Origin of the sequence: Dinoroseobacter sp. S76 (assembly GCF_049801095.1) — a bacterium.
GTDB lineage: Bacteria > Pseudomonadota > Alphaproteobacteria > Rhodobacterales > Rhodobacteraceae > Dinoroseobacter.
Genome location: NZ_JBNAGH010000007.1, coordinates 1 through 110468, shown reverse-complemented (window position 1 = coordinate 110468; position 110468 = coordinate 1). Strand labels below are relative to the sequence as shown.

115 protein-coding genes, 1 tRNA gene and 1 pseudogene (1 of these 117 running past the window's edge) are annotated in these 110468 nt (G+C 65.0%); 57 read left to right on the top strand and 60 right to left on the bottom strand.

Annotated elements, in window-relative coordinates:
• From ACP153_RS17865 to ACP153_RS17830, 8 genes are all read right to left on the bottom strand, one after another.
• A protein-coding gene (locus tag ACP153_RS17865) for a glycosyltransferase family 2 protein (RefSeq protein WP_424972379.1) crosses the window boundary here: on the bottom strand, nucleotides 1-470 show its 5' portion. 412 nt of this gene lie to the left of the window's left edge; the window shows 470 of its 882 coding nt (coding positions 1-470); its start codon is at nucleotides 468-470; the stop codon falls past the left edge of the window.
• Between the two features lie 4 nt (nucleotides 471-474).
• Nucleotides 475-1284, bottom strand: a complete 810-nt coding sequence (locus tag ACP153_RS17860) for a hypothetical protein (protein ID WP_424972378.1) — start codon at nucleotides 1282-1284, stop codon at nucleotides 475-477.
• 13 nt (nucleotides 1285-1297) lie between these two features.
• Nucleotides 1298-3241 carry a 1-deoxy-D-xylulose-5-phosphate synthase gene (gene dxs / locus ACP153_RS17855; RefSeq protein WP_424972377.1) on the bottom strand — a complete coding sequence of 648 codons (1944 nt, stop codon included), beginning with the start codon at nucleotides 3239-3241 and terminating at the stop codon, nucleotides 1298-1300.
• A 21-nt stretch (nucleotides 3242-3262) separates the two neighbouring features.
• The gene (locus tag ACP153_RS17850) at nucleotides 3263-4096 is read right to left on the bottom strand and encodes a polyprenyl synthetase family protein (RefSeq protein WP_424972450.1); all 834 of its coding nucleotides are present in this window, start codon (nucleotides 4094-4096) and stop codon (nucleotides 3263-3265) included.
• Nucleotides 4097-4153: 57 nt separating this feature from the next.
• Nucleotides 4154-4396, bottom strand: coding sequence for an exodeoxyribonuclease VII small subunit (locus ACP153_RS17845; protein WP_424972376.1), 243 nt, complete (start codon nucleotides 4394-4396; stop codon nucleotides 4154-4156).
• Complete coding sequence (locus ACP153_RS17840) at nucleotides 4393-5328, bottom strand: histone deacetylase family protein (protein ID WP_424972375.1); 936 nt, start codon at nucleotides 5326-5328, stop codon at nucleotides 4393-4395. Before ACP153_RS17840 ends, ACP153_RS17845 begins: the two co-directional genes overlap by 4 nt.
• Nucleotides 5329-5735: 407 nt before the next feature.
• Nucleotides 5736-6449: a response regulator gene (locus tag ACP153_RS17835; protein WP_424972374.1), complete on the bottom strand. Its 714-nt coding sequence runs from the start codon at nucleotides 6447-6449 to the stop codon at nucleotides 5736-5738.
• Complete coding sequence (locus ACP153_RS17830) at nucleotides 6449-6955, bottom strand: MarR family winged helix-turn-helix transcriptional regulator (protein WP_424972373.1); 507 nt, start codon at nucleotides 6953-6955, stop codon at nucleotides 6449-6451. The genes ACP153_RS17835 and ACP153_RS17830 overlap by 1 nt, the downstream gene beginning before the upstream one ends.
• A gap of 160 nt (nucleotides 6956-7115) precedes the next feature.
• Here ACP153_RS17830 and ACP153_RS17825 point away from each other — a divergent pair, with 160 nt between their 5' ends.
• Nucleotides 7116-7985, top strand: coding sequence for a branched-chain amino acid aminotransferase (locus tag ACP153_RS17825; RefSeq protein ID WP_424972372.1), 870 nt, complete (start codon nucleotides 7116-7118; stop codon nucleotides 7983-7985).
• A gap of 96 nt (nucleotides 7986-8081) precedes the next feature.
• Nucleotides 8082-8246 (top strand): hypothetical protein, encoded by a 165-nt coding sequence (locus tag ACP153_RS17820; protein WP_424972371.1) that lies wholly within the window; start codon nucleotides 8082-8084, stop codon nucleotides 8244-8246.
• Nucleotides 8247-8250: 4 nt separating this feature from the next.
• Here the strand turns inward: ACP153_RS17820 and ACP153_RS17815 are convergent, their stop codons facing one another.
• Nucleotides 8251-9432 (bottom strand): HupE/UreJ family protein, encoded by a 1182-nt coding sequence (locus tag ACP153_RS17815; protein ID WP_424972370.1) that lies wholly within the window; start codon nucleotides 9430-9432, stop codon nucleotides 8251-8253.
• On the opposite strand from ACP153_RS17815, the gene ACP153_RS17810 reads away from it, so the two are divergent.
• Entirely contained in the window at nucleotides 9431-10234 is an 804-nt protein-coding gene (locus tag ACP153_RS17810) for a DUF4198 domain-containing protein (RefSeq protein WP_424972369.1), read from the top strand. The two genes, ACP153_RS17815 and ACP153_RS17810, sit on opposite strands and share 2 nt — an antisense overlap.
• A 6-nt stretch (nucleotides 10235-10240) precedes the next feature.
• On the opposite strand, the gene ACP153_RS17805 is transcribed toward ACP153_RS17810, so the two are convergent.
• Entirely contained in the window at nucleotides 10241-11155 is a 915-nt protein-coding gene (locus ACP153_RS17805) for a DMT family transporter (RefSeq protein ID WP_424972368.1), read from the bottom strand.
• A gap of 102 nt (nucleotides 11156-11257) precedes the next feature.
• Nucleotides 11258-11413: a hypothetical protein gene (locus tag ACP153_RS17800; protein ID WP_424972367.1), complete on the bottom strand. Its 156-nt coding sequence runs from the start codon at nucleotides 11411-11413 to the stop codon at nucleotides 11258-11260.
• A 279-nt stretch (nucleotides 11414-11692) separates the two neighbouring features.
• Between ACP153_RS17800 and ACP153_RS17795 the strand changes: the two genes are divergently transcribed.
• Nucleotides 11693-12121, top strand: coding sequence for a hypothetical protein (locus tag ACP153_RS17795; protein WP_424972366.1), 429 nt, complete (start codon nucleotides 11693-11695; stop codon nucleotides 12119-12121).
• Between the two features lie 47 nt (nucleotides 12122-12168).
• Nucleotides 12169-12597 (top strand): NUDIX hydrolase, encoded by a 429-nt coding sequence (locus ACP153_RS17790; protein ID WP_424972365.1) that lies wholly within the window; start codon nucleotides 12169-12171, stop codon nucleotides 12595-12597.
• Here ACP153_RS17790 and ACP153_RS17785 read toward each other — a convergent pair.
• The 6 genes from ACP153_RS17785 to rlmN form a co-directional block, all read right to left on the bottom strand.
• Nucleotides 12591-13121, bottom strand: a complete 531-nt coding sequence (locus ACP153_RS17785) for a hypothetical protein (protein ID WP_424972364.1) — start codon at nucleotides 13119-13121, stop codon at nucleotides 12591-12593. The genes ACP153_RS17790 and ACP153_RS17785 overlap by 7 nt on opposite strands.
• A 78-nt stretch (nucleotides 13122-13199) precedes the next feature.
• Nucleotides 13200-14231: a tRNA epoxyqueuosine(34) reductase QueG gene (gene queG / locus ACP153_RS17780; RefSeq protein WP_424972363.1), complete on the bottom strand. Its 1032-nt coding sequence runs from the start codon at nucleotides 14229-14231 to the stop codon at nucleotides 13200-13202.
• A complete protein-coding gene (locus ACP153_RS17775) occupies nucleotides 14228-14893 on the bottom strand; it encodes a glutathione S-transferase family protein (RefSeq protein ID WP_424972362.1) in 666 nt (221 codons plus the stop codon). The genes queG and ACP153_RS17775 overlap by 4 nt, the downstream gene beginning before the upstream one ends.
• 51 nt (nucleotides 14894-14944) lie before the next feature.
• Nucleotides 14945-15697: a monofunctional biosynthetic peptidoglycan transglycosylase gene (gene mtgA, locus ACP153_RS17770; RefSeq protein ID WP_424972361.1), complete on the bottom strand. Its 753-nt coding sequence runs from the start codon at nucleotides 15695-15697 to the stop codon at nucleotides 14945-14947.
• A gap of 78 nt (nucleotides 15698-15775) precedes the next feature.
• Nucleotides 15776-16579, bottom strand: coding sequence for a patatin-like phospholipase family protein (locus tag ACP153_RS17765; protein WP_424972360.1), 804 nt, complete (start codon nucleotides 16577-16579; stop codon nucleotides 15776-15778).
• A 5-nt stretch (nucleotides 16580-16584) separates the two neighbouring features.
• Nucleotides 16585-17784 carry a 23S rRNA (adenine(2503)-C(2))-methyltransferase RlmN gene (gene rlmN, locus ACP153_RS17760; protein WP_424972359.1) on the bottom strand — a complete coding sequence of 400 codons (1200 nt, stop codon included), beginning with the start codon at nucleotides 17782-17784 and terminating at the stop codon, nucleotides 16585-16587.
• 290 nt (nucleotides 17785-18074) lie between these two features.
• Between rlmN and ACP153_RS17755 the strand changes: the two genes are divergently transcribed.
• On the top strand, nucleotides 18075-18740 hold the full coding sequence (locus tag ACP153_RS17755; RefSeq protein ID WP_424972358.1) for a hypothetical protein: 666 nt from the start codon (nucleotides 18075-18077) through the stop codon (nucleotides 18738-18740).
• A gap of 60 nt (nucleotides 18741-18800) precedes the next feature.
• On the opposite strand, the gene ACP153_RS17750 is transcribed toward ACP153_RS17755, so the two are convergent.
• Nucleotides 18801-18935, bottom strand: a complete 135-nt coding sequence (locus tag ACP153_RS17750) for a hypothetical protein (RefSeq protein WP_424972357.1) — start codon at nucleotides 18933-18935, stop codon at nucleotides 18801-18803.
• Here ACP153_RS17750 and ACP153_RS17745 point away from each other — a divergent pair.
• Nucleotides 18917-19636, top strand: a complete 720-nt coding sequence (locus ACP153_RS17745) for an NAD(P)-dependent oxidoreductase (protein WP_424972449.1) — start codon at nucleotides 18917-18919, stop codon at nucleotides 19634-19636. The genes ACP153_RS17750 and ACP153_RS17745 overlap by 19 nt on opposite strands.
• 9 nt (nucleotides 19637-19645) lie before the next feature.
• Here ACP153_RS17745 and ACP153_RS17740 read toward each other — a convergent pair whose 3' ends face one another.
• Complete coding sequence (locus ACP153_RS17740) at nucleotides 19646-20179, bottom strand: invasion associated locus B family protein (protein WP_424972356.1); 534 nt, start codon at nucleotides 20177-20179, stop codon at nucleotides 19646-19648.
• A 178-nt stretch (nucleotides 20180-20357) separates the two neighbouring features.
• On the opposite strand from ACP153_RS17740, the gene ACP153_RS17735 reads away from it, so the two are divergent.
• Both ACP153_RS17735 and ACP153_RS17730 read left to right on the top strand, forming a co-directional pair.
• Nucleotides 20358-21389, top strand: a complete 1032-nt coding sequence (locus tag ACP153_RS17735) for an asparaginase (RefSeq protein WP_424972355.1) — start codon at nucleotides 20358-20360, stop codon at nucleotides 21387-21389.
• Nucleotides 21390-21475: 86 nt separating this feature from the next.
• Nucleotides 21476-21766 carry a hypothetical protein gene (locus ACP153_RS17730; protein ID WP_424972354.1) on the top strand — a complete coding sequence of 97 codons (291 nt, stop codon included), beginning with the start codon at nucleotides 21476-21478 and terminating at the stop codon, nucleotides 21764-21766.
• A 19-nt stretch (nucleotides 21767-21785) separates the two neighbouring features.
• On the opposite strand, the gene serB is transcribed toward ACP153_RS17730, so the two are convergent.
• Together serB and ACP153_RS17720 are read right to left on the bottom strand one after the other, a co-directional pair.
• Entirely contained in the window at nucleotides 21786-22673 is an 888-nt protein-coding gene (gene serB / locus ACP153_RS17725) for a phosphoserine phosphatase SerB (RefSeq protein WP_424972353.1), read from the bottom strand.
• Between the two features lie 61 nt (nucleotides 22674-22734).
• A complete protein-coding gene (locus ACP153_RS17720; protein WP_424972352.1) occupies nucleotides 22735-24015 on the bottom strand; it encodes a DUF2330 domain-containing protein in 1281 nt (426 codons plus the stop codon).
• 148 nt (nucleotides 24016-24163) lie between these two features.
• On the opposite strand from ACP153_RS17720, the gene ACP153_RS17715 reads away from it, so the two are divergent.
• From ACP153_RS17715 to ACP153_RS17700, 4 genes are all read left to right on the top strand, one after another.
• The gene (locus tag ACP153_RS17715) at nucleotides 24164-25027 is read left to right on the top strand and encodes an AraC family transcriptional regulator (protein WP_424972351.1); all 864 of its coding nucleotides are present in this window, start codon (nucleotides 24164-24166) and stop codon (nucleotides 25025-25027) included.
• A gap of 178 nt (nucleotides 25028-25205) precedes the next feature.
• Entirely contained in the window at nucleotides 25206-26360 is a 1155-nt protein-coding gene (locus ACP153_RS17710) for a phosphoserine transaminase (RefSeq protein ID WP_424972350.1), read from the top strand.
• 109 nt (nucleotides 26361-26469) lie between these two features.
• Nucleotides 26470-28065, top strand: coding sequence for a phosphoglycerate dehydrogenase (serA, locus tag ACP153_RS17705; protein ID WP_424972349.1), 1596 nt, complete (start codon nucleotides 26470-26472; stop codon nucleotides 28063-28065).
• 70 nt (nucleotides 28066-28135) lie between these two features.
• Nucleotides 28136-28870, top strand: a complete 735-nt coding sequence (locus tag ACP153_RS17700) for a metallophosphoesterase family protein (protein WP_424972348.1) — start codon at nucleotides 28136-28138, stop codon at nucleotides 28868-28870.
• A 3-nt stretch (nucleotides 28871-28873) separates the two neighbouring features.
• Here the strand turns inward: ACP153_RS17700 and ACP153_RS17695 are convergent, their stop codons facing one another.
• The 7 genes from ACP153_RS17695 to hmgA are packed head-to-tail and all read right to left on the bottom strand — an operon-like array spanning nucleotide 28874 to nucleotide 34054.
• Nucleotides 28874-29059, bottom strand: coding sequence for a DUF2783 domain-containing protein (locus ACP153_RS17695; protein ID WP_424972347.1), 186 nt, complete (start codon nucleotides 29057-29059; stop codon nucleotides 28874-28876).
• Nucleotides 29059-30609: an FAD-dependent oxidoreductase gene (locus tag ACP153_RS17690; RefSeq protein ID WP_424972346.1), complete on the bottom strand. Its 1551-nt coding sequence runs from the start codon at nucleotides 30607-30609 to the stop codon at nucleotides 29059-29061. The genes ACP153_RS17695 and ACP153_RS17690 overlap by 1 nt, the downstream gene beginning before the upstream one ends.
• The gene (locus tag ACP153_RS17685; RefSeq protein ID WP_424972345.1) at nucleotides 30609-30815 is read right to left on the bottom strand and encodes a hypothetical protein; all 207 of its coding nucleotides are present in this window, start codon (nucleotides 30813-30815) and stop codon (nucleotides 30609-30611) included. Before ACP153_RS17685 ends, ACP153_RS17690 begins: the two co-directional genes overlap by 1 nt.
• Nucleotides 30812-31210, bottom strand: a complete 399-nt coding sequence (locus ACP153_RS17680; protein ID WP_424972344.1) for a hypothetical protein — start codon at nucleotides 31208-31210, stop codon at nucleotides 30812-30814. Before ACP153_RS17680 ends, ACP153_RS17685 begins: the two co-directional genes overlap by 4 nt.
• Nucleotides 31211-31220: 10 nt before the next feature.
• Nucleotides 31221-32174, bottom strand: coding sequence for an MBL fold metallo-hydrolase (locus tag ACP153_RS17675; RefSeq protein WP_424972343.1), 954 nt, complete (start codon nucleotides 32172-32174; stop codon nucleotides 31221-31223).
• The gene (locus ACP153_RS17670) at nucleotides 32174-32641 is read right to left on the bottom strand and encodes a DUF2059 domain-containing protein (RefSeq protein WP_424972342.1); all 468 of its coding nucleotides are present in this window, start codon (nucleotides 32639-32641) and stop codon (nucleotides 32174-32176) included. The genes ACP153_RS17675 and ACP153_RS17670 overlap by 1 nt, the downstream gene beginning before the upstream one ends.
• A 57-nt stretch (nucleotides 32642-32698) precedes the next feature.
• The gene (gene hmgA / locus ACP153_RS17665; protein ID WP_424972341.1) at nucleotides 32699-34054 is read right to left on the bottom strand and encodes a homogentisate 1,2-dioxygenase; all 1356 of its coding nucleotides are present in this window, start codon (nucleotides 34052-34054) and stop codon (nucleotides 32699-32701) included.
• 131 nt (nucleotides 34055-34185) lie between these two features.
• Between hmgA and ACP153_RS17660 the strand changes: the two genes are divergently transcribed.
• Entirely contained in the window at nucleotides 34186-34632 is a 447-nt protein-coding gene (locus ACP153_RS17660; RefSeq protein WP_424972340.1) for a CreA family protein, read from the top strand.
• Here the strand turns inward: ACP153_RS17660 and ACP153_RS17655 are convergent.
• From ACP153_RS17655 to ACP153_RS17640, 4 genes are all read right to left on the bottom strand, one after another.
• The gene (locus tag ACP153_RS17655; protein WP_424972339.1) at nucleotides 34623-34958 is read right to left on the bottom strand and encodes a hypothetical protein; all 336 of its coding nucleotides are present in this window, start codon (nucleotides 34956-34958) and stop codon (nucleotides 34623-34625) included. The genes ACP153_RS17660 and ACP153_RS17655 overlap by 10 nt on opposite strands.
• 77 nt (nucleotides 34959-35035) lie before the next feature.
• Entirely contained in the window at nucleotides 35036-36067 is a 1032-nt protein-coding gene (locus ACP153_RS17650; RefSeq protein ID WP_424972338.1) for a LacI family DNA-binding transcriptional regulator, read from the bottom strand.
• Nucleotides 36068-36266: 199 nt separating this feature from the next.
• On the bottom strand, nucleotides 36267-36923 hold the full coding sequence (locus ACP153_RS17645) for a GntR family transcriptional regulator (RefSeq protein ID WP_424972337.1): 657 nt from the start codon (nucleotides 36921-36923) through the stop codon (nucleotides 36267-36269).
• Between the two features lies 1 nt (nucleotide 36924).
• Nucleotides 36925-39846 carry an FAD-binding and (Fe-S)-binding domain-containing protein gene (locus ACP153_RS17640; RefSeq protein ID WP_424972336.1) on the bottom strand — a complete coding sequence of 974 codons (2922 nt, stop codon included), beginning with the start codon at nucleotides 39844-39846 and terminating at the stop codon, nucleotides 36925-36927.
• Nucleotides 39847-40010: 164 nt separating this feature from the next.
• Between ACP153_RS17640 and ACP153_RS17635 the strand changes: the two genes are divergently transcribed.
• The 6 genes from ACP153_RS17635 to ACP153_RS17610 all read left to right on the top strand — a co-directional run bounded on the left by ACP153_RS17635 (nucleotide 40011) and on the right by ACP153_RS17610 (nucleotide 46162).
• Nucleotides 40011-41198 (top strand): pyridoxal-phosphate-dependent aminotransferase family protein, encoded by a 1188-nt coding sequence (locus ACP153_RS17635; protein ID WP_424972335.1) that lies wholly within the window; start codon nucleotides 40011-40013, stop codon nucleotides 41196-41198.
• A 39-nt stretch (nucleotides 41199-41237) separates the two neighbouring features.
• Nucleotides 41238-42218 (top strand): TRAP transporter substrate-binding protein, encoded by a 981-nt coding sequence (locus tag ACP153_RS17630; RefSeq protein ID WP_424972334.1) that lies wholly within the window; start codon nucleotides 41238-41240, stop codon nucleotides 42216-42218.
• Between the two features lie 101 nt (nucleotides 42219-42319).
• The gene (locus ACP153_RS17625) at nucleotides 42320-42886 is read left to right on the top strand and encodes a TRAP transporter small permease (RefSeq protein ID WP_424972333.1); all 567 of its coding nucleotides are present in this window, start codon (nucleotides 42320-42322) and stop codon (nucleotides 42884-42886) included.
• On the top strand, nucleotides 42886-44166 hold the full coding sequence (locus tag ACP153_RS17620) for a TRAP transporter large permease (RefSeq protein WP_424972332.1): 1281 nt from the start codon (nucleotides 42886-42888) through the stop codon (nucleotides 44164-44166). The genes ACP153_RS17625 and ACP153_RS17620 overlap by 1 nt, the downstream gene beginning before the upstream one ends.
• Entirely contained in the window at nucleotides 44163-44936 is a 774-nt protein-coding gene (locus ACP153_RS17615; RefSeq protein WP_424972331.1) for an enoyl-CoA hydratase/isomerase family protein, read from the top strand. The genes ACP153_RS17620 and ACP153_RS17615 overlap by 4 nt, the downstream gene beginning before the upstream one ends.
• A complete protein-coding gene (locus tag ACP153_RS17610; RefSeq protein ID WP_424972330.1) occupies nucleotides 44933-46162 on the top strand; it encodes a CaiB/BaiF CoA transferase family protein in 1230 nt (409 codons plus the stop codon). Before ACP153_RS17615 ends, ACP153_RS17610 begins: the two co-directional genes overlap by 4 nt.
• A gap of 3 nt (nucleotides 46163-46165) precedes the next feature.
• Here ACP153_RS17610 and ACP153_RS17605 read toward each other — a convergent pair whose 3' ends face one another.
• Nucleotides 46166-47266: an alpha-D-ribose 1-methylphosphonate 5-triphosphate diphosphatase gene (locus ACP153_RS17605; RefSeq protein WP_424972329.1), complete on the bottom strand. Its 1101-nt coding sequence runs from the start codon at nucleotides 47264-47266 to the stop codon at nucleotides 46166-46168.
• 133 nt (nucleotides 47267-47399) lie between these two features.
• Nucleotides 47400-48065 (bottom strand): DUF2461 domain-containing protein, encoded by a 666-nt coding sequence (locus tag ACP153_RS17600; protein WP_424972328.1) that lies wholly within the window; start codon nucleotides 48063-48065, stop codon nucleotides 47400-47402.
• 83 nt (nucleotides 48066-48148) lie between these two features.
• On the opposite strand from ACP153_RS17600, the gene ACP153_RS17595 reads away from it, so the two are divergent.
• Nucleotides 48149-48225: transfer RNA gene (locus tag ACP153_RS17595), tRNA-Arg, on the top strand.
• A gap of 102 nt (nucleotides 48226-48327) precedes the next feature.
• Here the strand turns inward: ACP153_RS17595 and ACP153_RS17590 are convergent.
• The gene (locus ACP153_RS17590; RefSeq protein WP_424972327.1) at nucleotides 48328-48948 is read right to left on the bottom strand and encodes a TetR/AcrR family transcriptional regulator; all 621 of its coding nucleotides are present in this window, start codon (nucleotides 48946-48948) and stop codon (nucleotides 48328-48330) included.
• Between the two features lie 186 nt (nucleotides 48949-49134).
• On the opposite strand from ACP153_RS17590, the gene ACP153_RS17585 reads away from it, so the two are divergent.
• Genes ACP153_RS17585 through ACP153_RS17575 form a run of 3 tightly spaced genes read left to right on the top strand, consistent with a single transcriptional unit; the run spans nucleotide 49135 to nucleotide 53478 of the window.
• Complete coding sequence (locus ACP153_RS17585; protein ID WP_424972326.1) at nucleotides 49135-51477, top strand: efflux RND transporter permease subunit; 2343 nt, start codon at nucleotides 49135-49137, stop codon at nucleotides 51475-51477.
• Nucleotides 51477-52265, top strand: a complete 789-nt coding sequence (locus ACP153_RS17580) for an outer membrane lipoprotein-sorting protein (RefSeq protein ID WP_424972325.1) — start codon at nucleotides 51477-51479, stop codon at nucleotides 52263-52265. The genes ACP153_RS17585 and ACP153_RS17580 overlap by 1 nt, the downstream gene beginning before the upstream one ends.
• A 1-nt stretch (nucleotide 52266) precedes the next feature.
• Nucleotides 52267-53478 carry a hypothetical protein gene (locus ACP153_RS17575; protein ID WP_424972324.1) on the top strand — a complete coding sequence of 404 codons (1212 nt, stop codon included), beginning with the start codon at nucleotides 52267-52269 and terminating at the stop codon, nucleotides 53476-53478.
• 148 nt (nucleotides 53479-53626) lie between these two features.
• Here ACP153_RS17575 and ACP153_RS17570 read toward each other — a convergent pair whose 3' ends face one another.
• Nucleotides 53627-54805, bottom strand: a complete 1179-nt coding sequence (locus ACP153_RS17570) for a thiolase family protein (protein ID WP_424972323.1) — start codon at nucleotides 54803-54805, stop codon at nucleotides 53627-53629.
• 104 nt (nucleotides 54806-54909) lie between these two features.
• Here ACP153_RS17570 and ACP153_RS17565 point away from each other — a divergent pair, with 104 nt between their 5' ends.
• The 3 genes from ACP153_RS17565 (at nucleotide 54910) to ACP153_RS17555 (ending at nucleotide 57428) form a co-directional block, all read left to right on the top strand.
• Nucleotides 54910-55242 (top strand): STAS domain-containing protein, encoded by a 333-nt coding sequence (locus ACP153_RS17565; RefSeq protein ID WP_424972322.1) that lies wholly within the window; start codon nucleotides 54910-54912, stop codon nucleotides 55240-55242.
• Nucleotides 55243-55324: 82 nt separating this feature from the next.
• Entirely contained in the window at nucleotides 55325-55762 is a 438-nt protein-coding gene (locus ACP153_RS17560) for an ATP-binding protein (RefSeq protein WP_424972321.1), read from the top strand.
• A gap of 82 nt (nucleotides 55763-55844) precedes the next feature.
• Nucleotides 55845-57428 carry a gamma-glutamyltransferase family protein gene (locus ACP153_RS17555; protein WP_424972320.1) on the top strand — a complete coding sequence of 528 codons (1584 nt, stop codon included), beginning with the start codon at nucleotides 55845-55847 and terminating at the stop codon, nucleotides 57426-57428.
• 16 nt (nucleotides 57429-57444) lie between these two features.
• Here ACP153_RS17555 and hspQ read toward each other — a convergent pair whose 3' ends face one another.
• Nucleotides 57445-57771 carry a heat shock protein HspQ gene (hspQ, locus tag ACP153_RS17550; protein ID WP_424972319.1) on the bottom strand — a complete coding sequence of 109 codons (327 nt, stop codon included), beginning with the start codon at nucleotides 57769-57771 and terminating at the stop codon, nucleotides 57445-57447.
• An 85-nt stretch (nucleotides 57772-57856) separates the two neighbouring features.
• Between hspQ and ACP153_RS17545 the strand changes: the two genes are divergently transcribed.
• Both ACP153_RS17545 and ACP153_RS17540 read left to right on the top strand, forming a co-directional pair.
• A complete protein-coding gene (locus ACP153_RS17545; protein ID WP_424972318.1) occupies nucleotides 57857-58738 on the top strand; it encodes an AEC family transporter in 882 nt (293 codons plus the stop codon).
• A gap of 76 nt (nucleotides 58739-58814) precedes the next feature.
• Complete coding sequence (locus tag ACP153_RS17540; protein ID WP_424972317.1) at nucleotides 58815-59396, top strand: lytic transglycosylase; 582 nt, start codon at nucleotides 58815-58817, stop codon at nucleotides 59394-59396.
• Nucleotides 59397-59538: 142 nt separating this feature from the next.
• Here ACP153_RS17540 and ACP153_RS17535 read toward each other — a convergent pair.
• Both ACP153_RS17535 and ACP153_RS17530 read right to left on the bottom strand, forming a co-directional pair.
• A pseudogene (locus ACP153_RS17535) lies at nucleotides 59539-60150 on the bottom strand (enoyl-CoA hydratase/isomerase family protein); the annotation flags it as partial.
• Complete coding sequence (locus ACP153_RS17530; RefSeq protein WP_424972316.1) at nucleotides 60147-60905, bottom strand: SDR family oxidoreductase; 759 nt, start codon at nucleotides 60903-60905, stop codon at nucleotides 60147-60149. The gene ACP153_RS17530 and the pseudogene ACP153_RS17535, both read right to left, overlap by 4 nt.
• 117 nt (nucleotides 60906-61022) lie before the next feature.
• On the opposite strand from ACP153_RS17530, the gene ACP153_RS17525 reads away from it, so the two are divergent.
• The 3 genes from ACP153_RS17525 to ACP153_RS17515 all read left to right on the top strand — a co-directional run bounded on the left by ACP153_RS17525 (nucleotide 61023) and on the right by ACP153_RS17515 (nucleotide 64699).
• Nucleotides 61023-62513 (top strand): hypothetical protein, encoded by a 1491-nt coding sequence (locus ACP153_RS17525; protein WP_424972315.1) that lies wholly within the window; start codon nucleotides 61023-61025, stop codon nucleotides 62511-62513.
• Nucleotides 62514-62589: 76 nt separating this feature from the next.
• Nucleotides 62590-63936: a TldD/PmbA family protein gene (locus ACP153_RS17520; RefSeq protein ID WP_424972314.1), complete on the top strand. Its 1347-nt coding sequence runs from the start codon at nucleotides 62590-62592 to the stop codon at nucleotides 63934-63936.
• Entirely contained in the window at nucleotides 63923-64699 is a 777-nt protein-coding gene (locus tag ACP153_RS17515; RefSeq protein WP_424972313.1) for an inositol monophosphatase family protein, read from the top strand. Before ACP153_RS17520 ends, ACP153_RS17515 begins: the two co-directional genes overlap by 14 nt.
• Nucleotides 64700-64705: 6 nt before the next feature.
• Here the strand turns inward: ACP153_RS17515 and ACP153_RS17510 are convergent, their stop codons facing one another.
• Nucleotides 64706-65971, bottom strand: a complete 1266-nt coding sequence (locus tag ACP153_RS17510) for an FAD-dependent monooxygenase (protein ID WP_424972312.1) — start codon at nucleotides 65969-65971, stop codon at nucleotides 64706-64708.
• Between the two features lie 54 nt (nucleotides 65972-66025).
• Here ACP153_RS17510 and ACP153_RS17505 point away from each other — a divergent pair, with 54 nt between their 5' ends.
• The 9 genes from ACP153_RS17505 to ACP153_RS17465 all read left to right on the top strand — a co-directional run bounded on the left by ACP153_RS17505 (nucleotide 66026) and on the right by ACP153_RS17465 (nucleotide 78347).
• Complete coding sequence (locus tag ACP153_RS17505; RefSeq protein WP_424972311.1) at nucleotides 66026-67357, top strand: amidase; 1332 nt, start codon at nucleotides 66026-66028, stop codon at nucleotides 67355-67357.
• 132 nt (nucleotides 67358-67489) lie between these two features.
• Nucleotides 67490-68671 (top strand): aminotransferase class I/II-fold pyridoxal phosphate-dependent enzyme, encoded by a 1182-nt coding sequence (locus tag ACP153_RS17500; RefSeq protein WP_424972310.1) that lies wholly within the window; start codon nucleotides 67490-67492, stop codon nucleotides 68669-68671.
• 13 nt (nucleotides 68672-68684) lie between these two features.
• The gene (locus tag ACP153_RS17495; RefSeq protein ID WP_424972309.1) at nucleotides 68685-71702 is read left to right on the top strand and encodes a DNA translocase FtsK; all 3018 of its coding nucleotides are present in this window, start codon (nucleotides 68685-68687) and stop codon (nucleotides 71700-71702) included.
• A 39-nt stretch (nucleotides 71703-71741) separates the two neighbouring features.
• Nucleotides 71742-72794 carry a Hint domain-containing protein gene (locus ACP153_RS17490; RefSeq protein WP_424972308.1) on the top strand — a complete coding sequence of 351 codons (1053 nt, stop codon included), beginning with the start codon at nucleotides 71742-71744 and terminating at the stop codon, nucleotides 72792-72794.
• 116 nt (nucleotides 72795-72910) lie between these two features.
• A complete protein-coding gene (locus ACP153_RS17485) occupies nucleotides 72911-73534 on the top strand; it encodes a LolA family protein (protein WP_424972307.1) in 624 nt (207 codons plus the stop codon).
• 91 nt (nucleotides 73535-73625) lie between these two features.
• Nucleotides 73626-76226, top strand: a complete 2601-nt coding sequence (leuS, locus tag ACP153_RS17480; protein WP_424972306.1) for a leucine--tRNA ligase — start codon at nucleotides 73626-73628, stop codon at nucleotides 76224-76226.
• A complete protein-coding gene (gene lptE / locus ACP153_RS17475; protein ID WP_424972305.1) occupies nucleotides 76213-76710 on the top strand; it encodes an LPS assembly lipoprotein LptE in 498 nt (165 codons plus the stop codon). Before leuS ends, lptE begins: the two co-directional genes overlap by 14 nt.
• Complete coding sequence (gene holA / locus ACP153_RS17470; RefSeq protein ID WP_424972304.1) at nucleotides 76707-77732, top strand: DNA polymerase III subunit delta; 1026 nt, start codon at nucleotides 76707-76709, stop codon at nucleotides 77730-77732. The genes lptE and holA overlap by 4 nt, the downstream gene beginning before the upstream one ends.
• An 18-nt stretch (nucleotides 77733-77750) precedes the next feature.
• The gene (locus ACP153_RS17465) at nucleotides 77751-78347 is read left to right on the top strand and encodes a glutathione S-transferase family protein (RefSeq protein WP_424972303.1); all 597 of its coding nucleotides are present in this window, start codon (nucleotides 77751-77753) and stop codon (nucleotides 78345-78347) included.
• Here ACP153_RS17465 and ACP153_RS17460 read toward each other — a convergent pair.
• Entirely contained in the window at nucleotides 78323-79516 is a 1194-nt protein-coding gene (locus ACP153_RS17460; protein ID WP_424972302.1) for a TIGR03862 family flavoprotein, read from the bottom strand. The genes ACP153_RS17465 and ACP153_RS17460 overlap by 25 nt on opposite strands.
• A gap of 152 nt (nucleotides 79517-79668) precedes the next feature.
• Between ACP153_RS17460 and ACP153_RS17455 the strand changes: the two genes are divergently transcribed.
• Together ACP153_RS17455 and ACP153_RS17450 are read left to right on the top strand one after the other, a co-directional pair.
• On the top strand, nucleotides 79669-79989 hold the full coding sequence (locus tag ACP153_RS17455) for an HNH endonuclease (protein ID WP_424972301.1): 321 nt from the start codon (nucleotides 79669-79671) through the stop codon (nucleotides 79987-79989).
• A 68-nt stretch (nucleotides 79990-80057) separates the two neighbouring features.
• Nucleotides 80058-80432, top strand: a complete 375-nt coding sequence (locus ACP153_RS17450) for an STAS/SEC14 domain-containing protein (RefSeq protein WP_424972300.1) — start codon at nucleotides 80058-80060, stop codon at nucleotides 80430-80432.
• Here ACP153_RS17450 and ACP153_RS17445 read toward each other — a convergent pair whose 3' ends face one another.
• Entirely contained in the window at nucleotides 80433-80915 is a 483-nt protein-coding gene (locus tag ACP153_RS17445) for a DUF3576 domain-containing protein (protein ID WP_424972299.1), read from the bottom strand.
• A gap of 296 nt (nucleotides 80916-81211) precedes the next feature.
• On the opposite strand from ACP153_RS17445, the gene ACP153_RS17440 reads away from it, so the two are divergent.
• Together ACP153_RS17440 and ACP153_RS17435 are read left to right on the top strand one after the other, a co-directional pair.
• Nucleotides 81212-82270 (top strand): porin, encoded by a 1059-nt coding sequence (locus ACP153_RS17440; protein ID WP_424972298.1) that lies wholly within the window; start codon nucleotides 81212-81214, stop codon nucleotides 82268-82270.
• Nucleotides 82271-82358: 88 nt separating this feature from the next.
• Nucleotides 82359-83018, top strand: a complete 660-nt coding sequence (locus ACP153_RS17435; protein ID WP_424972297.1) for a YggS family pyridoxal phosphate-dependent enzyme — start codon at nucleotides 82359-82361, stop codon at nucleotides 83016-83018.
• Between the two features lie 5 nt (nucleotides 83019-83023).
• Here ACP153_RS17435 and ACP153_RS17430 read toward each other — a convergent pair whose 3' ends face one another.
• The 3 genes from ACP153_RS17430 to ribA are packed head-to-tail and all read right to left on the bottom strand — an operon-like array spanning nucleotide 83024 to nucleotide 85019.
• Complete coding sequence (locus tag ACP153_RS17430; protein WP_424972296.1) at nucleotides 83024-83518, bottom strand: L,D-transpeptidase family protein; 495 nt, start codon at nucleotides 83516-83518, stop codon at nucleotides 83024-83026.
• Nucleotides 83515-83937: a GFA family protein gene (locus ACP153_RS17425; protein WP_424972295.1), complete on the bottom strand. Its 423-nt coding sequence runs from the start codon at nucleotides 83935-83937 to the stop codon at nucleotides 83515-83517. The genes ACP153_RS17430 and ACP153_RS17425 overlap by 4 nt, the downstream gene beginning before the upstream one ends.
• An 11-nt stretch (nucleotides 83938-83948) precedes the next feature.
• Nucleotides 83949-85019 (bottom strand): GTP cyclohydrolase II, encoded by a 1071-nt coding sequence (gene ribA / locus ACP153_RS17420; protein ID WP_424972294.1) that lies wholly within the window; start codon nucleotides 85017-85019, stop codon nucleotides 83949-83951.
• 159 nt (nucleotides 85020-85178) lie between these two features.
• On the opposite strand from ribA, the gene ACP153_RS17415 reads away from it, so the two are divergent.
• The 8 genes from ACP153_RS17415 to lpxK all read left to right on the top strand — a co-directional run bounded on the left by ACP153_RS17415 (nucleotide 85179) and on the right by lpxK (nucleotide 91573).
• Nucleotides 85179-85865, top strand: a complete 687-nt coding sequence (locus tag ACP153_RS17415; RefSeq protein ID WP_424972293.1) for a response regulator transcription factor — start codon at nucleotides 85179-85181, stop codon at nucleotides 85863-85865.
• A 262-nt stretch (nucleotides 85866-86127) separates the two neighbouring features.
• Nucleotides 86128-86916, top strand: coding sequence for an exodeoxyribonuclease III (locus ACP153_RS17410; RefSeq protein ID WP_424972292.1), 789 nt, complete (start codon nucleotides 86128-86130; stop codon nucleotides 86914-86916).
• Between the two features lie 93 nt (nucleotides 86917-87009).
• Nucleotides 87010-87927, top strand: coding sequence for a tetratricopeptide repeat protein (locus ACP153_RS17405; RefSeq protein WP_424972291.1), 918 nt, complete (start codon nucleotides 87010-87012; stop codon nucleotides 87925-87927).
• Nucleotides 87928-87953: 26 nt separating this feature from the next.
• Nucleotides 87954-88601 carry an LON peptidase substrate-binding domain-containing protein gene (locus tag ACP153_RS17400; protein WP_424972290.1) on the top strand — a complete coding sequence of 216 codons (648 nt, stop codon included), beginning with the start codon at nucleotides 87954-87956 and terminating at the stop codon, nucleotides 88599-88601.
• Nucleotides 88598-88783 carry a Trm112 family protein gene (locus ACP153_RS17395; protein ID WP_424967136.1) on the top strand — a complete coding sequence of 62 codons (186 nt, stop codon included), beginning with the start codon at nucleotides 88598-88600 and terminating at the stop codon, nucleotides 88781-88783. The genes ACP153_RS17400 and ACP153_RS17395 overlap by 4 nt, the downstream gene beginning before the upstream one ends.
• 229 nt (nucleotides 88784-89012) lie before the next feature.
• Nucleotides 89013-89255: a DUF4170 domain-containing protein gene (locus ACP153_RS17390; protein WP_424972289.1), complete on the top strand. Its 243-nt coding sequence runs from the start codon at nucleotides 89013-89015 to the stop codon at nucleotides 89253-89255.
• A 6-nt stretch (nucleotides 89256-89261) separates the two neighbouring features.
• Nucleotides 89262-90578: a 3-deoxy-D-manno-octulosonic acid transferase gene (locus ACP153_RS17385; RefSeq protein WP_424972288.1), complete on the top strand. Its 1317-nt coding sequence runs from the start codon at nucleotides 89262-89264 to the stop codon at nucleotides 90576-90578.
• Complete coding sequence (lpxK, locus tag ACP153_RS17380; protein WP_424972287.1) at nucleotides 90578-91573, top strand: tetraacyldisaccharide 4'-kinase; 996 nt, start codon at nucleotides 90578-90580, stop codon at nucleotides 91571-91573. The genes ACP153_RS17385 and lpxK overlap by 1 nt, the downstream gene beginning before the upstream one ends.
• 54 nt (nucleotides 91574-91627) lie before the next feature.
• Here lpxK and ACP153_RS17375 read toward each other — a convergent pair whose 3' ends face one another.
• The gene (locus tag ACP153_RS17375) at nucleotides 91628-92302 is read right to left on the bottom strand and encodes a DsbA family protein (RefSeq protein ID WP_424972286.1); all 675 of its coding nucleotides are present in this window, start codon (nucleotides 92300-92302) and stop codon (nucleotides 91628-91630) included.
• An 11-nt stretch (nucleotides 92303-92313) separates the two neighbouring features.
• On the bottom strand, nucleotides 92314-92823 hold the full coding sequence (locus ACP153_RS17370) for a DUF721 domain-containing protein (protein ID WP_424972285.1): 510 nt from the start codon (nucleotides 92821-92823) through the stop codon (nucleotides 92314-92316).
• A gap of 85 nt (nucleotides 92824-92908) precedes the next feature.
• On the opposite strand from ACP153_RS17370, the gene mutY reads away from it, so the two are divergent.
• Both mutY and ACP153_RS17360 read left to right on the top strand, forming a co-directional pair.
• Nucleotides 92909-93985 carry an A/G-specific adenine glycosylase gene (gene mutY, locus ACP153_RS17365; RefSeq protein WP_424972284.1) on the top strand — a complete coding sequence of 359 codons (1077 nt, stop codon included), beginning with the start codon at nucleotides 92909-92911 and terminating at the stop codon, nucleotides 93983-93985.
• A gap of 40 nt (nucleotides 93986-94025) precedes the next feature.
• Nucleotides 94026-95159 (top strand): alkane 1-monooxygenase, encoded by a 1134-nt coding sequence (locus ACP153_RS17360; protein ID WP_424972283.1) that lies wholly within the window; start codon nucleotides 94026-94028, stop codon nucleotides 95157-95159.
• Here the strand turns inward: ACP153_RS17360 and ACP153_RS17355 are convergent.
• The 6 genes from ACP153_RS17355 to ACP153_RS17330 all read right to left on the bottom strand — a co-directional run bounded on the left by ACP153_RS17355 (nucleotide 95156) and on the right by ACP153_RS17330 (nucleotide 99660).
• Nucleotides 95156-95797: an NAD(P)-dependent oxidoreductase gene (locus ACP153_RS17355; RefSeq protein ID WP_424972282.1), complete on the bottom strand. Its 642-nt coding sequence runs from the start codon at nucleotides 95795-95797 to the stop codon at nucleotides 95156-95158. The genes ACP153_RS17360 and ACP153_RS17355 overlap by 4 nt on opposite strands.
• A 69-nt stretch (nucleotides 95798-95866) precedes the next feature.
• Nucleotides 95867-96538, bottom strand: a complete 672-nt coding sequence (locus ACP153_RS17350) for a cupin domain-containing protein (RefSeq protein WP_424972281.1) — start codon at nucleotides 96536-96538, stop codon at nucleotides 95867-95869.
• A 19-nt stretch (nucleotides 96539-96557) separates the two neighbouring features.
• Nucleotides 96558-97115: a TetR/AcrR family transcriptional regulator gene (locus ACP153_RS17345; protein WP_424972280.1), complete on the bottom strand. Its 558-nt coding sequence runs from the start codon at nucleotides 97113-97115 to the stop codon at nucleotides 96558-96560.
• A gap of 139 nt (nucleotides 97116-97254) precedes the next feature.
• Complete coding sequence (locus ACP153_RS17340; RefSeq protein ID WP_424972279.1) at nucleotides 97255-98361, bottom strand: site-specific DNA-methyltransferase; 1107 nt, start codon at nucleotides 98359-98361, stop codon at nucleotides 97255-97257.
• A 91-nt stretch (nucleotides 98362-98452) separates the two neighbouring features.
• Nucleotides 98453-99073, bottom strand: a complete 621-nt coding sequence (locus tag ACP153_RS17335; protein WP_424972278.1) for a ribonuclease HII — start codon at nucleotides 99071-99073, stop codon at nucleotides 98453-98455.
• Nucleotides 99074-99138: 65 nt separating this feature from the next.
• Nucleotides 99139-99660 carry a hypothetical protein gene (locus ACP153_RS17330; RefSeq protein WP_424972277.1) on the bottom strand — a complete coding sequence of 174 codons (522 nt, stop codon included), beginning with the start codon at nucleotides 99658-99660 and terminating at the stop codon, nucleotides 99139-99141.
• Between the two features lie 134 nt (nucleotides 99661-99794).
• Between ACP153_RS17330 and ACP153_RS17325 the strand changes: the two genes are divergently transcribed.
• Both ACP153_RS17325 and ACP153_RS17320 read left to right on the top strand, forming a co-directional pair.
• Nucleotides 99795-100091 (top strand): hypothetical protein, encoded by a 297-nt coding sequence (locus ACP153_RS17325; protein ID WP_424972276.1) that lies wholly within the window; start codon nucleotides 99795-99797, stop codon nucleotides 100089-100091.
• Nucleotides 100063-100767 (top strand): winged helix-turn-helix domain-containing protein, encoded by a 705-nt coding sequence (locus ACP153_RS17320; RefSeq protein ID WP_424972275.1) that lies wholly within the window; start codon nucleotides 100063-100065, stop codon nucleotides 100765-100767. Before ACP153_RS17325 ends, ACP153_RS17320 begins: the two co-directional genes overlap by 29 nt.
• A 394-nt stretch (nucleotides 100768-101161) precedes the next feature.
• Here ACP153_RS17320 and typA read toward each other — a convergent pair whose 3' ends face one another.
• From typA to ACP153_RS17285, 7 genes are all read right to left on the bottom strand, one after another.
• Nucleotides 101162-102979, bottom strand: a complete 1818-nt coding sequence (gene typA, locus ACP153_RS17315; RefSeq protein WP_424972274.1) for a translational GTPase TypA — start codon at nucleotides 102977-102979, stop codon at nucleotides 101162-101164.
• Between the two features lie 149 nt (nucleotides 102980-103128).
• Entirely contained in the window at nucleotides 103129-103449 is a 321-nt protein-coding gene (locus ACP153_RS17310; RefSeq protein ID WP_424972273.1) for a hypothetical protein, read from the bottom strand.
• A 158-nt stretch (nucleotides 103450-103607) separates the two neighbouring features.
• Nucleotides 103608-104078: a DM13 domain-containing protein gene (locus ACP153_RS17305; protein ID WP_424972272.1), complete on the bottom strand. Its 471-nt coding sequence runs from the start codon at nucleotides 104076-104078 to the stop codon at nucleotides 103608-103610.
• Between the two features lie 10 nt (nucleotides 104079-104088).
• The gene (locus ACP153_RS17300) at nucleotides 104089-105333 is read right to left on the bottom strand and encodes a lytic murein transglycosylase (RefSeq protein ID WP_424972271.1); all 1245 of its coding nucleotides are present in this window, start codon (nucleotides 105331-105333) and stop codon (nucleotides 104089-104091) included.
• A gap of 93 nt (nucleotides 105334-105426) precedes the next feature.
• Nucleotides 105427-107682, bottom strand: a complete 2256-nt coding sequence (rnr, locus tag ACP153_RS17295) for a ribonuclease R (protein ID WP_424972270.1) — start codon at nucleotides 107680-107682, stop codon at nucleotides 105427-105429.
• A gap of 516 nt (nucleotides 107683-108198) precedes the next feature.
• Nucleotides 108199-109407, bottom strand: coding sequence for an IS91 family transposase (locus ACP153_RS17290; RefSeq protein WP_424972062.1), 1209 nt, complete (start codon nucleotides 109405-109407; stop codon nucleotides 108199-108201).
• A gap of 6 nt (nucleotides 109408-109413) precedes the next feature.
• Nucleotides 109414-110328, bottom strand: a complete 915-nt coding sequence (locus ACP153_RS17285) for a tyrosine-type recombinase/integrase (protein ID WP_424972061.1) — start codon at nucleotides 110326-110328, stop codon at nucleotides 109414-109416.
• Nucleotides 110329-110468: the final 140 nt, after the last annotated feature.

Genomic DNA, 110468 nt, shown 5'->3' with positions numbered 1-110468 from the left:
TTGCAGTACCAAGCATTGACCCGCATATATTTCCGCTGCGCGAGCATCGCGCGGCTGGGGTCATAGTCGCTCTCGAGATCGACGCGGTGCAGCACCTCGACCCCCAGAGGCGAGACCACCTTGGTATGCGGGCTGATCCCCTCGATATAGGCGATCAAGTCGTCGCCCACGGCAGGGTCCAGCACCAAGAGCTCGTCCACGTCGTTATAGACCACCCAGTCGAACATGTAGTTCAGTCCCGAGCAGAGATGATTTACCAGTTGGAACCGGTCCTGATCCATGGAGCGATAGGGCGGGCGGCGGTTCACCTCGATGATGTTGCAACCCGCGGCGATGTCTTGGGCGTAATCCTGGGGCCCATGGGTGATGACATAGAGGTTCCGCCGCTCCGTGAAGCGGCTGTAATAGCGCACCCAGAGATCCAGGAAGAACGCGTCGTCATAGACCATCGTAACGAAGGCAACCGACATGGGCCTAGCTCGCGGCGCGCACGTAGAGATAAAGCTTGGGCCCCACGGCTTGGTGCTCGTACCCGAGCTCGCCGAGAAGCGCCGCAATCTCCCCCAGATCCCGGCCAGACTTGTCACACAGGATCACCGGGCTGTCGCGCTTGATCGTCTCGAGCGCGCCACGCAGGGCAGGGATCTTGGAGCCGTTAAAGCACAGATGGAGCAGCCCGACCTCGCCCAGATCCTCGGCATCCAGGGTCGTGGCCGGGTAGTCGCCCTTGCTTCGCGCGACGAACACCGTCTCGGCCAGACGCGCGGATTTCTGGGTGCCCAGGGCCATGCGGGTCCCCGCCTCGCCTACCACCGCGCCATGGATCTGCACCGTCAGGTCATTGAGCGCACAGGTCCGCTCAAGCGGCGCGCGCAGACAGCTCTGCGGCTCGAACACATGAATGGCCTCGGGCGAGACGATCTGGGCCAGCGCCACGGTCGACACGCCCACATAGCCGCCAACCACCACCAGAGAACGCCCCGGCGGAACGATGTCATGCTCGGCCAGTTGGAAAAAGGACAGCTCATCCTCATGGCGCGCGGTCATCGCCAGACGCTTCTGACCTTCGTCGAAATCCGCGTGGGGCAGATGGGCCTTGATCACCCGGTCGCGAAAGAAGACCGAGCCCACACGCTCCGGCCCCATGGCCGAGAGCCGTGCACTGACCGCGACCTCGCGCAGGGTGGCCCGCATTTCCGACAGCACCGCCTGCAGATCCCCGGCGGACATGCCGGGTTGATCGGGGTCGGGGACCGCCTTGGTCAAAGGGGTCTGGTCTGTCATGGTCAGGCTCCGGTCAGGACTTCGCGCGTACCTCCAGTTGTGCAACACCAAGGGTTGCCAAAACCTTAGCCTCGATATCTTCGGCGTTCAGACCGGCAATATCGTACATGTCCCGGGGGCTGGCCTGATCGATGAAGAGGTCCGGCAAGACCATGGAGCGGTATTTGAGACCGCTGTCGAAGACGCCCTCTTCGCTGAGCAGTTGCGCCACATGGGAACCGAAGCCGCCGACGGACCCCTCCTCGATGGTGATCAGCGCCTCGTGATCCGCCGCCAGCCGCAGGATCATGTCGCGGTCGAGCGGCTTGGCGAAGCGTGCATCGGCGATGGTCGGTGTGATCCCCTTGGCCGCCAGTCGCTCGCAGGCCTCGCGCACCTCGGCCAGCCGGGTCCCGAAAGAAAGTATCGCCACGCGCGCCCCTTCAGCGATGATCCGACCCTTGCCGATCTCGAGCACTTCGCCCCGCTCGGGCAGATCGACACCCACGCCCTCCCCCCGGGGAAACCGGAAGGAAATCGGGCCATCATCATAGGCAACGGCGGTCGCCACCATATGCTTGAGCTCGGCCTCATCGGCGGCGGCCATGACCACCATGTTCGGCAGGTTCGCAAGATAGGCGGTGTCATAGGCCCCGGCATGGGTCGCGCCATCGGCCCCGACAAGTCCTGCCCGGTCAATCGCGAAGCGCACGGGCAGGTTCTGCAGCGCCACGTCATGGACCACCTGATCATAGCCGCGCTGCAGGAAGGTAGAATACATCGTGCAGAAGGGCTTCATCCCGCCCGCCGCGAGCCCGGCGCAGAAGGTCACCCCGTGCTGCTCGGCAATGGCGACGTCGAAGGTCCGGCTGGCATAGCGCTGCGCGAACTTATCAAGCCCCGTGCCCGAGGGCATGGCCGCGGTGATCGCCACGATCTTGGGGTCGCGGGCGGCCTCATCGATCAGGCTCTCGGCAAAGACATTGGTATAGCTCGGCGCGTTGGAGGGCGCTTTCTTCTGCGCGCCCGAGACAACGTCGAATTTCGCCGTGGCATGGCCCTTGTCGGCGGCCCCTTCGGCGGGGGCATAGCCTTTGCCCTTCTTGGTGATCGCATGGATCAGGATCGGCCCCGTGGCCCGTGCCTTGACGGTGCGGAGCACGCTCAGGAGCTGCTCCATGTCATGGCCATCAATCGGCCCGAGATAGGAAAAGCCGAGCTCCTCAAACAATGTCCCGCCCACGGTCATGTGTTTCAGGACATCCTTGGCGCGCTTCGCCCCCTCCTGAAAGGGTGGCGGCAGCAGGCTGACCGCGCCCTTGGCGGCGGCCTTGAACTCCTGAAACGGCGCGCCGGCGTAGAGACGGCTGAGATAGCTCGACATCGCGCCCGTGGGCGGGGCGATGGACATGTCGTTGTCGTTCAGGATCACGATCAGACGTTTCTTCAGGTGACCCGCATTGTTCAGCGCCTCAAAGGCCATGCCCGCGCTGATCGCACCATCGCCGATCACGGCAATCGCATCGCCGATCCCATGCTCCGGCGCGCCGCCCAGATCGCGGGCCACGGCAAAGCCAAGCGCCGCCGAGATCGAGGTGGAGCTATGGGCCGCGCCGAACGGGTCGTAAGGGCTTTCCGAGCGCTTGGTGAAGCCCGACAGCCCGTCCTTCATGCGCAGGGTCCGAATGCGGTCGCGCCGTCCGGTCAGGATCTTGTGCGGGTAACACTGGTGCGAGACATCCCAGATGATCCGGTCCTTGGGGGCATCAAACACCGCGTGGAGCGCCACGGTCAGCTCCACCACCCCGAGCCCCGCGCCCAGATGGCCACCGGTGACCGAGACCGCGCTGATCGTCTCGGCCCGCAGATCGCGGGCCAGCGCCACGAGTTCGGCATCGGTCAGCCGCTTCATATCGGCGGGCGTGTCGACCCGGTCGAGAACCGGGGTCACGGGGCGGTCTTGGGTTGGGGCGCTCATGGGCGAGCCCTCCTCGGGTCCTTAGGTGTCCCGTGCGATAACGAAACGGGCCAGATCGCACAAGGTCTCGGCCTGATCCCCATAGGGCTCCAGCGCCGCTTCGGCCTCAGCGACGAGGGCACGGGCCCGGGCGCGCGCGCCCTCCAGCCCCAGAAGCGAGACAAAGGTTGCCTTGCCCGCCTCGGCATCCTTCTGCAGCCGTTTGCCCGCCTTTTCCGCGTCGCCTGTAACATCCAAGATGTCGTCGGCGATCTGGAAGGCAAGGCCGATGCGCTCGGCATACTGGCGCAGGGGGGTCGGGTCTGCGCTGCCCAAGATCGCGCCCGCTTCGGCGGACCAGCGGATCAGCGCGCCGGTCTTGCCCGCTTGCAGCTCGGTGATCTGCTCCAGCGTCAGAGGGCTCGCGGCGGTTTCGGCCGCGATGTCGAGCGCCTGGCCCAACACCATGCCCGCCGCGCCCGAGGCCTGGGCCAGAGAGCGTGTCAGGGCCATCGCAATGGCCGGATCGTCCGTCAGGCGCGGATCGCTCAGCGCCTCAAAGGCCAGGGTTTGCAGCGCGTCGCCCACGAGGATGGCCGAGGCCTCATCCCATTTGACATGCACCGTGGGCTGGCCTCGGCGCAGATCGTCATCATCCATGGCAGGCAGGTCATCATGGACCAGCGAATAGGCGTGGAGGCACTCGATCGCCGCCGCCGCATAGACCGCCCGCTCCGGCCCGATGCCATGGAGGCGCGCGGTCTCCAGCACGAGAACCCCGCGCAGCCGCTTGCCGCCATTGGTGGCATAGGCCATCCCCTCGCGGATCGCGCTCGCGGGTTGCGCCCCGATCAGATCGTCAAGACAGGCGGCAATCCGGGGCAACCCCGCCGATTGCGCCGCCTTGAATCCCGTCTTCTCCGTCAGCAAGGCTCAGAGTCCTTCGGCAGCCTTCAGCCCCTTGGGCTGGCCCTCGGCATCGAGGGTGATCTGGGCGACCTTCTCCTCGGCTTCCTTCAGCTTGGCCTCGCAGCGCGCCTTGAGCTGTGCGCCCCGCTCATAGAGCTTGATCGATTCCTCGAGCGGGACATTCCCACGCTCCAGATCGCCAACCACCTTTTCCAGCTCGGCCATGGCGGCCTCGAAACTCATCTCGGCAACGGGGGTGTCGGTCATCGGGCATGCTCCATCAGGGTCGTGACATGGGCGGCCACGCTGGCCCCCAAGGCGGGCAGATCATAGCCCCCTTCGAGCGTGGACACCACGCGCCCGTCGCAGAATTCATCCGCGATCTCACAGAGGCGTCCGGTGACCCAGGCGAAATCCTCCTCGACCAGCGCCATCTGGGCCAGCGGATCCGCGCGATGGGCATCGAACCCGGCGGAAATCAGGATGAGTTCGGGGCGGAAGTTTTCGAGCGCTGGGAAAACCTCGGCCTCGTAATGCCGCCGGAAGGAGGGCCCGGCCGTGTCAGGCGGGAAGGGCAGGTTGAAGATGTTGCCATGGGCGCCGGTCTCATGCCGCCCGCCGGAGCCGGGATAAAGCGGCATCTGGTGCGAGGAGATGAAGAGCGTGCGCGCCTCATCCCAGAGCAGATCCTGCGTGCCATTGCCATGGTGGACGTCGAAATCGACCACCGCCACGCGGGAGAGGCCATGGTGGTCCAGGGCGCGTTTGGCCGCGATGGCGATATTGCCGAAGAGGCAAAAGCCCATGGCGGTCTCCGTCTCGGCGTGGTGGCCAGGTGGGCGGCAGGCTACAAAGGCGTTCTGGGCCTCCCCGGCCATCACCGCATCCAGCGCGGCGCAGATGCCCCCGATCCCACGCAGGGCCGCATTCCAGGACCCTGAGACCACATGGGTATCCCCGTCGAGCGAGACATAGCCCTCCTCCGGGATCGCTGCGCGAACGCGGTCGATATAGGCTTGCGGATGGCATCGCAGGATCTCCGCCATGTCGCCAAGCGGCGCGGCGTGGCGGTCCAGCGTGGCGAAGGCGGGTGTCTCCAAAGCCTCGGCTATGGCGACAAGGCGGGCGACCTGCTCCGGGTGGCCCGGCGGGGTCACATGAGCGAGGCAATCGGAATGTGTATAGACGCGGGTGGGCATGTCACAGGGCTAGAGGATCAAACCGTGTGAGACAAGCCGCAGGAGCGCGACGTGGCGGGGTCGACATGTCGACCCCGGGGGACGCGCCCAGAAGTCTTACAATCGCAAGAAGAGGCGAGCCTTGGACGCGCGCGGGTCCGCGCGGTCCTCATGAGGACCGCGCCGGGTGCGAAATGCCCTGAAGGTGGTGAGGCGAAGCTGCCAGACGCGGAACGAACATCCGGCAGTTCCATGCTGCAGCGACTTCTCCAAACCGATGACCCCCAGTCCCGGCGATGATTGGAAATCCCGCACACAGAATGACGGTCAACAACCGCACCCACTCTCTACCTCACACGGAGGGAGTAAACCACGCGGGGCCGCGCCCTGCATTTAACTATGACATAGCGGCCGCGCTTTCGGCCCGGTCAGTCCACCGAAAGCATATAGCCCGCGCCACGCACGGTTTGCAGGAACCGCGGCTGCTTCGGATCGGTCTCGATCTTGCGGCGCAACCGGGTGATCTGCACGTCCACCGCGCGCTCCTGCGCCTGCCCGCCATCGCGGCCACTGCCGCGCCCGAGATCATCCACGAGCTTCGACCGGCTGAGCGCCTCGCCCGGGCACGCGGCAAAGATCCGCATCAGCGCGCTTTCAGTCGCGGTCAGGCGCACGGGCTCATCCCCGCGCCACATCTCGCCGCGCTCCACATCATAGCGCACGGGGCCGAGGTTCAGCACCTTGGGCCGGGCCGCAGGTTCGTCCGCCTTGGGCACCCGCCGCAGCACCGCGTTGATCCGCAGAAGCAACTCCTTGGGCTCAAAGGGCTTGGCGATATAGTCATCCGCCCCGGCCTCGAGCCCTTCAATCCGGTCCGAGGCCTCCCCCTTAGCCGTCAACAAAAGGATCGGCGTCTCATTGGTCTCGCGCAAGGACTTGGTCAGCGCGATCCCATCCTCGCCCGGCATCATCACATCGAGCACGATCAGATCGAAATCGAGCCCGCCCAAGAGGCGCCGCGCCTGCGCCGCATCTCGCGCCGCCGAGACCCAAAACCCATTGCGCATCAGAAACTTCTGCAACAGTGTCCGAATGCGCTCGTCATCATCCACGATCAGCAGATGAGCATCTTCATCCTGCATCAAGGACCCTCCTTGAGCGCATTGAACAACGCCCGGCTGTCCGCGTCCATCATTTGTTCAAGCACGCGCCGGAACCCCGCCACCGCCTCGGGGCCCGCCTCGCGGAACGCGGCCCGCATGCGGGCGCGCTGCGCCTCGGAAAGCTCGCGCTCCAATGCCGCCCCCGCCGGGGTCAGATGCAGGTGCCGCTCGCGCTTGTCCCGCGTGCCCACGCGGCTTTCGACCAGACCATCCTCGATCAGGCTGCGCAGGACCCGGTTCAGGCTCTGCTTGGTGACCCCGAGGATGTCGAGCAGGTTGTTCACGGTCGTCCCCGGTGCACGATTGATGAAATGGACCGCCCGGTGATGGGCCCGCCCATAGCCATGCTCCAGCAGGATTCGGTCCGGATCCGCCGTGAACCCGCGATAGGCGAAAAACATCGCCTCGATCCCCTTGCGGAGCTGCTCATCCGTAAGAAACAGCAGGTTCTCGCCCTGCACGGCACGACTGCCGGTCTCGGCCATAGTGGCGTCTCCTCAATTCTTCGCGGTATTTTATGTCAGCCTTGTTGACTTTCCAAGAGCCGATTGGTATCGAATCGCAGCTTTGACGCAATATTGTGACCGGTTCGGCCCTATCTTGCGCAACTTTTGAAAATCCCATTGGGAGATGGAGGGGACGACCATGGCTGGAGCCTATAACGACCGGGATGGAACGATCTGGATGAACGGCAAATTGGTGCCGTGGCGGGATGCCAATGTCCATATCCTGACCCATGCGATGCATTACGCCTCGAGCGTGTTCGAGGGCGAGCGCGCCTATAACGGCAAGATCTTTGAGAGCCGCAAGCATTCGGAGCGGCTGCATTTTTCCGCAGGCGAGCTGGATATAGAGATCCCCTACACGGTGGATGAGATCGAAGCCGCGAAGTACGAGGTGATGAAGGCCAACAATCTCAGCGACGCCTATGTGCGCGCGGTGGCCTGGCGCGGTGCCGGCGAAGACATGGGTGTCGCGTCCGCGCGCAACCCGGTCCAGCTCGCCATCGCCTGCTGGGAATGGGGCAGCTATTACGGCGACGCCAAATTCAAGGGCGCCAAGCTCGACATCGCAAAGTGGAAGCGCCCCTCGCCCGAAACCATCCCGGTTCATGCCAAGGCCGCCGGGCTCTACATGATCTGCACCACCTCCAAGCACGCGGCGGAGGCCAAGGGCTGCTCGGATGCGCTCTTCATGGATTATCGCGGCTATGTGGCCGAGGCGACCGGCGCGAATATCTTCTTCGTGAAGGATGGCGAGGTGCATACGCCAGATCCCGATTGCTTCCTCAACGGGATCACCCGTCAGACCGTGATCGGCATGCTGAAGGATCGTCAGATCAAGGTGCATGAGCGCCACATCATGCCCGAAGAACTGGAAAGCTTTGAGCAGTGCTGGCTGACCGGCACCGCAGCAGAAGTGACCCCCGTGGGGGAAATCGGCACCTACAACTTCGAAGTGGGCGGCATCACCCGCGAAATCGCCGAGAGCTACGAGACCCTCGTCCGCAGCTAAACGCGCCTCGAGACTCAGACAGGGCCGTCCCATCGGGGCGGCCCTTTTGCGTGGAAAGCCTCTCGTCTCGGGCGATCTCTGTGCTAGGCTCGCGGCATGGACCCCGTTGCCCTCGTTTTCTACGCCGCCATTTGCGCCATTCTCAGCCTCTTTGCCCCGCAGCTTGGCGGGCGCGTGACCCGGCTCGCCGTCGGGGCAGGCGTCGGTGTGCTGGCCGCCGCGGTTCTGCCGCTCCTGCGGACGACCCTTCTCGGCGGCTGAGGCGTCAGAAGAACACCCGTTCCAGCGCCCAATAGGCCCCGACAAAGGCGATGGCAGCCGAGACCGGCACAGCGATCACGCGGCGATACCACTCCTTTTTGCCAAAAGGCAGTCCGACCAGAAGGAAGGCCAGCGCGATGACTGCGAGCTGTCCGAGCTCGACGCCGAGATTGAACCCGATCAGCCCTGCAATGAACTGCCCCGGATTGAGCCCGATCTCGCCCAGCACGCTGGCAAAGCCGAGCCCGTGCAGCAGCCCGAAGGCAAACACCACCGCTGTCCGGCGCCACCCGATTGTACCGCCGAGGATGTTTTCCACGGCGACATAGACGATAGACACGGCGATCAGTGGCTCCACCACCGTGGCCGGTAAACTCACGACCCCAAGGGTTGCGAGGGCCAGCGTGAACGTATGGGCCAGAGTGAAGGCCGTGACCTGAAAGATGAGTGGTTTCAAGGCCATGCTGAAGAAAAAGAGCCCCAGCACAAAGAGGATATGGTCGAGCCCTTTGGGAATGATGTGCTCAAACCCGATCGCGATATAGCTCAGGAAGGCATCCGCGAAGCTTTGGGTCGCAAGGCCTTGCCGGGGCAGCGGATCGCTCATCGCGCCATCGGTGAGATAGACCGAATAGCCATCGCTCCCGTTCTGGGCGGCCTGCCGGATCACGATCGGACCGTTCGCGCCCTGCCAGCCAAGGCGTACCGGAGCGTCCCCCTCGGGCAAGGCGATCTCGGCGGTGATCTGCGTGTCCCTTGGCAGCTCAAGGGCGGTCTCCTCCGAGACGGTCACTGCGCCCAGTTGCCAGTCGAGGCGCGTGCCTTCGACCTCCGCGATGAACCCCTGGGAGATCTCGGGCCACGCGGCGCGAAACGCCTCCGCCATCTCGGAAGGCGACAGGGCGCGTAGGGCGTCATAGGCCTCCGCCTCCGGCGCCTCATCCGTGTCATCGAGCCCGCTCACATCGATCCCGGCGACCAGCGGCTCCGCGGTCAGCTGGATCGTCACCTCCGCCCGGGTCGCATCCATCGCCACATCCGCCACGGCCGGGCGGATCTCATGGGCCTGCGCCGCGACCGCCCAGAGCCATGCGCACAGGCTCGTGAGCAGCCAGAGCCCCGCCATTGACAGCCCGGGCAAACTGCCCACCCTATGGCGCACCCCCGCTCGAAGGTTCTGATCCATGCGCGCTCTCGCCCCCTTGCTCCTTGCCCTGATCCTCGCACAGCCCGCACGGGCGCACGAATTCTGGATCTCTCCGGAGGCCTATGAAATCCCCCCTGGCGGCCAGATCATCGCCGAGCTGCGGGTGGGAGAAAAGCTCAAAGGCGCAGGCTACCCCTATATTCCCAAGCGCACGGCAAGGTTCGAGATCCTGCAAGGCACGCAGCAGATTGATCCGGACGCACAGCTCGGAGATCGCCCGGCGCTGAACCGCGAAATGCCCGAGGCCGGGCTTGCCATCGTGGTTCATGAGACCGCCGATAACCGGTTGAAATACCGAGATTGGAAGAAGTTCGTCGCCTTCACCGACCACAAGGATTTCGCCTGGGCGCAAGAGGCGCATGGCGCCCGGGGCCTGCCGGAAACGGGGTTTGTCGAAACCTATCGCCGTTATGGAAAATCCCTCGTGGCGGTCGGAGACGGGGATGGATCCGATCGGGTCGTAGGTCTGGATACCGAGATCGTGGCCCTGGCCAATCCCTATACGGATGACCTGGCGGAGGGGCTGCCCGTGCGCGTTTTGCATCTCGGCGCCCCGCGTTCGGATGTTCAGGTGGAGCTTTTTGCCCGCGCCCCCGATGGCAGCGTGGCGGTCAGCCTGCACCGCACGGATGCCGAGGGCATGACCATCCTGCCCATGGATCCGGGGACCGAGTATCTCGTGGATTCGGTGATCATCGAAGCCCTGGAGCCCAGTGCAGAGGGCGATCCGGTCTGGCACACGCTCTGGGCTTCGCTGACCTTCCGCACCCCCGAAAGCTGACGCGGATCAGTCGGGCCGCATGGGGCGGGCCTTGCCGCGGGCCAGAGCCAGTTGGCGCTCGCGCCAGATGATCGCCACCCCGGAGGCGATGACCAGCAGCGCCCCGGCCAGCATCGGCACCGTGGGCACCTCGGCAAAGATGAAATACCCCACCAAGAGCGCCAGCAGCATCGAGGCATAGTCAAACGGCGCCACCACCGAGGCGGGCGCATAGCGATAGGCCGAGGTCAGCATGATCTGCCCCGCCCCGCCGCAGAGCCCCGCACCGATCAGCAGGGCCGCCACCCAGGGGCTCGGCCAGACCCAGCCAAAGGGCACGGTCAGCAGCGACATGCTTGTGGAGGTGATGGTGAAGTAGAAGACAATCGCGCTCGTGGTCTCCGTCGCGACCATCTTGCGAATGAACACATGGGCCAGCGCTGCGAGTGCTGCCGAGAGCAGGCAGAAGAGCGCGCCGAGCGCGGCCGTATCCGACCGCAGATCCGCAACGCCGCCGAGCCGCGGCCAAAGGACCACCACCACTCCCAGAAGGCCAACAAGCACCGCCGTGGTTCGAAAGAGCCGGATCCGCTCCCCCAGCATGAGCGCGGCGAGCACCACCACAAAGATCGGCGAGGCAAAGCGCAGGGCTGTGACCTCTGGCAGGGGCAGGAGGCCGAGCCCGGCAAAGCCAAAGGCCATGGCGCTCGTGCCCACGAGCCCGCGCCAGACATGGGAGATCGGGTTTTTGGCCTTCAGGCCCGTGCGCAGCTCCCCGCGCAGGGCGAGCCAGCCAAAGAGCACCGGAAAGGCGAAGAAAGAGCGAAAGAACACAGCCTGGCCCGGCGGCACGGCATCAGCCGTCGCCTTGACCAGAGAGGCCATGACCATGAAAGCGGTCACAGCGCCCAGCTTGAACAGGATTCCGCGGATCGGGGACATTCCCAGTGCGGTATCCGATTTTCCCGGGCTTGACCAGTTCAGGACCGGTCGATTGGGTCTGCCCCCGCAGCTCCGCTCCGCGCGCGGGGGCTGGCAGGGTCCCTAAGCCTCGATCCCCCGGGCGATCCGGAGATAGCGGCGCAAGGCATCCGGCTCGCGCTTGGCCCGGCGATAGACCGCCATGGTGTTGCGATTGGGCCGGGCCTGACGTTCGACGGCCAGATAGCGGCGCAGCCGGTTGGCGGGTGGTTTGGTCATGAAATCCTCCTCCAAAAGCTCCATGGGGCTCCGACCCTAGCACAAGGAGAGCCAATCACCTACCACCCTGCCCGGCCCGCCTCGGGTATCTGTTTAGAATGCAACCTATTCCGCCCGACACCGACCGCAGCAAGGGCTTAAAAACGCCCGGTTTTCTGGAGCGCGCCCGAAAAACGCCGCGATTTTCCTCAAATTCGCCTTTTACGCGCAGCATTCCATTAAGACTTCCTCAAACCGGGCCGCGCACCTTAGGGGCATAACGCACCCGGAGAACCGCGCGTGGATACCAGCCGTCGCTATACACTACTGACCGCGATCATTCTGTTTGCCGCCCTTCCGGCAACCAGTGCCTATATGGCCTATGAATTCACGCAGAACCCTGCCCTGCGCCCCTTGGGCATCACCAAGGAAAAACTCGCCCTCGCCAAGGAGCAGACCAACTCCGTTTCGATCCTCGTGGATGTGGATTGGGGCGAAGACCTGCCGCAGGAGGCCAGTCAGGAGGATATGCGTGCGCTCATTTCGGGTGCCTTGTCGAGCCGCACCGACGACTACGTTTTCCAGTTCAACACCGTGCCCGGGGATGAGGTCGATGTGCGCTTCCGCGTGGGCGCCAATCGCTATGGTCCCTTCGCCCCCGAAGAGATGGTGCGCGGCATCATGCTCTCACTGATCGCCCTGGAAGTGACCCAGAAGGCGCGGGAATAACCGCGACAGCCCTTCCCCTCGCGCCGTCGGTTTGTCACACAGACCCCATGGCATCCCATCCGAAACTCGCCGCCCTGGCGGTGGTCCTGCGCGACGAGAAAGTGCTGCTCGTGCAGCGGCGCAATCCGCCCGATGCGGGGCTCTGGGGGTTTCCCGGCGGCCATGTGGAGCTTGGCGAAACCGCGCTCGAAGCCGCCGCCCGTGAGCTGGCCGAGGAAACGGGTGTGACGGCCATCGCCGAGCGGTACCTGACCAATGTGGATGTGATCACCCATGGGCCCGACGGCGCGGTCGAGTTTCATTTCCTGCTTGCGGCGGTCCTCTGCCGCTATATCACCGGAGAGCCGCGCGCCGATGACGATGTGAGCGATGCAGCGTGGTGGCCCATCGCCGAGGTGACCTCAGGCGCCCTGCCCTGCAGCGACCGGGTTGCCCTTGTTCTGCGCCACGCGCTCGCATCTGCGCCCGATCAGTAGCCAAACGCGGCACAGGGCGCCTGAACTGGATAGGCCTCTTTCACCACAACGCCCACCTGGACAAGCTCGGGATGGGTTCGAAGCGCATTCCTATAGGAAACGGTCCATTCCCCAACCGCATCAGCCTCCAGATCAAAGGGGTTCGACACACCCCGCGCAACCGAACTGGCCACTTGGGAAATTTTGCGGGGCACCGACAGGGCTTCCTGCGCCCCAAAATAGGCAACAAGGTTGTCAATCTCCCACGCAACAAGACCGTCCACGGCGCACGCCTCGCGAGACCACAAGCCCTCGACCCGCACCGTGCGCCAACGTGTTACTTCGGTGGTCCAGACCGTCTCAAGAAACGGGTTCCGCAGATTGAGCCCTATATTTGCTTCGCGCAACACGCGCCCTTTGTAGTCCAGAACCAACGCGCCCTCGTGAGGTTGAACCGTGAAGAACCCATGGCGCAGGGTTTGGACGCCCAGCACGCAGACCACCAAGAGCAGGGTAACCCCACCCCAGAACAAACGCTCGATCACGGCAGGGCTCCTTTTCCTTGCGTCAAGGCAAAGGTGCCATGGGATTCGAGCGCAAAGATGGCACCCGCGAGGAGAAGCTCAGCCCAGACGCGCCGCGGCCCAGCGCGCGGCCTCGGCCACGCTCGGATCCGCATCCTCGCAGAGCCCTTGGGCCACCGGACGCAAGCTGGGGTCGTGGGAATTGCCCAGGGCGTAGCAGACATTGCGCACAAACCGGTCCCGCCCAATGCGCTTGATCGGCGAGCCGGAGAAACGCGCGCGAAACCCCGGATCATCCAGTGTCGCCAGTTCCGCCAGCGCCGGGCCGGTCAGATCCGGGCGCGCATGATACTTCACCTCCCGCGCCTCGACCGCAAACTTGTTCCACGGGCAGACCGCGAGGCAGTCATCGCAGCCATAGATCCGGTTGCCGAGCCCCGGGCGGAGCTCTTCCTCCACGGGGCCCTTATGCTCGATGGTCAGATAGGAGATGCAGCGCCGCGCATCGAGCTGGAAGGGCGCGGGGAACGCCTTGGTCGGACAGATATCGAGGCAGGCCGTGCAAGAGCCGCAATGGTCCACCTCCGCCGCATCCCGAGGCAACTCGATCGTCGTGAAAAGCGCGCCGAGAAACACCCAGTTCCCGAAATCCCGGCTCAGCAAGTTCGTGTGCTTGCCCTGCCAGCCAAGCCCCGCCGCCTGGGCCAGGGGTTTTTCCATCACCGGGGCCGTATCGACGAAGACCTTGATCTCGCCCCCGGCCTCCGCGAGCAGCCAGCGCCCGAGCGCCTTGAGTTTTTTCTTCAGGACGTCGTGATAGTCCCGGTGCCGCGCGTAGACGCTGATCACGCCGCGATCCCGGTGCTCCAGCGCATCTAGCGGATTGCCCTCGGGCGTGTAGCTCTCGGCGAGCATCACCACCGAGCGCGCCTCGGGCCAGAGGGCGGTCGGGTCGCCGCGCCAATGCATCCGCTCCGCCATCCAGCCCATCTGGCCCTGGCGCCCCGCGTCCACAAAACGGGCAAGACGACCGGCGGCCTCGGGGATCGCATCCGGTGCGCAGATTCCGCAGGCGGCGAAGCCCAGCCGGGTCGCCTCGGCCTTCAGCGCGGCCGCGAGCGCCTCGCTCAAAAATCGAGATCCGCGTAATGGGGCGGCTGTACGAAGCCCGGGATCTGGTCCGCGAGGATCGAGCGGAAGGCCGGGCGCGACTTGATCTTGGCATACCAGTCCTTGACCGTTGCGTTCCGGTTCCAATCCACGTCACGGATATAGTCGAGGCAGGAGAAATGCGCCGCCGCCGTGAAATCAGCGATGGTCATCACATCGCCCGCCAGCCAGCGCCGCTGCTCCAGCAGCCAGCCCATATAGTCGATATGGTACTTGATCTTCTGGGCGCCCATCTTGACGTTCTTGCTGTCGGGGTAACCCGCGCCGGTGATCTTCTTGTTCACCCGCTCATAGAGAAGGTTGCGCGTGACCTCGTTGTGGAACTTGTCATCGAACCACATAGCCAGCCGCCGCGCCTCATAGCGCTCCTGCGGTGTGCCCGGCAAGAGCGGCGGGGTCGGGTGCATCTCTTCGAGAAACTCGACGATCGCGTGGCTCTCGGTCAGGAAGGTCCCGCCCATCTTGAGCACCGGCACCTTGCCCGCCGGGTTGCGGCGCAGAAAGTCCGCCGAGGGTTCCCAGTATTTCTCGTCCACCAGCTCAACCTCGACCTTCTTCTCGGCCAGCACGAGGCGGACCTTGCGGCAGAAGGGGGAAAGCGGAACGTGGTAGAGGCGATTCATGGGTGCTGCTCGATCCTGTTTGGTCCTTTGTGCCTTGGGGGGCGGGCGGCTTCAATCCTCGAAACAGGCCGCGCGCCCGTCCCGGCGGATTGTCTCTGCCCCGTCCGCGACCTGCGCCGCGCGCCGTTGCAGCCCCGGCGTGGGCCGCACGGCCGATCGCGCCTTGGGGTTCGGGAGCACCACAGCCAGGGCTGCCGATTGCGCCCGACTAAGATCCGAGGCGGGCACTCCGAAATACCAGGGCGCCGCAGCACCAGCCCCGAACACGCCCTCATCGAACTCGGCGATGTTGAGATAAACCTCGAGGATCCGGTCCTTGGACCAGAGCGCTTCCATCACCGGGGTCATCAAGGCCTCCAGCGCTTTGCGCGACCAGGAGCGGCCATGCCAGAGGAAGGCGTTCTTGACCACTTGCTGAGACAAGGTGGAGGCGCCACGCGTGCCACCCGCCTCGATCGCCGCCCGGATCGCCGCCATATCGAACCCCCAATGGGCGCAGAAATTGGCATCTTCGGCGGCCACGACCGAGCGGGCGAGCTCCGGGGCGATCTGCTCCAGCGGCAGCCAAGTCTGCCGGATCTCGCCAAGCCGTGCGGCTTCGGCGCGCATATAGGGCGTGGTCGGTGGATTGATCCAACGATAGGCCGCGATCCAGACCACAAGGATCAGCGAAACGCCAAGCGCCCCCCAGCTCAGCCATCGCAGCCCACGCCGAAAAGCGCCCCCGAAAGACAGCCGTGCGGGCGCCGCGTCGGACTTGGACGCTTTGCGCGATGTCTTGGCTGGGGTCTTTTTCGCCGCCATGCTCAACTCTCGGATCTGCTCACCCTTGGTCAAACCGGGCGCGCCCCGCCCTGTCAACCCGCTGGGCCCGACCTGGGCTCAGGCGCGTGCGAAATAGGCGTCCAGAGCCCGTTTTGTGGCCTCCGCCGCCGGGGCCGACGCCTCGAGGATCTCTTCGGCCTGCCAGATGTCGAACACCCCATAGGCCCGGGAATCCGGGCGGATCAGCGCATCCGGGGGCGCGGTTTCGAGCCGGGTTTCCAGCATCGCCTGGATCATGATCCGCATGGAGCCTGCAACTGCCTCGAGTGGCCCGGGCGGGTCACGCTCGACACGGGAGGGCTCTGTGGCGACATCCACGGCCAGCTTGAAACTGTCCGCGGGCAGGAGATCATAGGGCAGGTTGTTGGTGAATCCGCCATCCACAAAGGTTCGCTCGCCAATCTTGACCGGAGCAAAGGCGCCCGGGATCGCGATGGAGGCCGCCAAGGCATCCTGTACGAGGCCTGTGTCAAACGCCACCGCTTGGCGCGCCCGGTAGTCGGTGGCCACGATGTGCAGAGGCCGGGTCATCTCCTCGAAGCGCTCGGGGAAATCATCCGGCAGCATGGTCGACACTGCCGCTTGTGCCGACACGGGCTGGAGAAGCTTCAGACCTTTGGAAAGGTGGCTCCGCCAATAGGTCACCGCAGCCTCAAAGGGGCTGTCCACCAGATCAAGAATATGGTGCCGGATCTCGACCCCGGTCATGCCCGAGGCATAGGCCGCGCCGATCAACGCCCCCATGGAGGTGCCGGCGATCGCGCAGGGAGCGACGCCCAGCTCGTCCAGGGTTTCCAGCACGATGACATGGCCAAAGCCGGCCGCTCCGCCACCGCTCAACGCCAAAGACAGTTCGGCCATGGGTGTCAGCCCAGACCGGTCTCGGCCGCGATCTGGGCACGGGATTTGCGCGCGCGCTCCGTCGCGGATTTGAGCTGACCGCAGGCCGCCATGATGTCCTCGCCGCGCGGGGTGCGGATCGGGCTGGCATAACCTGCCTTGTAGATGATGTCCGCAAAGGCCCGGATGCGGTTGTTCGAGGACCTCTCATAGGGCGCGCCGGGCCATTCGTTGAAGGGGATCAGGTTGATCTTGGCCGGGATGCCCTCGATCAGCTTGATGAGGCGTCGCGCATCCTCGTCACTGTCATTCACGCCCTTCAGCATCACGTACTCAAACGTGATCCGCTCGGAATTGCTGGCCTTGGGATAGGCGCGCAGCGCGTCCAGCAGCTCGGCGATGTTCCAGCGCTTGTTGATCGGGACGAGCTTGTCGCGGGTCTCATCCGTGGTCGCGTGGAAGGACACGGCGAGCATGCAGCCGATCTCCTCGGCGGTGCGCGCGATCTCGGGCACCACGCCCGAGGTGCTGAGCGTGATCCGGCGGCGGCTGAGGCTGATCCCCTCGGGGTCCATGGCGATCTTCATCGCGTCGCGGACCGCCTCGAAATTATAGAGCGGCTCGCCCATTCCCATGAGTACGATATTCGACAGAAGCCGTGTCTCGTTCTTGGGGTTGCGCCCGGGCTCGGGCCACTCGCCCAGATCATCCCGCGCGACCATGATCTGGCCCACGATCTCGCCCGCTGTCAGGTTGCGGACCAGCTTCTGCGTGCCCGTATGGCAGAAGGAACAGGTCAGGGTGCACCCCACCTGCGAGGACACACAGAGGGTTCCGCGATCTTCCTCGGGGATATAGACGACCTCGACCTCATGGCCCCCGGCGATCCGCACGAGGTACTTTCGGGTACCATCACTCGACACATGGCGCGAGACCACCTCGGGCACGGAAACGGTGAAATGCTCTGCCAGAAGCGCGCGGTAAGGCTTGGCGAGATTGGTCATATCCGCGAAATCGCGGACGCCGCGCTCATAGATCCAGGCCCAGACCTGATTGGTGCGCATCTTGACCTGCTTCTCGGGCGTGCCCGCGGCGCGCAGGGCCTCGGCCAGCTCGGGCCGGGTCAGACCGACGAGGTTGCGCGGCCCGCCCTCGGCCAGCTTGCGGGGCAGGGTCAGGACGTCTTGCGTGATCGGGGCCTGCGGTGTGGGTGCGCTGGCGGACATGGGCGTGCTCCGGTGTGGGATAGGGCCATATATAGCGCGATTCGCGAGGGCGGAAGGGGGTGCGTCCCGCGCCACGGCGGAACGGGCCGTCTCAAAGCCTCGGGAGGCGCGGAAAACAAAAGCTAACGCAACGTCATGCACCGCAGAACACGGATTCAGCAGGGGCACGGCCTCGGTCAGCTCTCTCCGCGTTAACCATTTGTGAACTTCTTCATAGAGTTTGAGTCAGATTTTCCCTTAATCGAAGGCATGGAACGCGGAACTTTCACCCGCATCAGGAGCCTGAGTACATGTATAAGACATTAACGATCGCTGCCGCTCTCACATTCTCCGCCGTTGCTGCCAACGCAGCAATCCTGGACTTCGAGACTGGCTTTTCCGGTGATTCAACCCCCATCGTCGGCAATGAGTTTGTTGGCGGTTTCGACGTGACCTTCTCGAGCCCGAACGGCCTGAACATTGTCGAAGTCGGCCCCGGCACCGACGGCTTCGTGCCGAACGACACCCCGAACCCAGCCGACGCGTTTGGCGATTACTTCCTGACCTCCGACTTCGGTCAGACCACCTCGCTGACCATCACCTACGGCACGGCCGTGTCCGCAGCCTCCTTCGACGTGGCTGACATCGATGGCAGCGGCAACGACCTGGAGGTCTTCACCTTCATCGCGCGCGACATGGGCGGCAACGTCCTCGACACGCAAGTGGTGGATGGAAATAGCCCGCTCGCAGGCGACGCAGCTGTGACCCGCATCGGCTTCAGCGGTCTGGCTGGCATGATCTCCGAAATCGAGATCACCGGCACCACCGCAGGCGGCACGCGCTTCATCGGTATCGCGTTCGACAACTTCGACACCATGGTCGACAGCACCGCGCCGATCCCGCTCCCCGCTGGCGCACCGCTGGCTCTGCTGGGCCTCGGCGCTCTGGGGGCCCTGCGCGCCCGTCGCAAGTCCTGATCACCTCAGGATCTCCACAGATTACGAGAAAGGGCCGCCCAGCGGCCCTTTTTTGCATTTTCAGGGGGTCCGCGGATAGTCTGGGCCCGCCGCGCCGCCAGCGCCGAAGGCCTGCCCGAGCTTGGCGCGGAACTGGTCCCGGATATCGACGCGCTCTGCGCGGGCGCTGACACGATCTGCACCATGTTGGCCCATGCGGAGGCTCAGGGCGAAGTCTTTGGCCGGGCAAGCCCGCCTTTGCCAGTCGTCTCGCGGGGCGCACCCTGGTCCAGATGGGCACGACCGCCCCCGGCTATTCCTGCGCGCTCGGCGCCGAGATCGCGGCGGTCGGCGGGCACTATGTGGAACTGCCGGTTTCCGGCTCCACCGGCCCGGCAGCCCAGGGCGCGCTGGTGGCCATGGCCGCGGGCGACCCGGAGGATATCGTGCGCATCACACCGCTCGTGGACCCCATGGTATCCGCTTTGATCCCTTGCGGAACAGTGCCCAAAGCCTTGCAGATGAAGCTTGCGGTGAACGCCTATCTCGCGGGTCTGTTCGGCGGGCTGGTGGAGGCCGTGGACCTCGCCGAAGCCAGCGCGCTCCACCTCAGCACGCTGCAAAAAATCCTCGAAGCGGTCCCCATGAGCATCGACCTCATGCGGATGAAGCCACCCAAGCTGATCGAAGGGAAGCTGATCGAAGGGGAGTTCAGTCCCCAAGGCAGCATTCGTCAGTCGGTTAACAATCTGCGCATGATCACCGAGGCCGGGGCCGAGCTCGACGCGCCCATGCCGGTCAACTCTGTGCTCCACGCGATGTTCGAGGAGGCAAAGGAGGCCGGGCTCGCCGACGAGGATATGGTCGCGATCTCCACGGTCCTGCGCGGCCGCCGCACAAAGGCGGGCACGGACTGACCGCGCGGGTCAGCTGGCGCAGCGGCGCTCGGCCTCTTCAAGGGCCGCCGTAAAGCCCAGAAGGCTGAACGTATCCTTGGTGGTGGTTCCTGAGCGTTGGGACACGCCGGTGACAATGGCCTGCGCGCCGCGCTTCATGGCGGTGATCACTTTCGCGTCATCTTCGACCGATGCGGGCCACGCATTGCCCCCTTCGGTGAAGAATTCAAAGGTCGACTCACCGATCTCGACCGTCACGGTAGAGCCTTCGCGGAAGTCATACCCGCCCTTGAAGGAGATCTCGCCCGACACGCCCTCGGAAGGGCGATAGGCCACGAACATCAGGATATCACCCCGGTTCACGGCCACGGGACGCCCGTCGCGGGTGTTCACCGTTTCCTTGGGGATCGACACGCTCCAGCATTCGGTCGGATTGTCTTCTACAAAGACATTCCAGTCGGTTTTCACGGCAACCCGGTTGTCCGAAACCTCCTGCGCAAGCGCCGGTCCGGCCATCGCCCCGAGAAGTGCCGCAACGACACCGCCTGCAATCGCCCGTTTCATCCCTTTAGCCTCTACCCGCATACCCAACTTCACGACCCCTGTCCTGACATGGCAAATTCGCTGGCCCCTGTGCGGAGCGTCTGACACATCTTATACGTAACGTTATCTAACCAGACCCCAAGGGCAATCAAAGACCCTGCGTCATTGGTTTGAGCAAAACTTTGCCGGAGGATATGCCATGACTGTATCGGGGATGGAAGGGGTCCGCCTTGTGGAGCTGTGGCGGGGCGAGATCCTCGAGTCGCTCCATTGCGGCCATGTGGTGGTCTGCGGGCCCGATGGCGAGATCGAGGAAGCCTGGGGCAATCCCGAGCAGGTGATTCTCCCGCGCTCTTCGGCCAAGATGCTGCAGGCCCTGCCGCTGGTGGAAAGTGGTGCTGCGGCGCGCGCCGGGCTCGGGGCCCAGCATCTGGCGCTCGCTTGCGCGTCTCATGAGGGGACCGCGCGCCATGCGGGGCTCGTGGCTGATTGGCTCCGCGATCAGGGGATGGGTCCCGAGGATCTGCGCTGCGGGGCGCAATCGCCATGGGACCGGGCGGAGCGAAACAAGATGATCTGCACGGATGCGGCGCTCAGCCCGCTCCATAACAACTGCTCCGGCAAGCATGCGGGGTTCCTGACCCTGTCGCAGCATCTCGGGGCCGGGGCGGATTACATCGACATGGCCCACCCGGTGCAGGTGGCTGCTCTTGCCGCCCATGAGGAGGTCACGGGTGAGATCAGTCCGGGCTTTGGCATCGACGGCTGTGCTGCCCCGAACCATGCGACGACACTCCATGGTCTCGCGCGCGCCATGTCGCGCTATGCCACCGCAAGCGGGCGCTCCGACGCACGCTCTCGGGCGCAGACGGCCCTGACCGAAGCGATGATGGCGCATCCCGATCTGGTGGCGGGTGACGGACGCCCCTGCACCGAGCTGATGCGGGCAACCAGCGAGCCTGTGGCAATCAAGTTCGGGGCCGATGGCGTCTTCATCGCGATCCTGCCCGCGCAAGGTCGGGGTGTGGCGATCAAGATCAGCGATGGTGCGACTCGCGCGGTGGATTGCGTGATTGCCGCCGTGCTCGTGCGGCTCGGCGTGCTTGATCCCGAGCATCCCGCAGCCCGGCGTTTCCTCACAGGACCGATCAGAAACCGGCGCGGCGATGCGGTTGCGCGCCTAAAGCCTGTGCGCGACCTGATCGGTGCCGCGAATTTTACCAAGATTTAGGGAAACTGGGGCAGGATCGACCGTGACGGGATCTGCCCCCGGTCTATCTGCTCGATCACAGCCCAGATTTCTTGGAAGGCGCGCCTATGCCTCGGTTTTTTGCTGCCCTGCTCTGTCTGACCCTGATGGGTCACGCTGTTCCGGCCTCTGCCGGGGACGGCCCGCTTTTGCAGATCCTCAGCTGGACGGAAGAGGCGTGGGAACGGCTGCGTTCTCTGGACGAGGCGCCCGATCGGGTGGAGCGTGGGGCGCAGAACCCTTCGGTGCCCTTTGCGGTCACCGAAAACGGCGATGTGGTGCGCGCGCAGATCGCGCGCTCCGAGGTGCAGGTGCCTGACACGGCCGACGATCTGGCCCGGACCGCGCTGGAGTTCTAGACGCTCCGCGCCGCGGCGCTCAGGGCGCGGGTGCGGAGACGAAGTCCGCTTTCGCGTAGCCCTGCAGATAGAGCAGCGCCGTCAGATCCCCGTGATTGATCCGCCGGTCGCATTCCGCAGCAACAACTGGCTTGGCATGCAGCGCGACACCGGCGCCGGCCCGGCCCAGCATGCCCAGATCATTGGCGCCATCGCCGACCGCCATCACATCCGTCTCGGCGATCCCGAGCTTGGCGGTGATCTCTTCGAGCGCTGTCACCTTGGCCGCACGTCCGAGGATCGGATCAATGACCTTGCCGGTGAGCACACCCTCGGCAATCTCCAGCGTATTGGCACGGTTCTCGTCAAATCCCAGCCGCCCGGCAATCTTGGCGGTGAAGGCCGTGAACCCGCCGGAGACCAGCGCCGCATAGGCCCCGGATGCCTTCATCGTCGCGAGCAGTTCCGGACCGCCGGGCATCAGGGTGATCCGCTTGGCGATGACCTGATCGATCACGCCCGCGTCCAACCCTTCGAGCAGACCGACCCGCTCGCGCAGCGCGCCGTCGAAATCCAGCTCGCCATTCATCGCCCGCGCCGTGATCTCGGCCACGCGGGGCCCGACCCCCGCTTCGGCTGCGAGCTCATCAATGCATTCCTGCTGGATCATGGTGCTGTCCATATCCGCCAGAAGCATCTTCTTGCGCCGCCCGGCCTCGGGCTGCACCACGAGATCGACCTTCTGCGCCTGCAGATCCGCCCAGACTTCCCAGAGGTTCTCGGGCAGCGCCTCCAGCGGGAACTCCGCCGCCTCACCCTCGGAGAGCCACAACGCATCCCCCCCGCCCCAGGCATTGCGCAGGGAAGTAACCATGGCCTCGTCGAGACAGGGCGCAGCGGGATTGGTCAGAAGCGTGGCGATATACATGGGGCAGATCCTTTGGCAGCTCGCCGCGCTTTACCCCAGCCACCCGCCCGAGACCAGCGCCCTAGCGATAGGCCGCAGGCACGGACCGCCCGATATTGCGACGGACAAGCCCGGGGTCCCAGCCGGTCATCTCCACGGTAGTCTTGGCTTCCTCTGCCAACCGCGCCTTGGTTGCCGCGATGTATTCCGGCGCGGCCTCACATTGCATCGGCCCATCAAATGGGTGGCGGATCGCATAGCGGCCCTGGAAATTGTCGCGATTCTTCGTGGTCTTGAACATGATGTCCCGGGGCATCTGATCCTTGGTGTAGCGCGCCCGGTAGCGGGTCACGTAGACCCCCTCCCCAGGGAAATCGGAGGGTTCGAGCCAGCGCGCCCCGAGAATTCGCAGATCCTCATTGGGGACCGAATCATCCGCGCAAGGGTCACACCACCCCATGTCCCAACCATATTCCAGAACAAGCCCGCCACGGTCACCAACGGCTTTCTGGAACACACTCGTGTAGAAAAGTGGAAACATCTGCTCGATGAAGGCCGGGACGTCGACATTGGTTGGCAACTCGGTGGCCGTGTAATTCGCCACCTCCACCCGGCCCGAACTTGTGAGCATGTAGAACACCGCCGTTTGCGGCGCCTCGGCATTGAGCTTGCCAAGCTGGATCGGAAGCATGAACTCCCGCGAGCGGAACCGGATCTGCAGCGGCTGCAGCTCCTGCGCAGTCTCCGCGTCATGGCGCGCCAGGTTCACCTTCGCGACGAAAAACTTCATCCCCGCGCCGATATAATCGCCCAGAACAGGGGCCGCGCCATCCGGCAGTTTGCACCCCTCCTGAGTGAGATAGGTGACCAGCCCATCGGAGCGCTTGGCCGACAGGATCTCGATATCGTAGCTGCCCACCGCATAGGAGGCCTCGACCGTTACGCCCAGCGCTTTGGGACCGCGCTGAGGCCTGCTTGGCTCCTTGCGCGAAAAGACACTGTTCGTTTCCTCGACGCTGACCCCTTCGTACAAGACGGGCGAGGTGCAGGGATCCTCATCAAAATACTCCACCAGCCGCGGCGCGGTATAGCGGTCGAGATGGGCGATGATCTCCGGGTTCACGGTGCGGATATCGTCCCGTTCCAGCACCGATGGCGTTGGAACCACCAGCGCGAACTCGGAAGCCGGTCCCTGGTAATCCGAGGACATGGTGATCGTCGAGAAGACACCGTTCCGCGTATAGACCACTTTGGAAGTTTCGTTCAGGAGCCGTCCATCGCTGCGCGCGACGTAGAAACCGCAAAAGGCCTGGGCCAGACCCGGCAGACAGAGCAGCCCCAAAACCAAAAGAACCCTGCGCATGGACGCCTCCCAACTCAAAACCGATGGCATCAGCCTAGGACTTGCGCGGCGCCCCTGTCACCTGCGCGTTTCCGCCCGGGGCAAGTCAGCAAGATTTGTGCAGTCGCCCCATGTCATGCAGAGATCGGACCTGACCAAGAGGGGCTCCATGACTGCCAGCTACGAAGACCGCATGCTCCGCGTGCTCGACTATATCCACGACAACCCGCGGGGGGATCTCTCCCTGGACGCGCTCGCCGATGTCGCCGCCATGTCGCGGTTCCATTGGCACCGGGTGTTTCACGGCATGACCGGCGAGACCGCCGCGCAGGCCGTGCGCCGCATCCGGCTGCATCGCGCCGCCTGTAGGCTGGTGCAGACCGAGCAGAGCGTGGCCGAGATCGCGGCTCAGGCGGGGTATGACACCCCGCAGAGCTTCTCGCGCGCCTTCCGCGATGGCTTTGGCATGACCCCGACCCGGTTCCGGTCCCGCGGTGATCTGACCGCGCCCCTGTTGAAACCGGACAAAGGATCCAGACCCATGTTTCCCGTAGAAATCGAAACCCTGCCCGCCATGCGCCTTGCAGTGCTGCCCCATACCGGCCCCTATATGGAGGTTGGTCGCGTCTTCGAGCAGGTGATCACCCTCGCCACCTCCCGCAATCTCTGGCCCCACGCCACGGGGATGCTCGGGCTCTATTATGACGACCCGAACGCGGTGCCCGCCGCCGAGCTCCGCAGCCATGCGGGTCTGTCCCTCGGGCCGGATGCCCCAATCGCGTCCCCGCTGGAGGAGATCGCCCTGCCCAGTCGGAGTTATGGCGTGCTGACCTTCAAGGGGCCCTATGCGGGGCTGCGCGCGGCCTATGATCACCTCTACGGGGCGTGGCTGCCGAGTTCGGGGCGCGAGCCCGCGCATCAGCCAACCCTGGAGATCTATCTCAACGCGCCGCAGGACACAGCGCCCGATGACCTGCTGACCAAGATCTGTGTGCCCCTCAAGGCCGAAACACGCGCCAAAGAGCCCGCCTAGGGCCGGATCGGCGCGAGGCGAGGCGGGTTTCGGATCGGAAACCCGCCTCCCCAAGCTTGCGGCGAATGCGACAGAAAAGCCGCATTTTCCGACTTGCCGGATATCCGTCCCGCCCCGTATACGCGGCGGCGGGACACCCTTCCCCAACGAAGGGCAGATATCTGGAAGGATACCAGCAATGGCTATCAAAGCTCCGGCCACGCGGCCGGCAAACCCGCGTTTTTCCTCTGGCCCTTGTGCCAAACCCCCCACCTGGACTCTGGATGCGCTCAGCGACGCCGCCTTGGGCCGCTCGCACCGGGCTGCCATCGGCAAGGACAAGCTGAAGGCCGCGATCGAGACCACCCGCGAGGTGCTCGGCGTGCCCGCCGACTACAAGATCGGCATCGTGCCCGCCTCTGACACCGGGGCCTATGAAATGGCCATGTGGAGCCTCCTGGGGGAACGCCCGGTCGAGATGCTCGCATGGGAAAGCTTTGGCTCCGGCTGGGTCACCGATGCGGTCAAACAGCTGAAGCTCGATGCGGTGACCAAGACCGCCGAATATGGCGAGATCGTCGATCTGGCCTCAGTCGATTTTGACAAGGATGTCTGCTTTACTTGGAACGGCACCACCTCCGGCGTGCGTGTACCAAACGGCGACGCGATCCCGGCGGATCGTGCGGGCCTGACGCTTTGCGACGCGACCTCCGCGGCCTTCGCAATGGATCTGCCCTGGGACAAGCTCGATGTGACCACCTTCTCCTGGCAGAAGGTGCTGGGCGGTGAAGCGGCCCACGGGATCCTGATCCTGAGCCCCCGCGCCGTGGCCCGTCTGGAGAGCTACACCCCCGCCTGGCCCCTGCCCAAGATCTTCCGCCTGACCAAGGGCGGCAAGCTGATCGACGGGATCTTCACGGGTGCCACGATCAACACGCCGTCGATGCTCTGCGTTGAGGATTACCTCTTCGCGCTGGACTGGGCGAAATCCGTGGGCGGACTCAAGGGCCTGATCGCGCGGGCGGATGCCAACACGGCCGCTGTGACCGCCTTTGTCGAGGCCAATGACTGGATCGACTTCCTCGCCGTGGATCCGGCGACGCGCTCGAACACCTCTGTCTGCCTGAAGTTCACGGACGATCGGATCGTGGACGGCGCGGCGTTCGCCAAGGCCGTGGCGAAGCGGCTGGAGGCCGAGGGCATCGCGCTCGATATCGGCGCCTATCGCGATGCCCCTGCGGGCCTGCGCATCTGGTGCGGCGGCACGGTCGAGACCTCGGATGTCGAGGCCATGCTCCCTTGGCTCGCCTATGCCTTCGAAGCCGAGATCGCAGCCCAGAAAGCTGCCGCCTGAGCGACGCGCGTCCGCCCGGTCGTAACAGCGACCGGGCCACCCTCCCCTGAATTCCGGCACGCGACCCGCAACACGGGCGCGCGGCCTGCACCGCATAAAGGAGCCCATCATGGCCCCCAAAGTACTCGTCTCCGACAAGCTTTCGGAAACCGCCGTCCAGATCTTCCGCGATCGCGGCATTGAAGTCGACTTCGAACCAGCCCTCGGCAAGGACAAGGACAAGCTCGCCGAGATGATCGGCCAGTATGACGGCCTCGCCATCCGCTCGGCCACCAAGGTCACCGAGAAACTCCTCGAGAACGCCGACAACCTCAAGGTCGTGGGCCGCGCCGGGATCGGCACGGACAATGTGGACAAGGTCGCCGCCTCCAAGAAAGGCGTGATCGTGATGAACACGCCCTTCGGCAACATGATCACCACCGCCGAGCATGCCATCGCGATGATGTTCGCCGTGGCACGCCAGATCCCCGAAGCCTCCGCCTCGACTCATGCGGGCAAGTGGGAGAAGTCGAAATTCATGGGGGTCGAGCTGACCGCCAAGACCCTGGGCGTGATCGGCGCGGGCAATATCGGGGGCATCGTCTGCGAGCGCGCCGTGGGCCTGAAGATGAAGGTCGTGGCCTATGACCCCTTCCTCAGCGAAGAGCGCGCCGCCAAGCTCGGCGTCGAAAAGGTCGAGCTGGACGAGCTTCTGACCCGCGCGGATTTCATTACGCTCCACGTGCCCTTCACCGAGCAGACCAAGAGCATCTTGAGCCGCGAAGCGCTGGAGAAGACCAAGAAGGGCGTGCGGATCATCAACTGCGCCCGGGGCGGGCTCGTGGACGAGGCAGCTCTGGCCGAGCTTCTGACCTCCGGCCATGTGGCGGGGGCTGCCTTTGACGTCTTCGCCGAGGAGCCGGCCACCGAGAACCCGCTCTTTAACCTGCCGAATGTGGTCTGCACCCCGCATCTGGGGGCCTCCACCACCGAAGCGCAGGAAAACGTCGCCCTGCAGGTGGCCGAGCAGATGTCGAACTACCTGCTGACCGGCGCGGTGGAGAACGCGCTGAACATGCCTTCGGTCACCGCCGAAGAGGCCAAGGTCATGGGCCCCTGGGTCAAGCTGGCCGGGCATCTGGGGACCTTTGTCGGGCAGCTCACCGAAGAGGCCATCGACAGCATCGAGATCACCTATAACGGCACGGTCTCCAAGATGAACCTCGAGGCGCTCAATTGCGGTGCCGTGGCCGGGATCATGCAGGCCACCAACCCGGATGTGAACATGGTCTCGGCGCCGGTGATCGCCAAGGAGCGTGGCATCGGCATCTCGACCACCACCCAAGACAAATCCGGTGTGTTCGACGGCTACATCAAGCTGACGGTGAAAACCGACCAGCGCGAGCGCTCCATCGCGGGCACGGTCTTTTCCGATGGCAAGCCGCGCTTTATCCAGATCAAGGGCATCAATATCGATGCGGAGATCGGGGAGCACATGCTCTACACCACCAACAAGGACGTCCCCGGCATCATCGGGACGCTGGGCATGACCATGGGCCAGAACGACGTGAATATCGCGAACTTCACCCTGGGTCGGGACGAGACCAATGGCGACGCGATCGCGCTCCTCTATCTCGACGCGCCCTGCCCGGCCACTGTTCTGGGCAAACTGAAAGACACAGGTCTGTTCCAGCAGGTGCGGCCGCTACAATTCAACGTTGCCTGACCCCATGTCGGTCTGAGACACTCACAGGGCCCCGCTGGTTTCGGCGGGGCCTTCTTTTTTTGGAAGCATCATGCGTTTTTATGCCATTGGCGATATTCACGGCCATCTGGACCAGCTCCGCAATGCCCATCGGTTGATCGAAGAAGACCGGGGCCGCGTCCGGGATCCGGACGCGGCGGTCGTGCATACGGGCGATCTGGTGGATCGGGGGCCCGACAGTCGCGGTGTCCTCGAGTATTTGATCTCCGGGCGCGCCACGGGCGCCCCCTGGGTCGTGCTCCTGGGCAACCATGACCGCATGTTCCTGCGGTTTGTTCGGGATGGGCTGGCCCATGATCCCGCCGTGCGCTCGGGCAAGAGCTGGCTGCACCCGGTGCTCGGTGGGGCGACGACACTCGCCTCCTACGGGGTGGAGGCGGAGGATGGTTCCTTCGAAGCGGCGATTGACGCCGCCCGGGCCGCCGTGCCGTCGGATCACCTGGCATTCCTTGCGGAGCTGCCGCTCTGGCTCGAGACGGAGGCGCATATCTGCGTCCATGCCGGGATCCGTCCGGGCATTCCCCTGCCACAGCAGGCGGAAGAGGATCTGCTCTGGATTCGGGACGATTTCCTACTGGAGACGGCGGACCACGGCAAGCTCGTGGTCCATGGCCATACAGCGCTGAAAATGCCGGTTTTCTATGGCAATCGGCTGAATATCGACGCGGGCGCAGGCTATGGCCGCCCGATCGCGCCGGTGGTGGTGGAGGGGCGCGCGGCCTGGATGCTCACCGATACCGGGCGCTTCCCCTTGCGCGCGCCCTAAGGGTCAGGTTTTGGCCATCGCCAGCGCCTCCCGCAGGGCCTCCAGGTCCCCCACATGGTTTGCGAGGATGAGCACGAGGCGCGCGTTGAGCGCGTGGCTTTCCTGCTCGCTCAACCCGCGATGGGCGGCGAGCAGTTCGGCATAGAACCCGTCATGCTCGGGAAGGTTTGGCTCGGTCACCAGCGCCATCACGCGCCCTCCCACATCATACGGAAAGCATCGGCCAGCGCTCCGGCCTCCGCATCGGTCCAGCGGGCCGCGATGACCTGATCCGGGCGGATAAGGTAAAGCGCGCTCTCGGCCTCGCCCAGATAGCGTTGCTGGATCTCGGCCGTTGCGGGCAGTTCCAGGACCCGGCACGGGGCCTCCTGCGGCGCCGCGCGCCCGAGGGCCAGCAGCACAGGCTCATGGCCCAAGTGGTTCATCAACCACCCATTGGCCAGGGGGGCGTCGGGCGCCACCGCACCGGGGCGCGCACCCGGTGGGAGGGTCGGATCATCCGGCGCGGCCAGAGGATAGATGCAAGGGCGCGACAGGCGCCCGGAATTGACCCAGCCCCGCGCGAAAGATGTGGTCCCGGCGAGGTGCAGCACCTGATCGCGGAACATCCGCTCCACCCCGTCGCCGGGGGTCATGAATTTCGTCGCCCGGGCGGAGTTTGCGATATTCTCATCCGCGCCGAAGCCCCGCTCGCGACCATAACTCGCGAGCAGGCGCTCTCCCGCACGCCCGTCCAGCACGGCGGCCAGTTTCCAGCCCAGGTTGTCCACATCCTGCAACCCGCCATTGCCGCCCCGCGCGCCGAAGGGGCTGACCACATGGGCGCTGTCCCCAACGAAGATCACCGGGCCATGGACGAACTCCGCCAGCCGTCGGCACTGGAAGGTGTAGACGCTGACCCAGTCGAGGCGGAACGCATCATGGCCCACGACCTTGACGATGCGCGGGATGACCACCTCGGGCTGCATCTCATGCTCGGGATTGGCGTCCCATCCAAGTTGCAGGTCGATGCGATAGATATTGTCCGGCTGCTTGTGCAGCAAGGCGGACTGGCCTGCATGGAACTCCGGTTCGAACCAGAAATGCCGCTCGGAGGGGAAATCCGCCTCCATCTCGATATCGGCGATGAGGAAGCGTTCTTCGAAGACCTCGCCTTCGAACTCCAGCCCGAGCATGCCGCGGATCGGCGAGCGCGCCCCGTCGCAGGCCAGCACATAGGAGGCCTCGAGCGCATAGGGCCCGTCCGGCGTCTCGATATCGAGAATCGCGCCCGCAGCCCCAGGATCGATCCCCACGACCTTGTTCTTGAAGCGCAGATCGATGAGCGGGATCTCCTGCGCGCGCTCTACGAGGAACTGTTCCACATAGTATTGCTGCAGGTTGATAAAGGCGGGCATCTTGTGCCCGGCCTCGGGCAGGAGGTCGAAATTGAACACCTCCTGATCGCGGTGAAAGGTGCGCCCAACCTGCCATGTGACGCCTTTGTCCAACGCCTTCCCGGCGATCCCGAGCCGGTCGAAAATCTCGAGCGACCGTTTCGACCAGCAGATCGCCCGGCTGCCCACGGAAACGACGTTGTTGTCGTCGAGCACCACGGACGCGACCCCCTGGCCCGCCAGCTCGATCGCCATGGCCAGACCGATCGGCCCGGCCCCGACGATCACCACGGGCTTCTTCCCTTCGGGCGCGGTCAGGCCCGGCGGTGGCACATAGTCGAAGGGTTGGTAGTCATAGGCCATCACGTCTCCTCCCGTGTCACCCAGAGCCGCCGCGCAGCCCAGAGGGCCGTGCCGCCAAAGAAAGCGCTGGCGATCAGCACAACCTCGACCCAGGCGATGCCGCCAAACCCGCGCGTGGCCAGCGCCACCCCCATCAAGGCCAGCCCGACGAGGCTGAACCCAAGGCGAAACCAAAGCTCGCCGCGGCTGGGGCCAAACTTGCTCACCCGCGCCAACCGGGGGTGCAGATCACTGCGACCATGGCGCGCCAGATGCCGTCCTGACGTTGCAAAATATAGTGGCCGTCGATCTCTTCCATGAGGCTGCCATCCGCCCGCCAGCGACGGACATTCGGCACGTCCGCCACGACCGTGTCCGGCCCACAGCTTCGGGCGGTCACGGGACCCAGGGTGGTATGGCTGAACCCGTCCGCCTCCATCTGCGCGAAGAGGTCCTTCAGCATCGCGACCTTGGCCGCAGCATCGGGCAGGGAAACCGCCCCGCCCGGCAGCACGAAGCTTGCCGGAGCGCCGTAGCAGTCCGCCACCGCGTCAAAGTCGCGGGCATTCCAATGGGTCACATAGGCGTCGAAGAACGCCTCGATCTCGGCTTGATCCGACATGGCTCCTCCCTCAGCCCTGCAGGGCCGCCCACATCTCCTTGTCGCGCGCAGCGGTCCAGATGCGCGGCGTCTCGATCCCGCGCGCCTCGTCATAGGCCCGCGCCACGTTGAAGGGCAGGCAATGCTCATAGATCGCGTAATCGGCGAATTTCGGATCGCATTCGGCGCGCACCGCTTCCCACGCGTCCTTGAGGCTGCCGCCCTTGGCCGCCACCCGCGCCGCGGGGCGATAGGTGCTTTCGACGAAATCGCGGGTGCTCTCGATGGCGGCTGAGACCATCTCTTCGCCAATCAGCGCATCGCCCCGCCCCGGCGCGATGGCGCGCGGCTCATAGGCGGCGATCTGATCCAGCGTTTCGCCCCATTCAGTCAGATGCCCGTCGCCGCAATAGCAGGCGGAGTGAAACTCGACGATGTCGCCGGTGAACATCACCTCCTCATCGGGCACCCAGATCACCGCATCCCCCGCCGTATGGGCGCGGCCCAGATGCATGATGTCGACCCGTCGCTGCCCGAGATAGACAGTCATCCGGTCCGAGAAGGTCGTGGTCGGCCAGGTCAGGCCGGGAATGCTCTCATGCCCCTCAAACAGGCGCGGAAAGCGGTCGAACTCACTGTCCCAATCCTCCTGCCCGCGCTCGGCCACCATGGCGCGCGCCGTGTCGGACATGATGATCTCCCGCGCACCATAGGCGGAGGCCCCGAGCACGCGCACGGCGTGGTAATGGGTCAGCACCAGATGCGAGATCGGCTTGTCCGTCACCTTGCGGATTTCGGCGATCACTTTCTCGGCGAGACGTGGCGTTGCCTGAGCCTCGATGACCATGACGCTGTCATCGCCGATGATCACACCCGAATTCGGATCCCCCTCGGCGGTGAAGGCATAGAGCCCCTCGCCGATCTGGGTGAAGGACGTAGTCTTCTCGGCCAGATCATTGGCGGAGGCGAAGGTCTTCTCGCTCATCAGCGGGCCTGCAGGATTTGTGCGACTTCGGGAAGGATACGTTGCTGCAAACCGGCGATCTCCGGCCCCAATTGCTGCGTGAAGACCGACATGATGGTTTGCGTCTTGCGCAGAACCGACGCACCGACATCGGTGGCGTAGAACTCGATCACCGCTTCGAGCTCTTCAGCGGTCATGACCTCTGCGGTGGCGGTGATCAACACCTCCGAGAAGCGCGGCCGCAGCGTGTCGAGTTCGCGGGACAGGAGTTTCGCAATCTCTCCCACTTGCGCGTCTGTGATCGGAACATTGGGCGGCAACCCGGCACGGAACTGCACAGCCATGGCCTCTGGCGAGAACATGGTGTCCATCATGTCCTGAACGGCGGGCAGGCCGACATAGTCTTCGGCCAAAGCCCGCGTGTCCTGGGCCATAGCGGGCGCCACGAGCACCACGCCGAGCAATGCGGCTGCAATACAGTGTTTCATTCATCTCTCCTTCGGCGCGGGAGGGGGCCCCGGCCTGATTTCCGCGTCGCGTTCAGCCTATTTCGGCTCCGGCGTGCCGTCGAACTTCTTTTCCAGATCGGCCCAGCACTCGATATAGTCGTCCTGCAACGGCGCCTCTTCGGCGGCGAAGCGCGTCAGGTGCTGCGGGAAGCGGGTCTCGAACATGAAGGACATGGTGTTGTCGAGCTTCTCCGGCGCAAGCTCGGCCTGGGACGCGCCCTCAAACGCGGCCCGATCGGGACCGTGGGGCAGCATCATATTGTGCAGGCTCATCCCACCGGGCACGAAGCCCTGGGGCTTGGCATCATACTGGCCATAGATATTCCCCATCAGCTCGGACATGACGTTCTTGTGGTACCAGGGCGGGCGGAAGGTGTTCTCCGCCACCATCCAGCGTTCGCGAAACAGCACGAAGTCGATATTCGCCGTCCCCGCGACCCCCGAAGGCGCCGTGAGCACCGTGAAGATCGACGGATCCGGGTGGTCGAACAGCACCGCGCCGACGGGACAATACGTCCGCAGGTCGTATTTGCAGGGCGCGTAGTTGCCGTGCCATGCCACCACATCCAGTGGGCTATGCCCGATCGTGGTCTCGTGGAACTGGCCGCACCATTTCACCGTCACCGTTGAGGGCACTTCGCGGTCCTCGAACGCCGCCACGGGTGTCTTGAAGTCGCGCCGGTTGGCCATGCAATTCGCACCGATCGGCCCGCGCCCGGGGAGTTCGAATTTCTGGCCGTAGTTCTCGCAGACAAAGCCCCGGGCGGGCCCCTCGAGCACCTCGACCCGGTAAAGGAGGCCGCGGGGCAGAATCGCAATCTCCTTGGGTGCGAGATCGATCACGCCAAGCTCAGTGCAGAACCGCAAGCGCCCCTCCTGCGGGACGACCAGAAGCTCGCTATCGGCGGAGTAGAAATACGCCTCCTCCATCGAGGCGGTAACCAGATAGATATGGGCCGCCATCCCCACTTGCGTGTTCACATCCCCCGCCGTGGTCATGGTCCGTATCCCCGTCAGCCAGGTCAGCGGCGCCTCGGAATGGGGGACCGGATCCCAGCGATACTGGCCGAGGCTGATCACATCCGGATCCACATGGGGCGCGGTTTTCCAGTGCGGCAGGTCGATCTTGCGATAGCGCCCGGAATGCTTGACCGAGGGTCGGATGCGGTAGCACCAGGTCCGCTCGTTCTGATGGCTGGGCGCCGTGAACGCCGTCCCGGAGAGCTGCTCACCATAGAGCCCATAGGCACAGCGCTGCGGGCTGTTTTGCCCCTGGGGCAGCGCACCGGGCAAGGCCTCCGTCTCAAAATCGTTGCCGAAGCCGGGCATATAGACCGCGCCACTGGCACTGACTGCCTGCTGCATCCGCATCTGTCGATCAGGTTTGTTCATGGGCTCCCCCCGTCCCTGGACGCGATATTGTTGCACATGCAACGAAGTGAGGCAACGCATCTTGCCAATCGGTGCCGCGGAGGGAACCCTGCGCCCAGACCACGCGTTGACCCGCCAAACCGGAGACCTCTATGCATCGCCTGCTTTGCGCCACCGCCCTCTGCCTCGCCCTGCCCGCCCATGCCGAACAGGTCGGTAATGTGGGCGTGGACTGGGTGGGCAATGACATCATCATCGAGGCGATCCAGGACCCGGAGGTCACGGGCGTGACCTGCCATATCGCCTATTTCGAACGCGGGCTGCTCGACCGGCTTTCCAAGGGGAACTGGTTCGAGGATCCCTCCAACGCCTCCATCGCCTGCCGTCAGACCGGCCCGATCACCATCGGCGAGATCAGCCGGGATCCGGAGGGCGAGGATGTCTTCAACGAACGCCGCTCTATCGTGCTGAAATCCCTGCGGATCAAGCGGATCTTCGACGCAGCGAACCAGACCCTGATCTATGTCGCCCATGCGCGGGAGCTGACCGACGGATCCGCGAAAATGGCGATCTCCACGGTGCCCCTCTATCAGCCATAGCTGCGGCCCTTCTCGGCCAGCACACGCTGCGCCTCGACCCGGCTGGGCAGAGTATCGGCCGCACAGCCATAGGTCTCGCCCGTGGCGATCTTGTCGAACACCCGCACCGCCTTGGCATGGACCGGGCTGCGCACATAGGCGCGCATCTGCGCAAAGCTTTCCCAGAAGGTCAGGGTGTACTGCACGCCGCCCGCCTGCCAGGCCTCAACCGACAGAGCCCCCGCTGCGCGTTCCGCCGCACGGTAGCTCGGCATCGCATGGAGCCAAAAGAGGGGGGCGTGAAAGACGCTGCGCAGCCGCAGCCCGGTGATCGAAACATGTCCCATCCCCCGCAACATAGGGCGCGACAGGAAAACTTAAGTCTGAAAATATCCTCGCCGAAGGCCCGCCCCGGCAGGGGCGCCTACCCCGTGCGCATCGTATCGCCCGGCTCGAGGACCGGCGCGAGGGTGATCGTCTCCCCCGGCAGGTCCGCATCCATCCGCGCCACGATCATCTCGGCCGCCGCACGCCCGATCTCGCGCCGGCAGGAATCGATCGTTGCCAGCTTGATCGGCAGGCCCCGCAACAACTCCACCCCGTTGAACCCGGCCATGCCGAACCCATTCGGAATGTCCATGCCCTGTTCCTTGCAATAGAGCAGACCGCCCGCGCCGATCAGGTCGTTGGAGTAATACATGAAGTCGAGATCCGGCACTTTCTCCAGCATGGAGGCCGTCAGCTCCCGCCCCTTGGCCAGGGCCGATCCGCCTTCATAGAACTCCCATTCCGCAAGCTCGACCCCGCCCTTGGCCAGCGCCTCGACAAAGCCCTCGTAGCGTTTGCGCGCCCGGTGATCGAGCGCCATCTTGGTGCCCATGAAGCCGATCCGGCGATACCCGGCCTCGAGGATGGCCTCGCCCATTTCGCGCCCGGCCCTGCGATGGGAAATCCCCACGGCGCAATCGGTGGGGTTGCCATCAGTGTCCATGATCTCAACCACGGGAATGCCCGCATTGCGCAGCATGGCGCGGGCCGCCTCCGTATGCTCCAGCCCCGCGATGATGATCCCCGAAGGACGCCAGCTCAGCATCTCGTAAAGGACCTTCTCCTCCTTCTCGGGCAGGTAATCGGTGATCCCGACCACGGGCTGCAGGTCGGTTTCCTCCAGCACGCTGGAGATCCCGCCCATCACCTCGGGAAAGACCATGTTCGACATGGAGGGGATGATCACCGCCACCAGGTTCACCCGGTTCGAGGCCAAGGCACCTGCGATCTTGTTGGGGACATAGCCCAGCGCCCGTGCGGCCTCCTGCACCTTGGCGCGGGTCGCGTCCGACACGTCGCCCCGGTTGCGCAACACACGACTGACGGTCATTTCGCTCACACCGGACGCCTCAGACACATCCCGAAGGGTCAGGGGGCGTCGCGCGCTGCTGTCGCTGGTGTCGGTCATGCAGGATCCTCGTGCACGCGGGGGAGAGAAAGCCGGATCCACCCGCCGCGTCGGGTCCATCCTGGCCCAATGCTACGTTAGCGCTCCCAAGGGTGGCAAGGGTCGGCAGGCCCGACCGGTTGACGCGGAACAAGAGATTTCGACTTTAAACTGCGGGGTTTGCCGATTTTTGCGCAGCCCCCCGCCGCATTGGCTTGGATCAGGTCATCCGCGCCTTCAGAGCGGTGAACTTGTTGGCCAGATGCGCCGAGAGTCGCTGGCCCAGTTCCGCTCCATCCCGGGCCTCGAGTGCGGTGATGATCCCCTCATGCTCCTCAACCGCCTGCTGCCAGCGCTCATCCGAGATATTGGCCAGAAAGCGCGCCCGTTTGACCCGGCTGGCGAGCACCTTGTGGTGCTGGCTCAGCACCTCATTGCCCGCCGCCCCGAGGATCCCTTCGTGGATGTCCTGATTGGCGCGGAAATACTCCTGCCGGTTCCGGGTCGAGAAACAGGCCACCATATCCTCATGGTGCCCACGGATCTCGGCGATCTGGGCATCGGACGCCGCCGCGCAGGCCAACTCCCCGGCCAGACGCTCCAGCGCAGCGATCACGGGGAAAGTCGCCTCCAACTCCTCCATCGTCACCGTTGAGACCCAAGCTCCTCGGTTCGGTTCCAGCACGGCGAGGCCTTCATTGGCCAGCACCTTGAGCGCTTCGCGCATGGGCGTGCGAGACACGCCAAAGCTCTCGCACAGGTCTTTCTCGGGGATCTTGGTGCCCGGCTCGAGCGTGCCCTCGATAATGAGCTCGCGCACCCGGTCCACAAGTTCCGCATGCAGCGACGGGCGGGAAATCGGTTTGGCTAGGTTCATCTCAAACTCCTGTCCCGGCACCGTCCAGCGCCATGTCCAATACCCGTGCCACGTGGATCGCCTCGCGCGCGGCACCGTCCTTGATCTGGTGGCGACAGGACGTGCCATCCGCCACGACAATCGCCTCCGCCGGGGCGGCCCGCACCGCGGGCAAGAGGTCCAGCTCGGCCATTTTAAGCGAGGTTTCTACCGTATCTTTGCCATATCCAAAAGCCCCGGCCATGCCGCAGCAACTGGTCTCGACCATCTCGATCTCTGCTCCGGGGATCTGGGACAGCACCTGCTGGACCGATCCCATGACGTTGTGGGCCTTCTGGTGGCAGTGCCCATGGAGCAGGATCGGACGCGCCAGGCTCTTGAGCGGGAGGGAGATATCGGCCTCAGTCAGATACTCCTCAAGCATCAGGGCCCTGGCGGCCACAACCTCCGCCGCATCCCCTGGGAGCAAAACCGGGATCTCATCCCGCAAGGTCAGAAGCGACGACGGCTCCAACCCGACAATTGCGCGCCCAGCCTCCGCATGGGGGCGCAACGCGTCCAAGGCCCGCTGAGCAGAGGCGCGGGCCTCGTTCACCAGCCCAACGGCGAGATAGGTGCGCCCACAGTCCAGCACTCCTTTACCATCCACCGGGCGCGCCACAGCCACCTTGAGCCCTGCCACCCGCAAGACCCGGCCCGCAGCCCGCAGGTTCTCAGGCTCGAAATACCGGTTGAAGAGGTCGGCCCAGAGGACGACATCCGGATTCGGATCGTCGAACTCGTCATCCTTGAAGGGCTTTGACGACCAGCGCGGCAGGTCCCGCGACGCCGCAAATCCGGTGAGCCCTTCGGTCATCTTGGCCACCCCCGGAAGCCAGTTCCGCGCATTGGCAAGCCAGGGCAGTTTCGACGCCAGCGGCGCGTATTTCGGCATATAGCCCACCAGCTTGTCATGGAGGCTCAGCCCGTTTTTCTCGGCCCGCGCCGCAAGCACCTCGATCTTCATCTTGGCCATGTCCACACCGGTCGGGCACTCCCGCTTGCACCCTTTGCAGGACACACAGAGCTTCATGGTCTCGGCCATGGCATCCGAGGCGAAGGCATCGGGCCCGAGCTGTCCAGAGATCGCGAGGCGCAGGGAATTTGCCCGTCCGCGCACCACGTCCCGCTCGTTCCGGGTCACGCGGTAGGACGGGCACATCACCCCGCCCTTCAGCTTGCGACAAGCGCCGTTGTTGTTGCACATCTCGACCGCGCCCTGAAACCCGCCGCCCGCGCCGGGCCAGGCGGACCAATCGAGGGCGGTCTTCATGGGTTTGACCGCGTAATCCGGCCCGTAGCGGAAGAGCCGCCGATCATCCATCTTGGGCGGGCGCACGATCTTGCCCGGATTGAAGAACCCCGTCGGATCAAAGCGATCCTTCACCTCGCCAAAGCTCTCGACCATGCGCGGGCCGAACATCTTCTCATGAAACTCGCTGCGGACAATCCCGTCGCCATGCTCCCCGGAATGGGAGCCCTTGTATTTCGCCACGAGGTCAAAACACTCCTCGGCAATGGCGCGCATGGTTTTCACGTCCTTGTCGAGTTTCATGTTCAGGACGGGCCGCACATGGAGGCAGCCCACCGAAGCATGGGCATACCAGGTGCCCTTGGTGCCGTTTTTCTCGAAAATCTCGGTGAGGCCTGCTGTATACTCGGCAAGATCCGGCAGTTCGACCGCGCAGTCCTCGACGAAGGAAACCGGTTTGCCCTCTGACTTCATGGACATCATGATGTTCAGGCCGGATTTACGCACCTCGCCGATCTCGTTTTGCAGCTTCGTATCCGTGACAGCGACAGAGCCACCCCAATTCTTGCCACTACGATCAAATGCAAAGCCAAGCTCCGACATTTTGTCAGACAATTCTTCGAGTTTCGCTGCGTTTGCAGCATCGGACCCTTCGGCGAACTCCACGAGGAGCAGGGCGGCGGGCTCCCCCTCAACGAATTGACTGATTGTCTGACGAAACATCGGAATATCTCGCGCCAGCGCGATCATCGTGTCGTCCACCAGTTCCACCGCGGCAGGCTTCAGAGGCACCAAATGCTGCGCAGCATCCATGGCCGCGTGGAAGCTCGGGAAATGGCAGGCCCCGGTGACTTTGGTCGATTGCAGGGGCGAGAGTTTGAGCTCGATCTCAGTGAAGTACCCAAGCGTACCTTCGGACCCGACGAGCAGGTGGGCCAGATTCGGTGCCGCATGCGCCGGCGTCAGCGCGTCGATATTATAGCCGCCAACCCTCCGGATGATGTTGGGAAAGCGCGCGGCGATCTCGGCCTGCTCCCGCTCTCCCAGCGCCAGCATGTCACCGACAAGGGCAGAGGTCGCGTCATTGCCCAGGGGCGATCCGCGATCGACCGGGCCAAACTGCGCCCGCGTGCCATCCGCCAAAATCGCCTCGATGGACAGTACATTGTCCCGCATGGTGCCGTAGCGCAGGGAACGCCCACCGCAGGAGTTGTTCGCGGCCATCCCGCCTATGGTCGCTCGAGAGGCCGTCGAGACATCCACCGGATACCACAGCCCGTGAGGCTTCAGGGCCCGGTTCAGCTCATCCAGAACGATGCCGGGCTGCACGACGCAGCGCCGGTTTTCGACGTCCAGTTCGATGATTTTGTTGAAGTATTTCGTGTTGTCGAGGACGAGCGCGGTGTTCACCGTCTGCCCGCATTGGGAGGTCCCGCCGCCGCGCGGCAACACGCTGGCGCCCAGTTCGCGCGCGACCCCCAGCGCCGTCTCGATATCCTGCCGGGTCCGCGGCACCACGGCACCCAATGGGGTCATCTGATAGATCGAGGCATCCGTCGCATAGCGTCCGCGCGAGAAGGGATCAAACAACAGATCCCCTTCAATCTGCCCCTGCAGACGCGCCGCCAAGGGCGACTTCTCCATCATCCCCATCCGCTTCTCCCTGTTTTTCGGTCCCGGAAAAAACCGGGTTGACTGAATTATGAATTCATAATTGTGTATGCACAACACAAAACAGGCGATGCGTCCGCAAAAACCCGACACCCGTCGGGGAGCGAAGCGCAAGCCGACAGAATTCAGTGGAGGGGACCCACCCAATGCGTAAAGCCGGACGTCATTTCCTGCAGATCCCAGGTCCGAGCGCGGTTCCAGACCGCATTCTACGGGCGATCTCGATGCAGACTATCGACCATCGCGGTCCGGATTTTGCCGCGGTCGGCCAGAAGGCGCTGGACGGGATGAAAACCATCTTCCAGACCAAGCAGAACGTTTTCATCTTCCCGTCTTCGGGCACGGGCGCCTGGGAAGCCGCGCTGGTGAACACCATGTCGCCCGGCGACACGGTCCTGATGTATGAGACCGGCCATTTCGCGACCCTATGGCAGAAGATGGCCAAGAAAATCGGTCTGAACCCTGTGTTTATCGAGGGTGACTGGCGCGGGGGCGCGGATCCGCAAGCGATCGAGGACCGTCTGCGTGCCGATACGGGCCATGAGATCAAGGCGGTCTGCGTCGTGCATAACGAGACCTCCACCGGATCGGTCTCGCCCATCGCCGAGGTGCGTGCGGCCATCGACGCGGCGGGCCATCCGGCGCTCCTGATGGTCGATTCGATCTCTGGCCTCGCCTCAGTGCCCTTCGAGTTTGACGCCTGGGGCGTGGATGTCTGCGTGTCCGGCTCGCAAAAAGGGCTGATGCTGCCCCCGGGGCTGAGCTTCAATGCAGCCTCGGATCGCGCGCTCGAGGTGTCGAAAACCGCCACGATGACAAGATCTTACTGGGATTGGCAGGATATGCTGGGCCCGAACAAAACCGGCTATTTCCCCTACACCCCCGGGACAAACCTGCTCTACGGCCTAAATGAAGCGATCGACATGCTTCATGAGGAGGGGCTGGAGAATGTCTTTGAGCGTCACCGCCGCCACGGCGCGGCTGCGCGCGCAGCTGTGCGGACCTGGGGGTTGGAGGTTCTCTGTGCCCGACAGGGACAGGAAAGCGGCGTGTTGACGGCGGTTCTCATGCCAGAGGGGCACTCGGCGGACGCCTTCCGCGCCACCACGCTGGCCCATTATGACATCTCGCTCGGCAACGGGTTGAGCAAAGTGTCCGACAAAGTGTTCCGCATCGGACATCTGGGCGATTTCAACGACTTGATGCTGGTGGCGACCCTCTCCGGTGTGGAGATGGGCCTCGCCAAAGCCGGAGTGCCGCACAGCACGGGAGGAGTGCAGGCGGCCATGGAGCATCTCAAGACCCATGACGCGGTGCCGCTCGCCGCAGAGTAAGACGATCTGACAATCAGACAATTTAGGGAGGAAAATCTGATGAAACTCAAAACAGCTCTTCTGGGCGCTGTCGCCGCGGTCTCGCTGCCGGTCACGGCATCCGCTGCGGACCTGACCCTGCGCTTTGGCCATGTGGGCGCGCCCGGGTCGCTTTTCGAAGCATCCGTGAACGCCTTTGCCCAATGCGCCAATGACAAACTGGGCGATGCTGCCGAGGTCCAGACCTTTGGCGCGAGCCAGCTCGGCAACGACCGGGAAATGCTGCAGAAACTGAAGCTGGGTCAGGTGCATCTGTCCCTGCCCTCCTCGGTGATGTCCTCGATCGCGCCGGAGTTCGGGATCTTCGAGATGCCCTATATCATCCGCGACCGCGATCACATGAAGCGCGTGCAGGTCGAGCTGGGCGACACCTTCCAGGAGGCCGCGCTGAGCCAGGGTTACCGGATCATCGGCTATTTCGAGAACGGGTTCCGCCACATCACCAACAATGTGCGCCCGATCAACACACCCGAAGATCTGGCCGGTGTGAAGCTGCGTACCCCGAACGGCGCCTGGCGCGTGAAGATGTTCCAGGAATATGGCGCGAACCCCACGCCCATGTCCTTCTCGGAGGTGTTCACCGCGCTGCAGACCAAGGTCATCGACGGGCAGGAGAACCCCTACGCCCAGATCGCCTCGGCCAAGTTCCAGGAAGTGCAGAGCTATCTGTCGATCACCGGCCATGTCTACACGCCGGCCTACGTGACCGTTGCCGAGAACCAGTGGAAAAAGTGGCCCGAAGAGGTTCGCACGGCGCTGGAGGCTTGTGGCAGCGAAACTCAGGACACGGTCTATGAGATCGCGGCCAATCTGGAGACCGAACTGCTCGGCGTGATCAAGGACGCGGGCGTGGCCGTGAATGAGGCCGACAAGGTGGCCTTCGTGACCGCCTCCTCCCCGATCTATGAGGCGTTCGCGGCCGAGGTCGATGGCGCTTCCGCGATGATCGACACGGTGCAGTCCCTGGCCGACGGCTCCTGATCTGACCATGGGCGGGCGGCGCTGCGCGTCGCCTGCCCCTTCGGTTTTTCGAACATAACCAACCGCTTGCCCGGCACCCTCGGCGGTGCCCCGGGCAGGCTTTGCCCTACGACACGGGATTGCCCATGCTCGCCATGTTCCGAAAGGTCCTCGAGACCGCCCTGGAATGGTTCGTCATCTTTCTGATGGTGTTCCTGACCGTCATCGTCATCGTCGCCGTCCTCTGGAGGCTCGCCGGGTCGAGCTTCAGCTGGTACGACGAGGTGGCCGCGATCCTGCTGGCCTGGATCACCTATTACGGGGCGGCACTGGCCGCGCTACGCCGGCGCCATATCGGGTTCGACAGCGTCCTTCTGGCCATCCCGATGCCCGCGCGCATGTGGGGCGTGGCCTTTGCCGAGGCCGTGACGGCGGGCTTCTTCCTTCTGCTGGCCTGGGCCGGGTTCACGGTGCTGACGGTGATGACAGGCATGAACCTGATCTCGCTCACCTGGGTGCCAATCACCTTTACACAATCCGTCATCCCCATCGGCGCGGTGCTCTTCCTGATCTGTCAGGCGCTCAGCCTGCCGGAGTACTGGGCGAAAACCGCCGCCGGGATCTCGCTGGAGCATGCGGAGATCGAAGAAGAGGTGGAAACCGAGATGAAGAAAGCGGGGAACGCCTGATGCTGATGCTTGGTATTTTCGTGGCGATGGTGGCGATGATCTGCCTGAACATCCCCATCGCCGTGGCGCTGGCCGTCTCGGCCATTCTCGGCCTGCTGGTGACCGAAGGGACCGGCGCGCTCGTGACCGTTGCGCTGGACATGTATAACGGGTCCACCAAATTCTCTCTGATCGCGATCCCGATGTTCGTGCTGGCCGGGGCGATCATGAATGCGGGCGGGATCACCGACCGGCTGATCAACTTCGTCACCTGCATCATCGGCTTCGTGCGGGGCGGCTTGGCCCATGTGAATATCGGCGTGTCGCTGTTCTTTGCCGAGATCTCCGGCTCGGCGGTGGCCGATGTGGCCGCCATGGGCTCCGTAATGATCCCGCAGATGAAGAAGCGCGGCTATTCCGGCGCGCTCTCGGCGGCAGTGACCTCATCTTCCGCCTCGCTGGCGATCATCATTCCGCCCTCGATCCCGATGATCCTCTATGCCACCTCGGCCAATGTCTCGGTCGAACAGCTCTTCGTCGCGGGCATCGTACCGGGGCTGATGGGCGCGGCGGGTCTGATGGGCGTCGCCTATGTCTTCGCGCGCCGTTACGACCTGCCCCGCGAAGAGGCGTTCTCGGGCCGCCGTCTGTGGGAAACCTTCGTCGACGCGCTGCCGACCTTCGCTCTGCCGATCATCATCCTGGGCGGCATTTTCGGTGGCTTCGTCACTGCGACCGAAGCAGCCGGTCTCGCCGTGCTCGCCGCGATCATCGTCAGCCTCTACTACCGTCAGGTGGACATGCGACGCCTCAAGAGCGCGATGCTCGACGGCGGCATGCAGACTGCTGTGGTCATGGTGCTCGTGGCAGCCTCAGTGGTGATGGGCGGATTCCTGACCCGTGCGCAAGTCCCGCAAGAGATCGCCCAGGGCATCCTGAACGTCACCGACAACAAGTGGCTGATCCTCCTGATCCTGAACTTCTTCTTCCTGATCATCGGCTTCTTCCTGCACTCGGCGGCGGCCATCATCCTCGTGGTGCCGATCGTGATCCCGCTGATCGTGGCGGCGGATATCAACCCGATCCACTTCGGGCTGGTCGTGACCCTGAACCTCGCCATCGGGCAGCAGACGCCCCCGGTCGCTTCGGTCCTGATCACCGCCTGCGCCGTGGCGCGCGCCAACATCTGGGAAGTGTCCAAGGTCAACATCTGGTTCATCCTCGTGCTGCTGACGGTCCTCTTGATGTGCACCTACATCCCGTCCATCCCGCTGTTCCTGGTGGAGTATTTCTACGGATGAGTGAGCTTCTGACCGAAACCAAGGACGGCACCCTCTGGGTGTCGTTCAACCGTCCGGAGGCGCGCAATGCGTTGACCTTCGGGATGTATGAGGGGCTGGCGGAGCTCTGCCAATCCGTCCCGACCGATGGGTCCGTTCGGGCCGTGGTGATCAAGGGCAATGGCGGCAAGGCCTTTGCCGCCGGCACCGACATGACCCAGTTCCGCGCATTCGAGACCGCTCAAGATGCACTCGACTACGAGGCGCGGATCGAGGCGGTGCTCACGGCAGTGGAGACCTGCCCTCTGCCGACCATCGCTGCCATCCACGGGGCCTGCACCGGCGGCGGCGCATCGATTGCAGCGGTCTGCGATCTGCGGATCACCAGCGCGTCGCTGAAATTCGGCTTCCCGATTGCGCGGACGCTGGGCAACTGCCTCGCCGCCGGGAACCTCGCGCGGCTCGCATCCCTCATGGGCGCAGGCCGGGTGCGCGAGATGATCTTCACCGCGCGATTGATGGGCGCCGAAGAAGCGCGCTCCGTCGGCCTCGTCTCCGAGGTGCTCGAGGATGAACCCGCCCTGCTCGCCCGGGCTGAGGAACTCGCGACCCAGATCGGCACCATGGCTCCGCTGACCCTGCGCGCCACCAAGGAAGCCATGCGCCGCACGCGCGCCGCCACCCAGGTGGACGACCACGACCTGATCGAGCTTTGCTATATGAGCGCTGATTTCCGCGAGGGGATGGAAGCCTTCCTCGGCAAGCGCAAACCGAATTGGAGCGGCACATGACAGCCCAAGGCCCCCTTGTCGGCATGAAGGTGATCGAGCTCGCCCATATCATGGCCGGGCCGGTCTGCGGCATGATGCTGGCGGATATGGGAGCGGATGTGATCAAGGTCGAGAAGCCCGATGGCGATGATAGCCGCCGCTTCCTGCCCCCCGATATCAACGGCGAAAGCGCCGCCTATATGATGATGAACCGGGGCAAGCGCGGGATTTCCCTGAACCTCAAGGACCCGGCCGCGGTGGAGGTACTCCATGCCCTGCTGCGTGACGCGGATGTGGTGATCGAGAACTACCGCATGGGCACGATGGAAAAGCTCGGGCTTGGCTACGAGAAGCTCCGCGCCGAGAACCCCAAGCTGATCTATTGCGAGATCTCGGGCTTTGGCCGCACGGGACCCTATGCTCATCGCGGCGGGTTTGATCTGATCGCGCAGGGCATGTCGGGCCTCATGTCCATCACTGGCGAGGGCCCGGGGCGCCCACCGGTGAAACCCGGCGCACCGATCTCCGACATCACCAGCGGGATCGTCGCGGCCATGGGGGTGAACGCGGCCTATGCCCACGCGCTCCAGACAGGTCAGGGTCAGAAGGTCGACACGAGCCTTTTCGAGGCGGCGATCACCCAGACCTATTGGCAGTCGGCCATTGCCTTTGCTACGGGGCGCGCCCCGGAGCCTGAGGGCTCCGCTCATCCGATCAACGCGCCTTATCAGGCGTTCCATACGGCGGATGGCTGGATCAATATCGGGGCAGCGAACCAGAAGAACTGGCTGCGATTGCTGGATATTCTCGAGGCCGAGGAACTGCGCGAGGATCCGCGCTTTGCCACCAATCGCGACCGGCGGGTGAACCTCGCCGAACTGGTGCCGTTGCTGGAAGCGCATTTCGAAACGCGCACGACCGAGGATTGGCTCACGCGAATGGAGGCAGCGGGTCTCCCTGCCGGGCCGGTTCTGACCATCCCCGAGATGCATGCGGATCCTCAGGCCCGCGCGCGTGAGATGATCGTCGAGACGGATCATCCCGTCGCCGGGCGGGTGCAGGCGCTCGGGCTCCCGGTGAAATTCTCTGAAACCCCCGGCGGGGTGCAGGGGGCCGCGCCGCTCCTGGGGCAGCACAGCCGCGCGGTGCTGGCGGATCTCGATTATACGGAAGAGCGGATCGCGCAGCTGATCCGGTCCGGGGCGGTCATTACGCCCGAGGATCCGGACGCCGCCCTCGCTTCCTGAGAGTTACTCCGCCGCATGCTCCAACGCGGCGGGCGCGCCGCGAAACCGGTTCTCTGCCTCGCCCGTGAGGTAAGTCAGGCGTCCCGCGGCGATGGTCGCCTCGACCCGGCGCGTGGCGGCGTCCACCACCACCAGATCGGCCCGGCGGCCATAGTCGATTACCCCGCGATCGGGCAGGCGCATGATCTCGGCCGGGTTCCTGGAGACGAGGTTCCAGGCCTCCGGCAGGCCAAGCCCGCCCCGATCCGCCACGGCGAAAGCCGCCTGTCCCAGCGCCTCGAACCCGCCATCGGAGGCCAGTGCCGTGCATTGCCCGGCCTTGATCGCGCTCATGGCGCAGAGACCAATCGACCCCGCCGGCTTGCCCGCCACATCCCGCGCGGCCAGCACCACCGGATCCCCCACAGCCCGGGCCAGCGCCGCTGCGGCCCGCACCTTGGGCTTGAGGCAGAGCTTTGCCCCGATCATCGAATACATCTCGCGGGTTTCCCCATCCGGATCCCCCAGCGAGCCATAGATTACACCGCGCCGGTCGAACGCTTCGGCGAGCTGGCACAGGAAACGCGGCACATCCCGGTGGCGTTTGGCCAACGCCCGCAACGCCTCCAGATGCGCGCCGGGGCTTGTGCCGTTGAGCGCAGCTTGGCGGCAAATCTCTTCCTGCCGCAGTTCGGATTGGGCGAGCAGGGAGTTCAGCCCGTCCTTGAAGATCACCTGATCCACCCGCTCGGCCCGGACGGTCTCCAGCACCTGTTCCAGCGTGTCGATCATGTGCACATCGCAAAGCATCCGCATCCGCAGGTCTGTCCCGGTCCGCCCCCGCTGGGCCGCCATGGCACGGGCCACCTGCATCGCGACCCGCGGGGCGGCGTTGCCCCCGGCCCAGCTCCAGTCCTGCGCACTCCACAAGGTCGTGACCCCATGGCGCGCCGCCGCCCGGTCCAACCCGCGCAAGGCGGCCTCCGGCTTCGACATCCCCAGCCGCAGAGGCTGCGCCGCCAGATCGATGATCCCGGGCAGGATCAGGTATCCGCGCAGATTGACCTCCGGCAGCGGTCCCTTCGTGATCACGCCATCCGCAATCGCCACGGAGCGCGTTTGCATGTGCCCGTCCCGCAGCACCTCGGCGCCAACCAAACGGATAGGGGGTAAGAACTGAGTCATCGGGCTGCTCGGAACCGCTGTTTACGGGTCGACCTAACAGCCTTGTGTATCGCTTGCGTGACGGCAGGCGGGGCTAGAGGCGGCTTCGAAGCAGTTCTGCCAGGGGCTCGACAGTGCCGAAAGCCCCGCGCAGGGCCGAGACCAGACCGCCCGGGTGGGATCGCCAGTCCAGCGGCGGGGGCACGTGGAAAATCAGGGACTTGCGCTTGAGAAGATCCCCATGGGGATGGTCCGCCGGATAGGGTTTCGGCACGCGCTTGAGCGGGTCCGGCCCCCAATCGGACAGGGACAGGCCCGCCTCGGACATCCGGTCGCAGAGCAGATCACCCCAGGCATCGACAAAAGCACGGTAGCGGGTCAGGCCCGCCCCCTCCATCCGGATCACGCCAAAGCCAAGATCCATCTTCCCCGGCGCCACCCCAAAGAAATAGGCCGGGGCGAGCGGATCCCCGTCCGCCTCGGTCCAGATCATGTGCAGATGGGCGTTATAGGGCGTCTTATCCTTGGAGAACCGCACATCCCTATAGATACGAAAGAGCTTCGGTTTGAGCGCCTGTCCGCTCTGCCGGGAAAGCTCCTCCGCCATGATGTCAGCCAGAAAGGTCGCAGGCTTGCGGATCTCCTCCACATAGTGGTCCTTGCGCGGCTCGAACCAGTCCCGGGTGTTGTTCTGCGCGAGCTCCGCAAAGAAGCGCTCTGCGCTGTCGATCATCTGGGTAAACCCGTCCGGCTCGCTCATCTCCTGCCCCTTCACTGCGCGGGCCTGTCCGGCTCGCCGCGCTCTTGCCCCTTTGGTCGATTGACCGCTATGACACGAGGGATGGCCCCGTGGCTCAACTGGATAGAGCAATCCCCTCCTAAGGGATAGGTTGCAGGTTCAAGTCCTGCCGGGGTCGCCACCATCTGCGCGCGTTTTGGCGCCAATTGGCGGGCTCTGTCCAAGGTCCTGTCTGAGTCCCTTTTCCACCAAGCGAGATCCGCAAGATGTGCGCCAACGCTCCTCAAGGCGCCAGCAGATCCATGATCGAGGCGAGATGACCCTCGCAGAGCTTCTGCACCGGGAAATGGTCATCCAAATCGTCGAAATCCGCAAACATCTCTCGCGAGAGCGAGAGGGTCACGATCGGACCAAAGACCAGATGGTGAAAGATATCAAAGTCTTGCGCCTTAAAGGATCCGCTTTCGACGCCGTCGCGCACAAGATCCGCCAGCGCTGACCTCTGATGGGCGATGTAGTCGCGGTGAAAACCCTTTGCGACGGATGGCATGGTCCGTGAGACCTCGGCCACCAGCGGCGACAGGCGCCCCGTGGGGGAGACCACGATGGTCTCGTAAAGGCTCCGGATCGCTCGCTCGATCTTCTCCGGATCGCTCAAGGAGGCGTCCGCGCGCAGTTCGATCAGCACATTCACCGCATCTGCATAGCCCTCGGTAACACAAGCGATGAAGAGGTCATCCTTGCTCGCGAAATGGTGGTAAAAGCTCGCCTTCTGAATACCACAGGCCTTGGCGAGTTGGGCCATGGACGTGCCCGCATAGCCGTTCTTCACGAACATCTCGGTCGCAGTTGCGATGATCCCCCCCCGGCGATCGCCCGGGGACTTTTTTTCACGCGCGTTCATTGACGGCCCACACCTCCGCTCTAACCTACCGATCGTTCGGTAGCCAAACGATCGTTCGGTTACCGCCTCTCAAACCTAGGGAGCGCCACGACAAAGCACAACTCCGCGCCCGGCCAAAGGCCAGGCTCGCTGCAAGACGGCGCCGGCAAGGGCGCCCGCAAAAAGAGAAACAGGGAAACCAAACTGATGAATTCCGCGAGATATGAACAAATGGGGCGGGTGATCGCCGCATGGTCGATCCGGTTCCGATGGGCCGTGATCCTCGGCGCCGCATTGACCTGCCTTGGCGTCTCCTTTGGCGCCGCCAATCTCCAATTCGCCTCCGACTACCGGGTGTTCTTTGGAGAGGACAATCCCGACTTCATCGCCAATGAGCGCGCGCAGGGCACCTTCGGCAAGTCGGACAATCTGGCCTTTCTGCTGATCCCCAAGGATGGCGAGGTCTTTGATACGGATACGCTTTCGGCGACCCATGCCCTGACCGAGGCGGCCTGGACCCTGCCTTATGTCTCGCGCGTGGACAGCCTGACGAATTTCCAGTCGTCCCGGGGCGAGGCGGATGATCTGATTGTCGAGGACGTGCTCTTCGCGCTCGATGAGCTCTCGCCGGACCGCATCGACGCCATCCGGGCGCTCGCCCAGTCGGAGCCTTTGCTGGACCGCTTTCTCGTCTCGGCGGACGGCGCGGCCACCATCGTCAATGCGGTCTTGCAGCTGCCCTCGGATATCCCTGCAGTCTCGGTACAGGCCAAGACAAAAGCGGATGAGATTCGGGCCAAGCTGCTGGCGGCCTATCCGGATCACGAGGTGCAGCTTTTGGGTGTCGTCACCCTCAGCGCAGCGTTCGAGACCGCAGGACAGGTCGACAGCCAGACCCTGATCCCGTTGGTCTATGGGCTGATCCTCGTGGTGATCCTCGTGGTCTTCCGCGCGATCTCCGTCGTCTTTGTCAGTCTGAGCCTGATCCTGCTCTCCACGCTTTTCGCCATGGGGGTCGGCGGCTTCCTCGGGATCGCGTTGACGCCGATCTCGCTCTCGGCGCCAACCATCATCCTGACGATCGCGGTGGCGGATGCGATCCACATCTTCTCGGGGTTGCGGGGCAATATGCGCGCCGGGATGGAGAAACACACCGCCCTCATCGAGTCCGTTGCGCTGAATTTCGTGCCCGTGGGCATCACCTCGATCACTACGATTGTGGGCTTTCTGACCCTGAATTTCTCGGACTCGCCCCCCTTCCACCATCTCGGCAACCTCTCCGCCGCCGGGATCCTCGCAGCCTGGATCCTGTCGCTGGTCTTCCTGCCGGCACTCGCCTCCGTCCTGCCGATCCGCTTCAAGCCTGCGACCGGAACGGACCGCCCCGGTTGGACCACCCGGCTCGCCTCGCTCGTGACCACGCGCGCCCACGCGGTTTTCGCGGTCATGGCCCTCGGCACCGGGATCGCCATCGCCTTCATTCCGCGGATCGAGCTGAACGATCAATGGACCCAGTATTTTGCGCCCCGGCTCGAGTTTCGCCAAGCGGTGGAGGCCGCGCGCCCGTTCTTTGGGACCGAACCCATGGAGTTCGTGATCGACAGCGGCGCACCGGGCAATGTCACCGATCCGGAGTTTTTGCGGATCGTGGACGCGTTCACCCTCTGGCTGCGGGAGCAGGATCAGGTGGTCACCCATGCTTTCGCGATCTCCGACATCATGAAGCGGCTCAACCGCAACCTGAATGCCGAAGCGCCCGAGTTTGCGATCATCCCCGACGAGAAGGAACGCGCCGCCCAGTACCTGCTGGTCTATGAGCTGAGCCTGCCCTATGGGCTCGACCTCAATGACCGGGTCGATATCAACCGACAGACTACGCGTGTGACCGCCACCACGCGAGATGTCACCACCGCCGAGACGCGCGCCTTCATCACCGCCGCAGAAGCCTGGTTCGAGGCCAACGGACAGGGCATTGCCACGGTCGACGTGACCGGCGCCAAGAAGCTCTTCGCCTTTGTCGCCCAGCGCAACATCGAAGCGATGTTCGAGGGCGCGCTCTATCTGATCCTCGCCATCGTGGGCATCCTTTCGGTGACCTTCGGTTCGCTGCGAGTGGGGCTCATGAGCCTCGTGCCCAACGCCCTGCCCATTCTCATCACCTTCGGGCTCTGGTCCGCCATGGTGGGCACGGTCGGGTTCTCCGTGGCCGCAGCGGGGGCCGTGGCCGTGGGGCTGGTCGTGGATTTCACGGTGCATTTCCTGTCGAAATACCTGCGCGCCACCCGTGACAAGGGACAGAGCGTGGCAGAGGGCATCCGCTATGCCTTTGACACGGCCGGGACAGCGATCCTGTCCACGACCCTCATCCTGAGCGCTGGGTTTGCCGTGCTCGTCACCTCCAGCTTCAAGTTCAACGCCGATCTCGGCCTGCTGACCGCCATCGCGATCCTCATGGCCATGCTGGTGAACTTCCTCCTGTTGCCGAGCCTTCTGGTGCTCGCCAATCGCAAGGCCCCCTCCCCCACTCCAACCCTGAAAGAGGCTTCCTGATGAACCGTTTGATGATTGTCGCCTGCGCGACCGCCTTGGCATTGACCCCGCTGACCGGGGGCGCGCAAACCGCCGAGGAGAAGGGTTTCGCGATCGCCCAGAAGAGCGATCTGTCGGATAAGGGCTTTGGCCGCAGTTCCGTCGATGTGACCATGACCCTGACCAACCGGGCCGGGGCGCGGACCACCCGCGCGCTGCAGATCGACACGCTGGAGAAATCCGGCCGTGGGAACGGGGATCGCTCGATGATCCAGTTCTTCTCGCCCGGCGATGTGGATGGGACGGCGCTCCTGTCCCATGCAAGGGTGACGGCGGCGGATGACCAATGGCTCTACCTGCCCAGCCTGTCGCGGGTGAAGCGGATCTCCTCGGCCAACAAGTCCGGCCCCTTTGTCGGGTCCGAGTTCTCCTTTGAGGATCTGACGATCTCGGAGCTTGGCAAGTTCGAATACCGCTATCTGGAGACCAGGCGCGTCGACGGGATGGAGATGAGCATTCTCGAATGCACGCCCGCCTATAGCCGCTCCGGCTATTCCCGTGTCTTGTGCCATTTCGACACCAAGACCAACCAGCCGCGCAAGTTTGTCTTCTTCGACCGCGGAGGGCAGCGGCTCAAGACCCTGACCCTGACGGATTACAAGCGCTACGGATCCGTCTGGCGCGCCCAGACCCAGACCATGGTCAATCACCTGACCGGCAAGACGACCGTGCTGGAGTTCGGGCCCTTCGACTTCAACGCGCGGCTGGGGCGCAATGATTTCGAACCCTCGGCGCTCGAGCGGCTCTGACATGGCATCCGTGCAATTTGCCGGAACGGGGGGCGCCGCGATCTGCGGCGCGCTCTGTCTCTCCACGCTGCCCCTCCTGGCCCAGGACCTGAGGGTCTCTCCCGAGCTGAGCTTCGAGGCGACCCTTTTTCCCGAAGACGCCCAGTTCCCGGACCAGCGCGATGGCGGCGTCGGAGCCCTGATCGCCACCGGGGATCTCACCTGGCGCAGTGCCGAGCGGCGCTGGCAGGCGGTGCTAGAGCCATATCTGCGCTATGACAGCGGGGACAATGACCGCAGCTATGGCGACCTGCGGCGCGGCTTTCTGCGCTATCTCGGCGATGGCTGGGATGTCACCATCGGCACGGATCGGGTGTTCTGGGGGGTCGTGGAGTCGGTCAATGTGGTCGATATCCTCAATCAGAGGGACCGGCTGGAGAATGCGGATCTCGACGAGAAGCTCGGCCAGCCCATGCTGCGTTTTGCGGCGCAAACCGAGATTGGCGATTTCGACCTCTATTACCTGCCCTATTTTCGCGAACGCGCTTATCCCGGGCCCGAAAGCCGCCCGCAATTTCCCTTGCCGGTCGATGACCGCAATCCCGGGTTTGAACGGGAGGGTGCCGAGACCGCCGGAGACATCGCCCTGCGCTACGCCAACCGCTTCGGCGGCTTCGATCTGGGGCTGACCTATTTCCAGGGCACCGCCCGTCAGCCGCGCCTGGATCTTGATCCGGCCCGGCAAGTCCTTGTCCCCTTTTATCAACGTCAGCGGCAAGCGGGGATCGACCTGCAATACACCACCGATGCCTGGCTCTGGAAGCTGGAGGCCGCCGCGGTCGAGATCGGCGCAGATCGATTCACAGCCGCCGTGGGCGGGGTCGAGTATACCTTCTTTGATGTGGGTGGATCCGGGCGCGATATCGGTCTGATCGCGGAATACATCTATGATGACCGAGATCAGAGCCGCAGCCCGGTCACGCCCTTCGATGACGATATCTTCCTCGGCACCCGCATCACCTGGAATGATCTGGATGACAGCGAGCTGCTGGCGGGCGCGATCATCGACGCGAATGGCGGCGGGGCGCAGTTCAGCCTCGAATATGAGCGGAGGCTCTTTGACAGCAACCTGCTCGAGATCGAGCTGCGCGCTTATGACGGGCAGAAGGATCCCCTGCTGCAGGCTTTTGAAGAGGACTCATCCCTGCTCCTGCGCTGGACACGCTTCTTTTGAGCCGATGGCGACCGGCGATTACTCCCGGTGAGCGCCCCCGGCCCCCGGGGACAGCGCCGGGTCGCGCGCGAGGACGTCGCCCAACAGCGCCGCTGGCGGCGCTCTCGGGCAATCCCGCCGAGCGCCCCAGAGCCAGAGGCCGCGCAGCTCAGTCCCGTTCGATCGCGATGGCCGTGCCTTCGCCGCCGCCGATGCAGATCGCCGCAACCCCGCGTTTGAGGTCGTGCTGCTCCATCGCGTTCAGGAGCGTGACGAGGATCCGCGCCCCCGAGGCCCCGATCGGATGGCCCAGCGCGCAAGCCCCGCCCCGAATGTTCATCTTCTCCCGCGGGACCCCCATCTCGTGCATGAAGGCCATGGGCACCACGGCAAAGGCCTCATTCACCTCCCAGAGGTCCACATCACTGACCTGCCAACCCAGCCGGTCGAGCAGTTTCTGCGCTGCGGGGACCGGGGCGGTCGGGAAGAGAGCCGGTTGTTGGGCGTGGCTCGCATGCCCAAGGATCTTGGCCCGCACCTTGAGGCCTTGCGCTTCCACGACATCGCCCCGCGCCAGCACCAGCGCCGCTGCTCCATCCGAGATCGAAGAAGAGTTTGCCGCCGTCACCGTCCCGCCCTCGCGGAAGGCCGGCTTCAACTGCGGGATCTTGTCCGGGCGGGCCGAGCTTGGCTGCTCATCCGCATCGATAACCGTCTCGCCTTTGCGGGTCGACACCGTGACCGGCACGATCTCCGAGGCAAAGGCCCCCTCCGCCTCGGCCTTCAGCGCGTTCTCCAGCGAGCTCAGAGCATACCCATCCTGCGCCTCGCGGGTGAACTGAAAGGCCTCAGCGCAATCCTCGGCGAAGGTGCCCATGAGACGCCCCTTGTAATAGGCATCCTCCAACCCGTCGAGGAACATGTGATCGATCACCGCCCCATGGCCGATCCGCGCACCGCCGCGCATTTTCTCGAGAAGGTAAGGCGCGTTGGTCATGCTCTCCATGCCCCCCGCAACCACGACATCCGCCGCCCCGAGCGCGAGCTGATCCGAGGCCAGCATCGCCGCCTTCATGCCCGAGCCGCACATCTTGTTGAGAGTGGTTGCCGGAACCCCATCGCCGAGCCCCGCCTGATATCCCGCCTGGCGCGCCGGGGCCTGACCCTGCCCCGCCGGAAGCACGCAGCCCATGAGCAACTCGCTGACATCCTCCGGCGCGCATCCGGCATCCCGCAGAGCCCCCGAGATCGCCGCACCTCCCAGTTCCGCGGCTGAGACAGGGGTGAACGCCCCCTGGAATCCCCCCATGGCCGTACGGGCCGCACCGCAAATAAAGACATCTTGCATTAAAAAATCCTCCCAGGGGCTCAGAAACCCGCGTCCTTGCTTACACTCTGGTAACCCATCGGGCCTAGGCTCGCATCAAACAAGATGAGAATGAGGGCCCCCTTATGCAGATCACAACCAATGCCCATGGCGATATTATCGTGGCCGAAGTGCATGAAGAGCGCATTGATGCCTCCTCCGCAGTGCAGTTCAAGGACGTGATGCAGGATATCGGTCGCGGCGATGGCAGCCGAGTGATTCTCGACCTGACCCAGGTCCAGTTTCTCGACAGCTCCGGCCTTGGCGCCGTGGTCGCCGTGATGAAAGCCTTCGCGCCGAACAAGACCCTGGAACTCGCCGGTCTGAGCCCTGTGGTGCAGAAAGTGTTCCGCCTGACGCGCATGGACAAGGTGTTCAAGGTCTATGACAGCTCCGAGCAGGCGCTGGAAGCGGCGTAACAGACCCATGGCGTCTCGCAGTGTTTCCAATGCACTTCGCTCCGGCGAAGACATCTCGTCGACATCAATCATGAGGCAGCGCGTGATCAAGTGTGACGCGGAATACACGATCCCGAGCCAGTACAGCGCGGTACGAGAGGCACTCTCCAATCTGCTGACCACCCTTCGGGAAGCGGGCGTTGGCGCCGAGGATACCGGCACGATCGAGCTGGTCCTCGCCGAGGCGCTGAACAATGTGGTGGAGCACGCCTACAAGGAAGACCCGGATCACAGCTTCGTGCTGACAAGCTCCGTCGCGGAGACCGGGTTGTCCGTGCGCATGACCGATCAGGGCGTGCCCATGCCCGGCCTCGCTCTGCCCAGCGGCACCCTGCCCGATATCGATACAGGTCTTCAGGACCTGCCCGAGGGGGGCTTTGGCTGGGCTCTGATCCATACGCTGACCGAAGAGCTGACCTATCAGCGTGTCGACGATCAGAACGTGACGAGCTTCATCATTCCCATGACCTGGGAAGATTGAGCCACACGCGCACGCGCCGACGGCCCTTGCCGTCAGACCTCGCCGCATTACAGTGCCCCTCCTGAGCGAGGAGGCCATATTCATGCGAGATTTTCACCAGCCGGGTCGGTCGGCTGTTTTTGCCCAGTCCGGGATGTGTGCGACCTCCCACCCGCTGGCAGCGAAGGTTGCGCTGGACATGCTCCAGCAAGGCGGCAATGCCATGGATGCGGCCATCGCCGGGGCAATCCTGCTGGGGATCTGCGAACCCCAGATGACCGGCATTGGCGGCGATTGCTTCGCCCTCGTCAAACCCGCAGACAGCGAAGAGATCTTCGGCCTCAACGGCTCCGGCCGCGCGCCCGCGGCCTTGAGCGCCGAGGCTCTGCGCGCCCAAGGCCATAGCGCCATGCCCCGCGCCGAGGCCGCCTCGGTTTCCGTGCCCGGGGCCATCGATGCCTTTTGCACCATGAATGCGCGCTGGGGCGCGTTGGATCTGGCCACGATCCTCGCCCCGACCATCCACTACGCCGAGACCGGCATTCCCGTCGCACCTCGCGTGGCCTTCGACTGGGAAAGAGACGGTCCGCGCCTGCAAGGGGTCGCGCGCAGCCATTACCTCCACGATGGAGCCACCCCCAAGGTCGGCACCCTCTTCAAGGCCCCCGGGCAGGCAGAGGTCCTCCGCCATATCGCCAAGGATGGACGAGACGGTTTTTATGCCGGACCGGTGGCCGAGGACATGGTCAACAGCCTGCGCGCGGCGGGAGGCGTCCACACGCTGGAGGACTTTGCGGCCACCGCCTGTTCCGACGCGACCCCGATCCGCGGCACCTACAAGGGCACGGAGCTGGTCGAGCTGCCGCCGAACAGCCATGGCGCGACGGCCATCCTCATGGCCAACATTCTCTCCCAATTCGACCTGCCCGCGCTCGACCCGTTCGGCACCTCGCGCGCCCATATCGAGGCCGAGACCGCAAAGCTCGCCTATGACACCCGCAACCGGATCATCGCGGATGCGGACCATACCACGCGTCTGGAGCACATGATGTCCATGGACACGGCCAAGGCGTTGGCCGACCTGATCGACCCCAAGCGCGCCATGGCCGACCCGACCCCGCTCGCCGATCATGTCCACCGCGAGACGATCTACATCACCGTGGTCGACGCCAACCGCATGGCCGTCTCCCTGATCTACTCGATCTTCGACGGGTTCGGCTCAGGGATCGCCTCGGACCGCTACGGGATCCTGTTCCAGAACCGCGCCGCTGGCTTCACGCTGGAGGCTGGGCACCCGAACGAGGCGGGCGGCGGCAAACGCCCCATGCATACGATCATCCCCGGAATGCTGCGCCAGAACGACAAGCTGGTCATGCCCTTCGGCGTCATGGGCGGTCCCTACCAGCCCAACGGCCATGCGCGCGTGCTGACCAATATGGTCGATTACGGCCTTGATCCGCAGGCGGCCCTCGACGCGCCGCGCAGCTTTTATGATCCGCGCTATGGGTTGCAGGTGGAGCGGGGTTACGCACCAAAAGTCCATGCGGAACTGGCCGAGATGGGCCACAAGGTCGTCATCCCAGACGCGCCGATCGGTGGGGCGCAAGCGATCTGGATCGATCCGGAAACGGGCATCCTGCAAGGCGCCTCGGACCCCCGCAAAGACGGGTGCGCGCTCGGCTACTAAGCCGCGCGCCGCTGGGTCAGTTCATCTGGAAATGGAGGGGATATTGACGCCCGTCGAAATCCCCGAAGAGATCCGGCACATCCGGGTGATCCACCGGTCCGCTGGCGCCATCAACGACGAGGTTCTGCTCAGAGACATAGGCCACATAGTAGCTTTGCTCGTTCTCGGCCAGCAGGTGATAGAACGGCTGATCCTTGCGCGGACGGCTGTCTTCCGGGATCGCGTCATACCACTCCTCGGTATTCGCGAATTCCGGATCGATATCAAAAACAACCCCGCGAAACGGATGTTTGCGGTGGCGGACGACCTGTCCCAGATTGTATTTGGCGTGCGCTTTCAGCATTTCATCGGACCTTGTCTTGCGCGATAAACTAAGGCGCAGGACGTCAGATGTCCATTGAACAAACAGTCGCTGGGATAAGCACACCGTGACTTTGGTCCTTACAGTCCTCAATGTCGTCGCTCCGGTCTTTTTGTTGGCGAGTCTGGGCTTTGCCTGGGTGAAGCTCGGCTGGGATTACCCGCTGGCCTTTGTCACGCGCCTCTCCATGACGCTGGCCGTGCCTTGCCTGATCTTCACCGCTCTGATGCAGACAGAGATCGACCCGGCGGCCCTCAGCACCCTCTCGCTCGCGACCCTCGCCGTCTATCTCGCCATCGCCGGTGCGGTCGCCCTTGTCCTGCGCGGCATGGGCCTCAGCATGCGGGATTACCTCGCCCCGCTCACCTTCGGGAACACGGGCAATCTTGGCCTGCCGCTCGCGCTCTTTGCCTTTGGCGAAATCGGGCTGAGCTATGGCGTGGTGGTCTTTGCCGTCATGGCGGTCCTGTCCTTCACCTTTGGCACCTGGGTCGTGGCGGGCGGGGGCTCGCCCCTGAACGTAATCCGCGAGCCCATGGTGGCGGCCACCCTGCTCGGCGCACTCTTTCTCTGGCAGGGTTGGGAGACGCCGCTCTTTCTGACCAACGCGCTGGAGCTCATCGGGCAGATCGCCATCCCGATCATGCTGATCACCCTCGGGGTCGCCGTGGCGGGCTTGCGCCCGGGCAAGATCGGGCAAGCGGTTCTGCTCTCGCTCATCAAACTCGCGGTCTGCGTCGCATTGGCCTGGGGGATCGGTCGCGCCTTCGCGCTCGAGCCCATCGCCTTCGGCGTGCTGGTGCTGCAGGTTTGCACCCCGGTCGCGGTCACCAACTACCTCATGGCCCAGAAATACGGCGCCGATGCCGAGGCTGTGGCCGGCCTCGTGGTGGTCTCGACCCTGCTATCTGTTGTCGCTTTGCCGCTGATCCTCGCCTTTGTGATCTGAACGCCTGCTTTAATCGTTTCCGCTGCCACGGTTTTTCGCTATCCTCTGCGCAAAATATAAAAGCTGAGAGAGCAGGATGAGCAGTAAACTTCGCCTCTCGATTGTGGTCCTGGCCCTCGCCGCGTGCGGGTCCGGCTCCAATCCGCCGTCACGGCTGGATGATGCCTGTGCGATTGTCGCACAGCGTCCGGCCTATTTGCGCGCCATGAAAAAGACGGAGCGTAAATGGGACGTGCCCGTGCCGGTGCAGATGGCCACGATCTATCAAGAGAGCAAATTCGACAGCGACGCGAGAACCCCACACAAATACGCCCTCGGGATCATTCCCATGGGGCGGGTGAGCTCGGCCTATGGCTATTCCCAGGCCTTGGACGGAACCTGGGATGACTATCGCAAGGAAGAAGGCGGGCGCTGGGCCAAGCGGGACAATATCCGCGACGCAACGGACTTCATGGGTTGGTACATGGACAAGACCGAAAAGCGCAACGGCATCCCCAAGACCGATGCCCGCCGCCAGTACCTTGCCTATCATGAGGGCCATACGGGGTATGCGCGCGGCAGCTACAATTCCAAGGATTGGCTGATCCGCGTGGCCCGCAGCGTGGAGGCGCGCGCAGCCATGTATGACGCGCAGCTCCGCTCCTGCCGCAAGCGCTAAGGGGTCGCTAGCGCTCTGGCCCCTGCACGGCCGAGAGCCCTGATGCGGCGAACACGGCCCGCGCCTGTTGCGGGTGCGGGTTCAGCTGACTGGCCGGCGTCGGGCTGGGGCCCGGCATGTCCCGGCGCGGCTCTACGCCATGGCAGAGCGCCTTGATCTGCGCGAGAAGCGCAGGCGTCGCCCCCTGTGCATCGGCGGTGTGTTCCGCGACCACCTCCGTCAGGGCCTCAGGCTCGGCAATCGCGTCGAAGAGGCCCCAGGAGAGGGCCGTCTCCGCCGTGACCTTCGCCCCGCCCAGCAGGATCATCTTGGCCCGGCTCAACCCGCACAGCGCGGCGAGGCGGCGCGGATCCGAGGGCTGTGGCAGGAACCCGTTCTTGAGCACCGGATAGAAGACCTTGGCATGGGGCACCGCCACCCGCAGGTCGCAAGCCAGCATCATGCCCAGCGCGCCGCCCGCGCAGGTCCCGTTCAGCGCCGCGACCGTCAGGCCCGGATAGCGCGCGATCCGGGTCGAGACCCGCTCCCACACCGCATCGGTGGTCAGGCTGCCATTGCGCGCGGCCTCGAGATCGGCGCCGGCGCTGAACACCTTGCCCGCCCCGGTCAGGATCAGCACCGTGGCCCCTGCGGCCTCCGCCTCGCTCAGGGCGCGCTCGAGCATCTGCAGCATCTCCGCCGTCAGGGCATTGGCCTTGTCCGGGCGGTCCAGCGTGATGGTGCACTGGGCCCCATCCATCGTCGTGGTAATCATGGGGCAATCAATCCTATCTTCTGTCGTAATCCTTCATCGCGCAGGGAGAGCTCCTCGCCGAGATAGCTGTCGGCCTCCGCCCCGCACATCCACAAAAGCGCCCGCGCCGGCCATTCGGCGGGGATGTGCACGGACCAGTCGAGCTGGCTGACCGGGTTGATGCCCGAGGCCTTGATCACTGTCTGCATATCCGTCGCCACGGTGCCCGGGCTGAGCCCCATCACCCGCACTCCGCTCGCGGCGGCCTCGTGATGGGCGCAGCGGGTCAGCATCGCCGCCCCCGCCTTGGAGGCGCAATAGGCGCTCCACCCTTCCAGCGGATGGCTTGCCGCGCCGGAACTGATGGTGATGATAGTCCCCGATTTCTGGGCCTTCATCACCGGCAGAGCCGCGCGCATGCCGTAGAAAACGCCCTTGAGGTTGATATCGATCAGCGCGCTCCAATCCGATGGATCGACACTGTCCAAAGGGGCGATCGGCGTGATCACACCGGCATTGTTGATCAGAACATCAAGCGTTCCGAACCGCGCCTGCATCTCGGCCACGGCCCGGGGCAGCGCCTCGGGATCCGACACGTCCCCCGGCAGGGCCAGAGCCGCGTCACCGATCTCCGCAGCGATCCGGGCACAGGCCTCCCCATTGCGCGCGAGCAGGCCCACCCGGGCGCCCGCAGCCGCAAAGACCCGCGCAGCGGATTCGCCAATGCCCGTGCTGGCACCGGTGATCAGAACAGATTTTCCAGAAATTGTTTGCATAGGTCGCGGCAAACCTTTCGTATTATGTGCCACTCCCGTCCCTTCCACGCTTGACCGTATACGGAGAGGCGGAAACAAAGAAAGTAATTTTTTGTGTATCTTACAGAGGGGCCCATCATGGTCATCGCCAACACGCCGTCCCACGTCTCTGCCACACTCGCCAAAGCCACGGCAATCGCGGTGGCCCTCTCTCCAACAGCGGGGTGGAGCCTGACCGCCGACGAGGTCTGGTCCCGGATGCAGGAAATCGCTCAATCCACGGGGGCGGATCTGAACTCCGTCTCCCGGGAGGCAGGTCCAGACACGCTGACGCTCAACCGGGTCGTCATGTCCTCTGAACCGCGCCCCAATGCGCCGACCAAGATGTACATGGAATACATGATCCTGACCGAGCAGGACGATGGCTCAGTCCGCGTCTATCTGCCCGAAAGCTTTGAGGTTCAGGCCACGGAACACGGCATTCCGGATGTCGATATATTCGCCATGCGGTTCACGCTGAAGGATCTTTACATGATCGCCAGCGGGGACGATGACGCCCTGATCATGAGCTACACTGCGGAACGCGCGGACCTCCTCGTCGGAACAACCGGCAGCAATCAGGAGGTTCCCGAAATCAGTGGATTTGCAGAGGGCCTGGATGTCACCACAACATTCAGCCCCGGTATCAGCGACACTTCAGGAACCGCGGAGCGCGCCAATTTATCCGTGGAGGTGCGAGATCCCGCGACGTTAACGACGATGGACCTTCTTATGGAGTTCAGTGGAATTGACGCCGCCTCGAAATCTCCCTTGGTGAACGCAACCAATTTCACGGCTGAAAATCTGGAAGAAATAGAATTCGAGTCCGTTTTTGGCTATCAGTCCGTGTCTATTGGCGTGGACAGCTCAATCCCTGACGCGCTCGGTGCCTTCGCCATGGAAGGCGGAGCAGGGCGCACTCAGCTGAGCTTCTCCGATGGCATATTGCAGCTGGACAGCGTCGGGTCCGAGCTGTTCTTCGATCTTCGGATGGTCGGCTTCCCTTTCCCCTTTGCATGGTCTGCCCAAGAGGCTGGCATCGGGTTTGCCTTCCCCGTGAACCTACCGGAGGGCAGCTATCCCTATTCTTTCACCCAGACCCTTAAGGATCTTGAGCTCAGCCCCTCGATCTGGGGACTCTTCGATCCCAACGCCGCCCTGCCTCAGGACCCTGCACAGCTGCGCATCGATCTCGACGGAATGCTGGCCGTGGGCGCGCCTGTTCTCGGCGATCTTTCACAGGGCATCCAGACCATGGTGCCGGAAACCCTGGCGATCAACGCTTTGGATCTCGAGCTTGCCGGGGCCAGTCTAGCCGGGACCGGAGCGCTGGAGTTCGACGATAGCATCCCGCCGATGGGACCTGATATGCCGGGGATGGCCGGGAACATCTCGTTGAACATGGCGGGGCTTGGGGACTTGATCCAACGGCTGGGCTCGATGGGGCTATTCGAACCCGAGATCTTGATCGGCGCGCGGGCAATGTTGGGCGTGCTGGCCCGTCCCGGGCCGGAGCCTGACACCCTGGAATCCGAGCTGGAATTCACCCCGGATGGTGGCGTGATTGCCAACGGAATGCGCTTGCGCTGAGTCCATTCCCGGGTCCGCGCTTGCACCTCTGGCAGGCGCGGCCTAGGTCTGAGGCACCCCAGCGCGAGCGAGAGCCATGCCCCAAGACCTGTCCCATCTGACCGAAGCCCTGTTGCTGGCCGCCAAATCGGCGGGCGCGGAGGATGCGGATGCCGTCGCCATCGAGGGCACAGCCCTCTCGATCGATGTGCGCGAAGGCAAGCTGGAACAGGCCGAACGCTCCGAAGGGGTCGATCTCGGGCTACGCGTGTTCGTGGGTCAGAAACAGGCGATCGTTTCGGCCTCGGATGTGAAACCAGACACCCTGCGCCAAATGGCCGAACGCGCGGTCGCCATGGCCGCCGAAGCCCCGGATGACCCGCATATCGGGCTCGCCGATCCCGACCAGCTCGCGCGCGGCTGGGATGTCGCCGCGCTGGAGTTGCAGGATCCAAGCGCCGAGCCCGCGCCGGGAGATCTCGAAGACGACGCGCGCCGGGCCGAGGCGGCGGCGCGGGATGTGACCGGGATCAGTCAGGTTCAATCCGCCAGCGCGGGCTACGGCCGCCGACAGATGCATCTGGCCACCAGTGCCGGGTTCTCCGGCGGTTTCGCGCGCACGGATCGCGGCCTTTCGGTTGTGGCAATCACTGGTACCGGTACGGAGATGGAGCGGGACTATGCCGGCGAGAGCCGGATCTTTCAGGCGGATCTGCCCCCACCCGAGGAGGTCGGCGCCCTCGCCGCCGAGCGCACCCTGGCCCGGGCCGGAGCGCGCAAGCCTCCGACCGGCGCCTATCCGGTGCTCTATGATGAGCGGATTTCCAGCGCGCTGATCGGCCATCTCGTGGCCGCGATCAATGGCAGCGCCGTGGCCCGCGGATCGAGCTGGCTTCTGGACGCGCTGGGGCAGGAGGTTCTGCCACCGACACTCAGTCTGATCGAGGATCCCCATCGCCCGCGCGTCTCCGGATCCCGCCCGTTTGACGCCGAAGGGCTGCCAACCCGCCCCCGCGTGGTTGTCGAGAATGGCGTGTTGCAGGGCTGGACGCTTGATCTCGCCACCGGGCGCAAGCTCGGCCTGCCCAGCACGGCAAGTGCTGCGCGCGGCACCTCCGGCCCGCCCTCGCCCGCCTCGACCAATCTCGCGCTGACACAGGGCGACCGCTCCGCAGCGGAGCTCGCCCGCGACATGGGGACCGGGCTCTGGGTGACCTCGATGATCGGAGCCTCGATCAATGCGACCACCGGGGATTACTCGCGCGGGGCCAGCGGCTATTGGGTCGAAAACGGTGAGATTGCCTATCCGGTCAACGAATGCACCATCGCCGGTAATCTGCGCGACATGCTGCGGACCCTGGTGCCGGGCAATGACGCACGCGGTCATCTGAGCCGGGTGGTGCCCAGCCTCCTCGTCGAAGGGTTGACGGTTGCCGGCGCGTGACCTCGACCTTCTGATCGACGCCGCAAAGGCGGCTGGTGACATCGCCGAGCGGTTCTGGGGCCAATCCCCCGAGACCTGGGAAAAACCCGATGGCGCAGGCCCCGTGACCGAGGCCGATCTGGCGGTCGACCGGATGCTCCATGCGGAGCTTCTGGCCGCGCGCCCGGATTATGGCTGGCTCTCGGAGGAGACCACAGACACCCCCGACCGGCTGGAGCGGGAACGGGTCTTCATTGTCGATCCCATCGATGGAACGCGCTCCTACATGGCCGGCCACCGGACCTTTGCCCATGCGCTCTCGGTGGTCGAGAACGGGCGCGTGACCGCCGGGGTCGTGTACCTGCCCCTGCGCGACAAGCTTTATGCGGCGGCGGCGGGACAGGGGGCGACGCTGAACGGCGCGCCACTGACCATCTCGCCCCGGCACGAGATCGCCGGCGCGGCGATGCTGGCGGCAAAGCCGACCTTCGATCCGCGACACTGGGGCGGGCGGTCACCGGGGTTTGAGCGGCATTTCCGCAGCTCTCTCGCCTACCGGTTGGCCCTGATCGGCGAGGGGCGGTTCGACGCGATGATGACCCTGCGCAAGAGCTGGGAATGGGATATCGCCGCCGGAAACCTGATTGTCGAAGAGGCGGGCGGGCAAAGCTCGGACCGCACTGGTGCGCCGCTCCGGTTCAACAGCGCCGAGGCGCAGACCGATGGGGTCGTGACCGCGAACCCGGTGCTCCATGCGGCGCTGATGGATCGCCTGACCCTCTAGCGGGGTTCAGAGCGCGCGGCCCTGCAGCAGCTTCGGCACATCGCCGGTCAACCCTGCCGCCTCGCGAATGAAGCGCTGGCGCGCCCCGGGCAGGGCATTGACCAGCCCCATTCCCAGATCGCGGCCCAGCCGCAACAGCGGGTTGTCATTGGAAAAGAGCCTATTCACCGCATCCGTCGCCACCGCGAGTGTCGCCGTATCGAACCGCCGCCAGCGCGCGTAACGCTCCAGCACATCGCGGGCCGCGAAATCCTCGCCGCGCCGCTGCGCCTCGATCAGGGTCTCGGCCAGCGCGCCCACATCCCGGAAGCCGAGGTTCAGCCCCTGCCCCGCGATGGGATGCACCCCATGGGCCGCATCGCCCACCAGCGCGAGCCGCTCTGCCGCAATGGTATTGGCGAGTGTCAGGCCCAGAGGATAGGTGAAGCGATCCCCGGCCAGTGCGGTCTCTCCGAGAAAATCCCCGAAACAGGGGCGCAGCGCCTCCAGAAACGCGGCATCGTCCAGGGCGGCGATCCGCGTGGCCTGCGCCGTGCGCTCGGACCACACGATCGAGCTGCGATTGCCCGGCAGGGGCAGGATCGCCAGAGGCCCGGCGGGCATGAAGAACTGGTGCGCGCAGCCCTCATGGGGCAACGCATGCTCGATGGCGCAAACGAGCGCCGTCTGATCATAGCCCCAGCCCGTGCGCGAAATTCCGGCGCGCCGCGCCGTCCCGCTCGACCGCCCATCGCAGCCCACCAGAAGCCGCCCGGTCAGGGTCTCGCCGCTCTCAAGGGTCACCGAAGCACCCGTGGCGGAGGTCTCTTGCGCGACGACCCGCGTCTCGGACAGATGGGTGATCTCCGGGGCGGCCTCCATCGCGTCGAGCAGCACCCGGCGCAGGAAGCGGTCCTCGACCATGAAGCCCATGGGCCCCTCTTCGATCTCGCCATGGTCGAAATGCATCCACCAGGGCGCCGCGCCCTCACCCGCGCGCCCGTCCGAGACCTTGATCTGCAGCATGGGCTGCGCGCGCTCGGCCAGCGCGCCCCAGAGACCCAGCGCCTTCAGCATCCGCTGCGAGGCCAGCGCCAGGGCATAGCTGCGCCCGTCAAACCCCGGATCGGCGCGGCGATCCACCGGCAGCGCGTCGATCACCGTGGATCGCAGCCCCGCACTTGCCAGCGCCAGCGCCAGGGTCGGACCGTTCAACCCGCCGCCGACAATAAGGATATCGCTCTCGCTCTGTGCCATGCCCTTGGATATGCGCCCGACCCGGCGATTGTCCATTGCGCGCGCAGCGGATAGCTTCGCGGCGAAACGTCTCTGTCGGAGGGTGAGGGTGTGCACAAGGATTGGTTGACGCAAAGCGCGGCAGAACAGGGGCGTGCGATTGGCGAGGGGACGCTGGATCCCGTCGCCCTGACCGAGGCCTATCTCGACGCGATTGCCGCCGCGGCTGAGAGCCCCCGGATCTATGCCCGCACCACGCCGGAGCGCGCCTTGTCCGAGGCCGTCGCCGCCCATGACCGCGCAAAGTCCCAGAGCCGTCTTGGGTTGCTCGATGGGGTGCCGATCTCCTGGAAGGACCTGTTTGACACGGCCGGGTCCGGGACCGAGGCGGGCTCGGCCCTGCTCGCCGGGCGGGTGCCCTCCCGCGATGCGGAGGTGCTGCGCAATGCGACCGCCGCCGGGCTCGTCTGCCTCGGCAAGACCCATATGTCCGAGCTCGCCTTTTCCGGGCTGGGGCTGAACCCGATGACGGCAACCCCGCCTTGCGTGAACGACCCCGATGCGGTGCCCGGGGGCTCATCCTCTGGTGCGGCGTCCTCCGTGGCCTTCGGGCTCGCGGCGGCGGGGATGGGCTCGGATACGGGCGGCTCCGTGCGGATCCCCTCGGCTTGGAATGATCTGGTGGGGCTCAAGACGACCTCGGGGCTCTTGTCGCTTGAGGGTGTCGTCCCGCTTGCGGCCTCCTTCGACACGGTGGGTCCGCTCTGCCGCACGGTGGAGGATACGGCCCTCTTTCTGGGCGCCCTCGGCGGGGTAAAGGCCCCGGATCTGCGCGGCGCCCGGATCAAGGGCGCCAAGCTCGCAATCCTGCGCAGCGTCGCCTTTGAGGACATCCGCCCCGAACCGCTGGCCGCCTTTGACGCCGCCGTGGCCAAACTGGCCGATGCCGGGGCCGAGATCACCGAGATCACCGCCGATGAAGTCCCCACGGCAATGGCCCTCTCCGGCGCGCTCTTTGCGACCGAGGGCTATGGCTATTGGAAAGACGTGATCGAGGCCGCGCCGGAGAAGATGTTCCCCCCGATTCTCGAGCGGTTCCGCGGTGGCAAAGAGGTCGATGCCCCGAGCTATGTGGCCGCCTGGAACGAGCTCCGCGCGCTGCGCGCGATCTGGGCGGCGCGGACGCGCGAGTTCGACGGGGTGCTCGTGCCCACAGCCCCGATCCTGCCCCCGGATGCCGGGCGGCTGATGACCGATGACGCCTATTACGTGCAAGAGAACCTCATGGCGCTGCGCAACACGCGGATCGGGAACCTGATGGGCCTCTGCGCGCTGACCCTGCCTACGGGCATGCCCTCCTGCGGGATCTCGATCATGGGCCAGCCCTTTGGCGAGGCCGCCCTTTTGCGGCTCGGCAAAGCCGCCGAGGCCGCACTCGCCTAAGCCCTGCCCGACCCGCGCCCGGGCAAAGCCGCAACAGGCTGGATCCAAGCCGCCTTTTTCGTGGACCGCACGCGACGCGCAGGCTAATCTGCTCGGAATAAGGGGCAAAAGACCCCGAACACTGAGGCAGTTATGGATTTTCCCGAGCGGTTTTCAACGCTTCCGGAATATGCGTTCCCGCGTTTGCGGGCGCTTTTGGATTCCCACGCGCCGGGCGGCGCGCCCCTCGCCATGTCCATTGGCGAGCCCCAGCATGCGTTCCCGTCCTTCGTCTCCGAGGCGTTGGCCGAGGCGATGCCGCTTTTCAACAAATACCCGCCCAATGAGGGCGCGCCCGATCTCCTGGCGGCGATTGGCGACTGGGTCGCGGGGCGCTACGGCGTCACCGTGGATCCCGCCACGCAGATCCTGGCGCTGAACGGGACGCGCGAAGGGCTCTTTGCCGCCTGTCTCGCCCTGTGCCCGGATCGCAAGGCCGGGGGCACACCTCGCGTCGCCATGCCGAACCCGTTCTATCAGGTCTATGCGGTGGGCGCGAAAGCTGCCGGGGCCGAGCCGCTTTTCGTGAATGCCACGCGCGAGACCGGGTTCCTGCCGGATTTCACCGCCCTGTCGGAGGCCGAGCTCGACCAGACCGCCATCGCCTATGTCTGCTCGCCCTCGAACCCCCAGGGCGCCGTGGCGGATGCAGACTATTGGCGCGCGCTGCTGACACTGGCGGAGAAGCACGATTTCTACGTCTTCGCCGATGAATGCTATTCCGAGGTCTACCGCGACACCCCGCCCCCCGGCGCGCTGCAAATCGCGACCGAGATGGGTGTGGATCCGGACCGGGTGGTGATCTTTCATTCGCTGTCCAAACGCTCCAACCTGCCGGGTCTGCGGTCTGGCTTTGCCGCCGCGGGTCCCCGGGCCATGGCCGAGCTGAAGAAGCTGCGCGCCTATGCCGGTGCCCCCCTGCCCGGCCCGCTGCAGGCGGTGGCCGCCAAGGTCTGGCGCGACGAGGCCCATGTGATCGAGAACCGCGCGCTTTATGCGGCCAAGTTCGACCGGGCCGACGCCGTCTTTGGCGATCTGCCCGACTATGTGAGCCCCCCGGCCGGATTCTTTTTGTGGCTGCCTGTCCCCGATGGCGAGGCGGCGGCCCTGAAGCTCTGGACCGAGACCGGTTTGCGGGTGCTGCCCGGGGCCTATCTCAGCCGCGACACGGATCGCGGCAACCCCGGCAAGGGCTTTATCCGGGCTGCGCTCGTCGCGCCCCCCGAGGATGTGGATCGGGGCCTGCTCCACATCCGCGATTGTCTGTATTCCTGAGGAGAGCGCGTCGATGGCTTACCAACCCCTCCGTCAACGAGACCCGTTGCTCGACACCAACACCCAAGCCGCGCTGGAGCGCCGCGGGCGCGAGCTCTTGGGCGTGGCGCTGGTGGCCATGGCCCTCGCGCTGGCCTTGTCGCTGGCGAGCTATGTCCCGGATGATCCTGGTTGGATGAGCACAAGCCAGGCCCCCGCCGAGAACTGGATGGGTCGACCCGGTGCCACCATCGCAGCACCTCTGAACATCATCATCGGGCAAGGGGCCTGGGCGCTGGTCGTCATCCTCGCGCTCTGGGGCGGTCGGTTCATCCTCCACCGCGGGGCGGAACGCTTCGTCGGGCGGATGATCTTTGCCCCCATCGCCGTGGCCGCTGTGGCGGTCTATGCCGCAACTCTCGTCCCCGGGGCCGACTGGGCTCATTCCTTTGGTCTGGGCGGGCTTTTTGGCGATACGGTTCTGGGTGCAGTACTTGGCGTGTCGCCCATCGCGCCCGGGATCGCGCTGAAGCTGACCTCGCTGACGCTGGCCGTGCTGTCCATAGGTTTGATCGCCTATGTCTCGGGCTTTGTCCGGGATGAGCTGCGCCGTTTGGCGGTCTTCTTCCTGATCGGTCTGGTCACGGTCTATGAGGCCGTACTGCGCCTGCTGGGCCGGGCGGGCGCTGGCGCAGTGGCGGCGGGATCGGCCGGTTGGCAGGCCCACAAGACCCGCGCGGCGGATCGTGCCGCGGATCGCGACGCGCAGAAGGCCGCCGCGATTGCCGCTGTGCGCAATGACCCGGTGATCTCGGGCCACACGCCTGCGCGCGTGCTACGCGCCGAGCCTGCGCTGAGCCGCGAAGACGAGATGCTGGTTGAGGACGACGCGTTCGAAGAGGCCGCGGAATATGCCCCCGAGATGCCCGAACCGCTGGCCAAGCCGAGCCTTCTGGCCCGGGTGAAGGCCCGCGCGCTGGCCCTGCCCACGCCGGAACTGGTCGACCCGGAACCGCTGGACGCGGATGTCCCGCCGAGTGAGCCGGACCGCGTCTCCGCTGCGATCACCGATGCCATCACCCGCCGCCGCAACCGGGTTTCGGGCCGGACACTCATGCTGCCCAAGGCCCCGCCGCCCAGCGCGGATATGGGCGCCGCCGCAGGCCTACCCGCCGAGCCGCCCCTGACCCGAAGCAGCGCCGCGCCGATGGCGGTGGAGGCCGATGAATGGGACGCGCCCGAGCCGCTTGAGGTCAACGACAGCGCCGACGATATGGACCCTGCCCTGCGCTCCGCCGACGCGGATTGGGACGAAGATCTGTCCGACGCGCCCGCGCTGGAGGAAGACTTCGACGAGCCCGACATCGTGCAGCCGCGCGCCGCCCCCGTGCTCGACCGGACCGCGCCGATCTTTCAGCGCCCGCGCACGCCGGAGTCGAAATCCGTCGTCCAGCACCCGCCGCGCAAGGCCCCGCAGCCCTCGCGCGCCGCTCAGGCCGAGGCACAGCCGGCCTTGCAATTCGAGCCCAAGGAAGTCGCGGAATACGAAAGCCCGCCCCTGTCGCTCCTGACCAGCCCGCGCAGCATCGAGCGCCTGCATCTCAGCGATGAGGCCCTTGAGGAAAACGCCCGAATGCTCGAATCCGTGCTCGATGATTACGGCGTGAAGGGCGAGATTGTCAGCGTCCGCCCCGGCCCTGTCGTCACAATGTACGAGCTGGAACCGGCGCCGGGCCTCAAAGCCTCCCGTGTGATCGGTCTGGCGGACGATATCGCACGCTCCATGTCGGCGCTTTCGGCGCGGGTCTCCACCGTACCCGGGCGCTCGGTGATCGGGATCGAACTGCCCAATGCCCAGCGCGAAAAGGTCGTGCTGCGAGAGATCCTAAGCGCCCGCGATTTCGGCGACAGCAACCTGCGCCTGCCCCTCGCGCTCGGCAAGGATATCGGCGGGGAGCCCGTGGTGGCGAACCTCGCCAAGATGCCTCACCTCCTGATCGCCGGGACGACCGGCTCGGGGAAGTCCGTGGCCATCAACACCATGATCCTGAGCCTGCTCTACAAGCTCAGCCCCGAGGAATGCCGGTTGATCATGATCGACCCCAAGATGCTGGAACTCAGCGTCTATGACGGCATCCCCCATCTGCTCAGCCCGGTTGTGACCGACCCCAAAAAGGCCGTAGTCGCCCTGAAATGGGTCGTGGCCGAAATGGAAGAGCGCTATCGCAAGATGTCCAAGATGGGTGTCCGGAATATCGAGGGCTACAATGGCCGGGTGAAGGACGCGCTCGACAAGGGCGAGATGTTCACCCGCACGGTCCAGACCGGCTTTGACGACGAGACCGGCGAACCCGTCTTCGAAACCGAAGAGAACATGCCCGAGGCCCTGCCCTATATCGTCGTGATCGTCGATGAGATGGCCGACCTGATGATGGTCGCGGGCAAGGAGATCGAGGCCTGCATCCAGCGTCTGGCCCAGATGGCGCGCGCCTCGGGCATCCACCTGATCATGGCCACACAGCGCCCCTCGGTTGATGTGATCACCGGTACGATCAAGGCGAATTTCCCGACGCGGATCTCCTTCCAGGTCACCTCGAAGATCGACAGCCGCACGATCCTCGGCGAGATGGGCGCCGAGCAACTGCTGGGCATGGGCGACATGCTCTATATGGCGGGCGGCTCCAAGATCACCCGCGTGCATGGGCCGTTCGTGTCCGACGAAGAGGTCGAAGAAGTCGTCACCCATCTGAAATCCTTCGGGCCGCCGGAATACATGAGCGGTGTGGTCGAGGGCGTGGATGACGAGAAGGCCGATGATATCGATCTGGTGCTCGGCCTTGGCGGGAATACCGATGGCGAGGACGCGCTCTATGATCAGGCGGTGGCAATCGTGATCAAGGACCGCAAATGCTCCACCTCGTACATCCAACGTAAACTTGCCATCGGCTACAACAAGGCCGCGCGCCTTGTGGAGCAGATGGAGGAAGAAGGTCTCGTCTCCCCTGCGAACCATGTGGGCAAGCGCGAAATTCTGGTGCCGGAACAGACCTGATCTGATCCCCTGTCCCGGCGCGCATAAGGGCCGGGACGCATGCCATATCTCTATGTCTATTCCCCCGATGATTTCGTGCAGGGGCTACCGGATGAGCACGGGGCCAAGGCCTATGGCTCCGGCGGGTTTCAACTGACGCTGAAGGCGGATGCGGAACCCACGATTGTCGAGATCAACGACAATGACCTCGTGTTTGACGAGGTCGATTCCTCCCAGCATATCGCCGAGACCGTCACCATCGACGGGGAGACGGTGACGGGCGGCACCACGATCCATTCCGCCTATGACCTGATCAATACGGGCTCGGGCCACAAGGTCACGAGTTTCCATTTCGGCGGGGACGGGTATCAGCAGGGGCCCGTGGATGGGATCGCCTCGACCGAGGTGATGACGCCGGGCCAGACCTATCATTTCAACTACGAACGCACCTCGCATCAGCAGAACAACCAATACACGGATTTCGTGTCCTGTTTTGTGGCAGGCAGCCGGATCCTGGCCGAGACGGGCGAGGTGCCTGTGGAGGATCTGCGCCCGGGCGACCGGGTGATCACCGCGGATCATGGGCCCCAGCCCTTGCGCGCCGTGTTGCGGCGGCCTGTCCGCGCGGCGGAGCTTGCGCGGTCCCGTGACCTCCGCCCGGTGCGGATTGCGGCGGGTGCCTTGGGGCAAGGCCTGCCTGCGCGGGATCTGCGCGTCTCCCCGCAACATCGCTTGCTGGTCCGGTCGCAGATCGCGGCGCGGATGTTCGGGATCCCCGAAGCGCTAGTCTCGGCGCGCAAGCTCATCGGCCTGCCCGGGATCGCACCCTGTTCGGGGGCGGACGGGATCGTATATCTGCATCTGGTGCTGGATCGGCACGAGGTGATCTTTGCCGACGGGGCCCCGACCGAGAGCCTCTATCTCGGCCCCGGGGCGCTTGCCTCGCTGACCGAGGCGGCGCGGGACGAGTTGCTGGCGGTGTTCCCCGATCTGCAAACCGAAGCGCCCGCGCCGAAATGCGCGCGGCTGATCCCCGCGGGTCGGTTGCAGAGCCGGCTCTGTTTTCGCCACGGCAAGAACGGAAAACCTCTGCTGGAGACGCCCGGACCCTAAGCGCCGGGGCGCGGGACACATGTGCCCCGCGCGGTCGCACCCGGGATCGGCTGGGTCTCGCCGCTGTGACGGGGCGGCTATGGCATAGCACCCCAGCGCCCCCTAGATACCAGATCATGAAACGCCGCGATTTTACCGCCCTCGCCCTTGCGGGTCTGATGACCCCCATCCTGACCGCGCCGAGCCGCGCCCAGAGTGCCGGGTTGATCCCGTTGAACGAGATCTCCACCTATCTGCGCGGGCTCGATCTGGCCCAGGCCCCCTTTACGCAGCGCAATGCGGATGGATCGACCTCCACCGGGACGCTCTATCTCCGTCGCCCCGGGCGCGCCCGCTTCGAGTATGATCCCCCCGCCGAGGCGCTGGTCATGGTCGGCGGCGGCACGGTCGCGATCTTTGATGACAAGGGCGATCCCACGCCCGAGAGCTATCCGCTGCGGCGCACGCCCCTATCAGTGATCCTGTCGCGCAATGTGGATCTGGCCGGGTCGGACGCGATCTTCGCCCATCAGCTGGAGGGCGATCTGACCACGGTCTTCGCCCATGACCCGAAGAACCCGCAATATGGCCAGATCGCCCTGCAATTCGCCCCCGGCCCGACGCGCCTCAGCCGCTGGGTCATCACTGGCGAGACCGGGGAGCGCACGGTGATCGATCTCGGCACACTCTCGCGCCCGAGCCAACTGTCCAACAACCTCTTCAACATCAAAGGTGAGATGGACCGCCGACGCCGGGACTAACGCGCGGCTGATCTGGACCTTGGCGGCGGGCGGCGGTACACCGACCGCGACCGCGCCTCCGCGCGCCCATTTGCACGAAAGCCGTCCGCCCATGTCCGCCCCTGATACCGCCACCGCTGACACACCCGCCCGTTTCGACCCCGCAAAGATCGAGCCGAAATGGCGCGCCGCCTGGGACGAGGCCGGCACCTTCCGCGCCACACCGGATGCGGAGAAGCCGAAATACTACGTGCTGGAGATGTTCCCCTACCCCTCCGGTCGGATCCATATGGGCCATGTGCGCAACTACACCATGGGGGACATGGTGGCGCGCTATAAGATGAGCACGGGCCATAATGTGCTGCATCCGATGGGCTGGGACGCCTTCGGGATGCCCGCGGAAAACGCCGCCATGGACAGTGGCGGGCATCCGGCGGAGTGGACCTATGACAATATCGCGGTGATGCGCGACCAGATGAAACCTCTGGGTCTGAGCATCGATTGGAGCCGCGAATTCGCCACCTGCGATCCAGAGTATTACGCCCAACAGCAGGCGCTGTTCATCGACATGCTCGAAGCCGGGCTGGTCTATCGCAAGAATGCCACGGTGAATTGGGACCCGGTGGATATGACCGTGCTCGCCAATGAGCAGGTGATCGACGGCAAGGGCTGGCGTTCCGGCGCGCCGGTGGAGCGGCGCGATCTGACCCAGTGGTTCTTCAACATCTCCGGCATGGCCGAAGAGCTGCTGGAAGCGCTGGACGGTCTGACCGACTGGCCCGAGAAGGTCCGCACCATGCAGGCCAACTGGATCGGCAAATCGCGCGGGCTGCAATTCGCTTTTGATCTGACCGCGCCGGCAGGCGGGCAGGCGCAGATCGAGGTCTATACCACCCGGCCCGACACGCTGATGGGCGCGTCCTTTGTGGGGATCTCGGTGGACCATCCCCTGGCCAAGGCGCTGGAGACCGAGAATGCCGAGCTGGCTGCGTTCAACGCGGAATGTCGGCAGATGGGCACCTCCGAGGCGGATCTGGAGCAGGCCGAGAAGCGCGGGTTCGATACGGGGCTGAAGGTGCGCCACCCCCTGAACCCGGACTGGGAGCTGCCGGTTTGGGTCGCGAATTTCATCCTGATGGATTACGGGACCGGCGCGATCTTTGCCTGCCCGGCCCATGACCAGCGGGACCTGGATTTCGCGCGGAAATACGACCTGCCGGTGATCGACACATTCATGGCGCTAGAAGATGGCGCACCGGTGAGCGACACGGCCTTCGTGCCGCCCAAGACCGAGAAGGTCCGCTGGCTGGATCACTTCGCCGGGCTGGGCGAGGCCACGGGGCAGGAGGCGATCGATGCCACCATCGATTGGGTGGAGGCCCAGGGCTGGGGCACGGGCGTGACCAAGTTCCGCCTGCGCGATTGGGGCATTTCGCGCCAACGCTACTGGGGCTGTCCGATCCCGGTCGTGCATTGCGAGACCTGCGGCGTGGTTCCTGAGAAGAAGGAAAATCTGCCTGTCGAGCTGCCCAAGGATGTGAGCTTCGACATTCCCGGCAATCCGCTGGATCGGCACCCGAGCTGGCGCGATGTGGCTTGCCCGAAATGCGGCGGGCCTGCGCGGCGCGAGACCGACACGATGGACACCTTCGTGGACAGCTCCTGGTACTATGCGCGGTTCACCGCACCCCGGGCCGCGACGCCGACGGACCTGTCCGAGGCCGAGTACTGGATGAATGTGGACCAGTATATTGGTGGGGTGGAGCATGCGATCCTGCATCTGCTTTACTCGCGCTTCTTCGCCCGGGCCATGCAGATCACCGGTCATCTGCCGGAAAAGGCGAGCGAGCCGTTCAATGCGCTGTTCACCCAAGGGATGGTGACCCACGAGATCTACATGACCCGCGATGAGGCGGGACGGCCGGTCTATCACCTGCCCGAGGATGTGGATGTGGAAGCGCGCGTGCTGCGTGCGACAGGTGAAGCGGTGGAGGTGATCCCCTCGGCCAAGATGTCGAAATCCAAGAAGAACGTGGTCGATCCGGTCAATATCATCGAGGCTTATGGCGCAGATACCGCGCGCTGGTTCGTGATGTCCGACAGCCCGCCGGAGCGGGATGTGGAGTGGACGGCCTCGGGCGCGGATGCGGCGTTCAAGCATCTGAGCCGGGTCTGGCGCATGGCCAATGAGCTGAGGGGGAGCGACGCCTCGGAGCCCCCTGCGGGAGCCGCCTCGGCGTCGCTGGCTCTGGCCCGGGCCTCCGCCCGTGCCATTGCCGAGGTCACCGCCGGCATCGAAGGGTTTGCCTTCAACAAGTCCGTTGCGAAGCTCTATGAGTTCACCAACACGATCCAGAAATCCAAAGCCCCGGCCCAGGAGCGACAGGAAGCTTTGCGCGTGATGGCGCAGCTCATGTCGCCCATGACCCCGCATCTGGCCGAGGAGGTCTGGTCCATGCTGGGCGGCGCAGGTCTTGTGGCCGAGGCGCCCTGGCCCGTGGCCGATCCGGCCCTGCTGGTTGAGGACACGGTCACCCTGCCGATCCAGATCAATGGCAAGCGCCGCTCGGAACTGGTCGTGGCCAAGGATCTTCCCAAGGACGAGGTTGAAAAGCGCGCGCTGGCGGATGATGCTGTGGTCAAGGCGCTCGCCGGGGGGACGCCGAAGAAGCTGATCGTGGTGCCCGGCCGGATCGTGAATGTCGTTATCTGACCGTCGGACCTTCTTGCTGGCCCTGCCCGCTGCCGCGACCCTCGCGGGCTGCGGGTTCACCCCGGTCTATGCGCCGGGCACCGAGGCCTCCCGGCTCCAGGGCACGGTCCGCATGGACGACCCGACCACGGAGGACGGGTTCGACATTGTCCGTCAGATCGAACAGCGGCTGGGCCGACCCAGCGCACCGCTTTATGGGCTGACGATCACACCCCGGGTCACCGAGGAATCCCTCTCGGTGGTGGGCTCGCGCGATCTCACCCGGTTCAACCTGATCGGCACCGCGACCTTCGCCCTCCGCGATCTGGCGGATGACAGCGCTCTGCTGACGGGCGAAGTGGACAGCTTCACCTCCTATTCCGCCACCGGCACCACCGTCAGCACCCTGACCGCCGAGCGGGATGCGCGCACGCGGCTGATGATCAATCTCGCCAATCTGGTGGTGACACGGCTTCTGGCCTCGTCGGAAAGCCTCGCCCTGTGAAGCTCGCACCGCGGGAGCTGGCCGGGTATGTCACCCGACCTGAACCGGACCGGGCGGGTGTGCTGCTTTATGGCGGGGACGCCATGCGCGTCTCCCTCCGGCGGCAAGCGCTGGTCAAGGCTCTGGTCGGTCCCAAGGGCGATGAAGAAATGCGCCTGACCCGCATTGCCGGAGCCGATCTGCGCCGGGATCCGGCGGCCCTGATGGATGCGATGAAAGCCATCAGCATGTATCCCGGCCCCCGCGCTGTCCATGTGGAGGGCGCGACCGAGCAGGCCGCCCCGGCCATCACCGCAGCGCTCGCGGAATTCCAGCCTGGCGATGCGACCCTTGTGGTCACCGCCGGGAGCCTCAACGCCCGCTCGAGCCTGCGCAAGACCTTCGAAGGGCACAAGAACGCCTATGCCGCCGGGATCTATGACGACCCGCCGGACCGGGCCGAGATCGAAGGCATGTTGCGCAGCGCCGGTCTGGGCGAGATCAGCCGCGAGGCGATGACCGACCTCAACGATCTGGCCCGAGCGGTCGACCCCGGGGATCTGGCGCAGATCATCGAGAAGCTCGCCGTCTACAAGCATGGCGACCCGAGCCCGGCCACGCCCGAAGATATCGCCGCCGTTGCCCCCGCCTCCACCGAGGCCGAGCTCGACACGCTGCTCCATGCGGTGGCCGAAGCGGATCTGCAGCGGATCGCGCCGCTGGTTGCCCGGCTCTCGGATCAGGGGGAGGGCGCGGTGCGGCTCTGTATCGGGGCGGCCCAGCATTTTCGGCGCCTCTACACGGCGGCGATTGATCCGAGCGGCCCGGCGGCGGGGATCTCCCGCGCGCGCCCGCCGGTCTTTGGCCCGGCGCGCAACCGCATGATCCGGCAAGCCCAAAGCTGGGGCGCGCAACGGCTGGAGACCGCGCTCGGGATCATCACCGAGACCGACCTGACCCTGCGCTCTTCCCAGAAAGCGCCGCAAATGGCGGTGATGGAGCGCGCGCTGATCCGGCTCGCCATGCTCGGCGCGCAACGCTAGCCCCGCAAGGAGACCCCCATGTCCGACTACACCGTCTATGGCACCCCGCGCAGCCGGGCCTTTCGCGTAATCTGGATGCTGGAGGAACTGGGCCTGCCCTATGCGCTCAAGCCCGTGCCGCCGCAATCCCCGGAGATCCGCGGCGTGAGCCCCACGGGTAAGCTGCCGACCCTGACCGTGGGCGAGGCAGCGATCACCGATAGCAGCGCGATCCTCGCCTATCTCGCCGACACCCATGGGGCGTTGACCGCGCCTGCAGGCTCGCTCGACCGGGCGCGGCAGGATGCCTGGCTGCACCGGATCCTCGATGAGCTCGACTCCGTAGTCTGGGCGGCCGCGCGCCATTCCTTCGTGCTCCCTGAGGGGGAGCGCGTCCCGGAGGTCAAACCGGCGCTGAAACGGGAGTTTGCCCGCAATCTTGCGCGGATCGCGGCGGAGATCGGCGATCAGCCCTTCCTTTTGGGAACGGAGATGACTGTGCCGGATATCGTTCTGACCCATTGCATGGGCTGGTCTCTGATGGCGAAGTTCGACCCGCTGCCAGAGCCGCTGGAGGCCTATCACAAGCGGATGCGCGGCCGTCCGGCCTATCAGCGGACCGCGGCCGCCGCCTGATCGAGCCAGGCCAGCGCGCCCTGCCCGGCCCAGCGCCCGGACGCGAAACAGGCCGTCAGCAGGTAGCCCCCGGTCGGCGCCTCCCAGTCGAGCATCTCGCCACAGGCAAAGACCCCCGGACGGTCGCGCAGCATAAGCCGCCCATCGAGAGCCGCCTCCTTGAGCCCGCCTGCCACGGAAATCGCCTCGTCCAGCGGGCGCGGCCCGGCATGGGCAAGTGTCAGCGCCTTGAGGGTCTGCGCCAGTGCCTCTGGGTCGCGTGGCAAGGGTCGGGCGCATTCCTGAACCAGCGCGATCTTGGCCGGGGTTAGCCCCGCCGCTTTGCGCAACTTGCCGGAAATGCTCGTTTTCGACGACACCCGCGCGAGCTTCTGGGCGAGCGTCGTCCCGTTCAAATCCGGGCAGAGGTCGAGCACCAGCGGCGCCCCCTCGCGCAGCGCAGGCGCGAGGGCATAGATCCCGCCGCCCTCGATCCCACGCGCGCTCAGCACAACTTCCCCCCGGGAGCTCAGCGCTCCGGCCCGCAACCCGATGCCCTTGAGCGGCGTGCCGAAATGCCGGGGCATATGGTCGGACCAAGGGATCTCGATCCCCATATTGGCGGGCGCAAAGGGCGCGCAGTCGGCTCCGATCCAGTTTACCCACGCACCATCTGAACCCAGACGCCGCCAACTGGCCCCGCCCAGGGCCAGAATCACAGCCTTGGCCGTCACGTATTGCGGCCCCTCCGGCGTCTCAAAGCGCAGGGTCTGATCCTGCCAACCCGTCCAACGCCACCGGGTCCGCATCTCGACCCCATTGTCACTGAGCCGGGACAGCCAGGCCCGCAGCAGCGGAGAGGCTTTCATCACATCGGGAAACACCCGCCCGGTGGAGCCGGTGAAGACGCTCTGACCCAGTCCCCGCGCCCAGTCCTGCACGGCCTCTGGATCAAATTCCTTCAGCATCGGCGCGAGCCAGGGCGCAGCGGTGCCATAGGCAGCCAGGAACGCCTCGGGCGCTTCGACCTTGGTCAGGTTGAGCCCGCTTTTCCCGGCCATCAGAAGCTTGCGTCCCGGGCTGGGCATCTGATCGACCACGAACACCGACCGCCCGGCCATTGCCAGGGTCTCCGCCGCCATGAGCCCTGCGGGACCGGCACCGATCACCAGCGCCTCCACATGCGTCATCGGCTGGCCTCGCGGCGCGGCCCGGTTGGGGGGAAAGAGATCATGCGTCTCCATTCCCCTGCGCCGCGACAAGATCAACCCCTTGGGCGCGGAAACCTTGCCGCCGCGGGGGCGCGCGCCACTTGTGGAGCACACCCGTTGGATCCCGCCCGATGCCCAGTGATGATACCGCCTTGCCGATCTGCCCCCTCTGCGATCGGCCCATTCCGCCCGCTGCACCGCAAAGCCTGCACCATCTCGTGCCGAAACTGCGCGGTGGGAAGGGCGGTCCGACGGTTCTGCTCCATCAGATTTGCCACAATGAGATCCACGCGGTCCTGAGCGAGGCCGAGCTGGCCCGCAGCTATGCCAGTATCGAAGCTTTGCGGACCCATCCGCATCTGGCGCGGTTCGCCGCCTGGATCGCCAAGCGCCCGCCGGATTTCCACGGGAAGACCACTGGCGGGCGACGCGCTTGGAAGCGCAGGCGATAGGTCACGGTGACCTCTCGGGCGGTGCCGGATACACTTGGCGCGAAGACTGTCACGCAAGGGAGGACGCCATGACCGTTCACTATTCCGCCGACAGCCGCGCCCGCGTGGTCGAGTTGACCATCTCGGGCAAGATCACCCATGCCGATTTCGAGGCGGTCCTGCCGCAAATCGAAGCCGAGCTTGACCGGGGGCCGTTGAGCCTTGTGGAGGTGATCGACAGTTTCGAGGGGTTTGATCTCGACACCCTTTGGGACGGGCTGAAATTCGACATCACCCATTGGTCAGAGTTTCGCCGAGTGGCGATTGTCACCGACATGACCTGGTTCAGCCCGTTTGCGCGCATGGCCGATGCCCTCACCCATCTGGAGGTGAAGGAATTCAAGCGAAATCAACTGGATGAGGCGCGAGACTGGGCCCGCAACTGGGCCAGCCTTGATCCGTGATCAGAGCTGGCTGTCCTGCAGGCGCAGCTGGCGCGCGCGGGTGAGGATCGCGTCCTCGACCGCCAACACCGTGTCCACAGAGGCCGGCCCGTTCCGCGTGGCCAGCGCCACCCGCAGCGAGCGCGCATCGAGGGCCGGGTCCTGCACATAGACCGTCGCGCGGTAAGCGCGGCTCGAGCCCGGCGCGGTTCCGAAACCCATGACGATGACGCCGGTGAAAGGGTCCACCGCCTCGACCGGCATGAAGTCCAGCACATCGAGCGAGGCCGCCCAAATATACTTGTTCACCTCAACAGTGGTGTTGGGGTCATCGCGCGCATCGAAGAGATCCCACAAGGACCCTTCACTCGTCGGCGCATCATCAATGTTGGTCGGCAACTCGTCGCGGGGCGCGCTGGGTCCGAGGCTGTCAAACCCGCTACAGGCCATCAGCGTCGCCAATGGCAGCGCCAGCACGGCGGCACGCATACCCAAAAACATCATGGCGTTCCCCCGCAGGTGACCGTGAACTTCGCGCTCCGTCTTACCCGAGCCCCCGGGACCTCACAAGGCGTTTCGCGGGGGCGGGATCGCTCCCGGACGAGACCCCGCCAAGTTCCGCCCATGGCGATTTGAAACAGGCCCAGACGATCACTGTGTCTTTGTTGCACCAATCACTTCGCAGAACGGATTGGCCAATTTGGCATTTCTTGCAATCGCACGGGGAACAACGGAAAGAGAAGCATACCCAGCCGGATCCACTGCGCTGGGGTGCACTGTTAACACACGAGGGAAACCCGATGAAAAAGCTTCTCATCGCTTCTACCGCCCTGGTTGCCACGTCCGGCTTTGCTTACGCAGACGTGACCCTGGGTGGCTCCGCACAGTTCGGCGTCATCTATATCGAAGATCGCGCTGATCCCAACGCTGGCACCGGCACCACCGACTCGGACGCAACCGAAGAGCTGTTCCTGGATTACGAACTCCAGTTCGACTTCTCCGCTTCCGGCGAAACCGATGGCGGCCTGGGCTTCGGCATGAGCGCCGAGCTCGAGTCCGACTCCGACGGCTCCGGCAACCAGAACGCTCAGTCCATCGACCCGGAAATCTTCATTACCTCCGGCTTCGGCACGCTGACCGTTGGTGCACTTGACGTGGCACCGGACGCAGCAGGCTTCGGTAACACCCGTGACGTTGGCTACGACGGTATCGGTGTTGACAACCTGATCGACGCCATCCTGTTCGTGAACGCTTCCGACCTGTTCGAAGCTGACGAGAGCGGCGCAGCCAACGTTCTGTACCAGGGCACCTTCGGTGGTCTGTCGCTGACCGCAACCGCGCACTCCCACGAGAAAGACTTCGGCGCAGTTGCCGAGTATGACTTTGGGTCTTTCAACGTTGGTCTGTCCTACGTGTCCGTTGACGAAGTGATCATCGGCGCGACCGACGAGAAGATTGAAGCAGACCCCGACAACCCGGGTGACATCATCTTCACGCCTGCCAACCCTGGCAATGCTGGTGGCGGTGAAACCTGGGGTGCAACCATCGGTGGTTCCTTCGGAGGCTTCGATCTGGACTTCGTCTACGCAGATCACACCAACGACTTCGACGCGGATGCAAAAGCATACGGTCTGTCCGGCGCGTATGACCTCGGCATGTACGAGATCACCTTCGGCGTGAACCAAGTCGAACTCGACAACACCGACGCTGGTGACATCGACGGCACCGCATACGGTGTGGGCGTCTCCTACGACCTCGGCGGCGGCGCAAGCCTCTCCGCTGGTGTTGCTTCCATCTGGAACCCGGCCGAAGACGACAACTTCACGACTGCTTCCTTCGGGATCAACATGTCCTTCTAATCGACACCTGTCGATTGAAGGAAAGAGCGGGCCTTGTGCCCGCTCTTTTCTTTTGGAATGACAGGATCCGTGGCACCGAGGAGGGAACATGGGACTGTCAGATATCCAGACACGCATCGCGGCTGCGGCGACCAAGGCCGGGCGGGACGCCTCCGGGATCGAGCTGATCGCGGTGTCCAAAGTCCAACCTAACGCACGTGTCGAAGCGGTCCTCTCAGAAGGCCACCGGGTCTTCGGCGAGAACCGCATTCAGGAGGCCGCAGGCAAGTGGCCCGATTTCCGGGCGCAGTTTGACGGCATCACCCTCCACCTGATCGGCCCGCTCCAATCCAACAAGACCCGCCAGGCGGTCGAGCTCTTCGACGTGATCCACACGGTCGACCGTCCAAAGATCGCCCGTCGCATCGCGGATCACGCGCAGGAGCTTGGCCACTGCCCCGATATCTTCGTCCAGATCAACACCGGGGATGAGAGCCAGAAGGCCGGACTGCCCATCGCCGAGACAGACGCCTTTGTCGCCGAGTGCCGCGCGCTCGACCTGCCCCTACAAGGGCTGATGTGCATCCCGCCCGTGGAAGAGGAACCGAGCCTGCATTTCGCCCTGCTCGCCAAGCTGGCCGCGCGCAACGGCCTCTCCGGCCTCAGCATGGGGATGAGTGGCGATTTCGAGAGCGCGATTGCACAAGGCGCAACCCATATCCGCGTGGGCTCTGCGATCTTTGGCGCGCGGGTCCCACCCGCCGCCTAGACCCGTCAGGTCACGATCAATCGCGATTGCAGGGTGATGCGCGGCGCAAGCCACCGCAGATCACCGCGCGCCAACCCGATGCACCCCTCGGTCGGCCGCCCCGGACCGCGCCATTGATGGATGAAAATCGCCGAGCCCGCCCCCTTGCGCGCTTGCGGCCAGTTCCAGTCACTCAGCACCACGAGATCATAGAGAGGATCCGCCCGCCAAAGCCGCTCATGCCCGAAGGGGTGGGGCCGCCGGATGATCAGGTTATAGTCCGGGTCCGTCAGATCATCGGACCAGCCATCCCGGGGCCGGATCGGCAGCGCCCAATTGGCAGGCCGCGCCATGCGATCCGGGCGATAGAGCATCCCGATGAGCCGATGCACCCCAAGCGGCGTCGCGCCATCGCCTTCGGCCTTGGCCGCGCTCAGTCCGCCGCGCCCGATGGTGCAAGGCAGCACCCGCCCGCCAAAGCGCAGCCCCATGGGCGTCAGAACCAGATCCGTCGGTGTCATGAGCCGGACGCGGGCGGCGGGGGCGGCAGATCCTGGAAACAGGGCAGGCCCTCGGCCACCTGATGATAGGGCTGGCTGTCCTTCATGAAGATCGCGAGCTTGGAGCCGCCGTAATCCTCCGCCGGGTTGTCCAGCGTGCCGACCTTGACGATCACCAGTGGCCGCCCAGGCAAGAGCGTCGTCAAATGCGTGCCGCAGGTCCCGCAGAACTGCCGCGTGCGCGGGGTCTCGAGATCCGAGCGGGTGAAGGTCTTGGGCACCCCTTCGGTCACGTGAAACCCGCCCTCGGGCACCGCCATGAAGAAATTCGGCCCGCCCCCGGTGATGTACTGACATTCCCGGCAATGGCACTGGGCCTTCATCACCGGCGCCTCCGTCACCTCATAGCGGATCTCGCCGCAATAGCACCGTCCCTGCATGGTCTCCCCCCCTAAAGCAGATGTCCCGATTTCGCCGCCTTTGTCGCCAGATACCCCGCGTTCTGCGCAGTCTTGCCCACCTGCAGGGGCACACGCTCGGTCACGGCAATACCCGAGGCCTCCATCATGGCAACCTTGGCCGGGTTGTTCGTCATCAGCCGCGTGGCGGAAAACCCGAGCTGCCGCAGCAGATCGGCGCCGAGTTGAAAATCTCGCTCATCATCCTCGAACCCCAGCCGATGGTTCGCTTCCACCGTGTCAAACCCCTGATCCTGCAGCGCATAGGCGCGCATCTTGTTGGCAAGGCCGATGCCGCGCCCCTCCTGATTGAGATAGAGCAGGATCCCCGCCCCCTCCTCGCCCATCTGGGCCAGCGCCCCGCGCAGCTGCGGCCCGCAATCGCATTTCAGCGAGCCCATCACATCGCCCGTGAAACAGGCCGAATGAAGCCGCGAGAGCACCGGGGCGTCCCGGGGCGGGCTGCCGATCTCGACCGCGTAATGCTCCTCGCCGCCGTCGGTGGGACGGAACACGTGGAGCCGTCCGGCCTCGGACACCTCCAGCGGCACGCGCGCCCAGATGACCTCCGACAGCTCATGGGCGGCGGGCACGGAGGCATCGACCACGGTCAGATGGGCCTCTGCCGCCATCTCGGCACTGGCCGGGGCCAGTACGACCGCGGGCAGCAAGCGCGCTTCCTTGGCGAGCGCAAGCGCTGATCGGGCCAGATCCGAGGCCCCGTCACGGGCCATGCGGAAGGGGCCCTTCATGGGCACGCGCAGATCATCGGCCGGGTCCGCCACCGCCTGCACCCAGCGCAGATCCGCATCGCGAGGCAGGTGGATCCGCGCCAGATCGCCGTCATAGGCGATCGCCCGCAGGGTCTCGGCCCGCCGCGCGGTGATCGCCAGAACCGTATCCTCAGACCCCGCGCATACGCTCGCGAGCCGCGCCGAGGTCAGGGTTTCGGTGGCGAGTGCGAGGGCAAACCGGTCCCCCGCGCGCAGGACAACCGGCACGCCCATTCGCAGATCGGCCCGGGCGCGGGCGCGCATTTCGTGGCGATCGGGGCTCAGAACCATGGTCCGTCCTTGTAACACTTCGCCCCCTCCTGTAACCATCCCGGCCCGAAATTGAAACATTCCCCAAGCCTCCGACACGACGGCGTGAGCAACCCGGCGCAAACCTTGCCGGAACCCCGCCTGTTGCGCATCTCTGATCCAAGCGAACCGGAGGACCCCATGGCCACTTTGAGAAAAATTCTACTCGTTGACGATGACGAGGATCTGCGCGAGGCCCTGTCCGAGCAGCTTGTGATGACCGAAGATTTCGACGTCTTCGAAGCGGGCTCCGGCTCGGAAGCGATGGAAAAGACAAAGGCCGGTCTTTACGATCTGGTGATCCTCGATGTGGGTCTGCCCGACACGGATGGGCGCGAGCTCTGCCGGCTGATGCGCAAGCAGGGCGTGAAATGCCCGGTGCTGATGCTGACCGGCCATGACAGCGATGCGGACACCATCCTCGGGCTGGATGCCGGGGCGAATGACTACATCACCAAACCGTTCAAACTGCCGGTGCTGCTCGCCCGGATCCGCGCTCAGCTGCGCCAGCATGAGCAGTCCGAGGACGCGGTCTTCACGCTTGGGCCGTACACGTTCAAGCCGGCGATGAAGATGCTCGAGACCGAGGATGACCGAAAGATTCGCCTCACCGAGAAAGAGACAAACATCCTCAAGTTCCTCTACCGTGCCACCGAGGGCGTGGTCGCCCGCGACGTTCTGTTGCACGAGGTCTGGGGCTACAATGCCGGTGTGACCACCCACACACTGGAGACGCATATCTATCGCCTGCGCCAAAAAATCGAGCCAGATCCGTCGAATGCGCGGCTTCTGGTGACAGAATCCGGCGGCTACCGACTGGTGGCTTAAGGCAACACTCGGCGAAGCGTGGCCAAAGGTCCTATTCTCGTGGACCTTTTGGCAGCGTAGATGTTGAGACAGCAAGACACCCTATGCTGTGACGGGGTTATGCCACAGCACCTCCCTGTTGGACTGAGCCGGGCCTCGCGCCCGGCGTTTTTTTGTGCAGCCCTTGGCGCCGCTCCGTGCCCTGTCCCGATCCGGATCAAACGACGCTGGTAGCGCCCGGCTCCCTGCCCTAGTGTCGCGCTCAACGAGGGGAGAGGGCGAGATGGCGCTGACACTGGCAACCTGGAACATCAACTCCGTCCGGCTGCGCGCCGACCTGGTCGCGCGGTTTCTGCGCGAGGAGGCGCCGGACGTGCTCTGCCTGCAGGAATGCAAGAGCCCGGTGGACAAGATCCCGCTCGAGGTCTTCGCCGAGCTGGGCTATGGCCACATGGTTGCGCGCGGGCAGAAGGGCTATAACGGCGTCGCGATCCTGTCGCGCCATCCCCTGGAGGATGCCGGGCACCGGGATTTTGTCGGCAGGGGTGATGCGCGCCATGTGGCGGCACGGCTCGAAAACGGCCTTACGGTGCACAACTTCTATGTCCCTGCCGGGGGCGACGTCCCCGACCGCGAGGTGAACGACAAGTTCGGCCACAAGCTCGATTTCCTGACCGAGATGCGCGACTGGTTCACCGCCGAGGCGCCCCAGCGCGCGGTGCTGGTCGGTGATCTGAACATCGCGCCGCTTGAGGATGACGTCTGGTCCCACAAGCAGCTCCTGAAGGTCGTCAGCCATACCCCGATCGAGGTCGAGGCGCTGGAGGCGACCCGCGCAGCCGGGGCTTGGGTCGATGTGACCCGCGCCGATATCCCCGAGGGCAAGCTCTATTCCTGGTGGTCCTACCGGGCCAAGGACTGGTCCGCAGCCGACAAGGGCCGGAGGCTCGACCACATCTGGGCCACCCCGGATATCGCGGGCGGAGCCCATGGCTCGCGCGTGCTGCGCGATGTGCGCGGCTGGGAGAAACCCAGCGATCACGCCCCGGTTCTGGCCAGCTTCACCCTCTGAGGCCGGTTCAGGGGCCTCTGCCAGGCACTCTCCCCTTGGCCTCGGCTGCGGGAGGTTCCATATACGGTAACGAACGAGGATATGAGGACAGCCATGCTGGAATTCGGACAGGCGGATGCCGCGCAAGCGGGCGCAGGGGATCTGATCAAGGACACGACCGAAGCGACCTTCATGGCCGACGTGATCGACGCCAGCCAGGAGATCCCGGTCATCGTCGATTTCTGGGCCCCCTGGTGCGGCCCCTGCAAAACGCTTGGCCCGGCTCTCGAGGCTGCTGTGACCGCTGCCAAGGGCAAGGTCCGCATGGTGAAGGTCAATGTGGACGAGGCCCAGATGATCGCCGGGCAGCTCCGGATCCAGTCGATCCCCACGGTCTATGCCTTTCACAAGGGCCAACCGGTGGACGGGTTTCAGGGCGCAATCAGCCCCGCCGAAATCACCGAGTTCGTAACCCGCGTCTCGGCCCTGGCTGGCGATGCGGATGGAGGCCTTGCTGAGGCGGTCGAGGCCGCCGAGGCGATGCTCGCCGAAGGGGCCGCCGTGGATGCCGCCCAGACCTTTGCCGCAATCCTCGGAGAAGAGCCTGAGAACGCCGCCGCCTATGGCGGGCTGGTGCGTGCCCATCTGGCGCTGGAGGAGTTCGATCAGGCGGAGGGCCTGCTGACCGCTGCACCGGATGCCATCGCCAAGGCCCCCGAGCTCGATGTGGCCCGCGCCCAGCTGGAGCTTGCCCGTCAGGCCGCCGAGGCAGGCCCGGTGGCCGAGCTGCGCGCCAAGGTCGAGGCCGACGGCAATGACCACCAGTCGCGGCTGGATCTGGCCCAGGCCCTCCACGCCAATGGCGAGACAGAGGCTGCGGTGGATGAACTGCTCGAGCTTTTCCGCCGGGATCGCGAATGGCAGGACGGCGCCGCCAAGGCCCAGCTCTTCACGATCTTCGACGCGCTCAAGCCGCAGGACCCGATTGCCCTGAACGGTCGCCGCCGTTTGTCGTCGATGATATTTGCCTGAAGGCCGCTCGGGGCTACGTGACAGGTATGAGATTTTCGTCCGCCGACCTTCCCGAGACGATCCCGGTCTTTCCGCTGCCCGGTGCTCTGCTGCTGCCTCGGGCGCGGCTTCCCCTGCATATCTTCGAGCCGCGCTATCTGGCGATGCTTGAGGATTCGCTGAAGACGCCCCACCGGCTCATTGGCATGGTCCAGCCGCGGGAGGTTCCGGGCTCCAAGGATCGGCGTCTGCACCATATCGGCTGCGCGGGGCGGGTCTCGGCCTTCTCCGAGACCGAGGATGGCCGCTACATGATCACCCTTTCGGGGATCTCGCGGTTCCGCGTCGCGCGCGAAGTGAGCGGCTTCACCCCCTATCTCAAGGCCGATGTGGATTGGGAAGATTTCGGGCGCGATCTCGGCAAGGCCGAGCAGGATGTGGGGTTCGAGCGGGACCGCTTTCTCCGGCTGTTGCGGCGGTTCTTCGACGATCAGGAGATGCAGACCGACTGGGACAGCCTGTCGGAGGCCGAGGATGAGCTTCTGATCAACTCGCTCTCGATGCTCTGCCCCTTCAACCCCGAAGACAAGCAGGCGCTGCTGGAGGCGCCGTCTTTGGCCACACGGCGCGAGACGCTGGTCACCCTGATCGAATTTGCCCTGCGCGGCGGCACCAGTGAGGAACTTCTGCAATGACCCAAGAGGCCGGTGAATATGACCGCCATATGCTGGAGAGCCTCGTCTGCCCGGTGACCCGTGCCCCGCTCGCCTATGATGCAGAACGGCAGGAGCTGGTCTCCCGCGCGGCGCATCTGGCCTTTCCGATCCGCAATGGCATCCCGATCATGATCGCCGATGAGGCCCGCGCGCTCGACTAACCCCGGCTGGGCGGCCCCGGCTGGAACAAAGCCGCCCCTGTGGGGCGGCGGACGCGCATCGCGGTGCTCTTGCGCCCCGTCGGTCCCGTCCAACAGGCGCAAAAGGTCCGGCGTCTCGCGGGTCCGCCGCGCCGCTGCGGCGCGGCGTCCGGATCCGGGACCGGCGCTTGACCCTGTCCGCGCGGACCGTAGGCTGCGGCCAAACCAGTCCAGACCCGAGGTTGATCCCATGACCCAACGCCTGCACATCGTCTTTGGGGGGGAACTCGTGGACCCGTCCGGGACCGAGTTCAAGAATGTCGACGACGTCCATGTGGTCGGCGTCTACCCCAACTACGCCACCGCCTATGACGCCTGGAAGAACGAGGCCCAGCGCACTGTGGACAATGCCGAGATGCGGTATTTCATTGCCCATGTGCACCGCTTGCTGGATGAAGGCACTGAAACCTCCTCGACCCAAGAGCTGAGCTGACACCCCATGCCCCGGTCCTTCGGCCTCGCGCTCTATCTCGCGGTGAACAGCCGTCTCTCCGGCTGGGCCGAGCGCAAGATCGCCGAGCGTCTTGTGGCCGGCAAGGAAGACCCGGAGCGCTACCGCGAACGGCTGGGCGAGACCGACCGCCCCCGTCCCAAAGGCCCGCTGATCTGGATCCATGCGGCCAGTGTGGGCGAAGCGCTCTCGGTGCAGGAGCTCATCCGGCGGCTGCGCGAGGAGCGCCCGGAGGTGACGATCCTGCTGACCACCGGCACGCGCACTTCGGCGGATCTGCTGGCCTCGCGATTGCCACCGGGCGCCCTGCATCAGTTCGCTCCGGTCGATTCGAAACCCGCTGTCACCGGGTTTCTCGACCATTGGCGCCCGGATCTCGCCATCTGGATCGAGAGCGAGCTGTGGCCGCGCATGATCCATGACACGGCGGCGCGGGGCATCCCGATGCTTCTGATGAATGCGCGCATGTCCCCGGACAGCTACAAGCGCTGGCGCTGGCTGCGCGGCGTGGCGCGCGCCCTGCTCGGGCGGTTCAACCGGATCCTGGCCCAGGACGAGCAAACCCTGCGGTTCCTCTCCCGGCTCGGCGCACCCGCCGATCGCACCCGCGCCATCGGCAGCCTCAAGGAGGGGGCGCAGGTCCTCCCCTATTCCGAGACGCTCTACAAGGATTTTCTCGACGAGGCCGATGGCCGCCCGATCTGGCTCGCCTCCTCCACCCATCCGGGCGAGGAGGCCATGGTCAGCGCCGCCCACCGGGTCCTCGTGCGCAAGACCCACCGCCTGCTCATGGTGCTGGTGCCCCGCCATCCAGAGCGCGGCCCGGAGATCGCCGAGGCCCTGCGCGAAGAAGGCTGGGATGTGGCCGTCCGCTCCGAGGGCGAGGGCGTCGATCTCGACACGCAGATCTATCTCGCGGACACGCTGGGGGAGCTGGGCCTGTGGTACCGGATCGCCCCCGTGAGCTTCATAGGCGGCTCCCTGACCGAGGTTGGCGGGCACAATCCGTTCGAACCCGCAGCCCTCGGCTCGGCCATCGTCCACGGTCCCCATGTGTTCAACTTCGTGGATATCTACACGCGGCTGGCCGAGGCGGGCGCCTGCCGGGTGGTGCACAACCCCGAGACGCTGGCCAGCACGCTCGATGACCTGCTCGCCCCGAACAAGGCGGCGAGCATGGCCCATGCGGCCTGGGAGGTGTCCTCGCGCGGGGCGCAGGTCACGGATATCGCCGTTTCCGAAGTGCTCAGCCAGCTTGACGATGCCGAGGATGCCGCGCTGGCCAGCGGCACGATCTTTCCCTGATGCGGGCCCCGGGGTTCTGGTTCACCCCGCCTGAGGCGCCTGCGCTGCCCGCCCGGCTGCTGGCACCGCTCGGCGCGCTTTATGCGGCGGGCACCGCCCGGCGGGTGGCCAAGGCGCCCGAACTGCGCCCAGGCATCCCCGTGATCTGCGTCGGCAACATCAATGCGGGCGGCACTGGCAAGACCCCGACGGTCATCGCGCTGCAAATGGCCCTGAGCGCCCGGGGCATCGCCGCCCATGTGGTCAGCCGCGGCTATGGCGGCGCGCTGGAGGGCCCCGTGGCCGTGGACCCGCGCACCCACCAGGCGTCTGATGTGGGCGATGAGCCCCTGTTGCTGGCGGCTTTCGGGCCCACCTGGGTTTCCAAAGACCGCGCTGCGGGCGCACGGGCGGCGGAGGCGGCGGGTGCGCAGGCGATCCTGCTCGATGACGGGTTTCAGAACCCGGCCATCGCCCGCGATCTGTCGATTGTCGTGGTCGATGCCCATCGCGGTTTCGGCAATGGCCGCGTCTTGCCCGCAGGCCCCCTGCGCGAGCCTGTGGCCAAGGGTCTGGCCCGCGCGGATCTCGTGCTCAGCATCGGGCCGGAGCCCGCCCAGACCCGGTTCCGCGCCGCCTGGGGCCCCGCGCTGGGGCAGTTGCCCCACCTGACTGGCCATCTCGCCCCGCTGCAGACCGGGATGGACTGGGCGGGGCTGCGCGCCGTGGCCTTTGCCGGGATCGGCCATCCGGAGAAGTTCTTCGCCACCCTGCGCGATCAGGGGGTAGAGCTCTGCGGGACCCACGGGCTCGACGATCACCAGCCGCTGGATGCGCGGCTCATCACGCGTCTTCTGGCGGATGCCAAGGCCCAGGGTGCCCAACTGGTCACGACCGAGAAGGATGCGGTGCGTCTGCCGCCCGAGATGCGGGGCGATGTGCTCACCCTGCCCGTGCGGCTGGAGCTGGACGCGTCCGAGGCGCTCGACGCCGCGCTCGACAGGCTCTTTCCCTGACATGCAAAGGGCGGCCCCGCAGGACCGCCCCGATCTCGCAACATGGCGCCGGGATTACTCCTCCAGCAGGCCATCCAGAACCGCCGAGAAATCGCGGTAGTTCATGTTGGAATAGCTCTCGCCATTGATGATGAAGGACGGGGTGGAGTTGATCCCGTCGGCCTCGGCATTCTGCTGATAGAAGGCCACCAGCGCCTGCGCCTTGTCACCATCCTGCAGGCAAGCATTCACCTGCTCGTCGGACATGCCCGCCACACGGCCAATGCGGCGCAGGTTGTCGGCGACCACAGCGGGGCTGCCGTTGCCGGTCCACTCGCTCTGCTGCTCAAAGAGCACATCGGTGATCCCGAAATACCGCTCCTCCCCGCCGCAGCGCGCGACCATCCCGGCCCAGAGACCGAAGCGGTCGAAATAGACCTCGCGATAGACGAACTTCACCTTGCCGGTGTCGATGTAGTTTTCCTTGATATCCTTGAAGACATTCTCGTGGAACGTCTTGCAATGGGGGCAGGTGAAAGAGGCGTATTCCACCACCGTGATCGGCGCATCCTCGGCACCGAGCGTCATGTCGATGATGCCGGAGGTGTCGACCTCCTGCGCGGTGGCCGCCGAGACCGGCGAGAAGGACACGCCCTGGGCCGTGCCGCTCGATTGCTGGGTGCTGTACCAGTAGGTGCCGCCGGCGATCACGGCGAGGGCAAGAGCCGCACTGGGAAGAAGTCGAGCCATGAAAGCCCCTTTCACGTTTTGGTGTCGTTGGACAGGATGTTGCGCCCGAGCCGGGCAAGTGCTGCGCGCAGCTCGGGGCTCTGGATGTCTTCGGCCGCCGCATCGGCCGCCCGGGCGACCTGAGGCGAGGGTTTCTTGGGCCCGCTTGGGGCCGGGGTGAACGCCGCCTGGGGCTCGGCAAAGCCCGTGGGTGCGGTCTGGGTGATCTTGATCTTCGAGATTGCGTTATAGCCGTAGCAGGCATTGACCTTCTCGCGCAGCCGCTCCTTCTGCATCTCCAGAAGCGGCGCGAAGGCCCCCGTGGTCAGCACCGTGAGCGTCGCGCCAAACCCGCGCCGGGCATAGCCCACATTCACGGGCCGCGCCTTGGCCGCAAGATCCGGGCCTGCGATCTCATCCCAATGGGTCAGCAGTTTGGACACGGCAAACCCGCGGCTCTCGCCCGCCATGCGGATCCGACTTTCGAGCAATTTGCCCGTCTGGCGGAACCCAAAGCTCCGGTTTTTCGCGCGCGCGACCATCGCCCTCTCGCTTTCGTGTGCCTACGCCTTAGTCTAATCGCTTGCGCGGCCCATGCCAGACCCCAGAAGGATCCGATTTCACACGATGCATAAAAACTTCGAGAGCACCGCAGACAGCGCAGATTTGCTCCACTGGTATGACAGGCATGCCCGGGTGATGCCATGGCGCGTGTCGCCCGAAGATCGCGCGGCGGGGGTGCAGCCCGATCCGTATCGCGTCTGGATGTCCGAGGTGATGCTGCAGCAGACCACCGTGGCCGCCGTAAAGGAGTATTTCCGGGCCTTTACCACGCGCTGGCCGACCGTGTCGGATCTGGCGGCCGCAGAGGACGCGGATGTGATGGGGGCCTGGGCCGGGTTGGGATACTACGCGCGGGCGCGAAACCTGCTGAAATGCGCGCGGGTCGTGGCCTCGGAGCATGGCGGGGTCTTTCCCGACACCATCGAGGGGCTGCGCGCCCTGCCAGGGATCGGCCCCTATACGGCGGCGGCGGTGGCCTCCATCGCCTTTGACCGGCCCGAAACCGTGGTCGATGGCAATGTGGAGCGGGTCATGGCGCGCCTCCACGGCATCGAGACGCCCCTGCCCCCCGCCAAGCCCGAGCTGACCGAGGCCGCCGCCGCCCTGACCCCGCAGGAGCGGCCCGGGGATTATGCTCAGGCGGTGATGGATCTGGGCGCCACGATCTGCACCCCGCGCAATCCGGCCTGCGGGATCTGCCCCTGGCGCGATCCTTGCGTGGCGCGGGTGGCGGGCAATGCCGCCGAGCTGCCCCGCAAGCTGCCGAAGAAGCCGAAACCCACCCGGCTCGGCTATGTCTATCTCGCCCGGCGCGCCGATGGCGCCTGGCTCCTGGAGACGCGGCCCGACAAGGGTCTGCTCGGCGGGATGCTGGCCTTTCCCAGCTCGGATTGGAGCGAGGAGGCCCCGGCCGAGGCCCCGCCCCTGCCGGCTGACTGGACCGATCCGGGGCTCGAAGTGCGCCACACCTTCACCCATTTCCACCTGCGCCTCGCGATCCGTCTCGCCCGGGTCGCGGAGGCCACACCGGACCGCGGCGAATTTACGCCGAAGCACGCTTTCCGTCCGGCGGATCTTCCGACCCTGATGCGCAAGGCCTATGATCTCGCAGCGCCCCAGTTTGAGTTAACAGAGCCTTAAACGCTCTGGCCTAGGGGTGGACCCAAAAGACGGAGGCTGCATGATCCCGCCGAAGAAAATGGCGCGCCTGTCGCGCGCGCTGCCTTTCTGGCTCTCGCTGCTGCTGGTGCCGGCGCTGTTGCTGGCGGCGGCCTGGGGCGGCTGGGCGCTGCTCCTGCCGCCGCTGACGAGCTGGGGGCTCTTCTCGATCATGGACGCGGTCGCCGGGCTCGAGACCGAGAATGCCGATCCCGAGACCCCGATCGAGGATCTGAGCTTCTACCGGGTGATCACGCTGGTCTGGCTGCCGGTGCAGACGCTCGTCCTGCTGATGCTGCTGGGCACGGTCCCCGAGGCGGCGCATCTGGCGCTCTGGGAGAAGATCGCCGTCTTCTGTGGCTTCGGCGTGGCCTCCGGCACGGTCGGGATCACCTATGCCCACGAACTCATGCACCAAAAGAACCGGATGGAGCGTTGGCTCGCGGATCTCCTGATGGCCTCGGTGCTCTACAGCCATTTCCGCTCCGAGCATTTGCTGGTGCATCATCGCTATGTGGGCACGCCCCGCGATCCGGTCACCGCGCGCTACAATGAGGGCTTCCACCGGTTCTATCCCCGGGTCCTGCGTGAATGCCTGCAATCGGCCTGGGCCGCCGAGGCGTCCCTGCTCGCCCGGCGCAACCTGCCCGCCTGGCACAGCACGAACCCCTTCTGGCGCTACGGGCTGCTGCAACTGGGCTGGATCCTGCTCGCGGGCTATGTGGGCGGCTGGGCCGGGATCGGGCTCTTCCTCGTGCAGGCCGGGGTCGCGATCTGGCAGCTAGAGCTGGTGAACTATGTCGAGCATTACGGCCTGACCCGGAAGCATCTGGGCGAGGGCAAGTATGAGCATGTGCAACCGCACCATTCCTGGAACGCCTCGCAGAAGGCGTCGAACTGGCTGCTGATCAACCTGCAGCGGCACTCGGATCATCACTACAAGCCCGACCGGCGCTTCCCGCTCCTGCAGACCTATGACGCAGCCGAGGCCCCGCAGCTGCCCCATGGCTATCCGGTGATGACCGCGCTGGCGATGATCCCGCCCCTCTGGCGGCAGGTGATGAACCCGCTCGTGCGCGACTGGCGGCAGGCCCACTACCCGGAGATCGAGGATTGGGGCCCCTATAAACGCGCCGAGCTGCCCCTGCCGCGTTAACGCACCAGAACGGGCGCCTCGCGGATATAGCTCTCCTCCTGCCAGGCCTTGACCAGGAAATCCGCGACATCCGCGCGGGAGATGATCCCGTTGTGCCACTCGCTGGGCTCGGTCAGCACCTTGTAGACCCCGGTCCGGCGGTTGTTCGACAGGATGCCCGGGCGCGCGATGGTCCAGTCGAGATCGGAGGCCTTGATCAAGTCCTCCTGCACCGCCTTATCCGCATAGGCCCGCCCGAGGATGAAGCCATGGCCCATCCGCTCCAGCGCGCTCATGGCCGCGTTGCTCTCGCCCGCACCAAAGCCCGTGACCACCAGCAGCCGCTTGATCCCCGCCGCTTGCAGGGCCGGGATCAGCACCGCCGTGGCATCGGAAAACACCGTCGTGGGTCGCGCGAGGGCCGGGATGGATTTCGGGATCCCAAGGGCCGAGACCACCGCATCGCATCCGTCCAAGGCCGCAGCCACCGCACCGGGATCGGTCGCGTCCCCCGCGACCAACTCCAGCTCCGGATGCTCATGCTTGATCCCTTCGGGATGCCGCGAAAAGGCGCGCACCGAATGGCCCTCTTCCAGCGCGCGCAGCACGGTCTCGCGCCCGATCCCCTTGCTGCCGCCGATCACAAGTAACTTCGCCATACCGCACCTCCGTTTCTTCTCAGATAGGGTGTGCGGCGGGAAATGAACCCCTTGATCGGCGGCAAATCGTCAGGCGGCCGCCATCGCCAGCAGATGCCCGGTCTTCACATAGATCAGGCAGCCCTCTTCCGAGAACGGCCGATGCTCGGACATATGCGGGCTGCGCAGCCAGGTGCCCGCCGGGTAATCCCCGTGCTCATCCTGGAAGGTGCCCTCGATCACAAAGATCTCTTCCCCACCCCAATGGCGATGGGCGTTGAACCGGGTGCCCGGCGCCCAGCGCACAAGGGCGACATTCTCGCCCGCCACGGAATGGAGCGGCAGCACGCTGAGCCCCGGGGCCGAGCCCTGCAGGAACTCCGCCTGGCGCGTGTCGATCACCTTCTGCTCGGTGTCATCCGCATCGAACTGGTGCAGTTTCACGAGGATCGTCGCGCCCTCCGGGCCGATATGGGGCCGGTGCGAGGTGCCGATCGGATTGCGCACATAGGAGCCCGGCCCGTAATCCGCATGCTCGTCCGAAAAGACCCCCTCCAGCACGAGGAACTCCTCGCCGCCGCCATGGGTATGGGCGTCAAAGCTGCTATTGGGCGCGAAGCGCACGATGGTCGTGGCGCGTGCCACCTCATCGCCGATCCGGTCCAGCATCATCCGCTGAACCCCGCTCGCAGGGCTGTCGACCCAGTCGTAATCCTCGGGCCGGATCACGACCCGCTCGTCAAAATTCGCATTCAGTTTCATGGGCTGTCTCCGTCTCACGTCATGGGGTCAGGCGCGCGCGCAAAGGCGCGATCGCCAAGTCGAACTGGGTGGCATCCCGGCTGGCCCGGGCCACAAGCTGCGCACCCTCCAGCAGGGCAAAGGTGGCTGCGGCCTCGGCCTCTGGGGTTGCAGCCGTCTGGAGGGTGCCGTCCTTGGCACCCGCCGCGAAGGCGGCTTCGAGAAACCCGCGCATCTCCGCCTGAAACGCGGCGACCGCGTCCTGCACCTTGGCAGGCAACCGTTCCTGCACCGCGCTGAAGGCCACGCAGAGGCATTGGCTCCGCCCGCCCTGCAAGGCCTCGCGGTAGAGGTCCAGCACCGCACCCAAGCGCGTGGCGCCCGAGGCCTGCGCCACAGGCTCCAGAGCCCCGAGGGTGCGGGCGGCATAGGCCTCCATCAGCTCGGCGGCCAGCGCGGGTTTCGTGGGGAAATGGTGATGGACGCTCGCTTTGCGGATCCCCGCCCCGGTGGCGAGATCGGCAAAGCTGAAGCCATCATAGCCGGTCCGGCGGGCCAGATCCTCGGCATGGGTCAGAAGGGCATCGCGTGTTGTCATAGCCTACCATCTGGTAGGTAGGCGCGCTCTCGTCAAGCCCCCAGACGAAAAAAGACCCTGCCTGAGGGTCAGGCAGGGTCGAGGTGCGTGCCGGGCTGCAGGCCGCAGGCACGGGCGGTAACTTGGTGTCTGTGATGTCTTAGTTGGCGCGCATTTCCTTGCGGATCTGCTGGCGCAGCAAGTCGATGGGCACATCCTTGCCCTCACGCCGGAAATGCCAATAGGTCCAGCCATTGCACGACGGCGCATGCTCCAGCGCGGCGCCGACCTGGTGGATCGAGCCGGTGACCTGATCCGCGACCAGCGTGCCATCGGCGCGCACCTTGGCAGACTTCCCCCCCGGCGAAGTCAGCACCTCACCCGGGCGCAACATGCCACGCTCGACCAACTGGCCAAAGGGCACGCGCGGTTCGGCGCGCTTGGACTGGCTGACCGCGAGGCTCTCACGATCGTAACGGCGCACATCCTTCAGGCGCTTCTCGGCCACCTTGCGATAGGCCTCCTCGCGCTCGATCCCGATGAAATCCCGGCCCAGCTTCTTGGCCACGGCCCCGGTCGTGCCGGTGCCGAAGAACGGGTCGAGCACCACATCGCCCGGATTGGTCGTCGCGACCAGCACCCGGTGCAGCAGGCTCTCGGGCTTCTGGGTCGGGTGGGCCTTCTCGCCAGCCTCATCCTTCAGACGCTCATGGCCGGTGCAGATCGGCAGCACCCAGTCCGAGCGCATCTGGATCCCCTCGTTGAGCTGCTTGAGCGCCTCGTAATTGAAGGTGTATTTCGCCCCCTCGGACTTGCTGGCCCAGATCAGGGTTTCATGGGCATTGGTCAGCCGCTTGCCCCGGAAGTTCGGCATCGGGTTCGATTTGCGCCAGACCACGTCGTTCAGGATCCAGTAGCCGGTATTCTGCAACGCCGCGCCCACGCGGAAGATGTTGTGGTAGGACCCGATCACCCAGATCGCCCCGTTGGGCTTCAGCAACCGGCGCGCGGCAGCCAGCCACTCGGCGCTGAACTGGTCATAGGTGGCAAAGCTCGCGAACTGGTCCCAGGCGTCATCCACTGCATCGACCTTGGAGTTGTCTGGCCGGTGGAGATCGCCTCGCAACTGCAAGTTATAAGGGGGATCGGCAAAGATCAGATCCACCGATGCCTCCGGCAGGGCGTTCATCACCTCGATGCAATCACCCGCGAGAATTTCATTCCGGGGAAGCGTCGCCGCCTCCGGTTTTTTCGTCTTGATTGTCATATCTGCCTCGTCCGCGCTTTGCGCTGTTGTTGCGTCAAAGATGAGTCAAACGTGATTCGCGGTCAAATTCTTTTTTGAATCAAGAGGTTAGTTATTTTTCTTGATACAAGATATTGTGGACCGGGCGGAAACTGCGTCTATGATGTGGGCTGACCCCAAGATCTAGAAGCGCTGTGCGATGCATTTTTGTCGGATAGCCCGCGTTGGTTTCCCAGCCATAGCCCGGAAAGAGGCCCGCCAGGCGCGTCATCTCCGCATCCCGTGCCACTTTGGCAACAATGGAGGCGGCGGCGATGGACAGGGATTTGGTGTCGCCCTTGATGATCGCATGGGCCGCGCAGGGCAGATCGTCCGGGCGGTCGCGCCCATCGATCAGCGCCATGTCCGGCGGGTGGGGCAACGCGGCCAGCGCCCGGAGCATGGCCAGATGGGATGCCCGGCGGATATTGAGGGCGTCGATCTCATGGACCTCGGCCACACCGAGCCCGACCTGGGCGACCTCTTCGAGCTGTGCCGCCAAGGCCTCCCGCCGTTTGGCCGTCACCTGCTTGGAATCGTTGAGGCCTTCGGGGATGTTCTCGGGGTCGAGGATCACGGCAGCGGCCATGACCGGTCCGGCGAGCGGACCCCGCCCGACCTCATCCACCCCGGCGATCCGGGTATAGCCGCGCGTGGCGAGATCGGTTTCGAATTGGAAATGCGGGCCAGCCATGGGGCGAGACTGGCCCGCGCGCGCCCGGGCCTCAAGGCCAAAGCGCATCGCGGGCCGCGCGGCGCTCAGGCATCGTTGACCTGACCGTGTTTGTGCAGGCAGGGGCGGCTGAAATACTGGCGCCAGCGGCCATCCACCCAGCGTTGCCGCAGGCAGCTCTGCGGGACGGTCACCGGCACGCCGGTTCGCTCGAGACAGGCCTGGCTATAGAAGTTGACCCAGCCGCGCTCTGTATTCAGGCGCCGCTTGCAACGGACCCGCAGGCCCGGGAGCGAGACATTTGGGGTCTTGGAGTGACTGTGATGTTTCGCGCCGTGATGCCCGCCATGGCTGTGATGCCCGTGATTGCCGTGGTGGTGCCAATAGGGCTGGCTGTGGGTCTGGGCGCTCTTGGTCGAAGACTTCTTTCTCTTCTTGTCATCCTTGTGGTCGTTATAGATCGCCGCGGCGATCCCGAGGGCCGCAGCCCCGAAGATCAACTGGCCCAGGGTTTCGCTGTCGAGGGCGCGGGCCGGTTGCGCCGTGGCGCCGAGGCTGGACAGCGCGAGAGACGCGCTCAGAATGGCGGCGGAGAGAGATTTGAACATGGGGACACTCCTGTGATGTGTGGATGCCCCAAGGCTCGGTCCGGACACGGCCTGCGCGCAATAACAGCGCCCTGCTATCGCCCGCGCGGCCTGCGCTATTGAATATCCCGGCGTCCCGGCTCACTCTCTGCCCCATGTCTCTGACCTCACGCCTTTCCATGATCTGCTTGTGTCTCGCCGTGACTGCGGGCCCTCTTCAGGCGGCCTGCTATGCGGATTACAAAGCCAAGCAGGACGATCCGCTGCGGCTCCATTACGGGGTGATCGCCCTGAGTGATGCGGCCTGCGCCCGACCCGCCGCGGCCAAACGCGAGGCGGAGCCGCGGATCGCCGCCGGGGGCTGGTCGCTGTTGAATATCCTGTCGACCTTCGGAGATGAGGGTCTCGCTGAACGGAAGAAGAATGCCGGACCCTACTACCTCCGCTTCTAGGACATTGCGCACGGGCAACCGGGTGGTGGCAGCCGGGATCGGCGCGATCGTGATGATCCTGCTGATCGCGGCGGTGGGGCTGTTTCGCAGCCTTCCGGACGCCAATGCGTTCAATGCCCGGGTCGAGCGGATTTTCGTCGAGAATGACGCGCTGACCACCGGGGATCAGATCAAGCTTCTGGAGATCATCGCCCAGAGTGGCACGGCCTTTTCGGATGTGCTGGCCTCCTACAGGGTGGTGATTTTCGTGCTCTTGGTCTTCTCCACGGCGCTTCTGGTGGCCGCCCTCTTGTGCCTCGTGGCGCTGGTGACCGTGAACCGGCGGGTGTCGGAGATCGACAAGAAGGGGATCCAGGTTTCCTCTCTGATGATCAGTCGGGAGGAGCGGATCGTGGTGCTGAACGATATGGAGTTCAAGCTGACCGAGGCCGCGATGGAGACCCTCTCGGTGCTGGCCGAAGCGCGGATGGATGGGGATATCCTGTCCGGGGCCGCGATCGAGGGGATGATCCAAGGGCGCGATGCGGCCGATTGTGACGAGTCCGCGGGCGCGACAAGGATCAAGCGGCTGCGGGATGCGCTGGGGAACCAGATGGTCAGCGAGCTGTTGATCCGGAACATCTCCCGCAAGGGCTATCTGCTGAGCGTCGAGAAGGGCTCCATCCGGATGATCTAGGGTGCGCTGGGGTGGCAAGGGGTTGCCCGCGCCCGGTTGGAATGCGCCGGATATGTTCCAGATGCGAGACGTTCTGTTGGGTGTTTTTTTCGCTGTGTTGCCCGGCGGGTGGCCTCGTAGTTCTCCCGCCCCCGACCTTCGGCCCCTGCGGGACCTTGTCCGGCGTTGGGCCCGGCCGCCGCTGCGCGGCGGCAGACGCGCGAGGCTGGAAAGTGGCGCCTTCAGAGGCCTCCGCAGAGAGGGCAAGAGACACTCAGGCGGGTCTGCGACCCCGGCCTCCGGGGTCGCCCTGCTGCGCGACACGCCCCAGAACAGGACAACCTTCCCCGCGGGGAAGGCTTTCGTTGCAATTACAAGCGCTTACCGCACGCAGCCTTAAGTGTCTGTTCAGACCTTAGACCGCCCGCGCCTGCCGCTTGCGCTCATGGGGATCGAGGTAGCGCTTGCGGAGACGGATGGCATTCGGCGTCACCTCCACCAGCTCGTCATCGTCGATATAGGCAATCGCCTCTTCGAGGCTGAGGGTGATCGGCGTGGTCAGGCGCACGGCCTCATCACTGCCGGAAGCCCGCACATTGGTCAGCTTCTTGCCCTTGAGCGGGTTCACCTCGAGGTCATTGTCCCGGCTATGCTCGCCGATGATCATGCCCGTATAGACCGCTTCCTGGGCGCCGATGAACATCTTGCCTCGATCCTCGAGGTTCCACAGCGCATAGGCGACGGAGGTCCCGTTCTCCATGGAGATCAGCACGCCCGCGCGGCGACCCGGGATAGGCCCCTTAAAGGGCGCCCATTCATGGAACACGCGGTTCAGCACACCGGTGCCGCGCGTGTCCGTGAGGAACTCGCCATGGTAGCCGATCAGCCCGCGCGACGGCACATGGGCCACGATCCGGGTCTTGCCTGCGCCCGCCGGTTTCATCTCGACAAGCTCGCCCTTGCGGGATCCGGTGATCTTTTCGATCACGGCGCCGGAATACTCGTCATCCACGTCGATGGTGGCTTCCTCGATCGGCTCCATCTTCACGCCGTCGATCTCGCGGAACAGGACCTGGGGGCGGGAGATGCTGAGCTCGAACCCTTCGCGGCGCATGTTCTCAATGAGAACGCCCATCTGCAATTCGCCCCGGCCTGCGACCTCGAAGGCCTCGCCGCCCGGTGTGTCGGAGATCTTGATGGCGACGTTCGACTCGGCCTCTTTCATCAAGCGGTCGCGGATGACGCGGGACTGCACCTTCTTGCCATCGCGGCCCGCGAGCGGGCTGTCATTGATGCCGAAAGTGACGGTGATGGTGGGTGGATCGATCGGTTGCGCATCGAGCGGTTCGTCCACGGCCAGCGCACAGATCGTGTCGGCCACGGTGGCCTTGGACATGCCCGCGATGGAGACGATGTCGCCCGCTTGCGCCTCGTCGATATCCTGCTGGCTGAGACCACGGAAGGCGCGGATCTTGGTAACGCGGAACTGCTCGATCTTCTGGCCGATGCGGCTGAGGGCCTGCACCGTGGCGCCGACCTTGAGCGTGCCGGATTCCACGCGCCCCGTCAGGATCCGGCCCACGAAGGGGTCCGAGCCGAGGGTCGTGGCCAGCATCCGGAAATCCTCGTCCTGGCGCGCGATCTGCTTGGGCTTGGGCACGTGGTGCACCACCAGATCAAACAGCGCCGAGAGGTCCTTGCGCGGCCCGTCGAGCTCGGAATCGGCCCAGCCGGACCGGCCCGAAGCATAGAGATGGGGGAAATCGAGCTGATCATCGGTCGCGTCGAGATTGGCGAAGAGGTCAAAGCACTCGTCCAGGGCGCGGTCCGGCTCCGCATCGGGCTTGTCGACCTTGTTCAGCACCACGATAGGACGCAGCCCCAGGGCCAGCGCCTTGGACGTCACGAACTTGGTCTGGGGCATCGGGCCCTCGGCGGCATCGACCAGCAGGACAACCCCGTCCACCATGGACAGGATCCGCTCCACCTCGCCGCCGAAATCCGCGTGGCCCGGCGTGTCAACGATGTTGATCCGCGTGCCCTTCCACTCCACCGAAGTGGCCTTGGCGAGGATGGTGATCCCGCGCTCCCGCTCGAGATCGTTGCTGTCCATGGCGCGCTCGGTCGTCGCCTGATTGTCGCGGAAGGTGCCCGACTGCTTGAGGAGTTCATCCACCAGCGTCGTCTTGCCGTGGTCCACGTGTGCGATGATCGCAATGTTGCGAAGGTCCATGGGAGGTGCCTTTGGAAGAGGGAGTTGCGCGCGACCTATAAGGAACAGCGCGCGAAATCCAGCGCTTTCTCTGCGCCGCGGCGCTGGGGCGCGGGGGTGCGCAGGCCAAAGCCCGGGGCGCCGCCTGTCGCCAATAGGCGCGCGCGGGCTCAGTCCTGCTTGGCGCAGGCCATGGCGATGTCAAACCGGTCCCCGGATCCGCCGCGCTGTTCATAAAGCGCGCGGGCCTTGGCCTTGTCGCCACCCGCATCAAAGAACGCCTTCAGGGCCAATAGCGCGTAATCCTCAGGATGGGATTTGAGGCTCTCCGAAAACCAGCTGCTGACCGCCCCGGTCTTGCGATACTCATCCACATAGCCCGACAGCCATTTGTAACCCTCGGGCGCATTGGCCGGGCAGGATGCGGCCAGCGCCGAGGTGGGAAGAGCCATGCAAACCAGCAGGGCCGCGAGAGCGTGTTTCAGAGACATGAGCATTCCAGATAACCAGGGTCGGCCCCCTCTCTACCAGAGACACGGTTCGACCCGCCAGCCTCCGGCGCCGCCAGCGCCCATCCCGCACGAAGTGCGGGCAGAATGATGTGCGCCGCAGGCGCGCCGCTGGATCACCGCCCCGAAAGACGTCTGGACTATCGATACTGGGCGGAAGTGATGAATTCGGAAAACGCCTCGCACCAGATCAGGACCGTATTATAGGCCTCCAGATCCACATCCGCGGGCATGTCGAGGATGAACCCGTCAAAGCTTTTGACATCGCCTATCTGCAGCGCACTGGCCTTGAGCGGCTCGAACTCATCCTCATGCTCGACGAATTCCGAAACGAGATAGAGCTTGTAATCCGGCCCCGGCGCGAGCGCCCCCTGATGCACGATCTGGGTCGAGGTCAGGCTGATCTCGCCCTCCCCCCAATGGAGCCGGTCGCTCCCCCGCAACTCCCGGGTCAGCACGGCCGAGAACATAGCATCCTCGGCGCTGGCCTCGAGCATGGCCGCATCGGGCGAGGGCGGCGCGGTCAGGATCGGCAGAAAATAGATCCCGGCGGCAAAGCCAATGGCCAGCGCGCCCCCATGGGTGATCAGAAGAAGGAGGAATTTGCCCATCTCGGACCTCTCAGCGCAGCCGTTTCAACATGTCGAGGGAGGCGTAGCCATCGGGCTGCAATCCCCGGCTCGCCTGATAGCGGCGCACCGCATCAATGGTGTTCGGACCGATGATTCCGTCGATCTTGCCCGTATCGAACCCCGCCCGGGTCAGCAGGCGCTGCATTTCCTTTTTCTCGGACAGCGAGAGCCCGCGATCCCCGCGCGGCCAGCTCGCCTGGATCGGTGGGCCACCGGTGATCCGGTCGCTCAGATGCCCCACGGCAATGACATAGGCGTCCGCCGTATTATAGCGCTCGATCACGTGGAAATTGTCAAAGATCATGAAGGCCGCGCCGCGCGCCCCGGCGGGCAGCAGGATCGAGGCCTTGCCATGGTTCGGCACCTGCGCCCCGGTCATGTCGCGTACGCCCATCCGGGCCCAGTCGCGGGGGCTGCGTTTGATCTTCTCGCCGGTCTGGCTGAAATCGAAGCCCTGGGGCAGGCGCACTTCGACCCCCCAGGGTTGGCCCTTGGTCCAGCCGAACCGCTTGAGATAGGCTGCCGTGGAGGCCAGCGCATCCGTGGGATCATCACCCCAGATGTCGCGCCGCCCATCCCCGGTGAAATCCACCGCATAGTCGAGATAGCTCGTGGGGATGAACTGCGTATGCCCCATCGCCCCGGCCCAGGAGCCGGTCATGCGCCCGGGCGTGATATCCCCCGCCTGCAGGATCTGGAGCGCCGCGATCAGCTGATCCTCGAAAAACGCGCCGCGCCGCCCGTCATAGGCCAGGGTCGCCAGCGCACTGACCATGGGCGTGCTCCCGCGCACGACGCCATAGGCGCTTTCCAGCCCCCAGATCGCCGTGACCACCTCGGCCTCCACGCCGTAGCGCGCTTCGATTTCGGCGAGGGTCCGGCGGTGGGTCTCAAAGGCCGCGCGTCCGTTGCGCACCCGGGCATCCGAGACGGCGGTATCGAGATACTCCCAAAGCTGCTTGGAGAACTCCGCCTGGTTTCGGTCGCGCCGGATGACCTGCGGCATGTATTCGACCCCGGCAAAGGCCCGCTGAAAAGTCGCCGCCGTGATCCCCTGGGACAGGGCGCGGCCCCGGAACCCACTGATCCAGTTCTCGAACCGGGCCGGCAGGGCCACGGTCTGCACAAGGCTGACCGGGCGGGCATCGGGGAAGGGCGATTGCGCCATGGGCGCCGCCCCTGTGGAAACGGGTAGAAAGGCCAGTGCCATGGCCGCTGCTGCTGCTCGGTTCATTGGATCTGCTCATCCCTGTTGTTTTGCCTATAAGGTACCCCGAAAAGGGGTTTCGGCAAAGAGGGACGGTCGGATCCCGCGCATTCCGGGCGGTCACATCCGCTTGCGCTTGAGCTTCTTCTTCAGTTTCGCGGATTTGGCCTTCTTGGCGGCGATCTTGCGCCGGACCGGGCGGGATTTGCCGCGCCGTCGCCCGCCGGGCAGGGCCTCATCCTCCACCGCGAGGAGCTCCAGCCCGATGCCCCCTGTCACCGGCACCGCCTCGGCGAGCCGCACGGTCACGCGCTGGCCCATGGCCAGCCGGAACCCGGTCTCGGAGCCGACCAGCGCTTGCGCCTCGGCATCGTAGTGGAAGAACTCCGCCCCGATGGAGCGGATCGGGATCAGACCATCCGCGCCGGTCTCGTCCAGCCGGGCAAAGGCCCCGAACCGCGCCACACCGGAAATCCGCGCCGAAAACTCATTGCCCACCCGGTCCGCGAGATAGGCCGCGAGGTAGCGGTCGATCGTATCGCGCTCGGCGGCCATGGAGCGGCGCTCGCTCTCGGAGATGATCTTGGCGGTCTCGTCCAGACGCTCGATCTCGACAGCATCCAGACCGTCCTCGCCGAACCCATGGGCGGTGATCAGCGCCCGGTGCACGATCAGGTCCGCATAGCGCCGGATCGGCGAGGTGAAATGCGCGTAATCGCTGAGGGCGAGGCCGAAATGCCCGAAATTCTCGGGACTGTAATACGCCTGGGTCATGGAGCGCAGGGTCGAGACATTGATCAGCTCGGCATCATCGGTGTTCTCGGCCTGGGCCAGCAGCCGGTTCAGATCTGCCGTGCGCAGCACCCGACCCTTGGCAAGGCTCAGCCCCGCCGCCTGCACCGTCTCGCGCAGGGCGTCGAGCTTGGTCTCGGCGGGCTCTTCATGGACCCGGTAGAGGAGCGGCGTGCGCTTTTTCGCCAAGGTCTCGGCAGCGGCCACATTGGCCAGCACCATGAACTCCTCGATGAGCCGGTGCACGTCGAGCCTGTCGCGGAAGGCCACGGAAGTGACCTCGCCATCGGCACTCAGGGCGATGCTACGCTCCGGCAGGTCGAGATCCAGCGGCTGGCGCCGGGATCGCGCGGATTTGAGCGCCTCATAGGCCGCGAAAAGCGGGCGCAGCACCGGATCGAGCAGCGGCTCGGTTTTCGCGTTGGGCGCGCCGTCGACTGCCGCCTGCACCTCGGCATAGGCCAGCGAGGCGCGCGACCGCATGAGCCCGCGATGAAAGCGCTGGCTCAGCTTGTTGCCCTCGGCATCGATCACCATGCGGACCGCCATGCAGGCACGCTCCACATCCTCGTGCAGGGAGCAGAGATCCCCCGAGAGCGTGTCGGGCAGCATCGGCACTACCCGGTCCGGGAAATAGGTGGAGTTGCCCCGCTTGCGCGCCTCGCGGTCAAGTGCTCCGCCCGGGGCGACGGCTTGGGCCACATCGGCAATGGCGACCCAGAGGATGAAACCGCCGGGATTGCTCGGATCCTCGTCGGGCGCCGCACAGACCGCATCATCGCGGTCCCGGGCATCGGGCGGATCGATGGTCACGAGCGGCAGATCGCGCAGGTCGGTCCGCGCGCCAAGCTCTGGTGCGGTCACCGCTGCCGCCTCAGCGAGCGCGGCCTCGGGGAAGTCATCGGGGATGCCGTGCTGATGGATCGCGATGAGCGAGACGGATTTCGCCCCCGTGGGATCGCCCAGCACATCCGTGACCCGGGCCAGCGGCAGACCCATGCGGCCCTTGGGCCCGGCCTGCTCCGCCTCGACCAGATCGCCATCCTTCGCGCCAAGGATCCCGCCCGGCGCCACGCGCCACTCGCGATCCGCCCCCTTGTCGATGGGGACGATCCGCCCGCCCTCGGCGGTCTTGCGGAAGACACCGAGGATCTTGCGCGGCCCGGTCCCGATCCGGCGGATCAGGCGGGCTTCATAGGCGTAGTCCTCGGTCTCGACCTTGGTGAGGCGCGCGAGGATCCGGTCGCCCTCGGCCAAAGCCGGATCGCCCTTGCGCGGGATGATCAGGCAGAGCGGCTCGGGTCCCTCGCCCTGCCACTCCATCGGTCGGGCGAAGAGGTCGCCATCCCCATCCGCATCCCCGACCTTGAGGACAGAGACCGGCGGCAGGCTCTCCGGATCGCGGTAGCTGCGCTTGCGCTTCTCCAGATGACCCTCGGCCTCCAGCTCCCGCAGAAGCCGCTTGAGATCGATCCGCGCCGCGCCCTTGATGCCAAAGGCACGGGCGATCTCGCGCTTGTTGGCGCGGGCGGGGTTGTCCTCGATCCAGGCGAGGATTTCATCTTTGCTGGGAAAACGCTCCATGCGCCGCGCCTAGCACGGGTTGCCCGCCGGGTCGATAGAAGGCCGCAGGTCGACCACGCCGCTCAGCGCCTTCTGTTCGAGCAGAGCCAAAAGCGAACAAGCGACACAGCGCCCCTGAAGTCTCCTCCGGGCCATTCCGGCCGCCTGAGCGCCCCGCTTCCCAGGTCTGCTGTGATTCGGGTTTCTCGGACGCCGTGCGCTTTCGTTTGAGTTGCGCGGGGCGCTGCCCGGCGTCGGAGAAGCGCTCAGGCGGGAAATCGCGGGTTTGGTCTTGGTGGGTGGGTTCTATGGGGATTTGTAGGCTGGGCTGGGCTGGGCTTTGGGCTAACCCTGCCAGGCCGTAGAACGACTCCCGTCTGGCTGGGCGCGGCATTGGCCTGGCTTGTTTCTGGGCGATATGGACGGTGTTTTTCACGAGCCCTCGCCTTTTGAGATTTCGGTGACGTGATCCACACATAACTATGGTGCCGCAGGTGGCTGCAGCTGAGGTGTCGTCAGTCCTATTTGGCGCGTGTGTCATGCTGCGTCTCTTGCCGATCTCGGCGGTGCTCTGGGATGTTGCGCAGGGGCGAAGGTGTCGGTGATCATCAACCGCCCACCGCAGCAGGGGCATGGCAGCGCGAGGACCCTGGGGTGCTGATCGGTGTCGCCTCCATTTGCATCACCGGTGTCGTTTCGGCTCGGCGCTCTGGCCCCGATCAATTCTCTGATCCGGGCGATATTGGCGGCACGGTTGCCATTTCCGTAGAAGCCGTAGTGGCGGATACGGTGCTGGCCTTTGGGCAGGACGTGGATCAGGAACCGGCGGATGAATTCCTCGGTTGCGAACGTCATAGTGGTGTGTCGTCTGGGGCCGTCGACCCTGTAATCCTTCACCTTGAAGGTCACGCTTGCCGCATCGAACCGGACCAGGCGACTGTTGGATGCCGCGATGCGGTGGGTGTAGCGCGACAGGTAGGCCAGCACGGCCTTTGGTCCGGCGAAGGGTTCTTTGGCGTAAACGACCCAATCGATCTTGCGTAGCGTTTGCAGAAATGCCCCAAAGACTGCGGGATCGGCAAGTTTGGCGTGATCGCCGAAAAACTGCAGCTTTCCTGCGCTGTGCAACTTCGCCAGCCCTTCCAAAAGCAGCCGCCGGTAGAGCCGGGACAGAACCCTGACGGAGAGCAAGAAGTTCTTGCGGCAAGTGATCCACTTGGTGCCGTCCGCAGACAGACCGCCGCCCGGCACGATCATGTGGACATGCGGGTGGTGCGTCATTGCGGAGCCCCAGCTGTGCAGTACCGAAGTAATACCGACTCGAGCACCAAGGTGCTTGGGGTCGGCGGCGATTTTGATCACGGTGTCGGCGCTCGCGCGCATTAACAGATTGTAGATCTCGCGTTTGTTCTGGCGGGCGATGTCGGCAATGGGCTTTGGCAACGTGAAGACAAGATGGAAGTACCGCACCGGCAGCAGTTCAGCCTCCGGCGCGGCAAGCCAAGCCTTTGCCGCGCCGGACTGACATTCAGGACAGTGCCGATTGCGGCAGGAATTGTAAGCGATGTGCTCGTGCATGCAGTCTTCGCAGCGTGTCACATGACCGCCAAGTGCCGCTGTGCGGCAGCGTTCAACGGCGCTCGTGACCTTCATCTGATCAAGGCTGATATGGCCTATATTGGCCGCGCGCCACGCCGCACCATGGTCACGGAAGATATCCGCGACTTCCAGGCCTGCCCGTGCCAACGCGGGCTATGGCGCGCCTTTCTTGCCCCTCTTACTTTTGGCTTGGCCAAGATTGTCCAGCGGGCTCTCCACCGCCGAGATCATGCCCGTGGCAACGCTGGCATAGCGCGCCGTCGTAGTCAGCTTGGTGTGTCCGAGCAGAGCTTGGATCACGCGGATATCCACGCCACGTTCCAACAGATGGGTGGCAAACCTGTGCCTCAGAGTGTGCAATGTGACTGGCTTGGTGATGCCCGCCGCCTTTGCGGCCTGCTTGAACAGGCGCGAGATCTGGCGCGGCGACAGGAGCTTGCCGTTATACCCTGGGAAGATCACCCGGTTCGGACCCGCCACGCCCTTGTCCTGACTGGTCGGGGCTTCTTTCCACCACTCGCGCATCAGGCCAAGAATATCAGCGGGCCGCATCACATTGCGATCCTTGCGCCCTTTGGATTGCACGATCCGGGTGATCTTCTGTTCCCCATCGATATCCCCAGCCTGCAGCCTGACCACCTCGCCCGCACGCATCACGCAACCATAGGCAAGCGACAACATCACCCGCGCTTTCAAGCTCGGGGCCATGAGTAGGATCCGTTTGACCTCGTTGCGGCTCAACACCAGCGGGATCTTGACGGGCTCCTTCAGGCTGAAAATCGCCGCCACCAAATCATGCCGCCGCAGGGTTACCCGGAACAGAAACTTCACCCCTGTCATCGTGCGATTGCGCGTGCAGATGCTGGTCCCGGTCTCAATCAGATGCTGCTGGAACTCGCGCACATCATCCGGCTCAGCGGTCTCCGGAGAGCGCTCCAACCACGCCGCGAACCTCTTGCAGGCCCGCAAGTGACCGAGCTGTGACGCGGGGCCAAGATTGCGCGATGTCATATCCGCGATCATGCGTGCACGCAGCGGCGTCATGTTCGTTGTTTGCTGAATGTTCATGGGAATATCCTCTGTCAACCAAGGCAAAATCACCTCGACCAACAGCAAACTTCCAACCCCACAATCCGCGAAACAAATCCCGGCTACGCCCAACCCACGCCAAAAGCACCCCTATCGCGAAGCGTTTTAGTGCGTGGGCC

Bases quoted from the DNA above. Each gene is read 5' to 3' on its own strand.
- ACP153_RS17860 (WP_424972378.1), bottom strand. From the start codon at position 1,284: ATGACAGACCAGACCCCTTTGACCAAGGCGGTCCCCGACCCCGATCAA.
- dxs (WP_424972377.1), bottom strand. From the start codon at position 3,241: ATGAGCGCCCCAACCCAAGACCGCCCCGTGACCCCGGTTCTCGACCGG.
- ACP153_RS17845 (WP_424972376.1), bottom strand. From the start codon at position 4,396: ATGACCGACACCCCCGTTGCCGAGATGAGTTTCGAGGCCGCCATGGCC.
- ACP153_RS17840 (WP_424972375.1), bottom strand. From the start codon at position 5,328: ATGCCCACCCGCGTCTATACACATTCCGATTGCCTCGCTCATGTGACC.
- ACP153_RS17835 (WP_424972374.1), bottom strand. From the start codon at position 6,449: ATGCAGGATGAAGATGCTCATCTGCTGATCGTGGATGATGACGAGCGC.
- ACP153_RS17830 (WP_424972373.1), bottom strand. From the start codon at position 6,955: ATGGCCGAGACCGGCAGTCGTGCCGTGCAGGGCGAGAACCTGCTGTTT.
- ACP153_RS17825 (WP_424972372.1), top strand. From the start codon at position 7,116: ATGGCTGGAGCCTATAACGACCGGGATGGAACGATCTGGATGAACGGC.
- ACP153_RS17820 (WP_424972371.1), top strand. From the start codon at position 8,082: ATGGACCCCGTTGCCCTCGTTTTCTACGCCGCCATTTGCGCCATTCTC.
- ACP153_RS17810 (WP_424972369.1), top strand. From the start codon at position 9,431: ATGCGCGCTCTCGCCCCCTTGCTCCTTGCCCTGATCCTCGCACAGCCC.
- ACP153_RS17815 (WP_424972370.1), bottom strand. From the start codon at position 9,432: ATGGATCAGAACCTTCGAGCGGGGGTGCGCCATAGGGTGGGCAGTTTG.
- ACP153_RS17805 (WP_424972368.1), bottom strand. From the start codon at position 11,155: ATGTCCCCGATCCGCGGAATCCTGTTCAAGCTGGGCGCTGTGACCGCT.
- ACP153_RS17800 (WP_424972367.1), bottom strand. From the start codon at position 11,413: ATGACCAAACCACCCGCCAACCGGCTGCGCCGCTATCTGGCCGTCGAA.
- ACP153_RS17790 (WP_424972365.1), top strand. From the start codon at position 12,169: ATGGCATCCCATCCGAAACTCGCCGCCCTGGCGGTGGTCCTGCGCGAC.
- ACP153_RS17775 (WP_424972362.1), bottom strand. From the start codon at position 14,893: ATGAATCGCCTCTACCACGTTCCGCTTTCCCCCTTCTGCCGCAAGGTC.
- mtgA (WP_424972361.1), bottom strand. From the start codon at position 15,697: ATGGCGGCGAAAAAGACCCCAGCCAAGACATCGCGCAAAGCGTCCAAG.
- ACP153_RS17765 (WP_424972360.1), bottom strand. From the start codon at position 16,579: ATGGCCGAACTGTCTTTGGCGTTGAGCGGTGGCGGAGCGGCCGGCTTT.
- rlmN (WP_424972359.1), bottom strand. From the start codon at position 17,784: ATGTCCGCCAGCGCACCCACACCGCAGGCCCCGATCACGCAAGACGTC.
- ACP153_RS17755 (WP_424972358.1), top strand. From the start codon at position 18,075: ATGTATAAGACATTAACGATCGCTGCCGCTCTCACATTCTCCGCCGTT.
- ACP153_RS17750 (WP_424972357.1), bottom strand. From the start codon at position 18,935: ATGGGCCAACATGGTGCAGATCGTGTCAGCGCCCGCGCAGAGCGCGTC.
- ACP153_RS17740 (WP_424972356.1), bottom strand. From the start codon at position 20,179: ATGAAACGGGCGATTGCAGGCGGTGTCGTTGCGGCACTTCTCGGGGCG.
- ACP153_RS17735 (WP_424972355.1), top strand. From the start codon at position 20,358: ATGACTGTATCGGGGATGGAAGGGGTCCGCCTTGTGGAGCTGTGGCGG.
- ACP153_RS17730 (WP_424972354.1), top strand. From the start codon at position 21,476: ATGCCTCGGTTTTTTGCTGCCCTGCTCTGTCTGACCCTGATGGGTCAC.
- serB (WP_424972353.1), bottom strand. From the start codon at position 22,673: ATGTATATCGCCACGCTTCTGACCAATCCCGCTGCGCCCTGTCTCGAC.
- ACP153_RS17720 (WP_424972352.1), bottom strand. From the start codon at position 24,015: ATGCGCAGGGTTCTTTTGGTTTTGGGGCTGCTCTGTCTGCCGGGTCTG.
- ACP153_RS17715 (WP_424972351.1), top strand. From the start codon at position 24,164: ATGACTGCCAGCTACGAAGACCGCATGCTCCGCGTGCTCGACTATATC.
- ACP153_RS17710 (WP_424972350.1), top strand. From the start codon at position 25,206: ATGGCTATCAAAGCTCCGGCCACGCGGCCGGCAAACCCGCGTTTTTCC.
- serA (WP_424972349.1), top strand. From the start codon at position 26,470: ATGGCCCCCAAAGTACTCGTCTCCGACAAGCTTTCGGAAACCGCCGTC.
- ACP153_RS17700 (WP_424972348.1), top strand. From the start codon at position 28,136: ATGCGTTTTTATGCCATTGGCGATATTCACGGCCATCTGGACCAGCTC.
- ACP153_RS17695 (WP_424972347.1), bottom strand. From the start codon at position 29,059: ATGGCGCTGGTGACCGAGCCAAACCTTCCCGAGCATGACGGGTTCTAT.
- ACP153_RS17690 (WP_424972346.1), bottom strand. From the start codon at position 30,609: ATGGCCTATGACTACCAACCCTTCGACTATGTGCCACCGCCGGGCCTG.
- ACP153_RS17680 (WP_424972344.1), bottom strand. From the start codon at position 31,210: ATGTCGGATCAAGCCGAGATCGAGGCGTTCTTCGACGCCTATGTGACC.
- ACP153_RS17675 (WP_424972343.1), bottom strand. From the start codon at position 32,174: ATGAGCGAGAAGACCTTCGCCTCCGCCAATGATCTGGCCGAGAAGACT.
- ACP153_RS17670 (WP_424972342.1), bottom strand. From the start codon at position 32,641: ATGAAACACTGTATTGCAGCCGCATTGCTCGGCGTGGTGCTCGTGGCG.
- hmgA (WP_424972341.1), bottom strand. From the start codon at position 34,054: ATGAACAAACCTGATCGACAGATGCGGATGCAGCAGGCAGTCAGTGCC.
- ACP153_RS17660 (WP_424972340.1), top strand. From the start codon at position 34,186: ATGCATCGCCTGCTTTGCGCCACCGCCCTCTGCCTCGCCCTGCCCGCC.
- ACP153_RS17655 (WP_424972339.1), bottom strand. From the start codon at position 34,958: ATGGGACATGTTTCGATCACCGGGCTGCGGCTGCGCAGCGTCTTTCAC.
- ACP153_RS17650 (WP_424972338.1), bottom strand. From the start codon at position 36,067: ATGACCGACACCAGCGACAGCAGCGCGCGACGCCCCCTGACCCTTCGG.
- ACP153_RS17645 (WP_424972337.1), bottom strand. From the start codon at position 36,923: ATGAACCTAGCCAAACCGATTTCCCGCCCGTCGCTGCATGCGGAACTT.
- ACP153_RS17640 (WP_424972336.1), bottom strand. From the start codon at position 39,846: ATGGGGATGATGGAGAAGTCGCCCTTGGCGGCGCGTCTGCAGGGGCAG.
- ACP153_RS17635 (WP_424972335.1), top strand. From the start codon at position 40,011: ATGCGTAAAGCCGGACGTCATTTCCTGCAGATCCCAGGTCCGAGCGCG.
- ACP153_RS17630 (WP_424972334.1), top strand. From the start codon at position 41,238: ATGAAACTCAAAACAGCTCTTCTGGGCGCTGTCGCCGCGGTCTCGCTG.
- ACP153_RS17620 (WP_424972332.1), top strand. From the start codon at position 42,886: ATGCTGATGCTTGGTATTTTCGTGGCGATGGTGGCGATGATCTGCCTG.
- ACP153_RS17615 (WP_424972331.1), top strand. From the start codon at position 44,163: ATGAGTGAGCTTCTGACCGAAACCAAGGACGGCACCCTCTGGGTGTCG.
- ACP153_RS17610 (WP_424972330.1), top strand. From the start codon at position 44,933: ATGACAGCCCAAGGCCCCCTTGTCGGCATGAAGGTGATCGAGCTCGCC.
- ACP153_RS17605 (WP_424972329.1), bottom strand. From the start codon at position 47,266: ATGCAAACGCGCTCCGTGGCGATTGCGGATGGCGTGATCACGAAGGGA.
- ACP153_RS17600 (WP_424972328.1), bottom strand. From the start codon at position 48,065: ATGAGCGAGCCGGACGGGTTTACCCAGATGATCGACAGCGCAGAGCGC.
- ACP153_RS17590 (WP_424972327.1), bottom strand. From the start codon at position 48,948: ATGAACGCGCGTGAAAAAAAGTCCCCGGGCGATCGCCGGGGGGGGATC.
- ACP153_RS17585 (WP_424972326.1), top strand. From the start codon at position 49,135: ATGAATTCCGCGAGATATGAACAAATGGGGCGGGTGATCGCCGCATGG.
- ACP153_RS17580 (WP_424972325.1), top strand. From the start codon at position 51,477: ATGAACCGTTTGATGATTGTCGCCTGCGCGACCGCCTTGGCATTGACC.
- ACP153_RS17575 (WP_424972324.1), top strand. From the start codon at position 52,267: ATGGCATCCGTGCAATTTGCCGGAACGGGGGGCGCCGCGATCTGCGGC.
- ACP153_RS17570 (WP_424972323.1), bottom strand. From the start codon at position 54,805: ATGCAAGATGTCTTTATTTGCGGTGCGGCCCGTACGGCCATGGGGGGA.
- ACP153_RS17565 (WP_424972322.1), top strand. From the start codon at position 54,910: ATGCAGATCACAACCAATGCCCATGGCGATATTATCGTGGCCGAAGTG.
- ACP153_RS17555 (WP_424972320.1), top strand. From the start codon at position 55,845: ATGCGAGATTTTCACCAGCCGGGTCGGTCGGCTGTTTTTGCCCAGTCC.
- hspQ (WP_424972319.1), bottom strand. From the start codon at position 57,771: ATGCTGAAAGCGCACGCCAAATACAATCTGGGACAGGTCGTCCGCCAC.
- ACP153_RS17540 (WP_424972317.1), top strand. From the start codon at position 58,815: ATGAGCAGTAAACTTCGCCTCTCGATTGTGGTCCTGGCCCTCGCCGCG.
- ACP153_RS17530 (WP_424972316.1), bottom strand. From the start codon at position 60,905: ATGCAAACAATTTCTGGAAAATCTGTTCTGATCACCGGTGCCAGCACG.
- ACP153_RS17525 (WP_424972315.1), top strand. From the start codon at position 61,023: ATGGTCATCGCCAACACGCCGTCCCACGTCTCTGCCACACTCGCCAAA.
- ACP153_RS17520 (WP_424972314.1), top strand. From the start codon at position 62,590: ATGCCCCAAGACCTGTCCCATCTGACCGAAGCCCTGTTGCTGGCCGCC.
- ACP153_RS17510 (WP_424972312.1), bottom strand. From the start codon at position 65,971: ATGGACAATCGCCGGGTCGGGCGCATATCCAAGGGCATGGCACAGAGC.
- ACP153_RS17500 (WP_424972310.1), top strand. From the start codon at position 67,490: ATGGATTTTCCCGAGCGGTTTTCAACGCTTCCGGAATATGCGTTCCCG.
- ACP153_RS17495 (WP_424972309.1), top strand. From the start codon at position 68,685: ATGGCTTACCAACCCCTCCGTCAACGAGACCCGTTGCTCGACACCAAC.
- ACP153_RS17490 (WP_424972308.1), top strand. From the start codon at position 71,742: ATGCCATATCTCTATGTCTATTCCCCCGATGATTTCGTGCAGGGGCTA.
- ACP153_RS17485 (WP_424972307.1), top strand. From the start codon at position 72,911: ATGAAACGCCGCGATTTTACCGCCCTCGCCCTTGCGGGTCTGATGACC.
- leuS (WP_424972306.1), top strand. From the start codon at position 73,626: ATGTCCGCCCCTGATACCGCCACCGCTGACACACCCGCCCGTTTCGAC.
- lptE (WP_424972305.1), top strand. From the start codon at position 76,213: ATGTCGTTATCTGACCGTCGGACCTTCTTGCTGGCCCTGCCCGCTGCC.
- ACP153_RS17465 (WP_424972303.1), top strand. From the start codon at position 77,751: ATGTCCGACTACACCGTCTATGGCACCCCGCGCAGCCGGGCCTTTCGC.
- ACP153_RS17460 (WP_424972302.1), bottom strand. From the start codon at position 79,516: ATGACGCATGTGGAGGCGCTGGTGATCGGTGCCGGTCCCGCAGGGCTC.
- ACP153_RS17455 (WP_424972301.1), top strand. From the start codon at position 79,669: ATGCCCAGTGATGATACCGCCTTGCCGATCTGCCCCCTCTGCGATCGG.
- ACP153_RS17450 (WP_424972300.1), top strand. From the start codon at position 80,058: ATGACCGTTCACTATTCCGCCGACAGCCGCGCCCGCGTGGTCGAGTTG.
- ACP153_RS17445 (WP_424972299.1), bottom strand. From the start codon at position 80,915: ATGATGTTTTTGGGTATGCGTGCCGCCGTGCTGGCGCTGCCATTGGCG.
- ACP153_RS17440 (WP_424972298.1), top strand. From the start codon at position 81,212: ATGAAAAAGCTTCTCATCGCTTCTACCGCCCTGGTTGCCACGTCCGGC.
- ACP153_RS17435 (WP_424972297.1), top strand. From the start codon at position 82,359: ATGGGACTGTCAGATATCCAGACACGCATCGCGGCTGCGGCGACCAAG.
- ACP153_RS17430 (WP_424972296.1), bottom strand. From the start codon at position 83,518: ATGACACCGACGGATCTGGTTCTGACGCCCATGGGGCTGCGCTTTGGC.
- ACP153_RS17425 (WP_424972295.1), bottom strand. From the start codon at position 83,937: ATGCAGGGACGGTGCTATTGCGGCGAGATCCGCTATGAGGTGACGGAG.
- ribA (WP_424972294.1), bottom strand. From the start codon at position 85,019: ATGGTTCTGAGCCCCGATCGCCACGAAATGCGCGCCCGCGCCCGGGCC.
- ACP153_RS17415 (WP_424972293.1), top strand. From the start codon at position 85,179: ATGGCCACTTTGAGAAAAATTCTACTCGTTGACGATGACGAGGATCTG.
- ACP153_RS17410 (WP_424972292.1), top strand. From the start codon at position 86,128: ATGGCGCTGACACTGGCAACCTGGAACATCAACTCCGTCCGGCTGCGC.
- ACP153_RS17405 (WP_424972291.1), top strand. From the start codon at position 87,010: ATGCTGGAATTCGGACAGGCGGATGCCGCGCAAGCGGGCGCAGGGGAT.
- ACP153_RS17400 (WP_424972290.1), top strand. From the start codon at position 87,954: ATGAGATTTTCGTCCGCCGACCTTCCCGAGACGATCCCGGTCTTTCCG.
- ACP153_RS17395 (WP_424967136.1), top strand. From the start codon at position 88,598: ATGACCCAAGAGGCCGGTGAATATGACCGCCATATGCTGGAGAGCCTC.
- ACP153_RS17390 (WP_424972289.1), top strand. From the start codon at position 89,013: ATGACCCAACGCCTGCACATCGTCTTTGGGGGGGAACTCGTGGACCCG.
- ACP153_RS17385 (WP_424972288.1), top strand. From the start codon at position 89,262: ATGCCCCGGTCCTTCGGCCTCGCGCTCTATCTCGCGGTGAACAGCCGT.
- lpxK (WP_424972287.1), top strand. From the start codon at position 90,578: ATGCGGGCCCCGGGGTTCTGGTTCACCCCGCCTGAGGCGCCTGCGCTG.
- ACP153_RS17375 (WP_424972286.1), bottom strand. From the start codon at position 92,302: ATGGCTCGACTTCTTCCCAGTGCGGCTCTTGCCCTCGCCGTGATCGCC.
- ACP153_RS17370 (WP_424972285.1), bottom strand. From the start codon at position 92,823: ATGGTCGCGCGCGCGAAAAACCGGAGCTTTGGGTTCCGCCAGACGGGC.
- mutY (WP_424972284.1), top strand. From the start codon at position 92,909: ATGCATAAAAACTTCGAGAGCACCGCAGACAGCGCAGATTTGCTCCAC.
- ACP153_RS17360 (WP_424972283.1), top strand. From the start codon at position 94,026: ATGATCCCGCCGAAGAAAATGGCGCGCCTGTCGCGCGCGCTGCCTTTC.
- ACP153_RS17355 (WP_424972282.1), bottom strand. From the start codon at position 95,797: ATGGCGAAGTTACTTGTGATCGGCGGCAGCAAGGGGATCGGGCGCGAG.
- ACP153_RS17350 (WP_424972281.1), bottom strand. From the start codon at position 96,538: ATGAAACTGAATGCGAATTTTGACGAGCGGGTCGTGATCCGGCCCGAG.
- ACP153_RS17345 (WP_424972280.1), bottom strand. From the start codon at position 97,115: ATGACAACACGCGATGCCCTTCTGACCCATGCCGAGGATCTGGCCCGC.
- ACP153_RS17340 (WP_424972279.1), bottom strand. From the start codon at position 98,361: ATGACAATCAAGACGAAAAAACCGGAGGCGGCGACGCTTCCCCGGAAT.
- ACP153_RS17335 (WP_424972278.1), bottom strand. From the start codon at position 99,073: ATGGCTGGCCCGCATTTCCAATTCGAAACCGATCTCGCCACGCGCGGC.
- ACP153_RS17330 (WP_424972277.1), bottom strand. From the start codon at position 99,660: ATGTTCAAATCTCTCTCCGCCGCCATTCTGAGCGCGTCTCTCGCGCTG.
- ACP153_RS17325 (WP_424972276.1), top strand. From the start codon at position 99,795: ATGTCTCTGACCTCACGCCTTTCCATGATCTGCTTGTGTCTCGCCGTG.
- ACP153_RS17320 (WP_424972275.1), top strand. From the start codon at position 100,063: ATGCCGGACCCTACTACCTCCGCTTCTAGGACATTGCGCACGGGCAAC.
- typA (WP_424972274.1), bottom strand. From the start codon at position 102,979: ATGGACCTTCGCAACATTGCGATCATCGCACACGTGGACCACGGCAAG.
- ACP153_RS17310 (WP_424972273.1), bottom strand. From the start codon at position 103,449: ATGTCTCTGAAACACGCTCTCGCGGCCCTGCTGGTTTGCATGGCTCTT.
- ACP153_RS17305 (WP_424972272.1), bottom strand. From the start codon at position 104,078: ATGGGCAAATTCCTCCTTCTTCTGATCACCCATGGGGGCGCGCTGGCC.
- ACP153_RS17300 (WP_424972271.1), bottom strand. From the start codon at position 105,333: ATGAACCGAGCAGCAGCAGCGGCCATGGCACTGGCCTTTCTACCCGTT.
- rnr (WP_424972270.1), bottom strand. From the start codon at position 107,682: ATGGAGCGTTTTCCCAGCAAAGATGAAATCCTCGCCTGGATCGAGGAC.
- ACP153_RS17285 (WP_424972061.1), bottom strand. From the start codon at position 110,328: ATGAACATTCAGCAAACAACGAACATGACGCCGCTGCGTGCACGCATG.